This is a genomic window from Micromonospora sp. NPDC047670 (assembly GCF_043204915.1).
Lineage (GTDB): Bacteria > Actinomycetota > Actinomycetes > Mycobacteriales > Micromonosporaceae > Micromonospora.
Genome location: NZ_JBIDDA010000020.1, coordinates 1 through 105715 on the forward strand (window position 1 = coordinate 1; position 105715 = coordinate 105715).

104 protein-coding genes, 1 pseudogene and 1 riboswitch are annotated in these 105715 nt (G+C 74.4%); of the genes and pseudogenes, 69 read left to right on the top strand and 36 right to left on the bottom strand.

Going from position 1 to position 105715, the window contains the following annotated elements; genetic code table 11:
* Positions 1 to 987: 987 nt before the first annotated feature.
* Positions 988 to 2802 carry a beta-N-acetylhexosaminidase gene (locus ACGF7U_RS29265; RefSeq protein ID WP_393112142.1) on the bottom strand — a complete coding sequence of 605 codons (1815 nt, stop codon included), beginning with the start codon at positions 2800 to 2802 and terminating at the stop codon, positions 988 to 990.
* 316 nt (positions 2803 to 3118) lie between these two features.
* Here ACGF7U_RS29265 and ppdK point away from each other — a divergent pair, with 316 nt between their 5' ends.
* A complete protein-coding gene (gene ppdK / locus ACGF7U_RS29270; RefSeq protein ID WP_393112144.1) occupies positions 3119 to 5827 on the top strand; it encodes a pyruvate, phosphate dikinase in 2709 nt (902 codons plus the stop codon).
* A gap of 108 nt (positions 5828 to 5935) precedes the next feature.
* Here ppdK and ACGF7U_RS29275 read toward each other — a convergent pair whose 3' ends face one another.
* Positions 5936 to 6436 carry a roadblock/LC7 domain-containing protein gene (locus tag ACGF7U_RS29275; RefSeq protein ID WP_393112146.1) on the bottom strand — a complete coding sequence of 167 codons (501 nt, stop codon included), beginning with the start codon at positions 6434 to 6436 and terminating at the stop codon, positions 5936 to 5938.
* 179 nt (positions 6437 to 6615) lie between these two features.
* On the opposite strand from ACGF7U_RS29275, the gene ACGF7U_RS29280 reads away from it, so the two are divergent.
* The 4 genes from ACGF7U_RS29280 (at position 6616) to ACGF7U_RS29295 (ending at position 10841) form a co-directional block, all read left to right on the top strand.
* Complete coding sequence (locus ACGF7U_RS29280) at positions 6616 to 6969, top strand: VOC family protein (protein ID WP_393112148.1); 354 nt, start codon at positions 6616 to 6618, stop codon at positions 6967 to 6969.
* Positions 6959 to 8242: a deoxyguanosinetriphosphate triphosphohydrolase gene (locus tag ACGF7U_RS29285; RefSeq protein ID WP_393112150.1), complete on the top strand. Its 1284-nt coding sequence runs from the start codon at positions 6959 to 6961 to the stop codon at positions 8240 to 8242. Before ACGF7U_RS29280 ends, ACGF7U_RS29285 begins: the two co-directional genes overlap by 11 nt.
* A gap of 30 nt (positions 8243 to 8272) precedes the next feature.
* Complete coding sequence (locus ACGF7U_RS29290; protein ID WP_393112152.1) at positions 8273 to 9109, top strand: siderophore-interacting protein; 837 nt, start codon at positions 8273 to 8275, stop codon at positions 9107 to 9109.
* Positions 9110 to 9203: 94 nt separating this feature from the next.
* Positions 9204 to 10841: a BCCT family transporter gene (locus tag ACGF7U_RS29295; RefSeq protein ID WP_393112308.1), complete on the top strand. Its 1638-nt coding sequence runs from the start codon at positions 9204 to 9206 to the stop codon at positions 10839 to 10841.
* A 58-nt stretch (positions 10842 to 10899) separates the two neighbouring features.
* On the opposite strand, the gene ACGF7U_RS29300 is transcribed toward ACGF7U_RS29295, so the two are convergent.
* Complete coding sequence (locus ACGF7U_RS29300; protein WP_393112154.1) at positions 10900 to 11568, bottom strand: SDR family NAD(P)-dependent oxidoreductase; 669 nt, start codon at positions 11566 to 11568, stop codon at positions 10900 to 10902.
* Between the two features lie 91 nt (positions 11569 to 11659).
* On the opposite strand from ACGF7U_RS29300, the gene ACGF7U_RS29305 reads away from it, so the two are divergent.
* The 3 genes from ACGF7U_RS29305 (at position 11660) to ACGF7U_RS29315 (ending at position 14437) form a co-directional block, all read left to right on the top strand.
* Positions 11660 to 11878: a hypothetical protein gene (locus ACGF7U_RS29305; RefSeq protein WP_393112156.1), complete on the top strand. Its 219-nt coding sequence runs from the start codon at positions 11660 to 11662 to the stop codon at positions 11876 to 11878.
* 129 nt (positions 11879 to 12007) lie between these two features.
* Positions 12008 to 13900, top strand: a complete 1893-nt coding sequence (gene dnaG, locus ACGF7U_RS29310; RefSeq protein WP_393112158.1) for a DNA primase — start codon at positions 12008 to 12010, stop codon at positions 13898 to 13900.
* Entirely contained in the window at positions 13901 to 14437 is a 537-nt protein-coding gene (locus tag ACGF7U_RS29315; protein WP_393112160.1) for a hypothetical protein, read from the top strand.
* 10 nt (positions 14438 to 14447) lie between these two features.
* On the opposite strand, the gene ACGF7U_RS29320 is transcribed toward ACGF7U_RS29315, so the two are convergent.
* Genes ACGF7U_RS29320 through ACGF7U_RS29330 form a run of 3 tightly spaced genes read right to left on the bottom strand, consistent with a single transcriptional unit; the run spans position 14448 to position 18270 of the window.
* Positions 14448 to 15416, bottom strand: coding sequence for a TAXI family TRAP transporter solute-binding subunit (locus ACGF7U_RS29320; RefSeq protein ID WP_393112162.1), 969 nt, complete (start codon positions 15414 to 15416; stop codon positions 14448 to 14450).
* Positions 15413 to 15805 carry a roadblock/LC7 domain-containing protein gene (locus ACGF7U_RS29325; protein WP_393112164.1) on the bottom strand — a complete coding sequence of 131 codons (393 nt, stop codon included), beginning with the start codon at positions 15803 to 15805 and terminating at the stop codon, positions 15413 to 15415. The genes ACGF7U_RS29320 and ACGF7U_RS29325 overlap by 4 nt, the downstream gene beginning before the upstream one ends.
* The gene (locus ACGF7U_RS29330) at positions 15802 to 18270 is read right to left on the bottom strand and encodes a nitrate- and nitrite sensing domain-containing protein (RefSeq protein ID WP_393112166.1); all 2469 of its coding nucleotides are present in this window, start codon (positions 18268 to 18270) and stop codon (positions 15802 to 15804) included. Before ACGF7U_RS29330 ends, ACGF7U_RS29325 begins: the two co-directional genes overlap by 4 nt.
* Before the next feature lie 217 nt (positions 18271 to 18487).
* On the opposite strand from ACGF7U_RS29330, the gene ACGF7U_RS29335 reads away from it, so the two are divergent.
* The gene (locus ACGF7U_RS29335; RefSeq protein ID WP_393112168.1) at positions 18488 to 19186 is read left to right on the top strand and encodes a lysophospholipid acyltransferase family protein; all 699 of its coding nucleotides are present in this window, start codon (positions 18488 to 18490) and stop codon (positions 19184 to 19186) included.
* A 138-nt stretch (positions 19187 to 19324) separates the two neighbouring features.
* On the opposite strand, the gene ACGF7U_RS29340 is transcribed toward ACGF7U_RS29335, so the two are convergent.
* Positions 19325 to 20434: a hypothetical protein gene (locus ACGF7U_RS29340; RefSeq protein WP_393112310.1), complete on the bottom strand. Its 1110-nt coding sequence runs from the start codon at positions 20432 to 20434 to the stop codon at positions 19325 to 19327.
* 794 nt (positions 20435 to 21228) lie between these two features.
* Here ACGF7U_RS29340 and ACGF7U_RS29345 point away from each other — a divergent pair.
* The 8 genes from ACGF7U_RS29345 to ACGF7U_RS29380 all read left to right on the top strand — a co-directional run bounded on the left by ACGF7U_RS29345 (position 21229) and on the right by ACGF7U_RS29380 (position 30850).
* Positions 21229 to 23214 carry a TIGR03960 family B12-binding radical SAM protein gene (locus ACGF7U_RS29345; RefSeq protein WP_393112170.1) on the top strand — a complete coding sequence of 662 codons (1986 nt, stop codon included), beginning with the start codon at positions 21229 to 21231 and terminating at the stop codon, positions 23212 to 23214.
* Between the two features lie 183 nt (positions 23215 to 23397).
* Positions 23398 to 24117: a TIGR03936 family radical SAM-associated protein gene (locus tag ACGF7U_RS29350; protein ID WP_393112312.1), complete on the top strand. Its 720-nt coding sequence runs from the start codon at positions 23398 to 23400 to the stop codon at positions 24115 to 24117.
* 131 nt (positions 24118 to 24248) lie between these two features.
* Positions 24249 to 27416: an Rne/Rng family ribonuclease gene (locus tag ACGF7U_RS29355; protein ID WP_393112172.1), complete on the top strand. Its 3168-nt coding sequence runs from the start codon at positions 24249 to 24251 to the stop codon at positions 27414 to 27416.
* Between the two features lie 117 nt (positions 27417 to 27533).
* Positions 27534 to 28025: a hypothetical protein gene (locus ACGF7U_RS29360; RefSeq protein WP_393112174.1), complete on the top strand. Its 492-nt coding sequence runs from the start codon at positions 27534 to 27536 to the stop codon at positions 28023 to 28025.
* Between the two features lie 165 nt (positions 28026 to 28190).
* Complete coding sequence (gene rplU, locus ACGF7U_RS29365; protein WP_393112176.1) at positions 28191 to 28505, top strand: 50S ribosomal protein L21; 315 nt, start codon at positions 28191 to 28193, stop codon at positions 28503 to 28505.
* 11 nt (positions 28506 to 28516) lie between these two features.
* The gene (gene rpmA / locus ACGF7U_RS29370) at positions 28517 to 28771 is read left to right on the top strand and encodes a 50S ribosomal protein L27 (protein ID WP_088975624.1); all 255 of its coding nucleotides are present in this window, start codon (positions 28517 to 28519) and stop codon (positions 28769 to 28771) included.
* A 92-nt stretch (positions 28772 to 28863) separates the two neighbouring features.
* Positions 28864 to 30330: a GTPase ObgE gene (obgE, locus tag ACGF7U_RS29375; protein WP_393112178.1), complete on the top strand. Its 1467-nt coding sequence runs from the start codon at positions 28864 to 28866 to the stop codon at positions 30328 to 30330.
* Positions 30331 to 30400: 70 nt separating this feature from the next.
* Positions 30401 to 30850, top strand: coding sequence for a GNAT family N-acetyltransferase (locus ACGF7U_RS29380; protein ID WP_393112180.1), 450 nt, complete (start codon positions 30401 to 30403; stop codon positions 30848 to 30850).
* Between the two features lie 36 nt (positions 30851 to 30886).
* Here the strand turns inward: ACGF7U_RS29380 and ACGF7U_RS29385 are convergent, their stop codons facing one another.
* Positions 30887 to 31546 (bottom strand): DUF6766 family protein, encoded by a 660-nt coding sequence (locus tag ACGF7U_RS29385; RefSeq protein WP_393112182.1) that lies wholly within the window; start codon positions 31544 to 31546, stop codon positions 30887 to 30889.
* 120 nt (positions 31547 to 31666) lie between these two features.
* Entirely contained in the window at positions 31667 to 32146 is a 480-nt protein-coding gene (locus tag ACGF7U_RS29390) for a DUF4383 domain-containing protein (RefSeq protein ID WP_393112184.1), read from the bottom strand.
* A gap of 256 nt (positions 32147 to 32402) precedes the next feature.
* On the opposite strand from ACGF7U_RS29390, the gene ACGF7U_RS29395 reads away from it, so the two are divergent.
* Genes ACGF7U_RS29395 through ACGF7U_RS29405 form a run of 3 tightly spaced genes read left to right on the top strand, consistent with a single transcriptional unit; the run spans position 32403 to position 34346 of the window.
* A complete protein-coding gene (locus ACGF7U_RS29395) occupies positions 32403 to 33182 on the top strand; it encodes a hypothetical protein (RefSeq protein WP_393112186.1) in 780 nt (259 codons plus the stop codon).
* A gap of 31 nt (positions 33183 to 33213) precedes the next feature.
* The gene (locus tag ACGF7U_RS29400; protein ID WP_393112188.1) at positions 33214 to 33666 is read left to right on the top strand and encodes a phage holin family protein; all 453 of its coding nucleotides are present in this window, start codon (positions 33214 to 33216) and stop codon (positions 33664 to 33666) included.
* On the top strand, positions 33663 to 34346 hold the full coding sequence (locus ACGF7U_RS29405) for a DUF3618 domain-containing protein (protein WP_393112190.1): 684 nt from the start codon (positions 33663 to 33665) through the stop codon (positions 34344 to 34346). Before ACGF7U_RS29400 ends, ACGF7U_RS29405 begins: the two co-directional genes overlap by 4 nt.
* Positions 34347 to 34531: 185 nt before the next feature.
* Here ACGF7U_RS29405 and ACGF7U_RS29410 read toward each other — a convergent pair whose 3' ends face one another.
* Positions 34532 to 35653, bottom strand: coding sequence for a glycosyltransferase (locus tag ACGF7U_RS29410; RefSeq protein WP_393112192.1), 1122 nt, complete (start codon positions 35651 to 35653; stop codon positions 34532 to 34534).
* The gene (locus ACGF7U_RS29415) at positions 35650 to 36387 is read right to left on the bottom strand and encodes a class I SAM-dependent DNA methyltransferase (protein WP_393112194.1); all 738 of its coding nucleotides are present in this window, start codon (positions 36385 to 36387) and stop codon (positions 35650 to 35652) included. The genes ACGF7U_RS29410 and ACGF7U_RS29415 overlap by 4 nt, the downstream gene beginning before the upstream one ends.
* 146 nt (positions 36388 to 36533) lie before the next feature.
* On the opposite strand from ACGF7U_RS29415, the gene ACGF7U_RS29420 reads away from it, so the two are divergent.
* Complete coding sequence (locus ACGF7U_RS29420) at positions 36534 to 37169, top strand: cyclase (RefSeq protein ID WP_393112196.1); 636 nt, start codon at positions 36534 to 36536, stop codon at positions 37167 to 37169.
* Complete coding sequence (locus ACGF7U_RS29425) at positions 37166 to 38338, top strand: zinc-dependent alcohol dehydrogenase (protein ID WP_393112198.1); 1173 nt, start codon at positions 37166 to 37168, stop codon at positions 38336 to 38338. Before ACGF7U_RS29420 ends, ACGF7U_RS29425 begins: the two co-directional genes overlap by 4 nt.
* A 52-nt stretch (positions 38339 to 38390) precedes the next feature.
* Here the strand turns inward: ACGF7U_RS29425 and ACGF7U_RS29430 are convergent, their stop codons facing one another.
* The gene (locus ACGF7U_RS29430; RefSeq protein WP_393112200.1) at positions 38391 to 39638 is read right to left on the bottom strand and encodes a cytochrome P450; all 1248 of its coding nucleotides are present in this window, start codon (positions 39636 to 39638) and stop codon (positions 38391 to 38393) included.
* Between the two features lie 292 nt (positions 39639 to 39930).
* Between ACGF7U_RS29430 and ACGF7U_RS29435 the strand changes: the two genes are divergently transcribed.
* Positions 39931 to 40341 carry a hypothetical protein gene (locus ACGF7U_RS29435; protein ID WP_393112202.1) on the top strand — a complete coding sequence of 137 codons (411 nt, stop codon included), beginning with the start codon at positions 39931 to 39933 and terminating at the stop codon, positions 40339 to 40341.
* Between the two features lie 221 nt (positions 40342 to 40562).
* Here the strand turns inward: ACGF7U_RS29435 and ACGF7U_RS29440 are convergent, their stop codons facing one another.
* On the bottom strand, positions 40563 to 40781 hold the full coding sequence (locus tag ACGF7U_RS29440; protein WP_088992395.1) for a DUF397 domain-containing protein: 219 nt from the start codon (positions 40779 to 40781) through the stop codon (positions 40563 to 40565).
* Positions 40782 to 40850: 69 nt separating this feature from the next.
* On the opposite strand from ACGF7U_RS29440, the gene pepN reads away from it, so the two are divergent.
* The 9 genes from pepN to ACGF7U_RS29485 all read left to right on the top strand — a co-directional run bounded on the left by pepN (position 40851) and on the right by ACGF7U_RS29485 (position 51369).
* Complete coding sequence (gene pepN, locus ACGF7U_RS29445) at positions 40851 to 43367, top strand: aminopeptidase N (protein ID WP_393112204.1); 2517 nt, start codon at positions 40851 to 40853, stop codon at positions 43365 to 43367.
* 71 nt (positions 43368 to 43438) lie between these two features.
* Positions 43439 to 44035 (top strand): nicotinate-nucleotide adenylyltransferase, encoded by a 597-nt coding sequence (gene nadD / locus ACGF7U_RS29450; RefSeq protein WP_393112206.1) that lies wholly within the window; start codon positions 43439 to 43441, stop codon positions 44033 to 44035.
* A 110-nt stretch (positions 44036 to 44145) separates the two neighbouring features.
* Positions 44146 to 44556 carry a ribosome silencing factor gene (rsfS, locus tag ACGF7U_RS29455; protein WP_393112208.1) on the top strand — a complete coding sequence of 137 codons (411 nt, stop codon included), beginning with the start codon at positions 44146 to 44148 and terminating at the stop codon, positions 44554 to 44556.
* Positions 44553 to 45182, top strand: a complete 630-nt coding sequence (locus ACGF7U_RS29460) for a histidine phosphatase family protein (RefSeq protein WP_393112210.1) — start codon at positions 44553 to 44555, stop codon at positions 45180 to 45182. The genes rsfS and ACGF7U_RS29460 overlap by 4 nt, the downstream gene beginning before the upstream one ends.
* Positions 45183 to 45221: 39 nt before the next feature.
* Positions 45222 to 46079: a DegV family protein gene (locus ACGF7U_RS29465; RefSeq protein ID WP_393112212.1), complete on the top strand. Its 858-nt coding sequence runs from the start codon at positions 45222 to 45224 to the stop codon at positions 46077 to 46079.
* A 263-nt stretch (positions 46080 to 46342) separates the two neighbouring features.
* Positions 46343 to 47380: a helix-hairpin-helix domain-containing protein gene (locus ACGF7U_RS29470; protein WP_393112214.1), complete on the top strand. Its 1038-nt coding sequence runs from the start codon at positions 46343 to 46345 to the stop codon at positions 47378 to 47380.
* Positions 47381 to 47409: 29 nt separating this feature from the next.
* Positions 47410 to 49803, top strand: a complete 2394-nt coding sequence (locus tag ACGF7U_RS29475; protein ID WP_393112314.1) for a ComEC/Rec2 family competence protein — start codon at positions 47410 to 47412, stop codon at positions 49801 to 49803.
* Positions 49804 to 49927: 124 nt separating this feature from the next.
* Complete coding sequence (gene holA, locus ACGF7U_RS29480) at positions 49928 to 50908, top strand: DNA polymerase III subunit delta (protein WP_393112316.1); 981 nt, start codon at positions 49928 to 49930, stop codon at positions 50906 to 50908.
* Between the two features lie 26 nt (positions 50909 to 50934).
* On the top strand, positions 50935 to 51369 hold the full coding sequence (locus tag ACGF7U_RS29485; RefSeq protein ID WP_393112318.1) for a hypothetical protein: 435 nt from the start codon (positions 50935 to 50937) through the stop codon (positions 51367 to 51369).
* A 154-nt stretch (positions 51370 to 51523) separates the two neighbouring features.
* Here the strand turns inward: ACGF7U_RS29485 and rpsT are convergent, their stop codons facing one another.
* Together rpsT and ACGF7U_RS29495 are read right to left on the bottom strand one after the other, a co-directional pair.
* Complete coding sequence (rpsT, locus tag ACGF7U_RS29490; RefSeq protein WP_091104033.1) at positions 51524 to 51790, bottom strand: 30S ribosomal protein S20; 267 nt, start codon at positions 51788 to 51790, stop codon at positions 51524 to 51526.
* A gap of 217 nt (positions 51791 to 52007) precedes the next feature.
* A complete protein-coding gene (locus ACGF7U_RS29495; RefSeq protein WP_393112216.1) occupies positions 52008 to 52994 on the bottom strand; it encodes a phosphotransferase in 987 nt (328 codons plus the stop codon).
* A gap of 173 nt (positions 52995 to 53167) precedes the next feature.
* Between ACGF7U_RS29495 and ACGF7U_RS29500 the strand changes: the two genes are divergently transcribed.
* From ACGF7U_RS29500 to ACGF7U_RS29535, 8 genes are all read left to right on the top strand, one after another.
* On the top strand, positions 53168 to 53704 hold the full coding sequence (locus ACGF7U_RS29500; protein WP_393112218.1) for a DUF4240 domain-containing protein: 537 nt from the start codon (positions 53168 to 53170) through the stop codon (positions 53702 to 53704).
* A 228-nt stretch (positions 53705 to 53932) separates the two neighbouring features.
* Entirely contained in the window at positions 53933 to 55810 is a 1878-nt protein-coding gene (gene lepA / locus ACGF7U_RS29505; protein ID WP_393112220.1) for a translation elongation factor 4, read from the top strand.
* Positions 55811 to 56146: 336 nt separating this feature from the next.
* Complete coding sequence (locus tag ACGF7U_RS29510) at positions 56147 to 56434, top strand: GlsB/YeaQ/YmgE family stress response membrane protein (protein ID WP_393112222.1); 288 nt, start codon at positions 56147 to 56149, stop codon at positions 56432 to 56434.
* Between the two features lie 290 nt (positions 56435 to 56724).
* Positions 56725 to 57012: a GlsB/YeaQ/YmgE family stress response membrane protein gene (locus ACGF7U_RS29515; RefSeq protein WP_393112222.1), complete on the top strand. Its 288-nt coding sequence runs from the start codon at positions 56725 to 56727 to the stop codon at positions 57010 to 57012.
* Positions 57013 to 57226: 214 nt separating this feature from the next.
* A complete protein-coding gene (locus tag ACGF7U_RS29520) occupies positions 57227 to 58516 on the top strand; it encodes a sugar ABC transporter substrate-binding protein (RefSeq protein WP_393112224.1) in 1290 nt (429 codons plus the stop codon).
* A complete protein-coding gene (locus tag ACGF7U_RS29525; protein WP_393112226.1) occupies positions 58513 to 59499 on the top strand; it encodes a carbohydrate ABC transporter permease in 987 nt (328 codons plus the stop codon). Before ACGF7U_RS29520 ends, ACGF7U_RS29525 begins: the two co-directional genes overlap by 4 nt.
* A gap of 23 nt (positions 59500 to 59522) precedes the next feature.
* The gene (locus ACGF7U_RS29530; protein ID WP_393112320.1) at positions 59523 to 60353 is read left to right on the top strand and encodes a carbohydrate ABC transporter permease; all 831 of its coding nucleotides are present in this window, start codon (positions 59523 to 59525) and stop codon (positions 60351 to 60353) included.
* 101 nt (positions 60354 to 60454) lie between these two features.
* Positions 60455 to 61096: an MOSC domain-containing protein gene (locus ACGF7U_RS29535; RefSeq protein WP_393112227.1), complete on the top strand. Its 642-nt coding sequence runs from the start codon at positions 60455 to 60457 to the stop codon at positions 61094 to 61096.
* A 137-nt stretch (positions 61097 to 61233) separates the two neighbouring features.
* On the opposite strand, the gene ACGF7U_RS29540 is transcribed toward ACGF7U_RS29535, so the two are convergent.
* The 3 genes from ACGF7U_RS29540 to ACGF7U_RS29550 form a co-directional block, all read right to left on the bottom strand.
* Complete coding sequence (locus tag ACGF7U_RS29540) at positions 61234 to 62169, bottom strand: phytanoyl-CoA dioxygenase family protein (protein ID WP_393112229.1); 936 nt, start codon at positions 62167 to 62169, stop codon at positions 61234 to 61236.
* 187 nt (positions 62170 to 62356) lie between these two features.
* A complete protein-coding gene (locus tag ACGF7U_RS29545) occupies positions 62357 to 63217 on the bottom strand; it encodes a hypothetical protein (protein ID WP_393112231.1) in 861 nt (286 codons plus the stop codon).
* A gap of 211 nt (positions 63218 to 63428) precedes the next feature.
* Positions 63429 to 64241 carry an enoyl-CoA hydratase-related protein gene (locus tag ACGF7U_RS29550; RefSeq protein ID WP_393112233.1) on the bottom strand — a complete coding sequence of 271 codons (813 nt, stop codon included), beginning with the start codon at positions 64239 to 64241 and terminating at the stop codon, positions 63429 to 63431.
* A gap of 19 nt (positions 64242 to 64260) precedes the next feature.
* Between ACGF7U_RS29550 and hemW the strand changes: the two genes are divergently transcribed.
* Positions 64261 to 65484 (top strand): radical SAM family heme chaperone HemW, encoded by a 1224-nt coding sequence (hemW, locus tag ACGF7U_RS29555; RefSeq protein WP_393112235.1) that lies wholly within the window; start codon positions 64261 to 64263, stop codon positions 65482 to 65484.
* A gap of 60 nt (positions 65485 to 65544) precedes the next feature.
* Here hemW and ACGF7U_RS29560 read toward each other — a convergent pair whose 3' ends face one another.
* A complete protein-coding gene (locus ACGF7U_RS29560; RefSeq protein WP_393112237.1) occupies positions 65545 to 66225 on the bottom strand; it encodes a DUF4870 domain-containing protein in 681 nt (226 codons plus the stop codon).
* A 234-nt stretch (positions 66226 to 66459) separates the two neighbouring features.
* Between ACGF7U_RS29560 and hrcA the strand changes: the two genes are divergently transcribed.
* The 3 genes from hrcA (at position 66460) to ACGF7U_RS29575 (ending at position 69559) form a co-directional block, all read left to right on the top strand.
* Positions 66460 to 67482 (top strand): heat-inducible transcriptional repressor HrcA, encoded by a 1023-nt coding sequence (gene hrcA, locus ACGF7U_RS29565; protein ID WP_393112239.1) that lies wholly within the window; start codon positions 66460 to 66462, stop codon positions 67480 to 67482.
* Positions 67483 to 67555: 73 nt separating this feature from the next.
* Positions 67556 to 68701, top strand: coding sequence for a molecular chaperone DnaJ (gene dnaJ, locus ACGF7U_RS29570; protein WP_393112322.1), 1146 nt, complete (start codon positions 67556 to 67558; stop codon positions 68699 to 68701).
* 123 nt (positions 68702 to 68824) lie between these two features.
* Positions 68825 to 69559 carry a 16S rRNA (uracil(1498)-N(3))-methyltransferase gene (locus ACGF7U_RS29575; protein WP_393112241.1) on the top strand — a complete coding sequence of 245 codons (735 nt, stop codon included), beginning with the start codon at positions 68825 to 68827 and terminating at the stop codon, positions 69557 to 69559.
* A gap of 3 nt (positions 69560 to 69562) precedes the next feature.
* Here the strand turns inward: ACGF7U_RS29575 and ACGF7U_RS29580 are convergent, their stop codons facing one another.
* Complete coding sequence (locus tag ACGF7U_RS29580; RefSeq protein ID WP_393112243.1) at positions 69563 to 70324, bottom strand: SDR family NAD(P)-dependent oxidoreductase; 762 nt, start codon at positions 70322 to 70324, stop codon at positions 69563 to 69565.
* A 94-nt stretch (positions 70325 to 70418) separates the two neighbouring features.
* Between ACGF7U_RS29580 and ACGF7U_RS29585 the strand changes: the two genes are divergently transcribed.
* The 8 genes from ACGF7U_RS29585 to ACGF7U_RS29620 all read left to right on the top strand — a co-directional run bounded on the left by ACGF7U_RS29585 (position 70419) and on the right by ACGF7U_RS29620 (position 78034).
* Positions 70419 to 70778: a histidine triad nucleotide-binding protein gene (locus ACGF7U_RS29585; protein WP_393112245.1), complete on the top strand. Its 360-nt coding sequence runs from the start codon at positions 70419 to 70421 to the stop codon at positions 70776 to 70778.
* Positions 70775 to 72151 (top strand): serine hydrolase domain-containing protein, encoded by a 1377-nt coding sequence (locus ACGF7U_RS29590; RefSeq protein ID WP_393112247.1) that lies wholly within the window; start codon positions 70775 to 70777, stop codon positions 72149 to 72151. The genes ACGF7U_RS29585 and ACGF7U_RS29590 overlap by 4 nt, the downstream gene beginning before the upstream one ends.
* Positions 72152 to 72388: 237 nt before the next feature.
* A complete protein-coding gene (locus tag ACGF7U_RS29595; RefSeq protein WP_393112249.1) occupies positions 72389 to 73447 on the top strand; it encodes a PhoH family protein in 1059 nt (352 codons plus the stop codon).
* An 18-nt stretch (positions 73448 to 73465) separates the two neighbouring features.
* Complete coding sequence (ybeY, locus tag ACGF7U_RS29600; protein ID WP_393112251.1) at positions 73466 to 73939, top strand: rRNA maturation RNase YbeY; 474 nt, start codon at positions 73466 to 73468, stop codon at positions 73937 to 73939.
* Positions 73915 to 75327, top strand: coding sequence for a hemolysin family protein (locus tag ACGF7U_RS29605; RefSeq protein ID WP_393112324.1), 1413 nt, complete (start codon positions 73915 to 73917; stop codon positions 75325 to 75327). Before ybeY ends, ACGF7U_RS29605 begins: the two co-directional genes overlap by 25 nt.
* Positions 75320 to 75706 carry a cytidine deaminase gene (locus tag ACGF7U_RS29610; RefSeq protein WP_091104082.1) on the top strand — a complete coding sequence of 129 codons (387 nt, stop codon included), beginning with the start codon at positions 75320 to 75322 and terminating at the stop codon, positions 75704 to 75706. The genes ACGF7U_RS29605 and ACGF7U_RS29610 overlap by 8 nt, the downstream gene beginning before the upstream one ends.
* A 41-nt stretch (positions 75707 to 75747) precedes the next feature.
* Positions 75748 to 76644: a GTPase Era gene (gene era, locus ACGF7U_RS29615; protein ID WP_393112326.1), complete on the top strand. Its 897-nt coding sequence runs from the start codon at positions 75748 to 75750 to the stop codon at positions 76642 to 76644.
* 166 nt (positions 76645 to 76810) lie between these two features.
* Positions 76811 to 78034 (top strand): acyltransferase family protein, encoded by a 1224-nt coding sequence (locus ACGF7U_RS29620; protein WP_393112254.1) that lies wholly within the window; start codon positions 76811 to 76813, stop codon positions 78032 to 78034.
* Here ACGF7U_RS29620 and ACGF7U_RS29625 read toward each other — a convergent pair.
* Complete coding sequence (locus ACGF7U_RS29625; protein ID WP_393112256.1) at positions 78021 to 78851, bottom strand: DUF4097 domain-containing protein; 831 nt, start codon at positions 78849 to 78851, stop codon at positions 78021 to 78023. The two genes, ACGF7U_RS29620 and ACGF7U_RS29625, sit on opposite strands and share 14 nt — an antisense overlap.
* A gap of 100 nt (positions 78852 to 78951) precedes the next feature.
* Here ACGF7U_RS29625 and recO point away from each other — a divergent pair, with 100 nt between their 5' ends.
* The 5 genes from recO (at position 78952) to ACGF7U_RS29650 (ending at position 82092) form a co-directional block, all read left to right on the top strand.
* The gene (gene recO / locus ACGF7U_RS29630) at positions 78952 to 79794 is read left to right on the top strand and encodes a DNA repair protein RecO (RefSeq protein ID WP_393112258.1); all 843 of its coding nucleotides are present in this window, start codon (positions 78952 to 78954) and stop codon (positions 79792 to 79794) included.
* Positions 79795 to 79802: 8 nt separating this feature from the next.
* Positions 79803 to 80603 carry an isoprenyl transferase gene (locus ACGF7U_RS29635; protein ID WP_393112328.1) on the top strand — a complete coding sequence of 267 codons (801 nt, stop codon included), beginning with the start codon at positions 79803 to 79805 and terminating at the stop codon, positions 80601 to 80603.
* 64 nt (positions 80604 to 80667) lie between these two features.
* Positions 80668 to 80853 (top strand): hypothetical protein, encoded by a 186-nt coding sequence (locus ACGF7U_RS29640; RefSeq protein WP_393112260.1) that lies wholly within the window; start codon positions 80668 to 80670, stop codon positions 80851 to 80853.
* A gap of 259 nt (positions 80854 to 81112) precedes the next feature.
* Entirely contained in the window at positions 81113 to 81334 is a 222-nt protein-coding gene (locus ACGF7U_RS29645) for a thioredoxin reductase (RefSeq protein ID WP_393112262.1), read from the top strand.
* Entirely contained in the window at positions 81331 to 82092 is a 762-nt protein-coding gene (locus ACGF7U_RS29650; protein ID WP_393112264.1) for a pirin family protein, read from the top strand. Before ACGF7U_RS29645 ends, ACGF7U_RS29650 begins: the two co-directional genes overlap by 4 nt.
* A gap of 95 nt (positions 82093 to 82187) precedes the next feature.
* On the opposite strand, the gene gndA is transcribed toward ACGF7U_RS29650, so the two are convergent.
* Positions 82188 to 83630: an NADP-dependent phosphogluconate dehydrogenase gene (gene gndA / locus ACGF7U_RS29655; RefSeq protein WP_393112265.1), complete on the bottom strand. Its 1443-nt coding sequence runs from the start codon at positions 83628 to 83630 to the stop codon at positions 82188 to 82190.
* Positions 83631 to 84095: 465 nt separating this feature from the next.
* On the opposite strand from gndA, the gene ACGF7U_RS29660 reads away from it, so the two are divergent.
* On the top strand, positions 84096 to 84332 hold the full coding sequence (locus ACGF7U_RS29660; RefSeq protein ID WP_393112267.1) for a hypothetical protein: 237 nt from the start codon (positions 84096 to 84098) through the stop codon (positions 84330 to 84332).
* A 51-nt stretch (positions 84333 to 84383) separates the two neighbouring features.
* Here the strand turns inward: ACGF7U_RS29660 and ACGF7U_RS29665 are convergent, their stop codons facing one another.
* The 3 genes from ACGF7U_RS29665 to ACGF7U_RS29675 form a co-directional block, all read right to left on the bottom strand.
* Positions 84384 to 85184 (bottom strand): energy-coupling factor transporter transmembrane component T family protein, encoded by an 801-nt coding sequence (locus tag ACGF7U_RS29665; RefSeq protein ID WP_393112269.1) that lies wholly within the window; start codon positions 85182 to 85184, stop codon positions 84384 to 84386.
* 103 nt (positions 85185 to 85287) lie between these two features.
* The gene (locus tag ACGF7U_RS29670) at positions 85288 to 86703 is read right to left on the bottom strand and encodes an ABC transporter ATP-binding protein (protein WP_393112271.1); all 1416 of its coding nucleotides are present in this window, start codon (positions 86701 to 86703) and stop codon (positions 85288 to 85290) included.
* 117 nt (positions 86704 to 86820) lie between these two features.
* Entirely contained in the window at positions 86821 to 87411 is a 591-nt protein-coding gene (locus tag ACGF7U_RS29675; RefSeq protein WP_393112273.1) for an ECF transporter S component, read from the bottom strand.
* Positions 87412 to 87483: 72 nt separating this feature from the next.
* A riboswitch (TPP riboswitch) is annotated at positions 87484 to 87589 on the bottom strand.
* 145 nt (positions 87590 to 87734) lie between these two features.
* Here ACGF7U_RS29675 and ACGF7U_RS29680 point away from each other — a divergent pair.
* The 6 genes from ACGF7U_RS29680 to ACGF7U_RS29705 all read left to right on the top strand — a co-directional run bounded on the left by ACGF7U_RS29680 (position 87735) and on the right by ACGF7U_RS29705 (position 94054).
* Entirely contained in the window at positions 87735 to 88784 is a 1050-nt protein-coding gene (locus tag ACGF7U_RS29680; protein WP_393112275.1) for a permease, read from the top strand.
* Positions 88781 to 89527 carry a TIGR03943 family putative permease subunit gene (locus tag ACGF7U_RS29685; RefSeq protein WP_393112277.1) on the top strand — a complete coding sequence of 249 codons (747 nt, stop codon included), beginning with the start codon at positions 88781 to 88783 and terminating at the stop codon, positions 89525 to 89527. Before ACGF7U_RS29680 ends, ACGF7U_RS29685 begins: the two co-directional genes overlap by 4 nt.
* Positions 89528 to 89557: 30 nt before the next feature.
* Positions 89558 to 90388: an alpha/beta fold hydrolase gene (locus tag ACGF7U_RS29690; protein ID WP_393112279.1), complete on the top strand. Its 831-nt coding sequence runs from the start codon at positions 89558 to 89560 to the stop codon at positions 90386 to 90388.
* Between the two features lie 72 nt (positions 90389 to 90460).
* Positions 90461 to 91210 (top strand): sugar isomerase domain-containing protein, encoded by a 750-nt coding sequence (locus ACGF7U_RS29695; RefSeq protein ID WP_393112329.1) that lies wholly within the window; start codon positions 90461 to 90463, stop codon positions 91208 to 91210.
* 122 nt (positions 91211 to 91332) lie between these two features.
* Positions 91333 to 91836: a DUF6328 family protein gene (locus ACGF7U_RS29700; protein ID WP_393112281.1), complete on the top strand. Its 504-nt coding sequence runs from the start codon at positions 91333 to 91335 to the stop codon at positions 91834 to 91836.
* A 307-nt stretch (positions 91837 to 92143) separates the two neighbouring features.
* Positions 92144 to 94054, top strand: a complete 1911-nt coding sequence (locus ACGF7U_RS29705; protein ID WP_393112331.1) for an acyl-CoA dehydrogenase family protein — start codon at positions 92144 to 92146, stop codon at positions 94052 to 94054.
* A 92-nt stretch (positions 94055 to 94146) separates the two neighbouring features.
* Here the strand turns inward: ACGF7U_RS29705 and ACGF7U_RS29710 are convergent, their stop codons facing one another.
* The 4 genes from ACGF7U_RS29710 to ACGF7U_RS29725 form a co-directional block, all read right to left on the bottom strand.
* Entirely contained in the window at positions 94147 to 94314 is a 168-nt protein-coding gene (locus ACGF7U_RS29710; RefSeq protein ID WP_393112283.1) for a hypothetical protein, read from the bottom strand.
* 9 nt (positions 94315 to 94323) lie between these two features.
* A complete protein-coding gene (locus tag ACGF7U_RS29715; protein ID WP_393112285.1) occupies positions 94324 to 94929 on the bottom strand; it encodes a hypothetical protein in 606 nt (201 codons plus the stop codon).
* A gap of 80 nt (positions 94930 to 95009) precedes the next feature.
* Positions 95010 to 95960 (bottom strand): LLM class flavin-dependent oxidoreductase, encoded by a 951-nt coding sequence (locus ACGF7U_RS29720; RefSeq protein ID WP_393112287.1) that lies wholly within the window; start codon positions 95958 to 95960, stop codon positions 95010 to 95012.
* Between the two features lie 13 nt (positions 95961 to 95973).
* A complete protein-coding gene (locus ACGF7U_RS29725) occupies positions 95974 to 97065 on the bottom strand; it encodes an NAD(P)/FAD-dependent oxidoreductase (RefSeq protein WP_393112289.1) in 1092 nt (363 codons plus the stop codon).
* A 149-nt stretch (positions 97066 to 97214) separates the two neighbouring features.
* Here ACGF7U_RS29725 and ACGF7U_RS29730 point away from each other — a divergent pair, with 149 nt between their 5' ends.
* Positions 97215 to 98069 (top strand): helix-turn-helix domain-containing protein, encoded by an 855-nt coding sequence (locus ACGF7U_RS29730; protein WP_393112291.1) that lies wholly within the window; start codon positions 97215 to 97217, stop codon positions 98067 to 98069.
* 108 nt (positions 98070 to 98177) lie between these two features.
* On the opposite strand, the gene ACGF7U_RS29735 is transcribed toward ACGF7U_RS29730, so the two are convergent.
* From ACGF7U_RS29735 to ACGF7U_RS29760, 6 genes are read right to left on the bottom strand one after another with little or no spacing between them, the layout of a single operon-like run.
* A complete protein-coding gene (locus ACGF7U_RS29735; protein ID WP_393112293.1) occupies positions 98178 to 98570 on the bottom strand; it encodes a Fur family transcriptional regulator in 393 nt (130 codons plus the stop codon).
* Positions 98567 to 98866: a metalloregulator ArsR/SmtB family transcription factor gene (locus ACGF7U_RS29740; protein ID WP_088998913.1), complete on the bottom strand. Its 300-nt coding sequence runs from the start codon at positions 98864 to 98866 to the stop codon at positions 98567 to 98569. The genes ACGF7U_RS29735 and ACGF7U_RS29740 overlap by 4 nt, the downstream gene beginning before the upstream one ends.
* A gap of 43 nt (positions 98867 to 98909) precedes the next feature.
* The gene (locus ACGF7U_RS29745) at positions 98910 to 99776 is read right to left on the bottom strand and encodes a metal ABC transporter permease (protein WP_393112296.1); all 867 of its coding nucleotides are present in this window, start codon (positions 99774 to 99776) and stop codon (positions 98910 to 98912) included.
* Between the two features lies 1 nt (position 99777).
* On the bottom strand, positions 99778 to 100539 hold the full coding sequence (locus ACGF7U_RS29750) for a metal ABC transporter ATP-binding protein (protein WP_393112298.1): 762 nt from the start codon (positions 100537 to 100539) through the stop codon (positions 99778 to 99780).
* Entirely contained in the window at positions 100536 to 101498 is a 963-nt protein-coding gene (locus ACGF7U_RS29755) for a metal ABC transporter substrate-binding protein (RefSeq protein WP_393112300.1), read from the bottom strand. Before ACGF7U_RS29755 ends, ACGF7U_RS29750 begins: the two co-directional genes overlap by 4 nt.
* 54 nt (positions 101499 to 101552) lie before the next feature.
* Positions 101553 to 101810 carry a hypothetical protein gene (locus ACGF7U_RS29760; protein WP_393112302.1) on the bottom strand — a complete coding sequence of 86 codons (258 nt, stop codon included), beginning with the start codon at positions 101808 to 101810 and terminating at the stop codon, positions 101553 to 101555.
* Between the two features lie 27 nt (positions 101811 to 101837).
* On the opposite strand from ACGF7U_RS29760, the gene ACGF7U_RS29765 reads away from it, so the two are divergent.
* From ACGF7U_RS29765 to dusB, 4 genes are all read left to right on the top strand, one after another.
* The gene (locus tag ACGF7U_RS29765) at positions 101838 to 102179 is read left to right on the top strand and encodes an antibiotic biosynthesis monooxygenase (protein ID WP_350710738.1); all 342 of its coding nucleotides are present in this window, start codon (positions 101838 to 101840) and stop codon (positions 102177 to 102179) included.
* A gap of 126 nt (positions 102180 to 102305) precedes the next feature.
* Positions 102306 to 102779, top strand: coding sequence for a hypothetical protein (locus ACGF7U_RS29770; RefSeq protein WP_393112333.1), 474 nt, complete (start codon positions 102306 to 102308; stop codon positions 102777 to 102779).
* Between the two features lie 116 nt (positions 102780 to 102895).
* On the top strand, positions 102896 to 104275 hold the full coding sequence (locus tag ACGF7U_RS29775; protein ID WP_393112304.1) for a glycine--tRNA ligase: 1380 nt from the start codon (positions 102896 to 102898) through the stop codon (positions 104273 to 104275).
* Positions 104276 to 104338: 63 nt separating this feature from the next.
* Positions 104339 to 105511 (top strand): tRNA dihydrouridine synthase DusB, encoded by a 1173-nt coding sequence (dusB, locus tag ACGF7U_RS29780; protein WP_393112306.1) that lies wholly within the window; start codon positions 104339 to 104341, stop codon positions 105509 to 105511.
* 111 nt (positions 105512 to 105622) lie between these two features.
* Here the strand turns inward: dusB and ACGF7U_RS29785 are convergent.
* Positions 105623 to 105715, bottom strand: a pseudogene (locus ACGF7U_RS29785) (phytochelatin synthase); the annotation flags it as partial.

A 105715-nucleotide genomic window follows, 5' to 3' on the forward strand; every position in this document is an offset into this window, starting at 1 on the left:
CGTGGGCGGCGGTGACGGGGCCGGCGATGGCGCCGCCGGTGAAGGCGAGGCCGGCAGCGGTCAGGGCGGCGTTGCGGATCAGGTTGGTACGCATGTTGGGGTGCACCTTTCGTTCGGGGGTGCGCGGACACGTGCGGGGGAGCGACGTGCCGCGAAAGGGGAAGTCAGAACGGATCGCTCCGGCGGCGGGGCCTGCTCGGGCGTCCGGGGTGTCTCAACGACCCGACCCGGCCGCGCATTCCGCCAGCCGATCGGGCACCGCGGCGCGAGGGAGCGCCGTGGGTATGCCATGTTCAACGACCTGGGCCCGTCCACGATTCCGCCGGCCGGGTGGCGCCGACCACGGGACGCAACCGGACGTCAGGTGACACCCGGCGGTCAATCAGACACCGCGAACCCGACAAATGTGTCGAGCCGTGCGGGGTGGCGCCGTCGGAGCTTTGGGGCGAGCATGATGCGGCGAGCGCCCTGTCGAGCTGATGTCGTAAACGACTCACCAGCCCTGCCGGCGGGGGCCGGGCCCGCCGGCGCCTCCCGGGTCCGCCGCACCGGTCGGCCCGAGCGGCCCAGCGGCCGCCTCCTGGGTCCGCCGCACCGGTCGGCCCGAGCGGCCGGGGCGTCCGGTTCCGGCCGGTACGAGCGGACCGTCGGGCGGCCGGGGCGTCCGGTTCCGGCCGGTACGAGCGGACCGTCGGGCGGCCGGGGCGTCCGGTTCTGGTCGATACGAGTAGGCCGTCGGCGGCCGGGCGTCCGCTTCTTGGCCGGCACGAGCCGACCAGCGGCGCACCCGTGCGGCTGAGGGCTTCGCAAGGTCCGTGGCATGCCGCTCCGTCCCGCCTGCCGGGCCCCTCCCGCTGGCCGCGCTCGGTGGGCAGCGGGATGTCGCGGTGCAGGTGCGTGGCCTGGAGCCCGACTCGGGGCGGACGACGGGGCATCCCTGAATCGTTTACGACATCAGCCCGACAGGGCGCGACGAGGGTGCGGACGTCAGGCGGGCGGGGCGGGCGCGGAGGCCTCCTCGAAGCCGGGCTGGTGGGAGATCGCTGCGAGGACCGGTGGATCCGGCTGGGTGGGGATCGCGGCTGCCGGCGTGGCGGGAGCTGAGGGCTCCGTGGGGATCGCCGCCTCCGGGGTGGCGGAAGCCGGTGGCTCCGTGGGCCACGGGACCTCCGGCGAGCGGTGGAAGGCGATGCCGGCGGTGGCCCAGCGTGGGCCGTGCCCGGCCAGCCGGTCGCGGAACCCGGCCCAGTCGTGTGCCGTACGGGGCGACCAGCCCAGCTCGGCGATCGCGGACAGGCGGGGGAAGAGCATGAACTCGACCTCGGTCAGGGAGGTGACCGACTCGGTCCACAGCGGCGCCTCCACGCCGAGCACCGCGTCGGCCGGGACGTCGGCCACGTGGGTGGCGGGATCCCAGTCGTACGCCCGGCGGACGTCGATCAGGCCCGCCCAGTCGTGCCCGATGGGGGTGTCGGGGGTGTACTTCATGTCGAGGTAGGCGTGGTTGCCGGGGGAGAGGATCAGCCGCGCGCCCCGGCGGACGGCGTCCGCGGTGACCGGGTCCTCGCCCGTCGTCCCCCACCACTGGAGCACCCGCCCCTCGGCGTGCCCGGCGGGCGCGATCTGGTGCCAACCGACCACCGTCTTGCCGGTGCCGGCGACGATCCGCTGGGCGCGCTCGACGAAGGCGGCGTACGCGTCGGGGAGCACCTTGAACGCCTCGTCGCCCCCGATGTGCAGCCAGGGCCCGGGCGTGAGCGCGGCGATCTCGCCGAGCACGTCGGCGACGAACTCGTACGTCCGCTCGCTGGCCGGGTCGACGTAGCTGAAGCCGACCTCGGTGCCGGTGTACGGCCGCGGCGCGATGCGGTCCGGCGCGAGTTCCCCGTACGCGGTCAGCGCCGCGTGGGTGTGCCCCGGCAGGTCGATCTCCGGCACCACGGTGATGTGCCGCCGCGCCGCGTAGGCCACGATCCGCCGGTAGTCGTCGCGCGTGTAGTGCCCGCCGGGGCCGTCGCCCACCTCGCCCGCCCCGCCGACCGTGGCCAGCCGGGGCCAGGAATCGACCGCGATCCGCCAGCCCTGGTCGTCGGTGAGGTGCAGGTGCAGGTGGTTGAGCTTGTAGCGGGCCAGGTGGTCGATCACCCGCAGCACGTCGGGCACGCCGAAGAAGTGCCGGGCCACGTCGAGCATCGCCCCCCGGTAGGCGAACCGGGGGCGGTCGGTGATCGAGCCGCCGGGCAGCGCCCAGCGCTCGGCGACCGGCGACGGGCTCTCGATCGCCGCCGGCAGGAGCTGCCGCAGCGTCTGCACGCCGAAGAAGAGACCGGCGGGCGTGGCCGCCTGGATGCGCACCCCGTCGGGTGTCACGTCGAGCCGGTAGCCCTCCGCGCCGAGGTCGCCGGAGTCGACCAGCGCCAGCGCGATGCCGCCGGCGGGCTCGGGCCGGGTGGCGTCGGCGACCGGCAGCGGGTAGCCGGTGGCGGGCCGGAGCAGGGCGGCGAGCTGCTCGCCGACGGCTCGGACGGCGTCGCCGGCGCTCACCCGGATCACCGCCTCGGCGGTGAGGACGAAGTCGGCGGTCGGGTCCGGCGCGACCAGTTCCGGGGCGGGTACCACGTCGCCGAGCCGGATCGGGGCCGGCGGGGCGAGCAGGCTGTCGGCCGTCCGGGCCGCCGCGCGGGCCAGCTCGGCGGCGACGGGCGCGTGGACCGGCAGGTCGGCCTGCCCGGCCGCCCGGTCGTCCGGCCCGGTGGCGGACGGATCGAGGGGCTCCGGGACGGCGGTGGGAACGGTTGGCACGGCGACGACTCCGAGGGGGTGTATTTGCGGCTGTTATGGCAAAGGTGAGGTTCACCGAAACACGTGACGTCAAGAGTACGAGAGAGGGCCGGAATTGCGTGATCGTGCGCGTGGAAGCGTTCCCAACAACCGGTACGAACGCGGATAGTCGTGATAGCTGTGCCTATTGTCACCGAACGGTCCCAGGCCACGCGATGTTCGCTTAGCCTTCGCCCACCAGCCGGCACGGCATCGGGATTACCGGTGGTCCGTCCCGGGGTATGGGAGCAACTGAACCTTCGTTAAGTGTCGGAACGGCGCGCGTGGGAGGCTTCTGGTGGCAGCACAAGAGACGGTGGAACACAAGTACGTCTACGACTTCGCCGAGGGCAACAAGGACCTGAAGGACCTGCTCGGCGGCAAGGGGGCCAACCTGGCCGAGATGACCAACCTCGGCCTGCCGGTCCCCCCGGGCTTCACCATCACCACCGAGGCCTGCAAGGCGTACCTGGCCACCGGCGAGGAGCCCGACGGGCTCGCCGACCAGATCGCCGCCCACCTCGCCTCGCTCGAGCGGGCGATGGGCAGGCGCCTCGGCGACCCGCAGGACCCGCTGCTCGTCTCCGTCCGGTCCGGGGCCAAGTTCTCCATGCCCGGCATGATGGAGACCGTCCTCAACGTCGGCCTCAACGACCGCAGCGTGGTCGGCCTGAGCGCACAGGCGGGCGGCAACGACAGGTTCGCCTGGGACTCGTACCGCCGGCTGATCCAGATGTTCGGCAAGACCGTCTGCGAGGTGCCGGGCGAGGAGTTCGAGCACGCGCTCGACGAGGCCAAACGCGCCAAGGGCACCGCCAACGACCTCGACCTCGACGCGGACGACCTGCGCGGGCTGGTCGACTCGTACAAGAAGATCTTCCTCAAGCACACCGGCCGGGAGTTCCCGCAGGAGCCGCGGGAGCAGCTCGACCTGGCCATCCGCGCGGTCTTCGAGTCGTGGAACGCCGAGCGCGCGGTGCTCTACCGGCGCCAGGAGCGGATCCCGGCCGACCTCGGCACCGCGGTCAACGTGGTGTCGATGGTCTTCGGCAACCTGGGCCCGGACTCCGGCACCGGCGTCGCGTTCACCCGCGACCCCGCCAGCGGCGCGCAGGGCATCTACGGCGACTACCTGGCCAACGCCCAGGGCGAGGACGTCGTCGCCGGCATCCGCAACACCGTGCCGTTGCAGGAGTTGGAGCGGCTGGACAAGAAGTCGTACGACGAGCTGCTCACGTACATGGCCCGGCTGGAGGGCCACTACAAGGACCTCTGCGACATCGAGTTCACCATCGAGCGCGGCAAGCTCTGGATGCTCCAGACGCGGGTCGGCAAGCGCACCGCCGCGGCGGCGTTCGTCATCGCCGGCCAGCTCGTCGACGAGGGCCTGATCGACCTCGACGAGGCGCTGCACCGGGTCAACGGCGCGCAGCTCGCCCAGCTGATGTTCCCGCGCTTCCAGCTCGACCACGAGTTCCAGCCGGTCGCCAAGGGCATCGGCGCGTCCCCGGGCGCGGCGGTGGGCAGGGTGGTCTTCACCTCCGCCCGCGCGGTCGAGCTGGCCGCCGAGGGAGAGGACGTGATCCTGGTCCGCCGGGAGACCAACCCGGACGACCTGAACGGCATGATCGCCGCCAAGGGCATCCTCACCTCCCGCGGCGGCAAGACCAGCCACGCCGCCGTGGTGGCCCGGGGGATGGGCAAGACCTGCGTCTCCGGCGCGGACGAGCTGGACATCGACATCCCGCAGCGCAGGTTCACGGTCGCCGGGCAGACGGTCACCGAGGGCGACATCGTCAGCATCGACGGCACCACCGGCAAGGTCTACCTCGGCGAGGTGCCGGTCATGCCCTCCGAGATGGTGCAGTACTTCGAGGGCAGCCTCGACCCGGAGCACATCGACAACGCGCTGGTCCGGGCCGTACACCGGATCATGACGCACGCCGACGGCAAGCGGCGGCTGGCCGTGCGGACGAACGCCGACACCGGCGCGGACGCCGCCCGGGCCCGCCGCTTCGGCGCGGAGGGCATCGGGCTCTGCCGCACCGAGCACATGTTCCTCGGCGACCGGCGCGAGCTGGTCGAAAAGCTGATCCTGGCCCGCGACGACGCCGAGCGGCAGGCCGCGCTGGCCGCGCTGCTGCCGTTGCAGCGGGCCGACTTCATGGAGATCTTCCGGGAGATGGACGGGCTGCCGGTCACCGTCCGGCTGATCGACCCGCCGCTGCACGAGTTCCTGCCCCCGCTGGAGCAGCTCGCGGTCAACGTGGCGGTCGCGCAGGAGCGCGGCGAGGACGTGGCCCAGGAGGAGGCGCTGCTCGCCGCCGTCCGCCGGATGCACGAGCAGAACCCGATGCTGGGCCTGCGCGGCGTACGCCTCGGCCTGGTCATCCCCGGCCTGTTCGCGATGCAGGTCCGGGCGATCGTCGAAGCCGCGGTCGAGTGCGCCAGGGACGGCCTCACGCCGCGTCCGGAGATCATGGTGCCGCTGGTCGGGGCGGTGCAGGAGCTGGAGACGGTCCGCGCCGAGGCGGAGCGGATCATCGCCGAGGTGACCCGGGAGCAGCCGGTCGAGGTGCTGATCGGCACGATGATCGAGGTGCCCCGGGCGGCGCTGACCGCCGGCCAGATCGCCGAGGCGGCACAGTTCTTCTCCTTCGGCACCAACGACCTGACGCAGATGGGCTGGGGCTTCTCCCGCGACGACGTCGAGGGCGCGTTCTTCTGGCGCTACCTGGAGCTGGGCATCTTCGGCATCTCCCCGTTCGAGTCGATCGACCGGGACGGCGTGGGCCGGCTGGTCCGGATCGCCGCGGAGGAGGGCCGGGCGGCCCGGCCGGAGCTGAAGCTCGGCGTCTGCGGCGAGCACGGCGGCGACCCGGACTCGGTGCACTTCTTCCACGAGGTGGGCCTGGACTACGTGTCCTGCTCGCCCTTCCGGGTGCCCGTCGCCCGGCTGGAGGCCGGCCGCGCCGTGGTGGAGACGGACGGCTCCGACAGTCGCTGACGCAACGGAGGCTCGGCAGGGCGGCGGCGGACCCGGGGACCGGGTCCGCCGCCGCCGTCGTGCGACGACCCGTGCCGGCGCGACCGCGTCGTCTCCTGCCGGCGACGCTCAGAGCGGCGGGCGGCGCCAGGTGTGGTGGGTGGCGCGCCGGGGCAGGGCGCTTCCCGGCGGGCGGGCCGCGAGCGGGGCGTGCGACTCGGACGCCGGCGTCACCTCGACCGGCCGGCGGGTGTCCAGCACCGAGCCGGCGCGCCGGGCCACCGCCCGGGCGTCGGCGTGCAGCGCCTCCAGGTCGGCGGCGTCGTCGGCGACCAACGTCAGCAGGGCGTTGCGCCCGGCCGGATAGGTCACCACGGCCCCGGCCGTGGTGCGGAGCACCGACTCACGGAACTCACCGTGCCGCACGGTGTCGGCCACCCGGTGGCCGAGGCCGAAGCTCGCCGCCGCGAGCGCCGCCAGGTGGGTGGCGTCCGTCTCCGGCAGGTCGCTGGAGATCAGCAGGCCGTCGGTGCCGGCCAGCACCGTGCCCGCCACCTCGGGGCGGCGTCGGCGCAGCCCCCGCAACTCCGTTCCCATCATCGTGTCCGCGTCCACGGGTGTCTCTCCCACCGTCGAGCCCTCGGTATGGTCACGTTCCGCGCCGGGAACGCTACCGGCGGCCATGCCGGACCGCGATCCCGTAACCCTCGGCGATCGGCCGACAACTCTCGCCTGAACGGAGGTTGCGGGCCCGTCCGACGCGCGCCGGCGACGAGCCGTCCGGGCCACCCGGGCGTAACCTGATCGGCATGAGCAGCGCCTGGGAGAGCCTGACCGTCGACGCCCGGGACCCGGCCCGGCTCGCCCGCTGGTGGGCCGAGGCGCTCGGCTACCAGGTGGTCGCCGAGAAGCCGGACGAGGTGGAGATCCGCCGGTCCCCCGACCGGCTGCCCGGCATCGTCTTCGTGCCGGCGGCCGACGACAAGGAGACCAGGAACCGGCTGCACATCGACCTGCGCCCCGACGACCAGGAGGCCGAGGTCGAGCGGTTGGTCGACATGGGCGCCCGGCACGTCGACATCGGGCAGGGCGATGTCGGGTGGACCGTGCTCGCCGACCCGGAGGGCAACGAGTTCTGCGTGCTGCGGCAGCGTGGGAACTGAGCGTGCCGGGCCGGACGACCCGGACGCCGCCCGCCGGGTCGGCGAGCCGCCGAAGGACACCGGGTACGGGCGGTCGGCGTACGAGCGGGACCGGGCCCGGGTGCTGCACTCGGCGGCGTTCCGGCGGCTCGCCGCGAAGACCCAGGTACACACGGCCGGCACGGACGACTTCCTGCGGACCCGGCTGACCCACTCGCTGGAGGTCGCGCAGATCGCCCGGGAGATGGGCGCCCGGCTGGGCTGCGACCCGGACGTGGTGGACACCGCCGGGCTCGCCCACGACCTGGGGCACCCGCCGTTCGGGCACAACGGCGAGGACGCGCTGGACGAGCTGGCCGCCGGCTGCGGCGGCTTCGAGGGCAACGCCCAGACGCTGCGGGTGCTGACCCGGCTGGAGGCCAAGGTGATCGCCCCGGACGGCACGTCCGCCGGCCTCAACCTCACCCGCGCCTCGCTCGACGCGGTCGCGAAGTACCCGTGGCCGCGCCGCCCGGACCAGCGCAAGTTCGGGGTGTACGCCGACGACCTGCCGGTGTTCGCCTGGCTGCGCGCCGGCGGGCCGGGCGACGACCGGCGCTGCCTGGAGGCACAGGTGATGGACTGGGCCGACGACGTCGCGTACTCGGTGCACGACGTCGAGGACGGCATCCACGGCGGGTACGTCACGCTGCGCCCGCTGTTGGACGATCCCGACGAGCGGGGCGCGCTCTGCGCCGACGTCGCGGCCACCTATTCCGGCGAGTCCCCGGCCGACCTCGACGAGGTGCTGCGGGAACTGCTCGACGACCCGGAACTCGCCCCGCTGGCCGGCTACGACGGCAGCCACCGCGCGCAGGCCGCCCTGAAGGCGACCGCCAGCGTGCTGACCGGCCGGTTCGTCTCGACCGTGGTGGCGGCCACCCAGCAGCGGTACGGCCCCGGCCCGCACCGCCGGTACGCCGCCGACCTCGTGGTGCCGCGGCGGACCCGGGCGCGGTGCGCGCTGCTCAAGGGCATCGCGCTGCGGTACGTCATGCGCCGGCCCGGCGCGGAGGCCCGCTACCGACGGCAGCGGGAGGTGCTGGCCGACCTGGTGCACGCCCTGGCCGACCGGGCACCGGACGGGCTGGACCCGGTCTTCGCCCCGCTCTGGCGGGCCGCGCCGGACGACGCCGCCCGGCTCCGGGTCGTGATCGACCAGGTCGCGTCGCTGACCGACCCGGCGGCCGTGGCCTGGCACGAGCGGCTGGTGCGCCGGCCGCACCGGGCCGGCCCAGGGGGTGCGAATGGGTGACCCGAACAAACTTAGGTTAGCCTAACCAGCATGACGGAGCGCCCGAAGAAGGTCACGTCCGCCCGGGTACTGCGCACCGGGCGGCCCACCCCGCACCTGGTCCGGCTCGTGCTCGGCGGCGAGGAGCTGACCGGCCTGCCGGTGGGCGAGTTCACCGACCACTACATCAAGATCGTCTTTCCGGTGCCGGGCGTCGACTACCCGGACCCGATGGACCTCGCCGCGATCCGTCGTGACCTGCCCTGCGAGCAGTGGCCCCGGCTGCGGGCGTACACGGTGCGGGCCTGGAACCCGCTGGCCGGGGAGCTGACCGTCGACGTCGTGCACCACGGCGACGAGGGGCTCGCCGGGCCGTGGGCGGCCGCGCTGCGCCCCGGCGACCCCGTGCGCTTCGTCGGCCCGGGCGGCGCGTACGCCCCGAGCCCGGACGCCGACTGGCACCTGCTGGTCGGCGACGAGAGCGCCCTGCCGGCGATCGCCGCCGCCCTGGAGCGGCTGCCGGCCGGCGCCCCGGCCGTCGCGTTCGTCGAGGTCGCCGACCCGGCGGAGGAACAGCGGCTGGCCAGCCCGGGCGCGGTGCGCCTGACCTGGCTGCACCGGGGCGGCCGTCCGGTCGGGGAGGCCCTGGTCGCGGCGGTCCGCGACCTGGAGTTCCCGCCCGGCGACGTGCACGCCTTCGTGCACGGCGAGGCGACCTTCGTCAAGGAGCTGCGCCACCTGCTCCGCGTCGAGCGCGGGGTCCCCCGCGACCGGCTCTCCATCTCGGGTTACTGGCGCCGGGGCATGGACGACGAGGGCTGGCGCGCCACCAAGCCGGAGTGGAACCGCCAGGTCGAGGCCGAGGAGTCCGCCGCCGTCCCCGCCTGACCCGCACCCCGGCCCTCCCGGAGCCCGGGGCCGGCGTTCCCCGATAACCGCCGTGCGTCGCCCCCGTGCCCAGCAGGATGGGCGGGGGGTGAGCATGAGCGAGCGGGTACGCGGCCGGACGCCGGCCGTCGGCCGGGTCGACCGGGTGGTGCTGGCGCTCAGCGTCGGCGGCGTCCTGGCCGTGGTGGCGTGGGGCGTGCTGGCCCGGGGTTCCCTGGCCGGCTTCGGCGAGTCCGGCCTGGCCTGGGTGATCGACACCTTCGGGTGGTTCTTCGTCGTGGCCGCCGACGCCTTCCTGGTGCTCTCGGTGGTCATCGCCGCGACGAAGTTCGGCCGGATCCGGCTCGGCGCCGACGACGACGAACCGGAGTTCAGCACGCTGGCCTGGGTGTCGATGATGTTCAGCACCGGCATGGGGATCGGCCTGGTCTTCTACGCCGTCGCCGAGCCGGTCGAGCACTACGCCGCCCCGCCGCCGGCCACCGGCGTCGCGCCGAACACCGGGGCGGCCGCGTCGGCGGCGATGCAGTACACGCTCTTCCACTGGACGCTGCACCCGTGGGCGATCTACGCGGTGGTGGCGCTCGCGCTGGCGTACTCGACGTTCCGCAAGGGGCGGGAGAACCGGATCTCGGCGGCGTTCCAACCGCTGCTCGGCGCGCGGGTGGACGGCCCGGTCGGCCGGGCGATCGACCTGCTGGCCGTCTTCGCCACCGTCTTCGGCTCGGCCACCAGCCTCGGCCTCGGCGCCCTCCAGGTCGCCGCCGGGCTGGACCTGCTCACCCCCGTACCGGACACCGTCGCGGTCGAACTGGTGGTGATCGGCGCGCTCACCCTGGCCTTCGTCGTCTCCGCGTTCTCCGGCCTGCACCGGGGCATCAAGTGGCTCTCCACGACCAACGTGCTGCTCGCCGTCGCGCTGATGCTCTTCGTGTTCGTGGCCGGTCCGACGATCTACACGCTGGAGGTGCTGCCCGCGTCGGTCGGCGACTACCTGAGCAACCTGGTCACCATGTCCACCCGTACCGGCGCCTTCTCCGACCCGGACTGGCTGGGCTCCTGGACGATCTTCTACTGGGCGTGGTGGATCTCCTGGGCCCCGTTCGTCGGCATCTTCATCGCCCGCATCTCCCGGGGCCGCACGGTCCGGCAGTTCGTCGCCGGGGTGCTGCTGGTGCCCAGCGGGGCCAGCGTGGTCTGGTTCGCGGTGCTGGGCGGCAGCGCCCTGCGGGTGCAGGCCACCGGCGCCCGGGACCTGGTCGCCGACGTCGGCGCGGGCACCGAACGGGCGCTCTTCGGCCTGCTGGCGGCGCTGCCCCTGGCGGGCCTGACCACCCTGCTGGCGATGGTGCTGGTCGCGCTCTTCTTCGTCACCGGCGCCGACTCCGCCGCCCTGGTGCTCGGCTCGCTCACCTCCCGGGGGGCGCTGCGCCCGCACCGCGCGCTGGTGGTGGTCTGGGGGGTGCTGATCGGCGCGGTGGCCGCGGTGCTGCTGCTGGTCGGCGGGCTGGACGCGCTGCAACAGGCGACGATCCTGGTCGCCCTGCCGTTCGTGGTGGTCATGCTCGGCCTGGCCGTCGCCCTGGTCCGGGAGATGGCCCGGGACCCGGCGGTCAACCCGCCGCCCCGGGTGCGCCGCTCCGGTCTGGCGGCCGCGATCCGCGCCGCCCGGTCGTACGACGAGGAGGACCCGCCGGCGGTGCGGCGCTACCTGCGGCGCCGCCCCCGGTGACCCGCGCGCCGGAGACCGTCGCCGCGCACGTCGGCGTCGAGCACCCACCGCACCCGGCTCACCGGTCGGCGGTGGTCTCCCCGTCGTGCACGACCTCCCGCTCCCAACGCTGCCGGGGCTGGGTGTGCAGGCGCCAGTAGTGCTCCGCGATGTCGTCCGGGTCGAACGCCGTGTCCGGGGCGACGGCACCGTCGACGGTGACCGTGGCCACGTGGACCCCGGACGGTCCGTACTCCTGGTCGAGCAGCGCCACGAGCGTCCGCACGCCGGCCTTGCCGAGCGAGAGGGACACGTACTGCGGCTTCGGCTCGGGCATCCCGCCGGTGACGATGAACGAGCCGCCGCCGCGCCGGGCCATGCCGGGCAGGACGTGTGCGGCCGTGGTGAGCGCCCCCACCACGTTGACCGCCCAGGCGGCCTGGTGGGCGCTGACGGACAGCTCGCCGAGCGAGTCCGCCTGGATGATCGCGGCGTTGTACACCACGACGTCCGGCGGGCCCAGTTCGTCGGCCGCCGCGTCCAGAGCCGCCCGGAGCGCCGTCTCGTCCGCGCTGTCGGCGGTCAACGGCACGGCCCGTACGCCGAGCGCGGCGACGGCCTCGGCCGTGGCCCGCACCGTCGCCCCGTTCCGGGCGACGACCGCGACCGGTAGGCCCTCGCGGGCGAACCGCAGCGCGACCGCCCGTCCGATGCCCGGTCCCGCCCCGATGATCAATGCGCCTGACATCCTCTGCTCCTTCGTCCCGGCGGCCATCGACGGGAGGAAAGCTAAGCTTTCACATCGGTGTGAAGGTCAACGGGGGAATGGGGCAGCTCACATGCGGATCGGGGCGCCGACCCGCGACGAGGGTGGGCGCCCGACCCCGTCGGCGTGCCCGGGCATGGTCGAGCACCTGGAGCGGGAGCGGGCCCGCATCGCGGAGGCGATCGCCCGGCTCGGCACCGAGCGACAGGCGCTCGACACCCTGCTCGCCGCCATGCCGGGGCGGGGCGACCGGCGCGGGACCGCCGGCCGGGAGCAGCCGGCCGGGGCGTAGCTCCGGGAGCGGCGGCGGCCCGACCGGCCGGACGCGTCCGGTCCGCCGGGCCGTCAGGCGGCGTGGCCGCCGGATCCGGCGGAGCGCACGACCTCCCCCGGCGTCGCGCCGCGGGCCGGGCAGGGCAGGATGTACGACGAGGGGGTGGCGGACATGGCTGGGCGGATCCAGGACGAGGACATCGCGCTGGTCCGGGAGCGCACCTCGATCGCGGACGTCATCTCCGAGACGGTGACCCTCAAGTCGGCCGGCGGCGGCAACCTCAAGGGCCTGTGCCCGTTCCACGACGAGAAGAGCCCGTCGTTCAACGTCTCGCCCGCCCGCAACGTCTGGTACTGCTTCGGCTGCGGTGCCGGCGGCGACGCGATCAAGTTCCTGATGGACGCCGAGCACCTGAGCTTCGTCGAGTCGGTCGAGCGGCTCGCCGCCCGGGCCGGCATCCAGCTGCGCTACGTCGAGGGCGACTCCGCCGCGCCCCGGCCCCGCCCGCAGCAGGGGCAGCGGCAGCGCCTCGTCGCCGCGCACGCCGCCGCCGTCGACTTCTACCGCGCGCAGCTCACCACCGCCGGCGCGCGCCCGGCCCGGGAGTTCCTGGCCCGCCGCGGCTTCGACCGGGCCGCCGCCGAGCGCTACGGCTGCGGGTTCGCCCCGGACGCCTGGGACCTGCTCACCAAGCACCTGCGCCAGCAGGGCTTCACCCACGACGAGCTGGTCACCGCCGGGCTGTCCCGGCCGTCGCGCTCCGGCACGCTCATCGACCGGTTCCGCCGCCGGCTGATGTGGCCGATCCGCGACCTCACCGGCGACGTCATCGGCTTCGGCGCGCGGAAGCTCTTCGAGGACGACGACGGCCCGAAGTACCTCAACACCCCCGAGACGCCGATCTACAAGAAGTCGCACGTCCTCTACGGCATCGACCAGGCCAAGCGGGAGATCGCCAAGCAGGGCAAGGTGGTCGTGGTCGAGGGCTACACCGACGTGATGGCGTGCCACCTGGCCGGGGTGCCGACCGCCGTGGCGACCTGCGGCACCGCGTTCGGCGCCGACCACATCGGGGTGCTGCGCCGGCTGCTGCTCGACACCGACGCCGTGGCCGGCGAGATCATCTTCACCTTCGACGGCGACGCCGCCGGCCAGAAGGCCGCGCTGCGCGCCTTCGAGGACGACCAGCGCTTCGTCGGGCGCACCTTCATCGCGGTCAGCCCCGACAACATGGACCCGTGCGACCTGCGCCTGGCCAAGGGCGACATGGCGGTCCGCGACCTGGTCGCCCGCCGCGAGCCGCTGGTCGACTTCGCGCTGCGCCACGTCATCAACCGCTACGACCTCGACACCGTCGACGGCCGGGTGGAGGCGATGCGCCGGGCCGCGCCGCTGGTTGCCAAGATCAAGGACCGGGAGAAGCGCCCGGAGTACGTCCGCAAGCTCGCCGGCGACCTCGGCATGGAGATCGAGCCGGTGCAGCGGGCCGTGCTGGCCGCCGCCTCCGCCCCGACCGGCCGGGACGCCCCGCCGCCGTCCCGGCCCGCACCGGCCGAGCCGGTCGTCGACAACCCGCAGTCGATGGTCGAGCGGGAGGCGCTGAAGCTCGCCCTCCAGGAGCCGGTGCTGGCCGGGCCGATGTTCGACGCCGTCGAGGCGTCCGAGTACCGCCACCCCGTGCACGTGGCGGTGCGGGCGGCCGTCGCGGCGGTCGGCGGGGCCGCCACGGCGACCGGCGGCGCGGTCTGGATCGAGTCGGTCCGCGACGCCTGCGAGGACCTCGCCGCCCGGGCGCTCGTCGGCGAACTGGCCGTGGAGCCGTTGCGCATCGACGGCGAGCCCGACCCGCGCTACGTGTCGGTCACCATGGCCCGGTTGCAGTGGGGCTCGGTGACCGGCCGGATCAGGGACCTGAAGTCCCGGATCCAGCGGATCAACCCGGTCAACAACAAGGACGAGTACTTCGCCGCCTTCGGTGAGCTGCTCTCGCTGGAGCAGCACGCCCGGGCGTTGCGCGAGCAGGCCGCGGGAGGGCTGTAGATGGGACTGTTCCGCCGCAGGCCGAAGCTGCCGCCGGCCGACCGGCCGCCGCTGGCCCCCGACGAGCGGGTGCTCGCCTGGGCCGCGGCCGGCAACGGCGAGGGCGACGGCGTGGTGGTGGCCAGCAATCTCGGGCTCTGGCTGCCCGGCCGGGCGCACCGGCTGGGCTGGCACGACATCCTCAAAGCGGTGTGGTCCGGTCGGGAGCTCACCGTCACGCCGGCGGAGCGGGTCGCCGAGCGCGACGGCTACCTGGTGGTGGCGGACTGCCCGGCCGAGACCTACCTGCTGCTCGACCCGGGGGAGCTGCCGCACCAGGTCCGGGAGCGGGTCACCCGCTCGGTGGCGTACACGCGGCACCAGCCGGTGCCCGGCGGCGCGGGCCGGATCGCCGCCCGGCGGGTGCCCGGCGTGGACGGCCTGACCTGGACGGTGCGCCTCGATCCCGGCACCCCGGCGGACGACCCCGACATGCTCGCCGAGGTCGACCGCCTGGTCGCCGCCGCCCGCGCCGCCAACGCCCCGGCGGACGCCTGACCGGCGCCGCTCACCCGCTGCGGTAGAACCGGGCCGCGCCGGGGTGCAGCGGGATCGGGTCGGTGCCGGCGGCGCTCTGCCGGGTGAAGTTGCCGCCCTCCGGGTGCACGCTGACCAGGTCGGCCTGGTAGGTGAAGAGCAGCCGGGTCAGGTCGTACGCCAACTGGTCGGGCATGTCGGCCCCGACCAGGATCACGTTCGCCACCGTGACGGTCGGCGTGGTGCTCGTCGTGCCGTACGCCTCCCTCGGCAGCTCCGCGGTGGTGTAGACCGGCCCGTGCCGGGCGGCGAGCGGCTCGATCAGGTCGGCGATCGGCAGCAGCGCGAACCTTCCCGGGGCGCCGGAGAGCAGGTCGGCGATGCCCGGCGTGGGCAGGCCGCCGGCGAAGAACATCGCGTCGAGTGTGCCGGCCCGCATCCGCTTGACCGTCTCCGGCAGGGACAGCGTGGCCCGGCGGACGTCCCGGTCCGGGTCGAGGCCGGCCGCGGTCAGCAGGCGCCCGGCGAGGATGTCCGTGCCGGACTTCGGCGAGCCGGTGGAGACCCGCTTGCCGCGCAGCCCCGCCAGCGTGGTGATCCGCGCGTCGGCGCGGACGATCACGTGCGTGTAGTTGCTGTAGACCCGGGCCAGCGCCCGGACCGGCTGGGGCTGGCCGGCGAAGGCCCCGCGCCCCAGCACGGCGTCCGCGGCGGTGTCCGCGAGGCTGAACGCGATCTCCATGTCGCCGCTGGCCAGCCGGTTGATGTTCTCCACCGACGCCCCGGTCGGCTCGGCCCGGGCCTCGTAGCCGGGCAGGTGGCGGCTGATCACGTCCGCGTAGCCGCCGCCCAGCTGGTAGTAGACGCCGGTGGTGTTGCCGGTGGCGAGGAAGATCCGGCCGTCGTGCCAGGGCCGCGGACCGGCCTCGGCCGTACCGCAGCCGGTGGCGAGCAGGGCCACCAGCAGGGCGGCCAGCAGGCGTCGGGGCCGTCCGGTCACGCCCGGACCGCCGGTTCCAGCGCCTCCGCCACCCGCTGGACCAGCATGGCGGTCTCGTAGCCGATCTGGCCGAGGTCGCAGCCGGGCGCGGCCAGCACCCCGACGAGCGCGCGTTCGCCGACCGCCATCACCAGCATCACCCCGCCGTCCATGTCGACGATCTGCTGCCGTACCCGGCCGGCGGACATCAGCCGCGCGGCGCCGACGGTCAGGCTGGCCAGGCCGCTGATCACGGCGGCGAGCTGGTCCACCTGGTCGGGCGCGAGGTCGGGGGAGGCCGCCAGCCGGAGCCCGTCGCCGGACACGGCGAGGGCGTGCGACACGTCCGGCACCTGCTCGGCGAAGTTGGCCAGCAGCCAGTCGAGGCCGGTGCGCGCGGAAGGGGTCATGGGGTTCTCCTGGGGGGTGTCGTCTGCTGGGTACGTCGCGTCGCCGCGGCGACGCCCTGGGCGAGCGCGGACAGCCGGGACCGCACCAGCTCGGGGTCGAGCAGGTCGTCCTTCGGGCGCGGCGCGGGGGCGTCGTGCAGCGGGGCCGGGAGTTGGCCGCCCCGGGTGCGGCGCGGCAGCCCGGCCTCGGTGGTGGCGGCCGGCGCCGGACCCGGCGGGGGCGCCGCGGGCACGGAAACCGGCGCAGGTGGCGCGGGGGCGGCGAACGGCGGGGGTGGCGCGGGGGCGGCGAACGGCGGGGGTGGCGTGCGCGCGGGGTCGGCCGGCCGCCTCCCGAGCACCGGGAGCGCGACGGTCGGCGCGCGGTGGATGCTGGCCATGTCGGGCAGCGCCGCCGGGTCGGCCGACTCGGCCGGCCGGGCGCCGGCCAGCGCGGGCGGCGTCGCGGCCGGGGCGGACCGCGGCCGGAACCAGGGGGCTTCGGCGGCGGCGGGTGCCGGCGTGCCCCGGTCCGGGGAGGTACGCGGGGCGACGGCCTCGACCCGGGTCAGCGCCGACTCCGGGATGTCCACCTGGGCGACGGTGCCCGCGCCGGTGTTGCGCAGGTGCACCCGCACGCCGTGCCGGGCCGCCAGGTGGGCCACCACGTGCAGGCCCATGCTGCCGGCCGCCGCGCTGGAGAGCATCGCGGGCACGCGCAGCCGCTCGTTGATCGCGGCGAGCCGGCTGTCGCTGATGCCGATGCCCTGGTCGTGTACGCGCAGCGTGAGCCCGTCGACGGTACGCCGGCCGTCGACGTGCACCGGCGTGTCCGGCGGCGAGTAGACGGTGGCGTTCTCCAGCAGTTCGGCGAGCAGGTGGACCAGGTTGCCGACGGCGTCGCCGTGCACCGCGGCGGTGGGCACGTCGACCTCCACCCGGGGATACTCCTCGATCTCCGAGGCGGCCGCCCGGACCACGTCGGCGAGCAGGTGCGCGCCCTCGTGCGTGCGGCCGGGCTCGCCGCCGGCGAGGACCAGCAGGTTCTCCCCGTTGCGCCGCATGCGGGCGGCGAGATGGTCCAGCGCGAAGAGCCGGGCCAGGGCGTCCGGGTCGGTCTCCTCGCGTTCGAACTCGTCGAGCAGGCGCAGCTGCCGGGTGATCAGGGTGCGGATCCGCCGCGCCAGCGCCTCGACCATCCGGGTCACGTCCATCCGCAGCTCGGCCTGCTCGCCGGCCAGCCGCAGCGCGGCCCGGTTCACCGTGTCGAATGCCTGGGCGACCTGGGCCACCTCGTCCCGGCCCTGCCGGATGCCGGCGGTCAGCCGGGTGGCCGCGCCCTCGGTCTGCGTACCGTCGCCGGCGGCGATCGCGGTGATCCGCTCCGGCAGCTCGCGGTGTGCCATGGTCAGGGCCGCGACCCGCAGCCGGCGCAGCCGGCGGCTGGTGCGTACGGCGAGCAGCGTGGCGGCGGTCAGCGAGGCCAGCGCGACGGCCGTCGTCGCGCCGCCGGTGACCAGGGCCCGCCGTCGGGCGTCCCGGGCCAGGGCGGTGGCCCTGCGGTCGAGTTCCTCGGAGAGCTCGCGGCCGAGCAGGTTGTACCGGCGGATGGCCCCGCTCTGGGCCACGTACCAGGCGTCGCCGTCGGTCCTCAGCCCGCCCGGTTCCGTCTCCGCGTTGAGCGCGCTGTCGCGCATCCGCCGCGCCGCGGTGACGTCGGCGCCCGCCACCAGCCGGGTGTACGCCTCCGTCGACCTCCCGCCGGCGATCCGGGAGAACTCGGCCTGGCGCTGCTCCTGCGCGCCGCGCAGCTCACCGAGCCGGACCAGGTCCCCGTCGACCAGCGCGCCCCGCACGAAGACGGTGCGGAGCAGGTCGCGTTCCAGGGCGGCGAGGTGTTCCTGGGCGGCCACCGCCGCCACCTCCCGCGCCCCGTTGGCCAGGTCCCGGTCGCGGACCTGGGCCGGCAGCGCGTCGGCGACGGCGAGCAGCGACTCGACCAGGGCCAGGTAGGTGGGGTCGGCGGTGGTGGCGCCGAGCGCGGTCTGGCGGGCCGGGGCGAGCTGGCCGAGCTGCGCGTCGGCGCCGTCGAGCACCCGGCCGAGGTCGGGGGCGGCCCGGCGGGCGTCCCGGCTCGCGCTGCGGTAGCGCTCGACGGAGGTGTCGACCCGTCGACGCTGCGCGTCGACGAGGGGACGGCCCGTCGAGCCGCCCCGCTGGCGCAGCGCCGCCGTCTCACCGAGTTCCCGCTCCAGCTCGTGCACCAGGCGCACGGTCGCCGTCGCGGTGCCGGCCAGCACCCGGGCGCGGTCCGCGTCGGCGGAGGCGTCCAGCGCGGTCGCGGTCTGGGTGGCCCCCAGCACCACCAGACCGACCGTGGCCACCAGGATCGGCGCGAGCAGCTGGGTGCGTACCGACCAGAGCCGGTCGGCGCGGTCGGTGGATCGGTGGTGCCGGCGTACCTGGGCGGGGTCGGGGAGCGACACTCGGGCCTTCCGGGGGTGGGTCGGGAGTGGTGGGGGGGGGGGGGGGGGGGGGCCCCGCCCCCCCCCCCCCCCCCCCCCCCCCCCCCCCCCCACCGCCGGACCCGCCCGGCCCGACAGGCCAGTTCACCAGCCGGTCGGCCCGCCACCCGTGCGGCATCCCGTGGATCCGTCCGCTACCGTGACACCGCCCGCCCGCACACGATCCGCCGGAGGACCAGTGCCCCTGCTCTACACCATCGGCAAGCTCACCGTGGCGCCCGCGCTCCGGTTGGCCTTCCGTCCGACCGTGGAGGGGTTGGAGTACATCCCGGAGACCGGTGGCGCGATCTTCGCGGGCAACCACCTCTCCGTCGCCGACGAGCTGTTCCTCGGCACCGTCGTGCCCCGGCACCTGGCGTTCTGGGCGAAGTCGGAGTACTTCAAGGGCGCCGGCCCGAAGGGCGCCTTCTCCAGGTTCGTGCTCACCGGCCTGGGCGCCATCCCGGTGGAACGTGCCGGTGGTCGGGCGGCACTGTCCGCGTTCGACGCCGCCATCCCGGTGCTCAAGGCCGGTGACCTGGTCGCCGTCTATCCGGAGGGGACCCGGTCGCCGGACGGCCGGCTCTACCGGGGGCGCACCGGCGCGGCCCGGCTGGCGGTGGCGGCCGGCGTGCCGATCATCCCCGTCGGCATGCTCGGCACCGACAAGGCCCAGCCCATCGGGACCCGGGTGCCCCGCCCCGGCCGCGCCAAGATCACCGTACGGTTCGGCAAGCCGCTGGACTTCACCGGCCGGCCGGACGACCGCACCTCGCTGCGGGCGATGACCGACGAGATCATGGCCGAGATCCAGAAGCTGACCGGCCAGGAGTACGTCCCCCGCTACGCCCCGCCGCGCGCGCACCCGCCGGTCGCCGGCGAGCCCGGCGCCGTCTGAGCTGACCCCGGGGCGGCTCGCGCCGCTTCTCCCCGGTCGGTGTCCTCGTCCGCGTCGCCAGTCCGGCAGCGCGGGCCGGGGAGCCGACGCCGCGGCAGGCGCGGAACCCGTACGCCGGCCGCCGGGGAGGGCCCCGGCTCAGCCCTGCTCGGCGGTGACGATCTGCTCCCGCAGGGTGCCGAGCAGGGCGGCGCTGTCGTCGACCGAGAGCCGGGTGAAGACCGCGGTGGTGATGCTGCCGTGGTCGACGGAGGTGCAAACGACCACGTCGTCGCCGTCGGCGCGGCCCACCGCGCAGCGCTCGTGCCGGCCGCGTACGCCGGTGTCGACCACCCGCGCCTCGCCGAGGGAGTACTGCCCGGCCAGCCGGGTGATCTCGTCCTGCGCGTCCGACTCGGGGGTGAGGCGGAAACCGGTGCCGCCGAAGACGGTCACCCGCTTGCCCGCGGACGTGCTGTAGACGCCCGCGAACGTGTCCTCGGCCAGCCAGTGCGCCTTGCGTACCTCCGCCTCCAGGCGCTTGGCGGTCTCCTTGCTGTTGTTGTCGTCGCGCAGCCGCAGGTCCGCCACCTCCGCGGGGAGGGTGGCGCTGGCCGGGTACTGCGACGCCATCGGCACCCCGTAGTAGGCCGGGCAGCCGCAGCAGCAGGCCAGCGTGAGCAGCAGCACCCACGGCCAGCGGCGACGCTTGCGGACGGCGACCGGGACGTACCCCTTGGGTGCCTGGAAGCCGGGCGGCGGCGCAGCTGGCGGCGTCTTCGCCCGCCGCTGCCGTGGCGGCGTGGGCGGCGGAGGCGGGGGCGCCGCCGGCTGCACCGGGACGGCCGCCCGGGAGACCGGCGGCGGGGCGGGGTGCGCGACCGGCGGCGGCGAGACCGGGTAGGCGACCGGCGGCGCGTCGTGCCGCGGCGGAGCGTGCCGCGGCGGGGCCGGACGCGGCGCGGGCGGCGCGGGGGAGTGGACGGGCGGCGCGGGGTGCGGCCGGGCCGGCGGCGCGGCCGGATAGGGCAGCGTCGGCGGCAGCGGCGGCAGTTCGGCCGACGGCAGCTCCCACCCACCGGTGTCCGCGCCGGCCCACGGGTCCACCGGGGTGCGGTGCTCGGGCGGCTCCGCCGGGAGCGGCGGCACCGGCGTGGGCTCGGCCGACTCGCCCCAGGCGCGCTTGCGCGGCCGTGGCGGAGGAACCGGCGCGGAGCCGCTCCACCGGGGCGCGGGCGGCTCGGCCGGCCGCTCGTCGGCGGGGAACATCCGGGTGCCCCGCGGCCCGACCGCCGGTGACTCCGCCGCCGGTCCGTCGCCGGGGAGCACGCGCGTGCCCTGCGGCCCGACCGCCGGGAAATCTGTCGCACGCCCGTCGGCGGGCGCCGGAGGAGTGCCCCCCGGCCCGGCGGCAACGCTCCCCGGCCCGGTGCCGTCGGCGTCCTCCCCGCCCGGGCCGGCGTCCTCCCCGCCCGGGCCGGCGTCCTCCCCGCCCGGGCCGGTGGCCTCCTGTCCGGCCGCGCGGGCGGCGTCGTGCGGGCCGGCAGCGGCGCCCTGCGGGGCGGTGGCGCTCCCCGCAGCGGCGACCGCGTCGGGCGGAGCGGCGGAAGTCTCCCGCGTGGCGGCGGCGGTGGCGGCGTCCGGCGTGGCGGTGGCGTCGGCGTCGACGGCGCCCACCGCGCGGTCGGTCGCGCTCACGCCGGGATCGTCGGCGGGCAGCTCACGGGTGCCCTCCGGGCCCGTGCCGCCGGTGGGGCCGGGCGTTGCGGGGGAGGACGTGGGCTCCTCGGTGAGCGCCGGATCCCGGCCCTGGTCCGGGCCCGGGGTGCTCCCGTCGGCCGGCCGGTCCGGGCCCGGCTGCGGCTGCGGCATCGCGGCAATCTCCTCTCGCGCCGGTCCGAGGTTAGTACCGACGTGCCAGCGGGGCGATCCCGCCCACCGCCCGCCGCCGCCCCGAGGACGAGGGTCGGGCGGGCGTCGGGTCGGGGAGCGACGACGAGCGCCCGGGCGCCGCGGCGGCGTCCGCGCGGTCCCCGCCGACGGGGCGCGTACCCTTGGGCTTCATGAGCGTCCCGTCCACCACGCCGCGCCCCGTCGCGGCCAATTCCGTCTGGCCCCAGCTGGAGCCGCTGCTGCCCCAGGTGACCAAGCCCATCCAGTACGTCGGTGGCGAGCTGGGTGCGGTGGTCAAGGACTGGGACTCGGCGGCCGTGCGCTGGGCGCTGATGTATCCCGACGCCTACGAGGTCGGCCTGCCCAACCAGGGCGTGCAGATCCTCTACGAGGTGCTCAACGAGCTGCCCGACGTGCTCGCCGAGCGGACCTACGCGGTCTGGCCGGACCTGGAGAAGCTGATGCGCGCCCACGGCGTGCCGCAGTTCACGGTCGACGCGCACCGCTCGGTGCGCAGCTTCGACGTGTTCGGCGTCTCCTTCTCCACGGAGCTGGGCTACACCAACCTGCTCACCGCGATCGACCTGGCCGGCATCCCGCTGCTCGCCGCCGACCGCACCGACGCCGACCCGGTGATCGTGGCCGGTGGCCACGCGGCGTTCAACCCGGAGCCCATCGCCGACTTCGTCGACGCCGCCGTGCTCGGCGACGGCGAGGAGGCGGTCCTGGAGATCACCGCGATCGTCCGGGAGTGGAAGGCGGAGGGCTCCCCGGGCGGGCGCGACGAGCTGCTGCTGCGCCTGGCCCGCACCGAGAGCGTCTACGTGCCGCGCTTCTACGACGTGGACTACCTGCCCGACGGCCGGATCCAGCGGGTCGTGCCGAACCGGGCGGACGTGCCGTTCCGGGTGCACAAGCGCACGACCATGGACCTGGACGCCTGGCCGTACCCGAAGAAGCCCCTGGTCCCGCTCGCCGAGACGGTGCACGAGCGGTACGCGGTGGAGATCTTCCGGGGCTGCACCCGGGGTTGCCGCTTCTGCCAGGCGGGCATGATCACCCGGCCGGTCCGCGAGCGCTCCATCACCACGGTGGGGCAGATGGTGCAGCAGGGGCTGGAGTTCTCCGGCTTCCACGAGGTGGGCCTGCTGTCGCTGTCGTCGGCCGACCACTCCGAGATCGGCGACATGTGCTCGGGCCTCGCCCAGCAGTACGAGGGCACCAACGTGTCGCTGTCGCTGCCGTCGACCCGGGTCGACGCCTTCAACATCGACCTCGCCCAGGAGCTGTCCCGCAACGGGCGGCGCACCGGTCTGACCTTCGCCCCGGAGGGCGGGTCGGAGCGGATCCGCAAGGTCATCAACAAGATGGTGTCGAAGGAAGACCTGATCCGCACCGTCGTCACCGCGTACACCAACGGGTGGCGGCAGGTGAAGCTGTACTTCATGTGCGGCCTGCCCACCGAGACCGACGAGGACGTCCTCGAGATCGCGGACATGGCGCACGAGGTCATCAAGGCGGGGCGGGCGGCCACCGGCAGCAAGGACATCCGCTGCACGGTCTCCATCGGCGGGTTCGTGCCGAAGCCGCACACCCCGTTCCAGTGGGCGGCGATGGAGCGGCCGGAGGTCATCGACGGCCGGCTGAAGATGCTCAAGCAGGCGATTAACTCCGACCGTTCGCTCGGCCGGGCGATCGGCTTCCGCTACCACGACGGCGAGCCCTCCCTGATCGAGGGCCTGCTCAGCCGGGGCGACCGCCGCGTCGGCGCGGTGATCCGCAAGGTCTGGGAGAACGGCGGCCGGTTCGACGGGTGGAGCGAGCACTTCTCCTACCAGCGCTGGGTGGACGCGGCGGCCGAGGTGCTGCCCGCCTTCGGGGTCGACCTCGACTGGTACACCACCCGCGAGCGCGACGAGCTGGAGGTCCTGCCCTGGGACCACCTGGATTCGGGCCTGGACAAGGACTGGCTCTGGCAGGACTGGCAGGACTCGCTCTCCGAGTACGAGCAGGACGACTGCCGGTGGACCCCGTGCTTCGACTGCGGCGTCTGCCCGTCGATGGACACCGAGATCCAGATCGGCCCGACCGGGAAGAAGCTCCTCCCGCTCACCCCGATCAACGGCCTGAAGCTCCCCACCGGCGCCCAGCAGTAACCCGCCCCGGCCTGGCGGCCCACCCCGGGCCCACTCCGTTGATCATGAGGTTGTTGTCACCGCTGTCGCGGGTCGTCGACAATGACTTCATGATCAACGAGCACTGACCGAACGAGGAGCACGACGATCAGTAGGAAACCACAGCCAGAGGGCGGCCAGGCGCCGGTCGTCCAGCGCGTCCGGATCCGGTACGCCAAGCGCGGTCCGTTGCGCTTCACCTCGCACCGGGACTTCGCCCGGGCGTTCGAGCGGGCGCTGCGCCGGGCCGGCGTGCCGATCGCCTTCTCCCAGGGCTTCACCCCGCACCCCAAGATCTCGTACGCCAGCGCGGCACCCACCGGGGTGGCGAGCGAGGCGGAATATCTGGAGATCGGCCTCCGCGAGCCGGTCGACCCGCAGGAGCTGCGCGCCGCGCTGGACGCCGCGCTCTCGCCGGGGCTCGACGTTCTCGACGCCGTCGTGGCCGGCGGCGGGAGTCTTGCCGATCGGATCGAGGCCTCGCACTGGCGGATCGAGCTGCCCGAGGTCGACCCCGCCGTCCTGGAACGGGCGGTTTCCGCCTTCACCGCCGCGGACGAGGTGCTGGTCGAGCGGATGACCAAGCAGGGGCGGCGCACCTTCGACGCCCGCGCCGCAGTGCTCCGCATCGATGTCGTCGCGCCGACGGAGACGCCTTCCGGGGCCCCGGCCGTACCGTGTGCGATACTCGAACTGGTCGTGCGGCAGGTCACCCCCTCCGTGCGGCCCGATGACGTCCTTTCCGGCCTCCGCGTGGTGGCCGCCCTGGAGCCGCCGGTCTCCCCGAGGGTGATCCGGCTGGCACAGGGCACGCTGACCGCGCAGGGTGCGATCGCGGATCCGTTGGACGCGGACCGCGACGGGGCAACCATCGGTGAACGCTGACCGACGGTCGGCGTTCAGGCAGGCAGACTTCGGCGGTCGCGCACCCTGCGCGCCCGGCGGAAACACTTTTGCGGCGACCCTGCGTGGCAGCGCTCACCCGCGCCCGGGGCAGCCAGAACTGGAGAACGTCCATGCTCGAGAACGAGCCCGAGGGCGGCGAACGGACCGGTTCACAGCCGGCCGAACAGACCGCTGACAACAGCACCACCCGGAACACCACCGGCGCGGAGAGCGGCACCGGGGCGGAGACCTCCGCCGGCACGGCCGACGCCGGAGCGACCGAGGCGGGACAGGCCCCGGTCGCGCCCGCCCGGCGGCGGACCACCCGGCGGCGGACCGCGCCGCTGAACCAGCCGGAGCAGACCGAGGTGCCGGTCGAGGCGTCGACCGGGCCTGTGCCGGGCAGCGCCGAGGCACCCCAGGCCGAGGTCCTCGCCCCGGTCTCCGGCGACCTCGACGTCGCCCCGAAGGCGACGCGCCGCCGCCGCAAGGCCACCACCGCCAAGGCCGCCGAGGAACCCGCGGCGTCGGCCGCCGAGGAGCCCGCGGCACCGGCCGCCGGTGAGGCGTCGGTGCCGGCGGGGGAGGCCCCTGTCGAGGCCGCGCCGCCGGTCAAGGCGACCCGTACCCGCCGGAAGAAGGCCGCCCCCGCGGCGGCCGAGCCGGCCGCGCAGGCCCCGGCCGACGCCGCGGGCGCGCCCACCGAGCCGGCCGCCGGGGCCGACGGGACTCCCACCGCCACGACGCCGCAGCCCGCGACCGAGCCGCAGCCGACGCCCGCCGCGCCGGAGGCGGGCACCGGGTTCGGGGCCGCCGCCGGGCCCGTCGCGGTCAGCGGCGCGGAGGCCCGCTCGGGCGAGGTCCCGCCGGGCGTCGCGGTCACCCCGCCCGCCGAGGAGGAGCCGGTCGTCGAGGAGGAGCCGGTCGTCGAGCCGGAACCGGTCGTCGAGCCGGAACCGGTCGTCGAGCCGGAGCCGCGCACCCGCCGCCGGCGGGCCGCGCTCTCCGCGCCGACCGTGCTCTTCATGGCCCCGCAGCCGGAGGACATCCCGCTGGCCCGGGTCGCCACGCCCACGCCGGCCGTGGCGGAGCCCGCCGCCGAGGAGCCCGCCGCCGAGGAGCCGGCCGAGCCGGCGCGCCGGCGCCGGCGCGGCCGCCGCGACGTCGAGGTGACCGAGGCCGTCGAGGCCGAGGAGGAGCCGACCGAGGAGGCCGAGGAGGCCGCCGAGGAAGAGGAAGAGGACGAGGACGACAGCGCCGCCGCCCGCCGCCGGCGCCGCCGCGGCCGCCGGGGCCGAGGCCGGGGCAAGGGCGGTGCCGACGACGCCGAGGACGAGGAGTCCGAGGAGGCCGCGCAGGCCGAGGCGGAGGAGGCCGAAGGCGAGGAGGACGAGGAGGCCGAGGGCGGCGACGCGCTGACCCGCCGGCGCCGGCGGCGTCGTCGCCGGGGTGCCGGCGACGTCGAGGCCGGGGCCGACGACGGCGTGCCGACCGTCGTCAAGATCCGCGAGCCGCGCAAGACCGTCGACGAGGTGCAGGGCGTCTCCGGCTCGACCCGGCTGGAGGCTAAGCGCCAGCGCCGCCGCGACGGCCGCGAGCAGCGCCGGACCCGGCCGCCGATCCTCAGCGAGTCGGAGTTCCTGGCCCGCCGGGAGGCCGTCGACCGGGTGATGGCGGTGCGCCAGCGCGGCGACCGGACCCAGATCGCCGTCCTCGAGGACGGCGTGCTGGTCGAGCACTACGTCACCCGCAACTCCTCCGGCACGATGGCCGGCAACGTCTACCTGGGCAAGGTGCAGAACGTCCTGCCCAGCATGGAGGCGGCCTTCGTCGACATCGGGCGCGGCCGCAACGCCGTCCTGTACGCCGGCGAGGTCAACTGGGACATGACCGGCCTGGAGGGCCGGGCCCGCTCGATCGAGCAGGCGCTCAAGTCCGGCGACTCGGTGCTCGTGCAGGTCACCAAGGACCCGATCGGCCACAAGGGCGCCCGGCTGACCAGCCACATCGCGCTCTCGGGCCGGCACCTGGTGTATGTGCCCCACGGCAACGCCTCGGGCATCAGCCGCAAGCTGCCCGACACCGAGCGCAAGCGGCTGCGCGACGTGCTGAAGAAGCTGGTGCCGGACGGCGCGGGTGTGATCGTCCGGACCGCCGCCGAGGGCGCCAGCGAGGACGAGCTGGCCCGCGACGTCAAGCGGCTGCAGGCGCAGTGGGAGGACATCCAGGCCAAGGCGGCCGAGGGTGGCGCCCCGGTGCTGCTCTACGAGGAGCCGGACCTGGTCATCCGGGTCGTGCGGGACCTGTTCAACGAGGACTTCCGCGAGCTGGTGATCGAGGGCGACGAGTCGTACGGCATGGTCGAGTCGTACCTATCGCACGTCTCGCCGGACCTGGTCGCCCGCCTGCGCCGGCACGTCGGCACCACCGACGTCTTCGCCACGTACCGCATCGACGAGCAGATCCTCAAGGGCCTGGACCGGAAGGTCTTCCTCCCCTCCGGCGGCCACCTGGTGATCGACCGCACCGAGGCGATGACCGTGGTCGACGTCAACACCGGCAAGTACACCGGCGCGGGCGGCAACCTGGAGGAGACGGTCACCCGGAACAACCTGGAGGCCGCCGAGGAGATCGTCCGGCAGCTCCGGCTGCGCGACATCGGCGGCATCGTGGTGATCGACTTCATCGACATGGTGCTGGAGTCGAACCGTGAGCTGGTGCTGCGCCGGCTGACCGAGTGCCTGGGGCGCGACCGCACCAAGCACCAGGTCACCGAGATCACCTCGCTCGGCCTGGTGCAGATGACGCGCAAGCGGATCGGCGCGGGCCTGCTGGAGGCGTTCAGCGAGACCTGCGAGTGCTGCAAGGGCCGGGGCCTGATCATCCACACCGAGCCGGTGCCGGAGAAGCCGCGCGCCAGCGGCGGTGCGGCGGAGAAGGTCAAGGCGGTCGCCTCGGCCGTCGCCACCCCGGCGGCGGACCAGGGCGGCGGGTCGTCCCGACGGCGGGCCCGCAAGAGCGCGCCGGTCGAGCGGACGGTGGCCGAGGTCGCCGAGGTCGACACCGAGGCCACCCCGGACGCCGACTACCACGACACCATGGGCTACGACCTGTCCCGCTACGAGGCCGACACCGCCGCCGCGCCCGAGGTCGCCGACAGCCAGACGGGCGAGTCCGCCCGGCTGGCCGCCCCGGACGACCCGGACGCGCTGGCCGACACCGACGGCGACGAGCCGGACGGCGGCTCCGGCCGGCGCCGCTCGCGGCGCAGCGGCCCGCGGCGGCGCACCCGGCCGTGACCGGCTGACCAGCCCGGCGTTTGACAGGGCCCCTTTCCCGGCAATGTCCCGGGGAGGGGGCCCTGTCGTATGGTCGATCCCCGGCCACGATCGGCCACCCCGGTCAGGAGAGGAACGATGCGCCGTCTGCTCGCCGTCACCACGGTCACCGCTGTCCTGTTCACCGGCGCCGGGTGCGCGGCCGAGCGGCCGGCGCCGGCCGCCACGGGCACCGCGTCGAGCGGGCCCACCGGCGGGGCGGCGGGTGCCGGGCCGGGGGCCGGCAGCGGGGCGGCGGGCGGCAACGCCCCCGAGGTGTGTGCCGCAGCACAGGCGGCCGGGGACACCGCCGTTCGGACGTACGTCGAGGAGCTCGGCAGGATGGTCGCGGCGGTCGGGGCGAACGACGGCAGCGCCGCCGAGGCCGCCCGCAAGCGGATCCTGACGGCGTTGACCGACTGGCGGGCCGCGCTGCGCCGGGAGTCGTCCCGGGCCGGGGACGCCCAGCTCAAGACGCTCCTCGCGGACATGTCGGCCGAGGTCGGCGCGCTGGGTACCGACGTCGACGCGATCGACGAGACCGAGCTGGACCGGCTCCGGCAGCGCCTCGACCAGCTCTGCGCCCGCTGACCTGCGGGGCCGGTTTGGGTGTCGGGCCTCCCATGGCGTACGCTTGCCTGCGGCGCACTTTGGTGTGCCGAGTTCCCGCGTGCCCACGCCGCCGTGCCTCTGCTGCCCGGCGAGCCGCCGCGGGAACACCCGCCAGCAGCCTCAACGACAGGGAGTCCGCCTCCGATGTACGCGATCGTCAAGACCGGCGGCAAGCAGTACAAGGTCGCCGAGGGCGACGTGATCGAGGTCGAGAAGCTCGCCGGTGCCCCCGGCGACGCGGTGCAGCTCACCGCGGTGCTCCTCGTCGACGGTGACGACCTGGTGACCGACGCGGCGAAGCTTGCCACGGTCGCGGTGTCCGGCGAGATCGCCGCGCACACCAAGGGCCCGAAGATCCGGATCCACAAGTTCAAGAACAAGACCGGCTACCACAAGCGCCAGGGTCACCGCCAGCCGCTGACCCAGGTCAAGGTGACCGGCATCTCCAGCGGGAAGTAGGTCGTCCTCAGATGGCTCACAAAAAGGGTGCGTCCAGCTCGCGCAACGGTCGTGACTCCGCGGCCCAGCGGCTCGGCGTGAAGCGCTTCGGTGGTCAGGTCGTCAGCGCGGGTGAGATCCTCATCCGTCAGCGTGGCACCAAGTTCCACCCCGGTGACCTGGTCGGCCGCGGCGGAGACGACACGCTCTTCGCGCTGGCCGCCGGTGCGGTCCAGTTCGGCACCAAGCGCGGTCGCAAGACCGTCAGCATCGTGCCGCAGCAGTAGTTCCTCCGGCGCAGCGGGCCGCGGACCTCGTGTCCCGGCCCGCTTCGCTTTTCTCGTGCGGGGCGTCGACCTCGCTGGAAGGATTGACGCCCGTGGCGACGTTCGTTGACCGGGTCGTCCTGCACCTGCAGGCCGGCGATGGTGGGCACGGTTGTGTCTCGATCCACCGGGAGAAGTTCAAGCCGTTCGGCGGCCCCGACGGCGGCAACGGCGGGCACGGCGGCAGCGTGTCCCTGGAGGTCGACCCGCAGGTCACGACGCTGCTCGACTTCCACTTCCGCCCGCACGTCAAGGCCGAGAACGGCAAGGGCGGCGCCGGATCGAACCGGGACGGCGCGAACGGGCGCAACCTCGTGCTGAAGGTGCCGAACGGCACGGTCGTGCAGGCCCTCGACGGCACCGTGCTGGCCGACATGGTCGGCGCCGGCACGACCTTCGAGGTGGCCCGGGGCGGGCGCGGCGGCCGGGGCAACGCGTCGCTGGCCAACGCGCGGCGCAAGGCGCCCGGCTTCGCCGAGCTGGGCGAGCCCGGCGAGCAGCTCGACGTGGTGCTGGAGCTCAAGAGTGTCGCCGACGTCGGCCTGGTGGGCTTCCCGTCGGCCGGCAAGTCGTCGCTGATCTCGGTGATCTCCGCCGCCAAGCCGAAGATCGCGGACTACCCGTTCACCACCCTGGTGCCCAACCTGGGCGTGGTCCGGGTGGACAACCACACCTTCACGGTCGCCGACGTGCCGGGGCTGATCCCGGGGGCGGCCACCGGCAAGGGCCTCGGCCTGGAGTTCCTGCGGCACATCGAGCGCTGTTCGGTGCTGGTGCACGTCATCGACACCGCGACCCTGGAGCCCGGCCGGGACCCGGTCGCCGACATCGACACCATCGAGGCCGAGCTGACCGAGTACGGCGGCCTGGCCGACCGGCCCCGCCTGGTGGCGCTGAACAAGGTCGACGTGCCGGACGGGCGGGACCTGGCCGAGATCGTCCGCCCCGACCTGGAGGAGCGTGGCTTCCGGGTGTTCGAGGTCTCCGCGGCCACCAGGGAGGGGCTGAAGGAGCTGACGTACGCCATGGCCGAGCTGGTGGAGCAGGCGCGCAGCGCCGCGCCGCCGGCCGAGCCGACCCGGATCGTGATCCGGCCGACGGCGGTCGACGACGCCGGCTTCACGATCGAGGCCGCGCCGGACGGCGCCTGGGTCGTGCGGGGCGTCCGCCCCGAGCGGTGGGTGCGCCAGACGAACTTCGACAACGACGAGGCGGTGGGCTACCTGGCCGACCGGCTGGCCCGCCTGGGCGTCGAGGAGAAGCTCGGCAAGGCCGGCGCGGAGCCGGGCGACCTGGTCCGGATCGGCGACCGCGAGTTCGACTGGCAGCCGACCCTCTACGCCGGCGCCGACTTCGTCCCGGGCAACCGGGGCACCGACGTCCGGCTGGAGGAGAAGTCGACCCGCGCCTCGGCGGCGGAGCGGCTGGCGGCCCGCAAGGCCCGCCGGCGCCGGCCGGAGGACGAGATCGAGGGCACGGACGCCGACGTCTCGGACGACGTTCCCGACGACGCCGAATAGCTCGTTGCGCTCCGTGACCACGACGGGTTCCGGAAACCTTCGGGAAACGCGGCCGGCCTAACGTGGCGGGATGCTGATCGAGACGCGTCCCGCCACCGACCCCGAGATCGCCACCCTGGTGATCGCCCAGCAGCGCGAGCTGCGCGAGGCCGACGGGGGACTGGACGGTCAGGCGACGGTCACCCACGACGACATCCGCTACCTGGCGGTGGTGGTCGACGGCCGGGCGGTCGCCTGTGGCGGCCTGCAGGCCCTGGCCGACGGCAGCGGCGAGATCAAGCGGATGTACGTGCGACCGGCGTACCGGGGGCGGGGCATCGCCCGGCAACTGCTCACCGCCCTGGAGGAGCTGGCCTACCAGCACGGGCACCGCAGGGTCTGCCTGGAGACCGGCACGTACCTGCCGGCCGCGATCGGGCTCTACACCTCCTGCGGGTACGAGCCGATCCCGGTCTACGGCGAGTACGTCGACAACCCGTACAGCGTCTGCTTCGCCAAGCGGCTCTCCGTCCCGGCCTGATGGCGGCGGCACCCCGCGGCCGGCCGGGCCGTAGGGTCAGTCGCCGGTGTGGGCGTGCGCCACCGTGACCGGCTTCGACTCGGGCGAGGCGTGCTGGCGCAGGAAGATGCTCAGCACGATCAGCGTGCCGACGGCGAGGAACTCGCTCTGCCAGTTCTGCATGGACTGGAACCAGAACTCGCTGGTGCCGAGGAACTCCCAGACGCCGATCGGCGGCGCCCCGCTCTGCAGCGCCTGCTGCTCGTTGTACTCGGCGGTCCCGCCGAGCAGGTGACCGACGAACGAGCCGGCGAAGATCAGCAGCAGCGCGATGGAGAGGCTGTTCCGGTAGATGATCAGGGGCAGCCCGCCGACGCGCACCGGCCAGGGCGAGTCGGGGGTGGCCCGCCGCTCGTCGTCCTCGGGCCGGTCGGTCTGCTCCACCGGCTTCGACTCCGCCGACCCGCGCTGCACGAGGTACGCGGTGAGCAGCACGTAGCCGCCCATCTGGAGGAACTCCGACTCCCAGTTCTCGAAGACCGACTCGATGAAGTGACCGCTGCGCAGGTACGCCAGCCAACTCGTCGGCGCGGCCCCGAACTCGGTCAACTCCTCGTTGTGGGTGTGCCACCCGAAGACGCTCTGCAACACCAGGAAGACGAGGAAAGCGCCGAACATCGCGATGGTGAGCGCGTTGTCGCGCAGCCACTTCGGCATGCTGCCCCCTCCTCGTCGACGGCCCTTGATCCTCCGGTGCCCGGACGGTGGGCCGGGCAAACGCCGCAGCCGGTGGGCGGGGCGGGGTCGCAGCCGGGCGGCCCGCAGGCCGGCGAGGGGTCAGGGGCGGTCGAAGGGGTCGTCCAGCCGGGTGCCCGTGCCCACCCGGTTCGACAGCAGCAGCCCGAACGCGAGCATGCCGAAGCCGAGGAAGAGGTGCAGCCAGTTGTCGGCGTCGTTGACCGGGATGAAGTTCGCCCCGCTCTCCCGGTCGATCGCGAAGCCGTACAGCCACAGGCCGAGGTAGAGCGCGCCGCCGCCGGCGAGGAAGATCCGGGCCCCGGCGACGCTGCGGGCCAGCACCAGGCCGGCCAGCCCGAAGCCCAGGTGCAGCGCGTTGTGCAGGATCGACACCTGGAACAGGCCGAGCAGCCGCGCCTCGGAGTGGTGACCGGCGAACGTCATGTCGCCGTAGCCGGTGGTGACGCCGGGGACGAACCCGAGCACGCCGACCAGGGCGAAGACCCCGGCCGCGGCCACGGCGGCGAGCTGCACCCGCGGCTTCGGCCCCGCCCGGCCCCCGCGTGCGTTCCGTGCCATCGATGTCACCTCCGTGGACCCGCGGAACGCCCTGCCCGCGGCGCCGGCCGCGGGAGCGGCCGTCGCTGTCCGCGACGGCGTCGACACCCGGCCCGACGATCCTCCATTTTGTAGTGCTCCGGCCACGGGACGCAGGAGAAGTCACGAAGGAGGTATGGAAACGGCGACGGAGGGTAGGTCAAGTGAGGCGACGGCAGCAACGGCCGGCGCATCCCCCCAGCACAACCGCGACGACTTTCCGAGCGGAAGGGAAATCATGACTTACGATCTGTCACCCACGACTTCCACGTACGGGCAGGAGTCGACCAACGGCGGCGGCGTCCGCGACCAGGCCCGTCAGGTCGGCACCGAGGCCAAGCAGGCCGGCGGCGCCGTGGCCGAGACGGCCAAGCAGCAGGGCAGGGAGGTCGTCGGCGAGGCGAAGCTCCAGGCGCGCAACCTCTTCGGCGAGGCCCGGACCCAGGTCGCCAGCCAGGCAGGTGAGCAGCAGCGGCGCGCCGCCGGCGGGCTCCGCTCGCTGGCCGACGAGATGCGCTCGATGGCCGAGCAGGGCGGTCAGGCCGGCCCGGTGAGCGAGATCGCCCGCCAGGCCGCCGACCGGGTGCACGGCGTGGCCGGCTGGCTGGAGCAGCGGGAGCCCGGCGACCTCATCGCCGAGGTCCGCGACTACGCCCGCCGCAACCCCGGCACCTTCCTGGTCGGTGCCGCCGTGCTGGGCGTGCTCGCCGGCCGGCTGACCAAGAACATCTCCGCAGCCGGCGACGGCCAGGGCGGCAACGGCTACTCGGCGTACGGCTCGGGCGCGGGCTACGACCCGGACCGCACCGCGGTCCTCCCGACCACGCCGGCCCCGCGCGCGGTGCCGGACGCCGTGCCGCCGGGCGGCTACCTCGACCCGACGCCGGGCGCGTACGCCGACCCGCAGACCACCACCAGCTACGCCGACCCGGCCGGTGGCGTCGGTCAGCCGCTGCCGCCGGTGACCCAGACCGACCCGCTGCCGGGCGTGCCGTCGACCGGGACCACCCGTCCGTGAGCCCACGAGTCATCCGAAGGGAGGCGGCGGCATGAGCATGCCGACGCAGGGGTCGGGGCTGGACTCCGGTTACCACCCCCACGACGCGGACGAGGTCAGGAGCAGCTCGATCGGTGAGCTGATGCGTCAGGTCACCACCGACCTGTCCACCCTGATGCGGCAGGAGGTCGAGCTCGCCAAGGCCGAGATCCGCCAGGAGGGCAAGAAGGCGGGCAAGGCCGCCGGCTTCTTCGGCGGCGCGGGCTTCGGCGGCTACATGGTGGCCCTGTTCCTGTCGCTGGCCCTCTGGGCCGGGCTGTCCAACGTGATGGACGCCGGCTGGGCGGCCCTGATCGTGGCCGTCATCTGGGGCGCGATCGCCGCGGTCCTCTACTCCATGGCCAAGAAGAACGCCGAGCGGATTCGCGGCCTCAAGCAGACCAACGACAGCGTGCAGCGGATCCCCGACGCGCTCAAGCCCCACCCGCAGGAGGTCACCCGATGAGCACCGACCCGGACCAGATCCGCCGGGAGATCGAAGCCACCCGGAACAACCTGAGCTCCGACGTGGACGCGCTGGCGTACAAGGTCAGCCCCGCCCGCATCGTCGACGACCGCAAGCAGCGGGCCCGCAACGCACTGCAGAATGTGAGGGACAAGGTGATGGGAACCGCTTCCGACCTGGGTCACAGCACCAAGCACGGCGCCCACTCGGTGGGCGACCACGCCTCGTCGGCGGCGTCCGCCGTCAGCGACAAGGCGCACTCGGCCGCCTCGGCGGTCGGTGACAAGGCGCAGTCGGCCGCCTCGACGGTCAGCGACGCCGCGCACCGGGCCCCGCACGTGATCCGGCAGAAGTCCGAGGGCAACCCGCTGGCCGCCGGCCTGATCGCGTTCGGCGTCGGCTGGCTCGCCTCCTCGCTGATCCCGGCGACCCGCCGCGAGCAGCAGGTGGCGACGCAGGTCAAGGAGAAGGCCGGCGAGCACGCCGGGGTGGTGAAGGAGAAGCTGGGCGAGGTCGCCAGCGAGCTGAAGGAGGAACTGCGCGAGCCGGCGCAGCACGCCACCGAGTCGGTGAAGTCCACCGCGCAGGACGCCGTGCACGCCGTCAAGGACGACACCCGTTCCGCCGCCCAGGACGTGAAGGACCAGGCGCAGCAGTCGCGCGAACAGGTGCGGTACTGACCGGTCCGGTCACCGTACGCCGCAGCTCGCGGCCACTCCCGGAACCTCTCCGGGAAGGGCCGCGAGCTGTCGCGTGCGTCCCGGACGCTGTTCCGCCTCCCGCGGTCTCGCACTGTTGGCGCAGCCCTTCGCGGGCGGCTGCCCGTGGTGCCGGTGCGGAACGTGCAGGATCGCGGGCGGCTGCGTCAGCGGGGGTGGTGGCGCAGGGTGCGCTCGAAGTGGGCCGCGCGGCGGACCCGGCCGCCGGCGTAGCGGACCCCGCCGAAGAAAAGCCGCCGACCGACGGCGAGCCAGCTGCACACGCCGCGTTCCAGCACCCACAGCGGGGCGGCCAGGGAGGTGGCCGGCGGGAAGACCACGGTGCCGCCGGCCCGGCGCCGACCCGCCTCGGCCAGCGCCACGGTGGTCGCGGCCGCGCCGAGCAACAGCCCCGCTCGCCGGGCCGCGACCGTCGCGGCCAGCGCCGGCAGGACCGCGAGTGCGGCCACCAGGCGGGCCGGCTGGGCCAGGTCGTCGTACGCCTGGCGGACCCGCTGGCCCAGGAAGTGGCCGGTGTCGGGCGGCAGCCGGCGTACGTGCAGCCAGGCGGGCGCCGCCTCGGTGCCCCCGTACGCGCGCACGGTGCGGATCAGCTCCAGGTTCTCGAAGAGCACGTCCGGGTCGTAGCCGCCCATGGCGAGGAAGGTGCTCCGCCGCACCGCCAGGGTGCCGGGGTAGTCGGTGCCGAGCGCCCGGTTGAGCAGGGTCCGCCCGGTGTCCCACCACGCGTGCCAGGGCAGCGGGTCGAAGTAGTTCTGCGGCCGGACCAGGTCCACCCGGTCGAGCAGCCGGTGTACGGCGCGCAGCCCCGCCTCGTCGTACCGGACGTCGTCGTCGGCGATCACCACGTGTTCGTGCCGGGCCGCGCCGACGCCGGTGAGCACGCCGGTCACCTTCCCGTTGACGCCGCTCAGGGCGGGATCCGGCGGCAGGTGCCGGACCAGCCCGCGCCAGGCCGACCGGTGCCGGGCGAACAGCTCCGGCGGCGAGCCGTCCACCACGGTCACGTCGACCCGGGTGCTCAGCCAGCGCAGGTAGCCGGTCAGCTCGGGCAGCCCGGCGTCGTCGGCCCAGCGCAGCGGTAGGACGTACGCGACGGGCAGCCGGCGGTCGTCGGCGGTCGGGGCCGGGGTGGGGTGGTGGTCGCCGGCGGTGCGTGCCGGGGTGGGCCGGTGGTCGTCGGAGCCGACAGCGGTCGGTGCGGGGGTGGCGCGGTGGGGGCCGTCGGGGCCGGGAGCGCCGCCGGCCGGCCGGGTGGGGGCGCTCACGCCCGCTCCGGGCGGCGGTAGACCGACACATGGTCGCGGCTGCCGTCGGTGAACGGCCGCCCGGTCCAGTCCTCCCACCGGTGCTCGCGGCGCATCCCGGCCAGCTCGGCCATCAGGTCCAGCTCGGCCGGCCAGGCGTAGCGGTGGTTGGCCGGCAGCAACTGCACCCCGGCGTTGCTGAGCCGGACCTTCGTCGTGGTCATCCGCTGCTCGGCGGGGTGCAGCAGGGCCGCCTCCAGCAGCACGGCGTCCTCGGCCACCCGCACCGGGCGCAGCGCGCCGCCGGCGCGGAAGGCCCCGGGATCGGGCACCCAGGCCTCGACCACGAACCGGCCGCCGGGCCGCAGGTGGGCGGCGGCGTTGCGGAAGCAGGCCACCTGGGCGGCCTGGTCCGGCAGCGCGAAGATCGTGTTGAACGCGAGCACCACCAGCGCGAACTCGCCGGGCACGCGGGTCTCGGCGAAGTCGCCGACGGCCACCTCGACCGCGTCGCCGCCCGGCTTCGCGCGCAGCCCGGCGACCATCTCGGGGGAGCCCTCGATGCCGGCGACGGTCAGCCCCCGGGCGACCAGCGGCAGCGCGAGCCGGCCGGTGCCGATGCCGAACTCGCACACCGCCCCGCCGTCCGCCAGCGCGGCCAGCCGCTCGACGGCGGCGTCCGGCGTGAGGTGGGCGTACGCCTCGTCGTAGACCTCCGCGACGTGTCGGCCGTACTCGCTGGCGTCGAAGGACAACGGTGTCTCCCTGGTGACGGTGGTTGCCCGCAGCAGGTGCCCGGATATCGGACGGTCAAACCGGTTCGTCGTTTCGGCCCGGCGGCCCCGGGTAGCGCAACGGATGCGGGCTGTCCAGCTCCGGGCGCCCGGGTGGAGGAGACGTGATGACCAGCAACGGAACGAGGTGGGCGCTGCTCGGCGCCACCACAGTGACCGCGGTCGGCGTCGGCCGGGCGGTGGCCCGTCGGCGGCGCCGGCACCAGCCCGAGCGGCGCGACGGATGGTACGTGGTGCGGCGCGGGGTGACCGTCGACCGGCCGGTCGAGGCGGTGATCGGCTTCTGGACCGACCGGGAACGGATGGACCGGGCGCTGGCCGAGTGGGCGACCCTGGAGCAGCTCGACGACAACCGGTGGCGCTGCGTGGCGCGCGACCCGGACGGCGGCGACGCCGAGTGGCGCGCCGAGATCACCGTCGACGGCCCCGGCCGGCTGCGCTGGCGGGTGACCGACGGGCCGGAGCAGGAGGGCACCGTGGAGCTGACGCCCGCGCCCCGGGACCGGGGCACGGAGATCCGTGCCGAGCTGCGGTGGCGCTCCGGGCCGGTGCGCCGGGCGCTCGGTCTGGTCGGCGGCGACGAACCGGACCAGGCGCTGCGGGACGTGCTGCGCCGGGTGAAGTCGCTCGTCGAGTGCGGGCAGGTGATCGACACCCGGCGGGACCCGTCCGGGCGCGGCCCGGCTCAGGAGAAGGCGACCGACAAGGTCCGGGAGGGGCTGACGACGGGAGGACGGGCGTGAGGGCGCTCTGCTGGGAAGGCGTCGGCAAGCTGGCCGTACGCGACGTGCCCGAGCCGCGGATCCGGGCGGAGGGCGACATCATCGTCAAGGTCCGGGCCAGCAGCGTCTGCGGCTCCGACCTGCACCTGATCAACGGGTTCCTGCCGGCGATGCGGGAGGGCGACGTCCTCGGCCACGAGTTCATGGGCGAGGTGGTGGAGACCGGTCCCGGCGTACGGCGGCTGCGCGTCGGCGACCGCGTGGTGGTCGGCTCGGTGGTGGCGTGCGGGGGCTGCTGGTACTGCCGCACCGAGCAGTACTCGCTCTGCGACAACTCCAACCCCCAGCCGGTCTTCACGGAGAAGCTCTGGGGGCACTCGCCGGCCGGGATCCTCGGCTACTCGCACGCCGCCGGGGGCTACTCCGGCAGCCACGCGGAGTACGTCCGGGTGCCCTTCGGCGACATCGGCGCGTTCCCGGTCCCCGAGGGGGTGCCCGACGACTCGGTGGTGTTCGCCTCCGACGCGATGCCGACCGGCTGGATGGCCGCCGACTTCTGCGGGCTGACCGGCGGCGAGGTGGTCGCGGTCTGGGGCGCCGGCGGGGTCGGCCAGATGGCCGCCCGGGCCGCGCAGCTCCTCGGCGCCGGGCGGGTGATCGTCATCGACCGGCTGCCGGAGCGGCTCGCCACCGCCGCCGACCGGCTCGGCGTGGAGACGGTCAACTACGCGGACACCGACGTGCTGGAGGCGCTGCGCGAGATGACCGCCGGCCGGGGGCCGGACGCGTGCATCGAGGCGGTCGGCATGGAGTCCCACGACGTCGGCCCGGTGTACGCGTACGACAAGGCGAAGCAGACCGCCCGGTTGCAGACCGACCGGCCCACCTCCGTGCGGCAGGCGATCATGGCCTGCCGCAAGGGCGGCACGGTGAGCATCGTCGGCGTCTACGCGGGGCTGGTGGACAAGTTCCCGCTCGGCGCGGCGATGAACAAGGCGCTGGTGCTGCGGATGGGGCAGATGCACGCCCAGCGCTACATCCCGATGCTGTTGGACCGGCTCGCGGCCGGCGAGATCGACCCGGGCTACCTGGCCACCCATCCGATGTCGTTGGAGCAGGGCGCGCGCGGCTACGAGGTGTTCGAGAAGAAGCAGGACGGCTGCCTGCGTTCCGTCCTGCACCCGGCCTGACCCGCCCGCGCCGCGGGGGCCGGCCCGGCCCCCGCGGGCGGTGCGGCGTCGCTCAGGCGGTACGGCGGACGTTCGTGATCAGGAAGCCGCTCGGCGGCAGCGCCGGCATCCGGCTCAGGCTCAACGCCAGGTCCTGCGGGGGTACGTCGTAGCGCATGGCGGTGGTGAGGTTGGTCACCGCCCGCTTCATCAGCTCGATGGTGATCCACTCGCCCGCGCAGCGGTGGCCGGTCAGGTGCTGGCCGCCGCCCTGCGGGACGAGGCCGAACGGGTCGCCCCGCCAGCCGGTGAAGCGCTCCGGGCGGAACCGCTCCGGCTCCGGCCAGAGCTCCGGATGGTGGTCGGTGCCGTACAGGTCGAGCAGCACCCGCCGGCCGCGCGGGAAGTGGTAGCCCTGCCAGTCGAAGGAGCGGCGGACCCGGGCGGCGGCCACCGGGAAGAAGGGGTAGAAGCGGCGTACCTCCTGCACGAAGCTCTCGGCGGTCTCCTCGCTCTCGCGGACCCGCTGCCGCCACGACGGGTGGTCGTGCAGGGCGAGCGCGGCGAACACGACGAAGCGGTCGACGGCGACGGTGGGGCGCAGGATGTTGAGCAGTTCGACCGCCGCGATCCGGCGGGGGAGCAGCCGCCCTCGGGCGTCCCGGTGCTCGGCGATGACGCGCAGCGCGCTGCCCTCGGGCGCGGGGAGCGTGCCGACGCGCTCGCGGTCGATGACGCCGCCGATCCAGCGCTCGCCCCGGCGGCGGCCCAGCAGGCCACGCCAGTGCCGGGGGCCGAGCGCCGCCGGGCCCTCGATCATCGCGTGCAGGTCGGCGGTGCGCCGGTCGACCTCGGCCTCCCCCAGCGGCACGCCCGCCCAGGCGCAGACCGCGCGGGTCAGCATCCGGCCGACCTCGTCGTACAGCACCACCGGCCCGCCCGCCTCCCAGGCCGGGACGCGGGCCCGCCACTCGTCGTCGAAGAGGCGGCCGAGGTGACGGATCGCGTCCGGCGTCATGATCGACATGAACATGGCCTTGCGGCCGGCGTGGTCGGCGCCGTCCAGGCCCTGCACGCCGCCCTGCCCGGTGAGGGTGCGCTGCGCCCGCTTCGGCATGGCACCCGCGCGGACGAAGCGCTCGGGATCGTAGAAGAGCTCCGCCGCCGGCCGGCCGCGCAGGCAGATGGTGCGCTCCAGGAGCAGCCGGGCCTGGAAGATGTCGCTGCCGTGGCGGTCGCAGCGCCGGCCGACGAAGCGGTAGCCGTCGCGCAGGAACGCCAGCGAGCTGTCCGGGCTGCGCTCCGTCGGGATGGTCGCCATCGGGCCTCCTGACAGGGGTGGCGGCCGTCGTCGGCCGGCCGGTGCTTGTCGACGCCTCTGCGTCTACCCAGGTCGGCGCGACTGAATCCCGCCGCGGGTCGGCGTGCGCCGGGCGGGGAGGGGCCAGCCGGACGGCACGCCTGCTGGCCCCTCCCAGGGGCGCGGAAAGCTGGTTCGCTCGGGGGAGCGGTCCGATCGGGCGCCCACGGCGTGCCGGCGGGCGGCAGCCGGGCCGCGAACGGGCGCGTCAGGAGCAGGACGTGCCCACCCACCATCGCCACGGGGAGGACGCATGCGCGACAACAGGCCGCCGTACTGGCGGCAACGACGAGCGTTGGAGGGGCTCGGCGCGGGACCGGAGGTCGCCGGCGCGTCGTTGATCGCCCCGCCCCGCCGTCCGGCCCGGCCAGGCCGGTTTTTCACCGTGCACCTGGGCTTCAGCGCCCCCGACACGGAGTCGGCCCGGGAACTCGCCGTCGGGTACGCGGAGGCGTTGAGCCTGCTGCGACCCGAGCTGGCCCTGGCCGCGTCGGCGCTGTCACCGGCCGAGGCATGGCAGCGGGCCGAGCGGCTGTTCTGCGGCGCGGTCGGCCCGGACGGCGAGCGCTGCGTCGACGTGGCGGGCCATCCGGGCTTCCACCACGCCCCCGGCCCCGGCGGGCTGGGCTGGGGCGACGGCGACCAGCCCGAGGGCATCGACTGACAACTATCGCGCGACTCGTCCGAGCGTGAGTGCCCGGCGCCGCTGCCGAGCCGGCCCCGCACCCGTGCGTCGCACCCGTCGCGAGCGCGCCGCGCACCCACTGCACGCGACCTGACCGGTGGTGCGGGCCGGCCACGGTGGGCGCCCGGCCCGCACCATTGCCGCCACGCCAGGCCGGACCACCGCGCCGGAACTGGTCGCCCCCGTCCGACCGCTCGCCGTCAGTCCAGGTCGAACTCGCCGTCCTGGGCGCCGGCGACGAAGGCGTCCCACTCCGCCTGCGTGAAGACCAGCACCGGGCCGTCCGGCTCCGCCGAGTTGCGCATGCCGATCAGGTCGTCGACGAAGGCCACCTCGACGGCGCTCTCGGAGGTGTCGCCCTCGGCCCGCTGCCAGACCGCCCGAGAGAGGTCGAAGTCGCCCTTGGGGTGCGAAGCCATGGTTCAGTCCTCCAGTGCCACGGGGTCATGGGGAGACACGTGCCGATCCCCATCGGGCAGGATAAGCGGATGCCGAGCCTGACCCGTGTAGAGGCGACCGCGCGTGGCGCGGCGATCACCGTCGAGTCCTACCAGGTGGACCTCGACCTGACCGGCGGTGGCGAGCGGTTCCGCTCCCACGTCACGATCCGCTTCCGGGCCACCGCCGGCGCGGAGACCTTCGCCGAGGTCAAGCCGGCGAAACTGCTCGCGGTACGCCTCAACGACCGGGACATCGACCCCGCCACCCTGGCCGACAACCGCCTGCCGCTGACCGGGCTGGCCGAGGCCAACACGCTCACCGTCGCCGCCGAGATGGCGTACTCGAACACCGGCGAGGGGATGCACCGCTTCGTCGACCCCGCCGACGGCGAGACGTACCTCTACGCCATGGCCTTCCTGGACGACGTGCAGCGCATCTTCGCCGCGTTCGACCAGCCCGACCTGAAGGCCCCCGTCACCCTCTCGGTGACCGCACCGGAGCACTGGGTCGTCGCGGCCAACGGTCAGCTCGCCGACCACCCCCGGCCGGGGCGCTGGGAGTTCGCGCCGACGGCGCCGCTGGCGACGTACTTCGTCTCGCTGATCGCCGGGCCCTGGCACGTCCGGCGCGACGAGCACGACGGCATCCCGCTCGGCCTCTACTGCCGGCGCTCGCTCGCGTCCCACCTGGACGCCGACGCCGAGGAGATCTTCACCGTCACGAAGCAGTGCCTCGACCGGTTCCACCAGCTCTTCGCCGAGCGCTACCCCTTCGGCAAGTACGACCAGGCGTTCGTGCCGGAGTTCAACGCCGGCGCGATGGAGAATCCGGGCCTCGTCACCTTCCGCGACGACTTCGTCTTCCGTTCGGCGGTCACCGACACCCAGCGCGAGCTGCGGGCCACCACCATCGCCCACGAGATGGCGCACATGTGGTTCGGCGACCTGGTCACCATGCGCTGGTGGGACGACCTCTGGCTGAACGAGTCCTTCGCGGAGTACCTGGGCACCCGGGTGACCGCCGAGGCGACCCGCTTCGACCGGGCCTGGACGACCTTCGCCCTGCGGCGCAAGGCGTGGGGCTACGCCGCCGACCAGCGTCCCTCCACCCACCCGGTGGCGCCGGCGGAGGTGACCGACGCGGCCCAGGGGTTGCTCAACTTCGACGGCATCTCGTACGCCAAGGGGGCCAGCGTGCTGCGGCAGCTGGTCGCGTGGCTCGGTGACGACGCCTTCCTCGCCGGCCTCAACGCGCACTTCGCGAAGCACCGGTTCGGCAACGCCACCCTGGCCGACCTGCTCGGCAGCCTCGGCGCCGCCAGCGGGCGCGACCTGTCCGGCTGGGCCGAGCGCTGGCTGCGCGCGGCGCAGGTCAACACGCTGCGCGCCGAGGTCGCCGTCGACGCCGACGGTCGCTACACCGAGGTGGCGATCGTGCAGACCGCCCCGGCGACGCACCCGGTCTCGCGACCGCACCGGATCGGCGTCGGCCGGTACACCGCCGACGGCACGGTCACCCGCACGGAGGTCGACCTGGACCCGGACGCGGACGGCGGCCGGACCGTGCTCACCGAGCTGGCCGGGGAGCCGGCGGCCCGGCTGCTGCTGCCCAACGACGGCGACCTGACCTTCGCCAAGATCCGGCTCGATCCCGCGTCGGCGGAGGCCGTGCCCGCGGCGCTGCCCGGCCTGGCCGACCCCCTGGCCCGGGCGCTGCTCTGGGGCGAGGCGCTCGACGCCGCCACCGACGGGGAACGGCCGGTCGCCGGCCTGGTCGCCCTGATCGCCGCCGCGCTCCCCGTCGAGACCGAGGTGATCATCGCCGAGGACGTGCTCACGCTCAGCCGCTCGCTGGTCGACCGCTACCTCGACCCGGCCACCCGCGAGGTCGCCCTGGCCCAGGTCGCCGACGCGTGCCGGAGGCTGCTCGACGGGGCCCCGGCCGGGGAGTCCCTCCAGCTCGCCGCGGCCCGGGGCTGGATCGCCGCCACCACCGACGCCGACCTGCTGACCGGCTGGCTCGCCGGTCGGGACGTCCCGGCGGGGCTGGCGGTCGACGCCGAGCTGCGCTGGTCGGTGCTGCGCCGACTGGTGGTGCTCGGCGCGGCCGGCGCGGCGGAGATCGCCGCCGAGGCGGCGGCCGACCCCAGCGCCACCGGTGCCGAGCGGGCCGCCCGCTGCCGGGCGGCGCTGCCCGACCCGGCGGCCAAACAGGCCGCGTGGGAGATCGTCGTGTCGAACACCGAGCTGTCCAACCGGCTCGTCGAGGCGACCGCCGAGGGCTTCTGGCAGCCCGAGCAGGCCGAGCTGACGGCCGGCTACGTCGAGCGGTACTTCGCCGACATGCCCGCCGCCGCGCGGGCGCGTACGCCCTGGGTGGCGGACCGGGTCGCGAGCCTGGCCTTCCCCCGCTACGCCGTCGCCCAGCCCACCCGGGAGGCGGCCGCGGCGTTGCTGGCCCGCGACGACATCACGCCCGGCCTGCGCCGGGTGGTGACCGACGCCGACGACGACCTGCGTCGGGCGCTGGTCGCCCGGACGGCGGTCGCCGCCGCGGCGGCGTGACGGCGCCCGCTGGACGGGACGGACCGGCGGCCCCGGACGGCCGCCGGTTCCGTCCGGCCTAGGATCGCGGGGTGGAGGAAGACATCCGGCGGATCGGCATCATGGGCGGCACCTTCGATCCGATCCACCACGGGCACCTCGTCGCGGCCAGCGAGGTGGCGGACCGGTTCGGGCTGGACGAGGTGGTCTTCGTCCCCACCGGTCAGCCGTGGCAGAAGGCGGACGAGCCGGTCAGCCCGGCGGAGGACCGCTACCTGATGACGGTGATCGCCACGGCCTCCAACCCGCGCTTCCAGGTCAGTCGGGTCGACATCGACCGGGGTGGGCCCACCTACACGGTCGACACGCTGCGCGACCTGCACGCCGAGTACGGCCCGAAGGTGCAGCTCTTCTTCATCACCGGGGCCGACGCGCTGGAGCGGATCCTCTCCTGGAAGGACCTGGACGAGATCTTCGAGCTGGCCCACTTCATCGGGGTGACCCGGCCCGGCTTCGAGTTGACCGACGCGCACCTGCCCGCCGACACGGTGAGCCTGGTGCAGGTGCCGGCGATGGCCATCTCGTCCACGGACTGCCGGGCCCGGGTCGCCCGTGGGGAGCCGGTCTGGTATCTCGTGCCGGACGGTGTGGTGCAGTACATCGCCAAACGGCGCCTCTACCAGCAGTGATTTGCCCCCTTGTCGGACGGTTCGGGCGGGTAACGCGTCAGAACTGACGAGTCGGGATTCCGCCGTGTGTGAGACGCTTGGAGGATCGCACGGTTGATCGAAGGAGAACGGTGACAGTTTCCGAACGCGCTCACGAGCTGGCGATCGCCGCCGCCCAGGCCGCGGCCGACAAGAAGGCGCAGGACATCGTCATCATCGACGTGGGCGACCAGCTCGCCATCACCGACGCGTTCCTGCTCGCCGCGGCTCCCAACGAGCGGCAGGTGCTCGCCATCGTCGACGCCATCGAGGAGCGCCTGCTCCAGCTGCCCGAGAAGGCCAAGCCGGTCCGGCGCGAGGGCGAGCGGGGCGGCCGGTGGGTGCTGCTCGACTACGTCGACATCGTGGTGCACGTCCAGCACACCGAGGAGCGCGAGTTCTACGCCCTCGACCGGCTGTGGAAGGACTGCCCCACGATCCCGTTCGTCGACCGGGATCTCGTCGACGCCGAGCCCGGCTCCGGCTCCGCCGCCGCGGAATGACCCGCCTGATCATCTGGCGGCACGGCAACACCGACTGGAACGCCGCCGGCCGGGTGCAGGGGCAGACCGACGTGCCCCTGAACGACCTCGGCCGCGAGCAGGCCCGCGCCGCCGCGCCCCTGCTCGCCGCGCTGCGGCCGGACGCCATCGTCGCCAGCGACCTGAGCCGCGCCGCGGACACGGCCGCCGCGCTCGCCGCGCTGACCGGGCTGCCGGTGGGCACCGACCCGCGGCTGCGGGAGCGGCACTTCGGGCTCTGGCAGGGGCTGATCCTCGCCGAGGCCGCCGAGCGTCACCCCGCCGAGTACGCCCGCTGGCGCGCCGGTGACCCGGACCCGGGCGCCGGCATCGAGACCCTCGACGACCTCGGCAAGCGGGTCGGCGCGGCGTTCCAGGACGCCGCCGACCTCGCTCCCGGCGGCACCGTCGTGGTGACCACCCACGGCGGCGGCGCCCGCCAGGGCGTCGGCCAACTGCTCGGCTGGGAGCACGCGGTGCTGCGCACCGTGGGGTCGCTGTCCAACTGCCACTGGACCGAGCTGCGGCACGACGACGCCCGGGGTTGGCACCTGCGCGCCCACAATGTCGGGCTGATCACTGTGCCCGCGACCACCGAGGCCATCTGACCCCGGCGTTCCCCGCCGGGATCGGCTAGCGTGCCGGGCATGCCCGTCGCGGTCGTCACCGACTCCACCGCCTACCTCCCGCCCGAGCTGCTGCATGCCCACCGGCTGACAGTGGTGCCGCTGACCGTCGTGCTCAACGGCGCGGAAGGGCTGGAGGGGGTGGAGACCACCCCCGCCGAGGCCACCCGGGCGCTCGGCGGCCGGCGGGTCTCGGTGAGCACGTCCCGCCCCGCCCCGGAGCAGTTCGCGCAGACGTACCGGGACCTGTTCGACGCCGGCGCGGACGGCATCGTCTCGGTGCACCTGTCGGCCGAGCTCTCCGGCACGGTGGCGGCCGCCCGGCTGGCCGCCGCCGAGTTCGGGGGCCGGGTCGCGGTGGTCGACAGCCGCTCGACCGGCATGGGCCTGGGCTTCCCGGCCGTCGTCGCCGCCACGGCCGCCGCGGAGGGCGGGGACCTGCCGGGCGTACGCGACGCCACGCTGGACGCCATCGGCCGCACGAGCATCTGGTTCTACGTGGACACGCTGGAGTTCCTGCGCCGGGGCGGCCGGATCGGCGCGGCGGAGGCGCTGCTCGGCACCGCCCTCTCGGTCAAGCCGATCATGCACATGCCGGACGGCGCGATCGTCGTCAAAGACAAGGTGCGCACCGCCAGTCGGGGCGTCGCCCGCCTCGTCGACCTGGCCGTCGAGGCGGCCGGCGACAGCGACGTGGACCTGGCCGTGCACCACCTGGCCGCGCCTCAGCGGGCGGAGGCGCTGCTGACGACGCTGACCGCCCGGCTGGGCGGCCGCCTGCGCCACGCGTACGTCTCGGAGGCGGGCGCGGTGGTCGCCGCGCACGCCGGACCGGGCCTGGCCTGCGTGGTCGTGCACCGCCGCCCCACCGCCGACTGACGTCGGTCCCGCGACGCCCACGCCGGCGGCGGCCGTCGCGTACCTGCTGTCGCCGGTGGCAGGCTTCGTCAACGGGGTGATCCTGCTGGTCGATGGTGGACGGTCCGTCCTCGGTCCGGACCCGCAGCCTTGCTGAGCAGCGGATTTCCGGGGCCCTAGCACAGCTCGGGCATGATCAGGCGGTTGTCCACAGCGGGCTCCGCCGTCCACAGCCGGGCCGGTGCCCGCCCTCCGGACGGCCGCCACGGCCCTAGCCTCGCGTCGTGTCAGACGACGAGGAGAGGGTGGTCCGGGACCGACTGCGCCGGCTGGTGGCGGGCCTGCCGTCGGTCGGTCCGCCGGCGCGCGAGGTCCGCTTCCCCGACCACGCCGGGTGGCCCCCGCCGGCACCGGCCACGTCGGGCTCCGCGCCGGCCGGGGCCGACCCGGGGTCGCCGTCGTGGCCGGGACCGGGTCCCGGTGCCGCCCCGCCGGCAGCGCAGCCCGGGGCGGACCCGGAGCAGCCGGCGTGGCGGGGGCCCGATCCCGGTGCCGCCCCGACGTCCCGTTCGGCGCCGGCCCTCGCACCGGTGCCGACCGGGCGGGCGGCGCTGCCGGAACCCGGTGCGCCGCCGGAGGCCGCGGGGGCGTCGCCGGAGGCCGCGACGCGCTCCCGGCTGCCGGGGCCGGGGGCGTTCGACCCCGGGCGGCGGGGTGTGCGGGCGTTGGCCGTCGTCGCCGTGCTGGTGGTGCTCGGGGCCGCCCTCTGGGCCTGGCGGTCCCGGCCCCAGGCCGAGCCGGTCCCCCCGGTGGCCAGCGGCGGGCCGCCCGTGCTGTCGGAGAGCGGGCCGGTGGAACCGGGGGCGTCGCCGGCCGGCGAGCTGGTGGTGGCGGTCGCCGGCAAGGTGCGCCGTCCCGGGCTGGTCCGGGTGCCGGCCGGCGCGCGGGTCGCCGACGCCGTCGAGGCGGCCGGCGGGGCGCTGCCGGGGGTGGACGTGGCCCTGCTCAACCCGGCCCGCAGGGTCGCCGACGGGGAGCTGATCCTGGTCGGCGTCGCCGCACCGCCGGGCGCGGCACCACCGCCCGGGGCGGCGCCCGGCGGCGCCCCGGGCGCCGCCCCGGGACCGGGCGGTCGCCTCAACCTGAACACCGCGACGTTGGCGCAGCTCGACGCTCTGCCGGGGGTCGGCCCGGTGCTCGCCCAGCGCATCCTCGCCCACCGCGACCAGCACGGCGGTTTCCGTTCGGTCGGCGACCTGCGCCAGGTCGACGGCATCGGCGACGCCCGCTACGAGCAGCTCAAGGATCTGGTGACGGTGTGACGACGGGCGGCTGGCCCGGCGGGGTCGGGATGACCCGTGCCGCCGACGGCCCCGACGAGCGGGTCGCGGACGGGCCGGACCTGCGGCTGGCCGGTCTGGCCGTGGCGGCCTGGCTCGCCGCGCTGGCCGGGCTCCACCTAACCGCCGGCGCGACGCTGCTGCTGGCCGGGGTGGCCGCCGGGGTGGCCGGCGTCGCCGGGCTGCACCTGGCCGGCGTTCTCGGCCGGCCGTGCGCCCCGGTCCGGCGGTACGGCTGGATCGCCGTCGCGGTGCTGATCGGCGTGGTCTGCGGCGCGACGGCGACCGCCGCCCGGGTGTCCGTCCGCGACGCCGGGCCGGTGCGCGCCCTGGTGGAGCAGCGCGCCGTCGTCACCGCCGAGCTGGTCGTCCGCGACGATCCCCGTCCCGTACGCGGTGTCGCGGGGCGGCCGGCCACCCTGCTCGTGCCGACCGACCTGGCGGGGGTCACCGGCCCGGACGGCCGGCGGGTCGTCGCGCCGGTCCGCGTGCTGGTCCTCGCCAGCGACCCGGCCTGGAAAGGGCTGCTGCCCGGGCAACGGCTGACCGCCGAGGGGCGCCTGGCCGCCCCGCGCGGCGGGGACCTGACGGCCGCCGTGCTGAGCGCGGCGGGCCCGCCGGAGGCGCACGGCGCGGCGCCGACGTCGCAGCGGGCCGCCGGGGCGCTGCGCGCCGGCCTGCAACGTGCCTGCGCGCCGCTCCCCGACGAGCAGGGCGGTCTGCTGCCCGGCCTGGTGGTGGGCGACACGAGCCGGCTGCCGCCCACCGTGGAGGAGGACTTCCTGGCCACGGGAATGACGCACCTGAACGCCGTCTCCGGCTCCAACGTGGCCATCGTCGTCGGCGCCGTGCTGCTGCTGGCCCGCTGGGCCCGGGCCGGCCCCTGGCTGGCCGCCGCGCTCTGTGGGCTGGCCCTGGTCGGTTTCGTCGTCCTGGTCCGCCCCTCACCGAGCGTGGTGCGGGCCGCCACCATGGGCGCGATCGGGCTGGCCGCCCTGGCGGCCGGGCGTCCCCGGGCGGCCCTGCCCGCCCTGGCCGCCGGTGTGGCCGTGCTGGTGCTGCTCGACCCGGAGCTGGCCGGCGACCCCGGCTTCGCCCTCTCCGTGCTGGCCACCGGTGGTCTGCTGCTGCTCGCTCCGAGGTGGCGCGACGGGCTGCGCCGCCGCGGGGTGCCGGCCGGGCTCGCCGAGGCGCTGGCCGTGCCGGCCGCCGCGCAGCTCGCCTGCGCCCCGGTGGTGGCCGGCATCTCGGGCACGGTCAGCCTGGTCGCCGTGCCCGCGAACCTGCTCGCGGTGCCGGCGATCGCGCCCGCCACGGTGCTCGGCGTGCTGGCGGCGGCGGTGTCGCCTTTCTGGCCCGCCGGGGCGGAGTTCCTCGCGTGGCTGGCCAGTTGGCCGGCGTGGTGGCTGGTCACCGTGGCGCGGCACGGGGCGCGGCTGCCCGCCGGGACGCTGCCGTGGCCCGGCGGGGTGACCGGGGCCCTGCTGCTGGCCGGGCTGACCCTCGCGCTGCTGGTGGCGGCCCGGCGCCCGGTCGTCCGCCGGTTGGTCGCGGTGGTCGTCGTGGCGGTGGTGGCCGGCGCGCTGCCGGTGCGGCTGGCGGCCCCCGGCTGGCCCCCGGCGAACTGGGTGGTCGCCGCCTGCGCGGTCGGCCAGGGCGACACGGTGGTGCTGCCGGTGGCCCCGGGCCGGGCGGTGGTGGTCGACGCCGGGCCCGACCCGGCGGCGGCGGACGGCTGCCTGCGCCGGCTCGGCGTACGGGAGGTCGCGCTGCTGGTGTTCAGCCACTTCCACGCCGACCACACCGGCGGTGTGGCGGGAGTCTTCCGGGGACGCCCGGTGGATGCCGTGCTCGCGCCGCGCTGGCCGGAGCCGGCGGCGGGGCGGGACCTGGTCCGCACCGAGGCGACGGCGCACGCCACGGAGGTGGTGGCCGCCCCGGCCGGCTGGCGTTACCGGGAGGGCGCGGTCGACCTGGTCGTCGTCGGGCCGCCGTACCCGTTGCGGGGCACCCGGTCGGACCCGAACAACAACTCGCTGGTGCTGCTCGCCATGGTCGCCGGAGTGCGGATCCTGCTCGCCGGCGACGCCGAGACCGAGGAACAGCGGGCGCTGCTGGACGACACGGCGCCGGGCGGGCTGCGGGCCGACGTGTTGAAGGTGGCGCACCACGGCTCCGCCTACCAGGATCCGGCCTTCCTGGACGCGGTCCGCCCGGCGGTCGCCCTGGTGCCGGTCGGGGTCGGCAACACGTACGGGCACCCCAATCCGGCGGTGCTCGGACGGCTGGCCCGGGGCGGGGCGCGGGTACTGCGTACCGACACCGACGGGGACGTGGCGGCGGTGCTCGGCCGGTCGGGTCTCGCGGTCGTGACGCGGGGCACGCCACCCGGCCGACAGCCGTAGGAGATCGATGCCGATTCTCGGCTTTGGCGGTGGACTGAGATAAATGTCTGGATTTGCACTGAGTGCGGGCTCTGCCGTCACAGTGCGGATGAGCAGGCTGGATCCGGCCGCCGGCCGTGCGAATATGGGCGGCGTGACCGCCGCCAGCCTCGCTCCCATTCTGCTCGTCCTCGGTGACGAGGAGCTGCTCGCCACGCGCGCCGTCACCGAAGCCGTCGCCCGGGCCCGCAGTGTCGACCCCGACGTGGACGTCCGCGAGTACCAGGCCGGCTCCCTGGCCGTCGGCGAGATCGCCGAGATGCTCAGCCCCTCCCTCTTCGGCGGGCGGCGGGTGCTGGTGCTGCGCGCCGGCCAGGACGCCCGCAAGGACCTCGTGGCCGCCCTGCTGGCGTATGCGAAGAATCCCGACCCCGAGGTGCAGCTCGTCGTGCTGCACCTCGGCGGCGCCAAGGGCAAGGCGTTCGCCGACGGGCTGAAGGCGGCCGGTGCGACGGTCGTCCCGGCGGCCAAGCTCAAGGGGCACCGCGAGCGGGTGGCGTTCGTCCGCGACGAGATCCGCCGCGCCGGCGGGAAGTGCACCGACGACGCCGCCGAGGCGCTCATCGCGGCGGTCGGCAACGACCTGCGCGAGCTGGCCGCGGCCTGTTCCCAGCTGATGGCCGACACCGACGGTCGCATCGGCGCCGACACGGTCGCCCGCTACTACCGGGGTCGGGTCGAGGTGAGCGGCTTCACGGTCGCCGACGCCACCATGGTCGGCGACGTGCCGGCAGCCCTGGAGGCGCTCCGCTGGGCGCTGCACGTCGGGGTCGACCCGGTGCCGATCGCCGACGCGATCGCCGACGGCGTGCGCACCGTGGCCCGGGTCGCGTCCGCCGGGCGGGGCAGCCCCTACCAGCTCGCGAGCAGCCTGGGCATGCCGGCGTGGAAGATCGAGCGGGCGCAGCGTCAGGGTCGCGGATGGACACCCGAGGGCCTGGTCCACGCGATGCGGGCCGCCGCCGAGTGCAACGCGGCCGTCAAGGGCGGGGCGGACGACCGGGCGTACGCGCTGGAGCGGGCCGTCTTCTCGGTGGCGGCCGCCCGCCAGGGCGGCGCCCGGTGAGCGGAGCGCCCCGCGGCTCGTGGGCCATGGTCCCGGCCGACGAGGAGCGCTACCGGCCGCTCTACGCCCGGGTCCTCGGGCTGCGCGTGGTGAACCCGGGCGGGGTGCTCTGCTTCCTCTTCTTCGAGGGTGCCGTCGCGCTCGCCGCGCTGCTCGCCCTCGCCGAACTGGTCACCTGGTGGGCGGTGCTCGTCCTGCCCGCCACGGTGGCGGTGATGGTGAAGCTCAACGACATGGTGGCCGCCGTGGTGGTCCGCTCCGCGGCCCTCGTGCCCGAGCAGGAGCGGGACCGCTTCCGTCGGCAGATGGAACCGGTGGTCGGGCGGGCCAGGGTCGACTGGATCACGCACAGCGTGCCCGGCGTGGTCGTCACGGCCGAGCCGGTGCCGCGGGCCGCCCGTGCCGAGCCCGACCGGCCCGGCCAGCGCCACGGCCCCGGCGAGCAGCGGACCGGCGGCTGACGCGCCGGGACGCGCGCCGCGGCGACCTCGCCGCCCGCCGGCACGACGAATGCCCGGCCAGGTCATCCCGGCCGGGTGCGGAACGCAGAAAGCGCAGACAGGCGGAAGCCCCGGGGAGTGCCCGGGGCTTCCGGTCAGGTCTGAGGTCGCCGCGTCAGGCGGAGAGCGACACCACGCGCTTGGCAATCGCGGACTTGCGGTTCGCGGCCTGGTTCGAGTGGATCACGCCCTTGCTGACCGCCTTGTCCAGCTTGCGCGAGGCGTCGCGCATGAGGATGGTGGCCTTCTCGACGTCACCAGCCTCCGCAGCCTCGTGGAACTTCCGGACGGCGGTCTTCAGCGACGACTTGACCGACTTGTTACGCAGCCGGCGCTTCTCGTTCTGCCGGTTGCGCTTGATCTGGGACTTGATGTTCGCCACGCGACAGCCTCGTCTTGATAGCTCGGGTTGGTCAGCTTGTGCGCGCGACGAGCATGCGTCATCGCTGCGCGAATAGCCAGGTTACCAGGTCGCCCGGGACGAGCCAAAACGGCTCCGCCCCGCCCTGGTGGGGCGGAGGCGGCGGAGGGGTGCGGGCCGGCGCGGGAGAGTCGGGGTGCCGCCCGCACCCGGGGGAGCGCTGGCGCCGGTGCGGGGGTCAGGCCCAGCCCTGCCGGCGGGCGAGCCAGCGGAGGGACTGCTCGCCGCTCCACCGCTGGTGCGCCGGCAGGTGCGGCGATGCCGTCGGGGGCGCCGAGGCGGCCGTGGTGAGGAAATAGCCGGACAGCGCGGCCAGGGTGGCGTCCAACGCGTCCGGGGGCGCGCCGACCGCCGCCGGATGCCGGGCGAAGAGCGCGTCGGCGTCCAGGCCGCTGGCGTACGCGGTGAGGAGCAGGCCGGCCAGGTCGAACCAGGCGGGTCCGTGGCAGAGCCAGGTCCAGTCGCAGAGCCAGGCCCGGCCGGTGCCGTCGACGAGCACGTTGTCCAGCCGCAGGTCGCCGTGGATCAGGCCGCCCGCCCCGGCGGCGTACGCCGGGAGCCGGGACTCCAGCGCGACGAGGTCGGGCAGGCGGTCCCGGACCGGCGCGGGCAGCGGCGGCGACGGCTCCCGGCCGGCCGCCACCTCGCCCCACCAGAGGATGTCCTCGCGGGCCAGGTCGGCGAGGTGGGGCAGCCCGAGCCGGGCCAGCGCCGCCGGGGGCGCGGCCAGCGCGGCGGCGACCTCGGCGTACGCGGCGAGGGCGGCGGTCAGCTCGGCCGGGTCCCAGGGCAGCCGGGGCGTGTGGCCGTCGACGGCGTCCAGGCAGAGCGCGAACCAGCCGGCCTCGTCCAGCGTCCAGCGGGGGCGGGGGGCCGGCAGGCCGTCGGGGAGCCGGTCGAGGACGGCGGCCTCCCGGGCGTACCAGTCGACCAGACGCGGTTGTTCGGCGGTGGCCGCCGCCTTGACGAAGGCCCGGTCCCCGGCGGTGGTGGTGAGCACGGCGGCGAAGCCCCGGGTGAAGCCGGCGCCGGCGATCCGGGCGGCGACCACCGGGGCGCCCAGTCGGTCGCCGATCGCGGCGCGCAGCGTCGCCGGCAGCGTCTCCCACGCCGGCCGGCGGGCGGTCGCGTGGTACGGCACCGGGGGCGGGGACGCGGGGGACACGCCACCATGCTGCCGGCCCGCCGGTCGCCCCGCACCGGGACACCGCCGCGCGGGGCGACCGGGGCCGGCGACCCCGGTCGCCCCGGCGGGTCGCCCCCCGGCCCGGCCGGCGACCCGCCGGGGTGTTCCGCTGCGGGCGGGGCCGGCGGCGCGGTCTGCCAGACTGCCAGGCCATGAGGACCGACGACTTCTGGCAGTTGATCGACCGGGCCCGGGCCGGCGGCGGGGGAGAGCCGCACGCGGTCGCCGCGCGGGCCGTCGCCCTGCTCGCCGAGCGCGAGCCGGACGACATCGTCGGGTACGCCCGCCACCAGGCGCGGGTGCTGGCGGCCTCGCACAAGGCCGACCTGTGGGGTGCGGCCTACCTGATCAACGGCGGGGTGTCCGACGAGGGCTTCCACCACTTCCGGGGCTGGCTGATGACCCAGGGCCGCGAGGTCTTCGCCCGCGCCGTCGCCGACCCGGACTCGCTGGCCGCGTTGCCGCAGGTCCGGGCCGCGTCGCTGAGCGGCGAGGAGTTCTCGGCCGAGGAGATGCTGGCGGTGCCGTGGGACGCGTACCGCAGGGCCACCGCCGCCGACCTGCCGGCCGACCGGGAGCCGGCGCCCGTGCCGGACCTCAACGACTTCTGGGACTTCGACGACGAGGAGGAGGCGAGGCGGCGGCTGCCCAGGCTCGCCGCCCTCTTCGTCGAGCCACCCGCCGAGTGACCCGGCCGGGCGCGGCCCGGCGCCCGGGAGGGCCGGGGTGTCCCCGGTGCTCGCCGGCCACGCGTGGAGGGCGTGGCCGAGCGGCCGGTGGGTCCCTCGCCGGCCCGTCGCCGGGTGCGCTCCGGGCGGGGATCGCCCGCGCAGCGGGTGCGCGGCGGCGACGTGGGAGCATAGAGGGGGCCGGCGTCGCGCCGGCCTGCTCACGTCAGCCGACCAGAACGGACCGCTGTGCCACCGACGCTCGATTCCGGCGCGAACGCTCCTGGTGCCACCGACCCGGCGCGCATCCGGAACTTCTGCATCATCGCCCACATCGACCACGGGAAGTCGACCCTGGCCGACCGGATGTTGCAGCTCACCGGCGTGGTCGACCCCCGGCAGATGCGTGCGCAGTATCTCGACCGGATGGACATCGAGCGCGAGCGCGGCATCACGATCAAGAGTCAGGCCGTCCGGATGCCCTGGACCATCCGGGAGGGCGACCGGGCCGGCGAGACCGCCGTGCTCAACATGATCGACACCCCGGGCCACGTCGACTTCACCTACGAGGTGTCCCGGTCGCTGGCCGCCTGCGAGGGCGCGATCCTGCTGGTCGACGCCGCCCAGGGCATCGAGGCGCAGACCCTGGCGAACCTCTACCTGGCGCTCGAGAACGACCTGCACATCATCCCGGTGCTCAACAAGATCGACCTGCCGGCCGCCCAGCCCGAGAAGTACGCCGAGGAGCTGGCCCGGCTGATCGGCGGCGACCCGGCGGACTGCATCCGGGTCTCCGGCAAGACCGGCGAGGGCGTGCCGTACCTGCTCGACGAGATCGTCCGGCAGTTCAAGCCCCCGGTCGGCGACGCCGACGCACCCGCCCGCGCGATGATCTTCGACTCGGTCTACGACGTCTACCGGGGCGTGGTCACCTACGTCCGGGTGATCGACGGGCGGATCAGCGCCCGGGACCGGATCAAGATGATGTCCACCGCCGCGGTGCACGAGCTGCTGGAGATCGGCGTCATCTCGCCGGAGATGGTGAAGGCCGACGCGCTGGGCGTCGGCGAGGTGGGTTACCTGATCACCGGCGTGAAGGACGTCCGCCAGTCCCGGGTCGGTGACACGATCACCATCAACTCCCGGCCGGCGACGGAGGCCCTGGGCGGCTACAAGGACCCGAAGCCGATGGTCTACTCGGGGCTCTACCCGATCGACGGCTCGGACTACCCCAACCTGCGCGAGGCGCTGGACAAGCTGAAGCTCAACGACGCCGCGCTCGACTACGAGCCGGAGACGTCGGGGGCGCTCGGCTTCGGCTTCCGCTGCGGCTTCCTGGGCCTGCTGCACCTGGAGATCATCCGGGAGCGGCTGGAGCGCGAGTACAACCTCGATCTGATCTCCACCGCGCCGAACGTGGTCTACCGGGCCATCACGGAGGACGGCCAGGAGATCGTCGTGACGAACCCGAGCGAGTACCCCACGGGCAAGATCGCCGAGGTGTACGAGCCGGTCGTGCGCGCCACGGTGCTCACCCCGAACGACTACGTCGGCGCGGTGATGGAGCTCTGCCAGGGCCGCCGGGGCAGCCTGCTCGGCATGGACTACCTCTCCGCCGACCGGGTGGAGCTGCGCTACACGCTGCCCCTCGCGGAGATCATCTTCGACTTCTTCGACCAGTTGAAGAGCCGTACCAAGGGCTACGCCTCGCTGGACTACGAGCCCTCGGGCGAGCAGGCGTCCGACCTCGTGAAGGTCGACATCCTGCTGCACGGTGAGCCGGTGGACGCGTTCAGCGCGATCGTGCACAAGGACAAGGCGTACAACTACGGGGTCACCATCGCGGCGAAGCTGCGCAACCTGATCCCGCGCCAGCAGTTCGAGGTGCCGATCCAGGCCGCGATCGGCAGCCGGGTGATCGCCCGGGAGACCATCCGGGCGATCCGCAAGGACGTGCTCGCCAAGTGCTACGGCGGTGACATCAGCCGTAAGCGCAAGCTGCTGGAGAAGCAGAAGGAAGGCAAGAAGCGGATGAAGATGGTGGGCCGGGTGGAGGTCCCCCAGGAGGCCTTCATCGCCGCGCTCTCCTCCGACTCCGGGGACGGCAAGGCCCCCGGCAAGAAGTGACGCGCCGCCGGCCCGCCGGCGGATGACGACGTACGACGGCCGGCGCCCCGGCCGGGCCGTGGACCCCTCGGTGGTCCCGCCCGGCCGGGGGGTCGGCCGTTCGCGTCGGAGAATTTCCACGGCTTCCCGCCGGCCTGCCCGGCCCGCGGTCGCAAGGGGCGTCACCTGCGCCGACGGTCCCGCGGCGGTATTCGGCGCACGGTGCGCCATTGACGCCCGACGCCGTCTCGGCGAGTTCGAACCGGTTTGGTTTTTCGGCCGGTCGGGAACATTGCGGTCACGACAGGAACACCACAGACCGTGGAACTCAATTCTTTTCATCCGAAGGAGGGCGACGTGGAGCTCACCGTTTGGGGCATCGTCACTGCGCTCATCGTTGGTTTGATCGTCGGCGCTCTGGGTCGCCTGCTCGTGCCGGGCCGCCAGAACATGCCGATGTGGCTGCACATGCTGATCGGTGTCGGCGCCGCGCTGCTGGGCACCGTGCTGGCTCGGGCGATGGGTATCGCCACCGAGACCTCCGGCATCGACTGGGGCGAGCTGCTGGTCCAGGTCGTGCTGGCCGCCATCGCCGTGGCGCTGGTCGCCGGGGTGGGTCGTCGCCGCAGCGTCACCCACCGGTAACCCCCGCACCGCACTCGACGGGCGCCCGACCGACAGGTCGGGCGCCCGTCGCGCGCGGCGGGGGAGCGACCTGCGGGACGGACGTCCCCGGCGGGCCGTCCGTAATCCCCGAAGGGGATCGACGGGCGTCGGTCGGCGTGTGCGGCGGGAGGGGCGTCCGGTTCGGGGCGGGCGCGCATTCCGTGTGCCGGAAAGTCGGTTTGGGGCCGCGGCGGGTCGGGAACTTAGCGGTCACGACAGGAACACCACAGACCGTGGAACTCAATTCTTTTCATCCGAAGGAGGGCGACGTGGAGCTCACCGTTTGGGGCATCGTCACTGCGCTCATCGTTGGTTTGATCGTCGGCGCTCTGGGTCGCCTGCTCGTGCCGGGCCGCCAGAACATGCCGATGTGGCTGCACATGCTGATCGGTGTCGGCGCCGCGCTGCTGGGCACCGTGCTGGCTCGGGCGATGGGTATCGCCACCGAGACCTCCGGCATCGACTGGGGCGAGCTGCTGGTCCAGGTCGTGCTGGCCGCCATCGCCGTGGCGCTGGTCGCCGGGGTGGGTCGTCGCCGCAGCGTCACCCACCGGTAACCCCCGCACCGCACTCGACGGGCGCCCGACCGACAGGTCGGGCGCCCGTTCGTCTGGGTACGACCGGTTTCGCCCCGGTGCCGACCCCCGCCCGCTCCCGCTCCTGCGGTACCGTCGCCTCTCTTTCGCCGAACCGTCCACTGTCGTAAAGGAATTTTTCCTACTAAGGTGCGGCGGAGAAGGTTAGTGCCAAGCGGCGCGAGGGAGATGTGGCGTGAACAGGTGGAAGCGGCTGGCCCCGGTCACCGCCGTCGTGGCCTCGGCCGCGATGGTGCTGTCCGGTTGCGGTGGCTCGGATGACGAGAAGGCCGCGGACAACAGCAAGCTGACGGTCTGGATGATGGGCGAGGGAAGCGAGGCGCAGACCAAGTTCCTCGACGGCGTCGAGACCGAGTTCCGGCAGAAGCACCCGGACACCGACGTGGTGGTCCAGTACATCCCCTGGCTCGAGGCGCCGAAGAAGTTCCAGGCCGCCCTCGCCGGCGGTGAGGGGCCGGACATCACCGAGCTGGGCAACACCGAGACCCAGGGCTGGGCGGCGCAGGAGGCGCTGGCCGACCTCACGGGCAAGATGAACGGCTGGGCCGAGGGCAAGGACATCCTCCCCGACCTGGTGAAGAACGCCCAGCTCGACGGCAAGCAGTACGGCGTGCCGTGGTACGCCGGCGTCCGGGCGATGTACTACCGCACCGACTGGTTCGCCGAGGCGGGCGTGAAGCCGCCGACGAACTGGGAGGAACTGGTGGCCGCCGCCAAGGCCGTGCAGGCCAAGAAGCCGGGCACCTACGGCATCGCCCTGCCGGGCAACTCGGAGCTGCCCTTCTACTCGTTCCTCTGGGGCGCCGGCGCGGAGATCGCCACCCAGCAGGGCGACACCTGGAAGTCGGGCTACAACACGCCCGAGGCGCAGAAGGCCGTCAAGTTCTGGACCGACCTGGTGACCGTGCACAAGGTGGCCCCGCCGGCCGCCGCGGGCTGGAACGAGATCGACGCCCGGACCCAGTTCGCCACCGGCAAGGCAGCGATGGCCTTCGGCGGCAGCTGGCAGCAGGGCGCCATCAAGAAGGACAACCCCGACATCGAGAAGGTCTGGGGCACGTTCCCGATCCCCGGCCCGGACGGCAAGGCCGCGCCCGGCTTCGCCGGCGGCTCGGACATCGCCGTCTGGAAGGACAGCGAGCGGCAGGACCTCGCGTGGGACTACCTGACCGTGCTGCTGAGCAAGAAGAACGACCAGGCGTTCGCCGACAGCCTCGGCTTCTTCCCGGTCTACAAGGACCTGGTCAGCGGCGACAAGTACGCCAGCGACAAGATCATGGGGGCGTTCGCCACCACGATGCAGAACACCAAGCTCACGCCGCTCACCCCGAAGTGGGTGGAGGTCAGCCGCACCAAGACGGTGACCCAGGCGATGAACAGCTCGGTCATGAAGGGTCAGAAGACGGTCGAGAAGGCTACCGCCGACGCGGCCGCGGAGATGGAAAGCATCCTCAACGCCAAGTGACCACGCTGACCGAGGCGCCGGAGGCGGCCGCCGCGCGGGAGACCCCCGCGCGGCGGCGTCGCCGGGTGGACCGCCTGCCCTACCTGCTGCTCCTGCCCTGCCTGGTGATCATCGGCGTGCTGCTGCTCTGGCCGCTCGGCCAGGTGGTGGTGATGTCCTTCCACCAGCTCAACAACGTCCGTCAGCTGCGCGGCGACCGCGAGTGGCCGTGGGTGGGACTGGGCAACTACACCGAGATCCTCGGCGACCCGTTCTTCCTGACGGTGCTGCGCAACACCGTCCTCTTCGCCGCCGCCAACGTGGTGCTCACGATGATCCTGGGCACCCTGGTCGGTCTGCTGCTCAACCGGCTCGGCAAGCGGATGGCCGCCTTCGTGGCCAGTTGCGTCATGCTGGCCTGGGCCACCCCGGCGCTGACCGGCACGATCGTCTGGAAGTGGATCTTCGACGACACCAGCGGCCTGGTGACCTGGCTGTTCAACGCGCTGCCCGACGGGCTCTCGCAGAGCCTCTTCGGGCGCAGTGACTGGACCGGGTACGGCTGGTTCAACTCGCCCCTGTTGTTCTTCTCGATCCTGACCCTGGTGGTGGTCTGGCACTCGTTCCCGTTCATCGCGGTCAGCGTGCTGGCCGGCCTGAAGAGCGTGCCGAGCGAGCTGCACGAGGCGGCCCGGGTCGACGGGGCCGGGCCGTGGAAGGTGTTCTGGAAGATCACCTTCCCGCTGCTGCGGCCGGTCTTCGGGATCCTGATCGTGCTCTCCACCATCTGGGACTTCAAGGTCTTCACCCAGCAGTTCGTGCTGGCCGGCGGCACGCAGGACCGGCCGACGTTCATGCTCTCCATCTACTCGTACGCGGAGGCGTTCTCGCCCCCGCCCAAGTACGGCCTCGGCGCGGCGATCGCGGTGATCCTCACCCTGATCCTGCTGGTGGTGACCGGCCTCTACGTCCGCATGGTGCTCAAGCAGGAGGAGGACGCGTGACGCGACGCGCAGGCGGCGCAGGCGTGAAGCGGGTCGCCCTCAACGGCGCGGGACTGCTGGTCGCGCTCTTCGCCGCGTTCCCGGTCTACTGGATGATCGCCACCTCGCTGAAGCCGAGTTCGGAGATCTTCTCGACCACGCCCCGGCCGGTGCCGTCCGAGCCGACCCTGGAGCACTACCGCCAGATCCTCACCGGCAACCTGATCCCGGGCGTGACCTTCGCCGACTTCTTCCTCAACAGCGCGCTGGTCGCGGTCTGCACGGTGCTGCTCAGCGGACTGGTAGCGCTGCTCGCCGCCACCGCGGTGGCCCGGTTCCGGTTCAAGCTGCGGACCACCTTCCTGATCATGCTGCTGGTGGTGCAGATGATCCCGCTGGAGGCGCTGGTCATCCCCCTGTTCCTGATGATCCAGCGGCTCGGGCTCTACAACACCCTGCCCAGCCTGATCCTCACCTACCTCGGCTTCTCGCTGCCGTTCGCGGTCTGGATGCTGCGTGGCTTCGTCGCCGCGGTGCCGAAGGAGTTGGAGGAGGCCGCGGCCATCGACGGGGCCAGCCGGGCGCAGACCTTCCGGAAGGTCCTCTTCCCGCTGGTGGCCCCCGGCCTGGTGGCGACGAGCATCTTCTCGTTCATCACCGCCTGGAACGAACTGATCTTCGCGCTGACCTTCATCAACGACCAGGAGAGCTACACCCTCCCGGTCGCGATGACGTTCTTCTTCGGCCGCGACGACACCGCCTGGGGTCCGGTGATGGCCGCCTCCACCCTGTTCACCCTGCCCGTGATCATCTTCTTCCTGCTGGTGCAGCGGCGGATGGTCTCCGGCCTGGTGGCCGGAGCCGTCAAGGGCTGACGCCCACGAGGAACCGTGCGGGGCCCCCTGTCGACGCCAGGCGTGCACGAGGGCCCTCGCGTGGTTCGGAGCCGTCCGCAGGGCGGGCTAGGCTGACCGCCATGACGGGCAGGCTGGCATCGGTGAACCTCGGCATCGTGACCGAGGCGGAATGGGCGGGCGACGCGAGCGGGCGCAGCGGCATCGACAAGCGGCCGGTGCAGGGCCAGGTGCTGCTGCGCGCGGACGGGGTGGCCGGCGACTTCATCGGCGAGCGCGCCCAGCACGGCGGCCCGGACCAGGCGGTCTACGCGTACGCCGAGGAGGACGCCGGCTGGTGGGCGGCCGAGATCGGTCGCGCCATCCGCGCCGGCGGGTTCGGCGAGAACCTGACCACGTACGCGGTCGACGTGACCGGCGCGGTGATCGGCGAGCAGTGGGCGATCGGGTCGGCGCTGCTCCAGGTGACCAAGCCCCGCACGCCGTGCAGGACGTTCGCCGGCTTCTGGGGCGTGCCGGACCTGATCAAGCGGTTCACGGTGCGGGCGACGCCCGGCGCGTACCTGCGGGTGCTGCGCGAGGGGGAGGTCGGTGCGGGCGACCCGGTCGAGGTGGTGGACCGGCCCGCGCACGGGGTGACGATCGGCGAGGTGTTCCGGGCGTTGAACCTGGAGCCCGACCTGCTGCCCCGGCTGCTCGACGCGCCGGACCTGCCCGAGCCGATCCGGCTGAAGGCGCGCCGCCGGCTCGCCGGCCGGAGCTGAGGCCGGGCGGGAGCTGACGCCGGGCGGGAGCTGACGCCGGGCGGAAGCTGAGGCCGGGCGGGTGAACGGGAACGGGCCCCGTCCCGACAGGGAGGGGGCCCGTTCGACGTCGCGTCGGCGGGAGCCGGGTGACCGGCTCAGCGCAGCCAGGGGATGTTGCGGTCGAGCAGGCCGCGCTGCTTGAGCTCCTTGCGCAGCGGGATCTCGTCGTCGATGTAGCCGTCCCAGTTGATGCCCCAGTAGTTCGCGGTGTGCGTGCCCTCACCGCAGAGCTGGCGCTGCACCGGCGTGCGGTTGGCCCACCACTCGCCGTCCTTGTCGATGTGCAGCTCGTCGAGGGGGCGGATCCACCGGTAGGTGTAGCCGACGAAGAGCATCTTGCGGGTGATGTTCGACAGGTTCGTCGACCGGGAGTGCCACTGGCGGCGGTCGAAGATGAACGCGTCGCCCGGGTTGGCGGTGATCTCCACCGTGCCCTCCGGGTCCGGGTTGTGCACGGAGGTGTCCTCCGGGCGCGGCAGCGAGTTCCACAGGTGGCTGCCCGGGATCACCTTGGTGGCGCCCCGGCCCTTCTCCGACAGGTCGGAGAGGACGTAGGCCACCTTGAGGGAGAACATCGGCCGGGGCAGGTTCGGGTCCATCGTCTCCGGGTCGGAGTTCTGCCGGTACCCGTCCTGGTGCCAACCCCAGTACGGCTTCTCCGGCTCCGCCGCCGGCGGGGTGACGTCCAGGTGGTTGTGGTGGGTGTAGATGTTCCAGCCGGCCAGGCCCCACATGTACGGGAAGGCGATCGGGTGGGTCAGCAGGTCGCCGAAGAGCTCGTCCCGCTCCAGGAAGCCCAGCAGGTGCAGGGTGCCGTCCTTGGTGGTGTTGCCCTTGGCCTTCTCCTCGGCGTAGACGCGGTCGACCGCCGCCTCCAGCGCCGCCCGGTGGTCTTCCGTCAGGACGTTGCGCAGCAGGAGGAAGCCCTGCTCGTGGAACTCCTTGCGGTCGGTGTCACTGATCGGTTCGTAACCGGTCCGGTCGCCGTAGTCGAACACCTCGACGTACCCCTCCCCATGAGGCGAAACCATTGCTGGCACAGGCCGCCGATCGTAACCCGCTGATTCCGGCCTGGGGTACTGCCCCGCGTGATATGCGACCGTGTCCCGACCGTGGGCAGCGGGGCGACTACGATTCGTCGCGCGGGAGGGCGATGATGGGGCTTTCCGCCCGTAATGACGGATTGTGCGGTGACTGCCGGTAAGGAGATCGGGGCGGCTACGCCTCGCCGAAGACCTCGGCCACCACCCGGCCACCGGTGGTCGGCTCGCCGCTCACCCGGTCCCAGGTGCCGTCGCGGGCGGTCCACTCCAGGCCGCCGAAGCGGACCCGCTTCACCCCGTGGTCGTGCGCGTGGGAGACCAGCCAGTGCGCGTACCGCCAGCCGCGGCGCTCGTCGGCGGCGGGGATCGTGAGGCCGGTCAGGTCGGCCGCGCCGGCGGCGGCCAGGCCCCAGTCCAGCGACAGGCCGCGGGTCAGCGCGGTCGCCGCCGCCTCCCCGCGCATCGCCGGGTCGCGGCTCACCGTGCAGGCCACCGCGCCGGTGGCGTGCCCGAGCAGGGCCCGGCTCAGCACCTCGGACTCGTCCGCCCACTTCTGGTACGCCTCGGGGAAGGCGGACCGCTGCACCCTCTGCGCCGCGTCGGTGACGCGCATCCGCTCCCAGCCGCGCACCTTCTTGAGCGCGGCGTAGAACCGGTTCGCCGCGTACCGGGGGTCGCGGATCTCCTGCGAGGTGCCCCAGCCCTGGCTCGGGCGCTGCTGGAACAGCCCCACCGAGTCGCGGTCGCCCCCGGCGAGGTTGCGCAGGCCGGACTCCTGGTACGCGGTGGCCAGAGCCACCACCACGGCCCGCTCGGGCATCTTGCGCTGCACGCCGATCGCCGCGATCGTCGCCGCGTTGGCCATCTGGTCGGCGTCCAGGGCCACCCGGCCGTCCGCCTGCACCGTGCACGTCCGGCTGGACAGCGGCAGGCGCAACTGCCCGCCCACCTGCCGGACGACGATCCAGACTCCGACCACGGCGACGAGGACGAGGACGACGCCGCCCGCCACGACTGCCCGAGTTCGCACCCACACCCCCTGCTCGACAGTCCGACAAGCGTACGTCCCTGATGGGCCCTGCCGGGTCGTCCGACCGGTTCCCGCCGCTCCGCCCCGCGCGGCACCGGCCGCCGGACGGGCGGGGCGCCCGGGTCCGAAGGGCGGTCCCGGGTGAGCCGGCAGGTTCCCTTTTCCCGGGCGGCCCCACCTGTTCCCGCCCGGGCGTCGGCGACCTCGGCCCGCCCCGCTACCTGCCGGCGCCCGTCGTGGTCTCGCCGTCCGCGGCCGGCACCCAGCGTGCCGGCCGCTTCTCCCGGAACGCCAGCACGCCCTCGCGGCCCTCGTCCGAGAGGAAGTACCCGGTCGAGAGGGTGGACAGGCCGGCGATCTCCTCCCGCAGGTCGGCGGCGGGCGGCCGGCGCAGCAGCTGCTTCGCCCCGGCCAGCGCGCCCGGCGCGCCCCGGACCAGCGAGTCGCAGTACCCGGCGACGGCGGCGTCCAGCCCGTCGGCCGGCACCGCGGCGGTGACCAGCCCGATCTCCGCCGCCCGCCGGCCGTCGAAGGTGTCCCCGGTCAGGTAGAGCTCGGCCGCCGCGCGGGGGTGCAGCCGGGGCAGCACGGTCGCGGAGATCACCGCCGGGATCACCCCGATCCGCACCTCGGTGAAGGCGAACGTCGCGTCCTGCGCGCACACCGCCAGGTCGGCCGCCGCGATCAGGCCCAGCCCGCCGGCCCGGGCCGGGCCGGCCACCTTCGCCACCACCGGCTTCGGGCACTCCCAGACCGCCGCGAGCACGTCCCCGAGCATCCCGGCCGGCACCGACCCGCTGGCGTACGCGGCGGCCGTCTCCTTCAGGTCCGCCCCCGAGCAGAAGACCGGCCCGCTGTGGTCCAGCACGACCACGCGGACGGCGTCGTCGGCGACCGCCTCGGCGAGGCCGGCCAGCAGCTGGGTCATCAGCGGCGTGGAGAGCGCGTTGCGGTTGTGCGGGCTGTCCAGGGTGAGGGTGGTCACCCCGCGGGCCGTGGCGGCCCGCACGAGCACGTCGGGAGAGGTCATGCCGGGCACACTAGTGGCCATGCCCGGCGTCCTTCCAGAAGGCGAATCCGTCCCCGTCGACGGGTCGCTGCCCGCCGCCGCCACCCGCACGGTCGGCGCGCGGGGCTTCGGCGTGTACGTGCACGTCCCGTTCTGCGCCAGCCGCTGCGGCTACTGCGACTTCAACACCTACACCGCGGCCGAGCTGGGCGGCGGGGCGAGCCGGGAGGGGTACGCCGACACCGTGCTGGCCGAGCTGGCGCTCGCCGGCCGGGTGCTGGGCGACACCCCGCCGCCGCGGGTCGACACGGTCTTCGTCGGCGGCGGCACCCCCACGCTGCTCCCCGCCGACGACCTGGCCCGGATCCTCGACGGCATCGACCGCACCTGGGGGCTCGCGCCCGACGCCGAGGTGACCACCGAGGCCAACCCGGAGTCGGTCACCCCGCAGTCGCTGCGGGCGCTGCGGGCGGCCGGCTACACCCGGATCTCGCTGGGGATGCAGTCCGCCGCGGCGGGGGTGTTGGCGGTCCTCGACCGCACGCACAGCGCCGGCCGGGCCACCGCCGCCGCCCGGGAGGCCCGCGAGGCCGGGTTCGACCACGTCAACCTCGACCTCATCTACGGCACGCCGGGGGAGAGCGAGGCCGACTTCGCCGCGTCCCTCGACCAGGTCGTCGCCGCGGGCGTGGACCACGTCAGCGCGTACGCCCTGATCGTGGAGGACGGCACCCGGCTCGCCGCCCGGATGCGGCGCGGCGAGCTGCCGTACCCCTCCGACGACGTCGCCGCGGACCGCTACCTCGCGGCGGAGGCCGCCCTCGGCGCGGCCGGTTTCTCCTGGTACGAGGTGTCGAACTGGGCCCGTGGCGAGGCGGCCCGGTGCCGGCACAACCTGCTCTACTGGACCGGCGCCGACTGGTGGGGCCTCGGCCCGGGGGCGCACAGCCACGTCGGCGGCGTGCGCTGGTGGAACGTGAAGCACCCCACGACCTACGCGAGGCGGCTGACCGGCGGCGGGTCGCCCGGCCTGGCCCGGGAGGTGCTCACCGCCGACGAGGCGCACATGGAGGACGTCATGCTCCGGCTGCGGCTCGCCTCGGGGCTGCCGCTGGACGCGCTGGACGACGCAGGCCGGGCCGGCGCCCAGCGGGCGCTCGCCGGCGGCCTGCTGGCCGGCCCCGAGTACGCGGCGGGCCGCGCCGTGCTGACCCTGCGCGGACGGCTGCTCGCCGACGCGGTCGTCCGCGACCTGCTGCCCTGAGCCGGCAGCGGGCCCTCGGGGAGCGTGGCCGGAGCCGGCCGGTGGACCGGCCGGCCCGGCTCACCTGGTGAAGCTGTAGCTCATCGGGTAGCGGTAGAGCACGCCCTCGTTGGCCTTGATCCCGCCGATGATCCCGAAGATCAGCGGCACGAGCCAGATGAGCATCGGGACGAAGAACAGGATTCCGCAGGTGACCAGGGTGAGCACCCAGCTCAGCACGCCCACGATCGCCCAGGTGATCTGGAAGTTCAGCGCCGCCACTGCGTGCGCCCGGGCGGTCGGCGACTGCTGCCCCCGGGTCATCAGCGCGATGAGCGGCGCGACCCAGCCGAGCAGGCCGCCGCCGAAGACCACCCCGGCCGCCCCGCCGAAGTGGGCGATCAGGGCCCAGTTCTTGTCCTCGTTGTTGGCGTAGCCGCCGGTGGGCGCGCCGTAGGCCCCGCCGGTCGGATAGCCGACGCCCGGCTGGGCGTAGCCGCCGGGCGGCGGTTGGCCCCCGGGCGGCGGGTAGCCACCCGGCGGAGGGTAGCCACCGGGCGGCGGGTAGCCACCCGACGGCGGTTGGTCACCGGTGGGCGGGGGATAGCCGCCGGGCGGGGGATAGCCGCCCGGGCCCGGCGCCCCGGACAGTGGTGCGGTGGGGTCGTCGGCGCCGGGCGGGCCGGGAACCCCCGACGGAGCGGTCGGGTCCGGCCGGTCGCCGGGGTCCCCCGCTCCGGGAGGGCGAGGTGGTTCAGTCATGGACGTCACGGTAGGCGCCGCCGGCAAGGACGCACCAGGGCGACACCGGCCGGGTTGTCCGGATGATCGGCCCTGGCGGCGTCGCCACGGCGGCGCGGGTCGGACCGCCGGTCCAAGGTTGATCATCGCGTCGACGGGCACGCCGACGTAGACTGGCACTCGCTACGGACGAGTGCCAGCACCGCCCGGGCCCCTCGGGTGCCGGGCCCGACGCGCGACAGGGAGGTGGGGAGGATGGGTCTCGACGACCGCAAGCTCGCCGTGCTGCGCGCGATCGTCGAGGACTACGTCGCCACGCAGGAGCCCGTCGGCAGCAAGGCGCTGGTCGAGCGGCACCAGCTCGGGGTCTCACCGGCGACCGTCCGCAACGACATGGCCGTGTTGGAGGAGGAGGGCTACATCCGCCAGCCGCACACCAGCGCCGGCCGGGTGCCCACCGACCGCGGCTACCGGCTCTTCGTGGACCGGCTGTCCCGGGTCAAGCCGCTCAGCCCGGCCGAGCGCCGGGCGATCGAGCGCTTCCTGGTCGGCGCCGTCGACCTCGACGACGTGGTGCACCGCACCGTCCGGCTGCTGGCGCAGCTCACCCGGCAGGTCGCCGTCGTGCAGTACCCGTCGCTGGCCCGCTCCTCCGTCCGCCACCTGGAGCTGGTGCCGATCTCCACGACCCGGCTGATGCTGGTCATGATCGCCGACACCGGCCGGGTCGAGCAGCGGCTGGTCGAGCTGCCCGGGCCGATCCCCGCAGACGACGTCACGGACCTGCGCCGGCTGGTCAACGAGAAGCTGGTCGGCACCCGGCTGTCGGAGACCCCGCCGCTGGTGCAGGCGCTGGTCGACGAGTCGGTGCCGCACCTGCGGCCCGCCATGACCACCCTCTCCACGGTGCTGCTCGAGACGCTGATCGAGCGGCACGAGGAGCGGATCGCGCTGGCCGGCACCGCAAACCTCACCCGCGGCGGCCTGCTCGACTTCCAGGGCTCCCTGCGCCCCATCCTGGAGGCGCTGGAGGAGGAGGTCGTGATGCTCAAGCTGATCGGCGAGGCGGAGCCGAGCACGACCCGGGTGCTGATCGGCGACGAGAACGAGATCGACAACCTGCGTGCCGCCTCGGTGGTCAGCACCGGCTACGGCCCGGGCTCGACCAGCGTCGGCGGCCTCGGTGTGCTCGGGCCGACCCGGATGGACTACCCCGGCACCATCGCCACGGTGAGGGCCGTGGCACGCTACGTGGGCGAGCTGCTGGCCCAGAACTGACCAGTCAGGGCCGACGGCCGGCTCCGGCCGACGACCGGCGCAACGCGAGACGAACATGAGGACACGGAACGCAGTGGCCAGGGACTACTACGGCATTCTCGGGGTGAGCCGGGAAGCCTCCGACGACGAGATCAAGCGCGCCTACCGCAAGCTGGCGCGGCAGTTCCACCCGGACGTGAATCCGGATCCGGAGGCCCAGGAGAAGTTCAAGGACATCAACGCCGCGTACGAGGTCCTCTCGGACGACCGGAAACGGCAGATCGTCGACCTGGGTGGCGACCCGCTCGCCCCGGGCGGCGGCGGCGCGGGCGGCCCGGGCGGCCCCGGCGGCGCCGGCCCGTTCGTCGGCTTCCAGGACATCATGGACGCCTTCTTCGGCGGGGCGGCCGGTGGGTCGCGGGGCCCGCGGCCGCGGACCCGGCCGGGCGCCGACGCGATCCTGCGGCTGGAGCTGGACCTGCACGAGACCGCGTTCGGCGTCGAGGCGCCGATCACCGTCGACACCGCGGTGCTCTGCACCACCTGCTCCGGCGCCGGCACGGCGGCCGGCACCCACCTGGCCACCTGCGAGGCGTGTGGCGGCCGGGGCGAGGTGCAGTCTGTGCAGCGCACCTTCCTCGGCCAGGTGGTCTCCGCCCGGCCGTGCACGGTCTGCCAGGGCTACGGCACCACCATCCCGCACCCCTGCCCGACCTGCGCCGGCGACGGCCGGGTCCGCACCCGGCGCTCGCTGACCGTCAAGATCCCCGCCGGCGTCGAGGACGGCATGCGCATCCGGCTGGCCCAGCAGGGCGAGGTCGGCCCGGGCGGGGGCACCGCGGGCGACCTCTACGTGGAGATCCACGAGCGGCCGCACGACGTCTACTCCCGCAAGGGCGACGACCTGCACTGCCGGGTCACCGTGCCGATGACCGCGGCGGCGCTGGGCACGCGGCTGACCATCAAGACGCTGGACAGCGAGGAGACGGTCGACGTCAAGGCCGGCACCCAGCCGGGCAGCACGCTGCGGCTGCGCGCCCGGGGCGTGCCGCACCTGCGCGGCACGGGCCGGGGCGACCTCTACGTCCACCTCGACGTGCGCACCCCGACCAAGCTCGACGCCGACCAGGAGCGCATGCTGCGCGACTTCGCCAAGACCCGGGGCGAGGAGGTCGCCGAGCTGACCAAGCAGGGCGGTTTCTTCTCCCGGATGCGCGACGCCTTCAACGGACACGCCTGACGCTCCCGGCCCGGGTCGCCGCGCGCCGCGGCGACCCGGTCGGCCTCCGTGGCCGCGGCGAGCGGGTGGCCTCCGTGGCCCTCGCCGTCCCGGTGTCCGCCGCCGGCGACTAGCCTGGTCGTCGTGTCCGCGCCGCTGTTCCTGGTCGAGTCGCTGCCCACCGCCGACCGGCTGACCCTCGACGGTCCCGAGGGGCACCACGCCGCCACCGTGCAGCGCCTGCGCGTCGGCGAGGAGCTGCTGCTCGCCGACGGGCGCGGCGGCACGGCCGCCGCCGTGGTCACCGCCGTCGGCCGGGGCACGCTCGATGTGGAGATCACCTCCCGGGGGTACGCGGACGCGTCCGTCCCGCGTCTCGTGGTGGTGCAGGGCATCGCCAAGGGCGACCGGGGCGAGCTGGCCGTGCAGGCGATGACCGAGGTCGGGGTGGACGAGATCGTGCCCTGGGCCGCGGCCCGTTCGGTCACCCAGTGGCGGGGCGACCGGGGCGTACGGGCGCGGGAGAAGTGGGCGGCGACCGCCCGGGAGGCGGCCAAGCAGGCGCGCCGCGCCTGGCTGCCCGTGGTGGCGGGGGCGCCGGACGAGTCGACCGGCCGGGTCGCCCGCCGGATCGCCGGGGCCGCCGCGGCGTTCGTGCTGCACGAGGAGGCGCAGGAGCGGCTGACCACCGCCGAGCTGCCCGCCACGGGCGAGATCGTGCTGGTCGTCGGCCCCGAGGGCGGGATCGCCGACAGCGAGCTGGAAACCTTCCGGGCCGCCGGCGCCCGCGCCGTACGCCTGGGCCCCTCGGTGCTGCGCACCTCGACGGCCGGCGTGGCCGCCCTCTCGGTGCTCGCCACCCGCCTCGCGCGCTGGTGACGCTCAGCTGCGCAGGTAGGAGGCCCCGTTGAGGTCGACGATGGTGCCGGAGGCCCACTCCGCCTCGGGGCTGGCCAGCCAGTGCACGGCGGCGGCGATCTCCTCGGGGCGGGCCACCCGGTCGAAGGGGCTCTGGGCCCGGATCGCGGCGCCCCGCTCCCCGCGCAGGTGTTCGGTGGTCATGTCGGTCTCCACGAAGCCCGGGGCGACCGTGGCGACCGCGATGCCGTACGGGGCGAGGGCCACCGCCAGCGACTGCCCCAGCGCGTTCAGCCCCGCCTTGCTCGCCCCGTACGCCGGCTGGTCCGGCTCGCCCCGGAAGGCGCCCCGGGAGGAGACGTTGACGATCCGGCCGCCCCGCTCGCGCATGTGCTGGGCGGCGCACCAGATGACGTTGCCCGCGCCGGTCAGGTTGGTCTCCACCACCTGCCGCCACTGCCGCCGCCACTGCTCGTAGGAGGCGCCGAAGACCGGGTGCGGGCTGTCCCGTTCGCCGTACACGCCGGCGTTGTTGACCAGCACGTCCAGCCCGCCCAGCAGACCGGCCGCCTCGTCCACCATGGCCCGTACGGCGTCCGGGTCGGTCAGGTCCGCGCGGACCACCACGTGCCCCTCGCCGGGCAGCTCGGCGCGCAGCCGCTCGGCCGCCTCCGCCGAGTCGCGGTGGTGGATCGCCACCCGGTCGCCGCCGGCCGCGAACGCGGTCGCCACCGCCCGCCCGATGCCGCGCGAGGCCCCCGTCACCAGTACCGCCCGTGAAGTCACGCCGGCCATCATGCCCTGTCGGGCACGCCCGCCTTCGGCGAGGGACCCTCCCGCGCGTGGGCGTCGACGAGGCGCCCTTCCTTACACTGCCCCGATGGGAACCGACTGCCTGTTCTGCCGCATCGTCGCCGGGGAGATCCCGGCCACCGTCGTCCGGGAAACCGCCACCACGCTCGCCTTCCGCGACATCGGCCCGAAGGCGCCGGTGCACGTGCTGGTCATCCCGAAGGAGCACTACGCCGACGTGGCGACGCTCGCCCAGGGCGATCCGGGGCTGGCCGGCGAGGTGCTCGCCACGGCCGCCGCGGTGGCCGAGGACGAGGGGCTGCTCGGCGACGGCTTCCGGCTGATGTTCAACACCGGGGCGTACGGCGGCCAGGAGGTGTTCCACGTGCACGCGCACGTGCTCGGCGGTGCGCCGCTCGGCCCGATGCTGGCCCGGAACCTCGCGTGACGGCGGTCCAGGAGCGCCTGTCCCGGCTGGTGCGCACGGTCCAGGCGCAGGCCCGGGTGCCGGCGGTGTCGGCGGCCCTGCACCGGGCCGACCGGCCGCTGTGGACGTGCACGGTCGGCGGCACCGGCAACGACGCCGAGCTGGGGCCGGGCACCCGGTTCCGGATCGGCTCGGTCACCAAGACGTTCACCGCCGTGCTGACCCTGCAGTGCCGCGACGACGGCCTGCTCGACCTCGACGACCCGCTGGGCCGCCACCTGGACCTGCCGGCCCACGGCGAGCTGACCGTGCGTCGGCTGCTGTCGCACACCGCCGGCCTGCAGCGGGAGCCGTACGGCGACGTCTGGGACAGCCTGCGCGCGCCCGACGTCGACGAGCTGGTCGCCGACCTGGCCCGGGCCGAGCGGGTGCTGTCACCGGGCCGCCGTTACCACTACTCCAACCTGGGCATGGCGCTGCTCGGCCGGCTCGTCGGCCACCTGCGGGGCGGCACCTGGGCGGAGGTGCTCGCCGAGCGGGTGCTGACCCCGCTGGGGCTGGCCGACACCTCGGTGACGCCGGGGCCGCACGCCGCGACCGGCTTCCTCGTCGACGCGTACTCCGACGAGGCGCACCCCGAGCCGCCCACCGACTTCGGCGCGGTGGGCCCGGCGGCGCAGCTCTGGAGCACCGCCACCGACATGGCCCGCTGGGCGGCCTTCCTCGCCGACCCGACCGCGCTGGACCCGGCCGGCGCGGTGCTCGCCCCGGCCACCCTGGAGGAGATGCGCTGGCCGGCGACGGTGACCGACGAGACGCTCTGGGCCGGCGGATTCGGGCTGGGGCTGATCCTGGTGCCGCAGGGCAAGCGGATCATGCACGTCGGGCACGACGGGGCGATGCCCGGCTTCCTGGCCGGCGTCTACGGCCGGCGGGGCGTCGAGGGGACGCCCGGCGCGATGGGCGTCGCGGTGCTCGGCTCCTCCGGCACGGCCGCCGAGGTCCTCGACCTGCCGCACCGGCTGCTGGCCGCGGCCGTCGAGCACGACCCGGCCGACGTCGCGCCGTGGCGGCCGGGTCCGCCCGCGCCCGAGGGCGTACGCGGGCTGCTGGGCCGCTGGTGGGGCGAGGGCTTCGAGTACGTCTTCTCGTGGCACGACGGCGCGCTGCGGGCCCGGGGCGCGGACGACCCCGCGGGGAAGCCGCCGGCGGTGTTCGAGCCGCTGGCGGACCAGCCCGACGTCTACCGCACGGTCTCCGGCCGCGAGGTGGGCGAGCTGCTCCGGCTCACCCGGGACGAGCGCGGCGCGGTGGTCCGGATGCACTGGGCCACCTACCGGTTCACCCGCACCCAGGAGACCTTCGACCGGTACGACTTCCGCGCCGGCTCCTGACGGCCGGCGCGACGGGCGGGACGGAGCCGACGCGGCACGTCCCGCCTGTGCCGTCCCGCCCGCCGTGTCCGCTTCGCCGCCGCCCGGTCACGCCGGGTGCGGCGTCCCGCACGCGCGGAAATGGGCGCGGTGCCGCCGCTGTTGAACCGATACGATGGAGGCAACGTCAGCACGCCGTGCCAGCAGGCCCGGCGCCGAGATCGAGAGCAGGTGGCGCAGGGCCCCTCGGCCCGACCTATGACCGGCACCCCACCTCCCGGCCCGCCCCGGGTGCAGACCAGGATCACCGTTCCGGATCCCAAGATCATGGTCAACCTGCTCGGCGCGGGTGACGAGATCCTGCGACTGGTCGAGCGCTCGGTCGACAGCGACGTGCACGTCCGGGGCAACGAGATCACCATCACCGGCGCCCCCGCGGACAACGCCCTCGCCGAGCGGATCTTCAGCGAGCTGCTCGAGCTCATCGAGAAAGGCGAGACCCTGACCACTGACGCCGTCCGGCGTACCGTCGGCATGCTCGAGCAGGGCGGCGCCGAGCGGCCCGCCGAGGTCCTGACGCTCAACATCCTCTCCCGGCGCGGCCGCACCATCCGCCCCAAGACGCTGGGCCAGAAGCGCTACGTCGACGCGATCGACGCGCACACCATCGTCTTCGGCATCGGCCCCGCCGGCACCGGCAAGACCTACCTGGCCATGGCCAAGGCCGTCCAGGCGTTGCAGGCCAAGCAGGTCAACCGGATCATCCTCACCCGGCCGGCGGTCGAGGCGGGGGAGCGGCTCGGCTTCCTGCCCGGCACGCTCAACGAGAAGATCGACCCCTATCTGCGCCCGCTCTACGACGCGCTGCACGACATGCTCGACCCGGACTCCATTCCCAAGCTGATGGCGGCCGGCACGATCGAGGTGGCGCCGCTGGCGTACATGCGGGGGCGTACCCTCAACGACGCGTTCATCATCCTCGACGAGGCACAGAACACCACGCCCGAGCAGATGAAGATGTTCCTCACCCGGCTCGGCTTCAACTCCAAGATCGTCGTCACCGGTGACGTCACCCAGGTGGACCTTCCCGGCGGGACGACCAGCGGCCTGCGGGTGGTCCGGGAGATCCTGGAGAACGTCGAGGACGTTCACTTCGCCCAGCTCTCCAGCTCCGACGTGGTGCGGCACCGACTGGTCGGGGAGATCGTCGACGCGTACGCCCGCTGGGACGCCGAGCGGGAGAACCAGCAGGCGCAGAGCGTGCACGCCGTGCCCGGGCGGTCCGCCCAGGGCGGCCGGGCCGGCCGGCGCCGCTAGACCACCGAGGGAAGACTGTTGTCCATCGAGATCGCCAACGAGTCCGGCGTCGCCGTCGACACCGACGCCGTGCTCGCCGTCGCCCGGCACGCCCTCGACGAGATGGGGGTCAACCCCCTCGCCGAGCTGTCCGTGCTGCTGGTCGACATCGACTACATGACCGAGCTCAACCACCGGTGGATGGGCGGCGACGGCCCGACCGACGTGCTCGCCTTCCCCATGGACGAGGGCAGCGTCGACCACGGGCCGGGCGAGAGCACCGCCGCCGGCGGCGAGCCGGCGCTGCTCGGCGACATCGTGCTCTGCCCCGAGGTGGCGGCCAAGCAGGCGGCGACCGCCGGTCACGCCGCCGCCGACGAGCTGCACCTGCTCACCGTGCACGGCGTGTTGCACCTGCTCGGCTACGACCACGCCGAGCCGGAGGAGGAGCGGGAGATGTTCGCGCTCCAGGCCCGACTGCTGGCGAGCTGGCGGTCGACCCGGTCCCGGTGATGGTCACCCCGACACTGGCGGCCGGCGCCACCGGCCTGCCCGACCTGCAACTGCTGGTCTCCGCGGCCGGCCTGGTGGTGCTGGCCGGCCTGATCGCGATGACCGAGGCGGCCCTCGCCGCGGTCTCGCCCGCCCGCGCCGCCGAGCTGGCCCGCGACGGCGTGCGGGGCGCCCGGACGCTCCAGGCCGTCGCCGGGGACGTGGTCCGCCACCTCAACCTGTTGCTGCTGCTGCGGCTGCTCGCCGAGCTGACCGCCACCACCCTGGTCGCGCTCGTCGCGGTGGACACCTTCGGCGCGGGCTGGCGGGCGGCGCTGGTCACCGCCGGCGCGATGACCGTGATCAGCTTCGTGGTGGTCGGGGTCGGGCCGCGCACCATCGGCCGGCAGCACGCGTACGTGGTCGGGCGGTCCGTCGCGCCGCTCGTGCGCTGGCTGGGCCGGGCGCTCAACCCCCTCGCCTCGCTGCTGATCCTGATCGGCAACGCGGTCACCCCGGGCCGTGGCTTCCGGGAGGGGCCGTTCGCCACCCAGGTGGAGCTGCGCGAGCTGGTCGACCTGGCCGAGCAGCGCGGCGTCGTGGAGCACGGCGAACGCCAGATGATCCACTCGGTCTTCGCGCTCGGCGACACGATCGCCCGCGAGGTGATGGTGCCGCGCACCGAGATGGTGTGGATAGAGGAGCGCAAGACCCTCTCCCAGGCGCTGGCGCTGTTCCTGCGTTCCGGGTTCTCCCGGATCCCGGTGATCGGCGAGAGCGTCGACGACGTGCTCGGCGTCCTCTACCTCAAGGACCTGATCCGGCGCACCCAGGGCGGCGCGCCGGAGGACGGCCGGCTCCCCGTCGCCGAGCTGATGCGCCCGGCCACCTTCGTGCCGGAGTCGAAGCCGGTCGACGACCTGCTCTCGGAGATGCAGGCCGCCCGCAACCACCTGGTCATCGTCGTCGACGAGTACGGCGGCACCGGCGGGCTGGTCACCATCGAGGACATCCTGGAGGAGATCGTCGGCGAGATCACCGACGAGTACGATGTCGAGCGGCCGCCGGTCGAGCACCTCGACGACGGGGCGGTGCGGGTCACCGCACGGCTCCCGGTGGAGGATCTGGGCGAGCTGTTCGACACCGAGCTGCCCACCGACGAGGTGGAGACCGTCGGCGGCCTGCTCGCCCAGTCCCTGGGCCGCGTCCCGATCCCCGGGGCGCAGGTCGAGGTCGCCGGGCTCCGGCTGATCGCCGAGGGCACCACCGGCCGACGCAACCGGATCGACACCGTGCTGGTGAGCCGGGTGGAGTCGACCGACACGCAGGACGGCCCGGGCCGCGGCGAACACGCCGAGCCCCGGGGCGACACGAACCGATCCGAGGAGAGGCAACCCGCCGATGCCTGAGTCACCCGCCGTGCCGGCCGCCCGGCCCACCCCGTCCGAACCGGTCGAACTGAGCGCCGAGGACGGCAAGCTGGTCGTCCTGGCCCGGGGCGCCCGGGGCCGGGTGGGCGCCGTGGAGGGCGCGGCGGTGCGCGACCAGGACGGGCGGACGTACGCCGCGGCCAGCGTCTCCCTGCCCTCGCTGACGATCACCGCGCTCCAGCTCGCGGTGGCGTCGGCGGCGGCGGCCGGCGCGAGCCGGCTGGAGGCCGCCGTGGTGGTGACCGAGGCGTCGACGCTGGACGGCGCCGGGCACGCGGCGGTGCGGGACCTCGCCGCCGACGCGCCGATCCACGTGGCCGCGCCGGACGGCACCGTCCTCGGCACGGTGGTCGAGTGACCGGCCGGCCGGAGGCGCGTTCCGGCGAGCGGGGCGGCGGCGTGGGCGCCCCGCAGCAGCGCCCGTACCGGGCGGGTTTCGCCTGTTTCGTCGGACGTCCGAACGCCGGGAAGTCGACGCTGACGAACGCGATCGTCGGGCAGAAGATCGCCATCACCTCGAACAAGCCGCAGACCACCCGGCACATCATCCGGGCCGTCCTGCACCGCCCGGACTCCCAGCTCGTGCTGGTCGACACCCCGGGCCTGCACCGCCCCCGCACGCTGCTCGGCGAGCGCCTCAACGACCTGGTCCGGCAGACCTGGAGCGAGGTCGACGTGATCGGCCTGTGCGTCCCGGCGGACGAGCCGATCGGGCGCGGCGACCGGTTCATCACCGGCGAGCTGGCCGAACTGAAGGCCACCGTGCTGGCGGTGGTCACCAAGACCGACCTGGTGGACCGCAAGCGGCTGGCCGAGCAGTTGCTCGCGGTCAGCGAGATGGGCGAGTTCGCCGAGGTGGTGCCGGTCAGCGCGGTCTCCGGGCACCAGGTCGACACGCTGGTCGAGGTGATGACCCGCTACCTGCCCGAGTCGCCGCAGCTCTACCCGGACGACATGCTCACCGACGACCCGGAGCAGGTGCTGGTCGCCGAGCTGATCCGCGAGGCCGCCCTGGAGGGCGTCCGCGACGAGTTGCCGCACTCCATCGCGGTGGTCGTCGAGGAGATGATCCCCGAGGGCAAGCTCATGAAGATCTACGCCGACGTGTACGTCGAGCGGCCCAGCCAGAAGGCCATCGTCATCGGCCACCGGGCCAGCCGGCTCAAGGAGGTCGGCACGACCGCGCGGCGGCAGATCGAGGAGCTGCTCGGCACCCGGGTCTACCTGGACCTGCACGTGCGGGTGGCGAAGGACTGGCAGCGGGACCCGAAGCAGCTGCGCAAGCTGGGCTTCTGACCGGCGCCGGGCCGGGGTGCGCCCCCGGCCCGGTGGCCGGGCGTGATCGGTGTCGGTCGGCCGGGTGGAGGATCTCACGTTTCCGTGGGGTGCCGGCCGTTTGCCGGGGTCGCTCCGGAGGGTAGGGGAGGACCAGCCCCGTGCCCCCGGACATAGATGCAGGCTGATGCGAAACCGATACCTTGACCTGCTCCGTTTTCTGGCCATCGTTCGAGTCGTCGTCTACCACGTCACCGGATGGGCCACCCTGACCCTCGTCTTCCCGGCCATGTCGGTGATGTTCGCGCTGGCCGGCTCGCTGATGGCCGCCTCGCTGCACCGCTGGGGACCGGGCGCGGTCGTACGCCGGCTGCGGCGCCTGCTGCCGTCGCTCTGGGTGGTCGCCGTGGTCTTCGTACCCGCCATGCTGCTCACCGGGCTGCCGCTGAGCCCGAAGGTGCTGCTCTGGCTCTTCCCCGTCGCCGACCCGCCGGCCAACGGGTGGGGCGCGATCGCGCTCAGCGTGATCTGGTACCTGCGCGACTACCTCTGGTTCGTGCTGGCCTCCCCGGCCGCCCTCTGGCTGTTCCGGCGCGCCCCGGTGCCCACCCTGGTCGCCCCGTACGCCCTGCTCGCCGCGGCCGAGCTGGGCCTGCTGCCGGCGCTGCCGGTGGCGCTGCACCACTTCGGGCTCTACTTCGGCGCGTGGCTGCTCGGCTTCGCCCACCAGGCCGGCATGCTGCGCCGGCTGGCCACCCGGGTGCTGGTGCCGGTCGCGCTCGCCCTCGCCGCCGCCGGGGGCGCCTGGATCGTCACCCACCCCGGCCCCCGCGGGTACGACCTGAACGACAACCCCCTGGGCAACGCCCTCTGGTCGGCGGCCTTCGTCCTCGTCCTGCTCGGCCGGGCCCCGGCGGGCGCGTCCTGGGTGGACCGCAACGCCTTGTGCGGCCGGGTGGTGACCGTGTTCAACCGGCGGGCGCTCACGGTCTACCTGTGGCACATGCCGTTCGTGGTGGCGCTCACCCCGCTGGTGGACGTGGTGGGCTGGTCCCACCAGGACCCGGTCGGCCTGGCGGTCCGGGTGGCCCTGGTCTTCGCGCTGGTCGCGGCGGTGACCGCCCTGGTCGGCTGGGTGGAGGACGTGGCGGCCCGCCGGCGGCCTGAGCTGGTTCCCGGCGGCTCCCGCCCCGCCCTCACCGGCGGTCGCCCGCCGGCCCGCCCCGCTCCGTCGGACCATGCCCCCACCGCCGCGTCCCGCGCCGGCCGGGGCGCGGGTGGCACGGTGGCCGCCCGCCGGACCGGGGGCGGCTCCGTCATCGCCCCCGGCGGCCCGGCCACGGGGCGGGCCAGCGTGCCGTCGCCGCGCGCGGCCCGCGAGCTGGAGACCGTCGAGATCAGCGCTGGGTGATCGTCTGGTCGCCGCCGTCGGTGGAGATGTCGAGCACCAGCGGAGCGGTCGGATCGTGGCTCACACCCAGCGAGGTCTCGCCGCCACCGGCCTGGGAACGGACCTGGTACCGGCCCGCGGGCACGACGAGCGAGACGTCCCCGCTGGAGGTGTGCGTACGCGCCGAGGCGGGCTTGGCCAGGTCGACCGTGATGTTCCCGGAGCCCGCCTCGGCGTCCACGCCGGCGCCCAGCCGCCGCCCGGTGATGTCGCCGGAGCCGGCCTGCAGGGTGACGGCGGCCGGGGCGTCGTCCACCTCGATGTTGCCGGAGCCGGTCTTGATGGTGACGGGCCCGTTGGCGCCGGCCACCGTGACGTCGCCCGAGCCGGTCTCGGCCTGGACCGGGCCGTCGGCGCCGCTCACCCGGATGTTGCCCGAGCCGAGCTTCATCTCCACCGCACCGACCTTGCTCAGGTCGACGTCGCCGGAGCCGGTCTCGCCCTTCACGCTCACCCCCTCCGGGGCGGTGACGTCGTAGGAGACGCTGCAGTCGTTGCCGCAGTCGGTGTCCAGCACCAGCTCGGCGCCCTTGATCTCGTACGTCGCCTCGCGCTGGCCGCCGTGGTAGCGCACCACCCGCTTGATCCGCACCTCGCCCGGCGCACCGATGGCGCGGACGGTGATGTCGCCGGCCCCCGGGAGCACGCGGACGGTGCTGATCCGGGCCGCCTCGGTGTTGTCGTAGTCCAGCCGGCGCGAGGCCAGGTTGTCGCACCCGGCGGAGACGATCAGGGTGGCGGCCACGGCGAGCGTGGCGACGGTGCGGTGCAGAGGCATGCGAGCACGCTACGAGGCAGGGCGAGCGCCGCGCATCGGGGTTGTTCGCGCGTCCACCCCGAGCCGACCCTGATTTCGCACCCCGAGGGAGAATGGTCCGATGCCCGGGTACCGCCGACAGCTCTACCGCGACGACGCGGTGGTCCTGCGCGTGCAGAAGCTCGGCGAGTCCGACCGGATCATCACCCTGCTCACCCGCCGGCACGGCCGGCTGCGGGCGGTGGCCCGAGGGATCCGCCGCACGACCAGCAAGTTCGGCGCCCGGCTGGAGCCGTTCGGGCACGTCGACGTCCAGCTCGCCGGCGACCCGAAGGGCAACCAGGGCAGCTCCCTGCACACCGTCAGTCAGGTCGAGGGCATCGGCCTCTACGGCAAGCGGTTCCTCGGCGACTACCCCCGCTACACCGCCGCCAGCGCGATCGCCGAGACCGCCGAACGGCTCACCCCCGTCGAGCGGGAGCCGTCGCTGCGGCTGTTCCAGCTCACCCTGGGCGCGCTGCGGGCGCTCGCCGAGGGCAGCCACGACACCACGCTGGTGCTCGACGCGTACCTGCTGCGCGGGATGGCCCTCGCGGGCTGGGCGCCGGCGCTGACCGCCTGCGCCGTCTGCGGGACGCCCGGGCGGCACCGGGCGTTCTCCGTGCCGGCCGGGGGTGCGGTCTGCCCGGACTGCCGGCCGCCCGGCGCGGCCCGCCCCGCCCCGGCCACCATCGACCTGATGTCCGCGTTGACCACCGGCGACTGGCGGATCGCCGACGCCACCGAGACCGGCGTACGCCGGGAGTGCAGCGGCCTCGTCGCGGCGCACCTGCAATGGCACCTGGAACGCGCGCTACGCTCGCTGCCGCTGGTCGACCGGGGTGCCCCGACGGCCGGCCCGGTCCCGCCGCCGCGTGGCGTCGGGTCGGGAGCGGATGGCGTGAGCAGGGAGAGAACCGAGTGATCCGATCGATGAGGGCCGGCCGGCGCGAGCCGGTGCCGCCGACGCCGCACCCGTCGGGCGCCCGGCCGCCGGCGCTGCCCGCCGAGGCGCTGCCGCGGCACGTCGCCGTGGTGATGGACGGCAACGGCCGGTGGGCCAAGGAGCGCGGGCTGCCCCGCACCAAGGGCCACGAGGCGGGGGAGTTCTCCCTGTTCGACACCATCGAGGGCGCCATCGAGCTGGGCATCCCCTACCTGTCGGCGTACGCCTTCTCCACGGAGAACTGGCGGCGCTCGCCGGAGGAGGTCCGGTTCCTGATGGGCTTCAACCGGGACGTCATCCGCCGCCGCCGCGACCAGCTGGTCGACCTGGGGGTGCGGGTGGTCTGGTCCGGCCGGGCCGGCCGGCTCTGGAAGAGCGTCATCTCCGAGCTGCAGACGGCGGAGGAGATGTCCCGGGGCAACTCGACGCTGACCCTGCAGTTCTGCGTCAACTATGGCGGGCAGGCCGAGATCGCCGACGCCGCCGCCGCGATCGCCCGGGACGCGGCCGCGGGCCGGCTCGACCCGGCCAAGGTGACCGAGAAGACGGTGGCGAAGTACCTCTACCACCCCGAGGTCCCCGAGGTGGACCTGTTCCTGCGCCCATCGGGGGAGCAGCGGATCTCCAACTACCTGCTCTGGCAGACCGCGTACGCCGAGCTGGTGTTCCTCGACACGCTGTGGCCCGACTTCGACCGTCGGCACCTCTGGTACGCCTGCGAGCTGTACGCCCAGCGGGACCGCCGCTTCGGCGGGGCGCTGCCCAACCCGGTCGCGCCGCCCGCCTGAGGCTTACCGCCCCTTCGCGCGGGGTACCACCTCGGTCAGCAGCCACTGACGGAGGTGAACCCGCATGATCCAGAAGCGTATTGCGCAGTGGGCGATGATGGCGGTCGCGGTGCCGCTGGCGGCGGCCGGCGCGCGTAAGCTCAGCCACACGCTGGAGGCCCGCCGCGGTCCGTCCGGGGTGAGTCGCCTGCTCACCAAGGGTGCCGACATGCTCCGCCCGCAGAAGGCGAAGCGCCGCCGCTTCTTCTGACCTCGCCGGTCAGCGTCGCCCCGCGCGGCGCTGACCGCCCACCCCACCACCCGACCCGCTCCGGGCGCCCCGACCGTCTGGCGACCACGCCGCCGTGCCGCCCCGCGACCGCGCCCCGCACCGGGGCGATCCGCCCACCAGCGGCGCGTGGTCGACCGCTGGGCCGGGTTCGAGGTTTCGGGGTGGGTACGGGAGCGGGGTGCCTAGGATCGGGGAGTGGGGCGGGTGCCCCGGGCCGCGTCGAGCCTCGGGGGTGGGGATGCGGGAACTCCGGTACAAGATGATCATGGCGCTGAACGCCGCCGACCTCGGTGATCCGATCTGCGAACAGGCGGCCGAGATCTGCGCCGAGATCGCCGAGCAGCACTGCCACGAGCTCGGCCACGCGCCGCGGCTGCGCTCCGGCGAGATCGGTGAGCTGGCCACGGGCGAGCCGGCCCTCACCTGGGCGCCCACCGACACCGGGCAGCGTGCCTGGTGACGGCCCCCGCGCCGGCCGTCGACGTCCGGCGGGCCGACGACCGCTTCGCCACCCGGATCTCCTGGCTGGACTCGAAGCACTCGTTCTCGTTCTCCCGGCACTACGACCCGGCGAACACCCACCACGGTCTGCTGCTGGTCAACAACGACGACGTGGTCCGGCCGGGCGCCGGCTTCGAGACCCACCCGCACCAGGACATGGAGATCGTCACCTGGGTCCTGCGGGGATCGCTGGTGCACCAGGACTCCACCGGCCACTCGGGCGTGATCTATCCGGGGCTGGCGCAGCGGATGAGTGCCGGCACCGGCATCCTGCACTCCGAGAAGAACGACTCCTGGCGGCTCGACGGCCGCGACCCGCACACCGACCCGGTGCACTTCGTGCAGATGTGGGTGCTGCCGGACGAGCAGGGCGTCGATCCCGGCTACGAGCAGCTCGAGATCGACGACCGGTTCCTGCGCGGCGACCTGGTGCCCGTGGCCTCCGGGATGGACCGCTACGACGGCGCCTCGGCGATCCGGATCCGCAACCGCCTCGCCGCCCTGCACGCCGCCCGGCTCGATCCCGGTGACACGGTGGACCTGCCGGACGCGCCCTTCGTCCACCTGTACGTGCCGACCGGTGCGGTCACCCTGGAGGGCAGCGGCCTGCTCGGCACCGGCGACGCCGCCCGGCTCACCATGACGGGCGGGCGACGCGTCACGGCCACCGAGCCGGCCGAGATCCTGGTCTGGGAGATGCACGCGACCCTCGCCTGAGCCTCCCCGCGGTCGCCGGCTCCCCGTGGTCTTGCGGTTCGGCCCGCGTCATGCGGCTCGCGTGCCGCATGATCCGGACCGCGGCCGGGTGCGGGTCAGGCTTCGGTCTCGGAGCGGTCGGCGGCCCAGCGGGTGTGGAAGGTGCCGTCGCGGTCGACGCGGTGGTAGGTGTGCGCGCCGAAGTTGTCCCGCAGCCCCTGGACCAGCGCCGCCGGGAGCCGCTCCGCGCGCAGCGCGTCGAAGTACGCCAGCGACGAGGCGAACGCGGGCGCCGGCACCCCGGCCCCGGCCGCGTCGGCGACGACCCGCCGCCAGCTCGGCACGCCGTCGTTGACCGTGTCCGCGAACCACGGCGCGACCAGCAGCGTCGGCAGCTCGGGCTGCTCGTCGTACGCCTGCCGGATGCGGTCCAGGAAGCGGGCCCGGATGATGCAGCCGCCCCGCCAGATCGTCGCGGTGCCGCCCAGGTCGATGCCCCAGTCGTACTCCCGGGAGCCGGCCCGGATGTGGTCGAAGCCCTGCGCGTACGCGACGATCTTGGAGGCGAGCAACGCGCGGCGGACGTCCTCGACGAACGTCTCCCGATCGCCGACCTGCCACTTCCCGCCCGCGTCCGGGAACGCCCGGCGCGCCGCCGCGCGCTGGTCGGCGTGCCCGGACAGCGACCGGGCGAAGGTCGCCTCGGCGATGCCCGTGATGGGGATGCCCAGGTCGAGGGCGCTCTGCACCGTCCAGCGGCCCGTGCCCTTCTGCTCGGCGCGGTCCAGCACGACGTCCACGAACGCCCGGCCGGTGGCCGCGTCGGTGTGCGCCAGCACGTCCGCGGTGATCTCGATGAGGAAGGACTCCAACTCGCCGGAGTTCCAGTCGCGGAAGATCTCCGCGATCTGCGCCGGCTCCGCCGACAGCCCGGCCCGCAGCAGGTCGTACGCCTCGGCGATGAGCTGCATGTCGGCGTACTCGATGCCGTTGTGCACCATCTTGACGAAGTGCCCGGCCCCGTCGGGCCCGATGTGCCGACAGCACGGCACCCCGTCCACCTGGGCGGCGATCCTCTCGAAGATCGGGCCGAGCTTGCGGTAGGACTCCGCGGACCCGCCGGGCATGATGCTCGGGCCGCGCAGCGCACCCTCCTCGCCGCCGGAGACGCCGGTGCCGACGAAGTGCAGCCCGTGGCCCCGCAGCGCCTCCTCCCGTCGGCGGGTGTCGGCGAAGTGCGCGTTGCCGCAGTCGACGACGATGTCGCCGGGGTCGAGCAGTGGAACCAGTTCGTCGATCACGGCGTCGGTCGGCCCGCCCGCCTTGACCATCACGATCACCGCCCGGGGCCGCTCCAGCGAGGCGACGAAGTCGGCCATCGACTCGGCCGGCAGGAACCGCCCCTCGTCGCCGTGCTCGGCGACCAGGCCGCGGGTGCGCTCCGGCGAGCGGTTGTGCACCGCCACGGTGAAGCCGTTGCGGGCCAGGTTGCGGGCCAGGTTCCGGCCCATCACCGCCAGCCCGGTCACGCCGATCTGCGCCGTCGCCCGCTCGGCCATCCGTCCGCCGCCCTCCTGCCGCCCGACACCTGCCGCTGCGACCGTATCGCGGCGTGCGGCGGACGCGAGGTCGTGTCGGGCAGCCCGCCGTCGCCGCGTTCCATCCGGACCAGGCCGCTTACGGATTCAGCGCCGCCGGGCGGGTGACGGGGAACACGATCAGCGGGCCGCCGGTCGTGCCGGTAATTCGCGTGCGCCCGACAGGGCCGGGGGGATAGCGTGTGGGCATGCGTAACTGACGCCTCACCTCCGAGCCGGCCCGCCGCCTGACGGCCGCGGTCCGCGTGCTCCCGGGCGTCCGCATTCCCACCTGCCGCCGAGGCGGCGGTGTCCTTCGAGGTCGCATCCGGGGAGCAGTCCCTGTCCCGCCCGACCGTCGCAGCCCGACGGTCGCCCACGACGTGGGCCCCGGCACCGGACGCAGCGCCGGAGCCGACACGGCCCGCAGACTCAAGGAGGCACCGGATGCCCGCCAGGCGCAACCCGAAGAAGTCCCGCACCACCCTGTCCACGCCGCCCGCCGCCGACCTGACGCCGGCCAACCTCGACGAGGTCGCGGTCGCGCCGGTCGTGCCGGTGCTCCCGCTCGACCGGCCGGCGGCGCCGAAGGCCGGTCCGCCGGTCTCCGGCGCCGTCCGCGCCGGCGGTTCGCGCGGCCAGCGGGCCGGCCAGACCCGGCGGTACGCCTTCCGGCGCAGCTGACGGGGCCCGCCGGGTGGGGTCGTCGCGACGGCCCCACCCGGCCCGTACGCCTCAGCCGACCAACGGGCGGAAGGTGCCGAGCAGCACGCTGACCGTCAGCGCCGCCCCGGCGAGCGCCCCGGCCCCGGCGATCAGCAGCCAGTCGGCGGCGACGAAGCGCTGCCGCCGGGCGACCGTACGCGGTGTGCCGGCGTCGAAGCCCCGGGCATCCATCGCCACGGCCAGCCGGGTGCCCCGCCGGATCGCGCCGACCAGCAGCGCGAAGGCCGTGGAGGCGAACAGCCGCAGCTTCGCCAGTGGGTCGCGGCCCGCCTCCACCCCCCGGGCCCGGCGGGCCATGGAAATCATCTGCCACTCCTGCCCGAGCAGCGGCACCAGCCGGAACGCCGCCAGCGCCCCGACGGCGAACCGGGCCGGCGCCCTCGCGTTCTGGATCAGGGCGTCCGCCAGGTCGGTGGGGTCGGTGGTGGCGAACACGATCACGCCGGGCAGCGCCACGGCGAACATGCGCAGCACCAGGCCGAGCGCGGTGAGCAGCACCCCGGAGGTGACCACCGCCGGACCGGCCTCGACCAGCACCCGGCCGGAGCGCTCGGCCGCGAAGAGCACCAGCGTCACCACGACGCCCACCGCGCCGACGAGCAGCGGCCAGGCCCGCCGGGCCAGCACCCGGTAGCGGACCCCGAACAGCGGCAGCACGGCCAGCTCGACGGCGATGGCGATCGCCGGGGCCACCGGGTCCAGGGTGGCGATCAGGACGAACGAGAACACCAGCGCCGCGGCGAGCTTCGCCACCGGGTTGCGCCGGGCCAGCGGCGCGTCCGGCGTGGCGACGGGCTCCAGACTGATCACGGCCGCTCCCGGCGGATGGGACCGCGGAGGCGTCGGGTCGGCTTCGGGCCCTCCGTGGCCGTCCCCGGGTGACGGCCGGGTCGCGGGGTCGTCCTCCGGCCGGTCACGGGCGGTCCAGGGTGAGGCGTCGGTCCGCCAGGGCGGCCACGAACTCCGGGTCGTGGGTGACGGCGACCAGGCCGTGCCCGGCGTCGCGCAGCTCGGCGAAGAGGTCCACCAGCTCCAGCCAGGTCCGTCGGTCCTGGCCGAAGGTCGGTTCGTCGCAGACGAGCAGGCGTGGCGCGGTGGCCAGGGCCGTCGCCACGCTCAGCCGCCGCGCCTCGCCGCCGGAGAGGGTGTACGGGTTGGCCGCGGCGAGCTTCGTCAGCCGCAGCCGCGACAGCAGGTCGTCCACGGCGGAGCGGACCGCCGCCTCGGGCTGGCCGGTGCGGCGCGGGCCGAGCGCCAGCTCGTCGAAGACGGTGTTGGTGACGAACTGGTGCTCCGGGTCCTGGAAGACCGAGCCGATGCGGCGGGCCAGCGCCGGGGCGCGCCAGCGGTGCGGGGGAGTGCGGGCGTCGGCGCCGGCCAGTGCCGCCGTCGCCGCGACCCGGCCTGCGCCCGGCTTGAGCAGCCCGCCGAGCAGCAGCGCGAGGGTGGACTTCCCGGCCCCGTTCGGGCCGAGCACGGCGAGCGTCTCGCCGGCGCGTACCGCCAGGTCGACGGCGGCCAGCCGGGGCGGCAGGCCGAGCCGGTCGGCGGTGAGCAGCACGTCGCCGGCCGGCGCGGCGGCGTGGCGGGGCGGCACGGTGCGGCCGGGCACCCAGACGCCCTCGGCGGCGAGCGCGTCGCCGTGCGTGCCGAAGACGGCCTCGGGTGTGCCGTCCGCGCGGACGCCGCCCGACGGTTCGAGCACGACCACCCGGTCGACCAGGGGCAGCGCCTCGGCGACCCGGTGCTCGACCAGGATCAGCGTGGTGTCGGCGTCCAGCGCGCCGGCCACCGCCGCCCGGATCAGCGCGGCGCCGGCCGGGTCCAGGTTGGCGGTCGGCTCGTCGAGCAGCAGTAGCCCGGGACGCAGGGCCAGCACCCCGGCCAGGGCGAGGCGTTGCTGCTCGCCGCCGGAGAGGGCGGCGGTGGGCCGGTCCCGCGGGTACGGGAAGCCGACCCGGGCCAGCGCCTCGTCGACGCGGGGCCAGATCTCGTCGGCGGGAACCCCGCGGTTCTCCAATCCGAACGCCACGTCGTCGCCGCTGCGGGCCATCACGAGCTGGGTCTCCGGGTCCTGGAAGACGATGCCGACCCGCTCCCGGCCCTTGCGGGGGTCGAGCCCGTCGATCTCGACGGTGCCCTCCTGCTCGCCCGAGTCCTCCGGCAGCAATCCGGCCAGCGCGGCGAGCAGGGTGCTCTTGCCGGCCCCCGACGGCCCCAGCAGCAGCACCCGCTCACCGGCCTCGACGCGCAGGTCCACCCCGCGCACCGCCCATGCCCGACGACCGGCGTGCCGCCACCCGAACCCCCGCAGCGTCACCGCTCCCATGTTCGGCACACCCTCTCCCGCCCGCCGACGGCGGGGTTGTCGCCGTTCGACGCGGCGGGTGCGGGCGACAACCTCATGGTCAACGCGGTTCCGTCGGGTCGGTTCGGTGGGCGCGGGTCAGATGGCGGCGCGTTCGCGGCCGGCGGGGAAACGGTCCAGGGCGCCCGTGCCGGCCAGGGCGCGGGTGAGCGCCCACCCGCCGGCGCCGGCGACGACCGTGGCGCTGACGACGGTGAGCAGGGCGTACGGGATCCGGTAGCTGCCGAGCGCGTAGTCGACGTTCCAGACGAAGAAGTCGAACAGCGCCGCGCCCAGGCCGGTCAGCGCGCCGGCGAGCAGCGCGGTGGGCAGCCGGAACGAGCGGTACCGGAACGCGGCGAACGCCACCTCGGCGCCGAGCCCCTGGATCAGGCCCTGGACGATGGTGATGCCGCCCCACTCGGAGCCGAGCAGCGCGGAGACCGTCGCGGCCACCGCCTCACAGAAGAGCGCCGCGCCGGGCTTGCGGACCACCAGGCCGCCGAGCACGGCCGGGACCAGCCACACGCCGTACATGATCGCCTGGCCGGCCGGGAAGAACGCGAACGCCGGGTCGACGGCCCGCCACAGCAGCCCCCAGGCCCAGAAGATGACGCCGAACGCCACCGCGATCACCGCGGCGACGACGACGTCGAGTGTGCGCCACCGGGTGGTCGTGTTGTCTCGCATGATGTGCTCCCAGTCCTGAACGCGAACCAGGAGAAGACGCACGCCGCGCCCGGTGTGCCGGACGTCGACGCGGCTGGAGGTCGACCGAACTCCCTGCGCTGGCATTACCCAGATCAGGTTCGAGGGTCTGCGGGCGGTGCCCGCACTCTCAGCGCTGTGCGCTCCCCTGTCGGATGTGAAGTTGTCGCGCCGACGCTAACACCTTTGAAGATCATCGAGCAAAGTGATCTTTTCGCAGGTCACCCGCGCGTTCGATCGACCCCGTCGATTCCGGCCGGTAGTCTCCGGGCGGCCACCGGCACAAGCGGCAGAGGGGCACGTACGTGACATCCGAGGTTGACCGCGGGGCGCCCGAAGGCGGGCGGGGGGCGGTCGGCGCGGCCGCGCCGGACGTACCGCCGACGGAGCCGGCGGGCGGCGGAGCCTGGCGGCCCGGGTCCGTCGAGGTGCTCGCGGGCCTGCTGGTCCTGCTGGTCGTCTTCCGGGAACCGATCGCCCGCGCACTGTCCGCGCCCCGGCTGCAGACCTGGACCACCGTCTTCGTCTCGGTCATGGTGCAGGCGGTGCCGTTCCTGGTCTTCGGCGTGGTCCTCTCCGCGGTGATCGCGGTCTTCGTGCCCCGGTCGTTCTGGGCCCGGGCGCTGCCGCGACACCCCGCGCTCGCGGTGCCGGTGGCGAGCGCGGCGGGCGTGGTGCTCCCCGGCTGCGAGTGCGGTTCGGTGCCGATCGCCGGGTCGCTGATCCGGCGCGGGGTCACCCCGGCCGCCGCGCTGGCCTTCCTGCTCGCCGCCCCGGCGATCAACCCGATCGTGCTCACCGCCACCGCGGTGGCGTTCCCCGACGACCCGGAGATGGTTCTCGGCCGCGGCGTGGCGAGCCTCGTCGTCGCGATGGTCATGGGCTGGCTGTGGCTGCGCCTCGGCCGGGCCGACTGGATCCGGCTGCCCCGCCGGCCCGAGCTGGACGACGGCTCGCGCGGGCGGGCGTTCTGGGCGGCGGTCCGGCACGACGTCACGCACGCCGGCGGGTTCCTGGTGATAGGCGCGGCGGCCGCCGCCACGATCAACGTCGTCGTGCCCGAGCGCTGGTTGCAGACCCTCGCCGACGAGCCGGTGCTCTCGGTGCTCGCGCTGGCCGTGCTCGCGGTGCTGCTCTCCCTCTGCTCCGAGGCCGACGCCTTCGTCGCCGCCTCGCTGTCGCAGTTCTCGCTGACCTCCCGACTTGTCTTCCTGGTGGTGGGGCCGATGGTCGACCTCAAGCTCATCGCGATGCAGGCCGGCGTCTTCGGCCGGCGGTTCGCGCTGCGGTTCGCCCCCGCCACCCTCGCGGTGGCCGTGGCGGTCGCCGCCGCGACCGGGGCGGTGCTGCTGTGAACCGGCAGGCGCAGGCCGTCGTCCTGCTGCTGCTCGGGGGCGCGGTGGTCCGGGCCAGCCTCACCGACCTGCACCTGCGCTACGTCAAGGAGGGGCTGCGTCCCTTCCTCGTCGCCGCGGGCCTGCTGCTGGTGGTCGCCGCGGTCATGACCCTCTGGTACGAGCTGCGCCCGCTCCTGCGGCGCACCGGCGCGCCCCCGTCGGCCGACGGGCACGACGCCGACCACGACGGGCACGGCCACCACGAGCCGCGGGTGGGCTGGCTGCTGATCCTGCCGGTGCTGGGCCTGCTCCTGGTCGCCCCGCCCGCCCTCGGCTCGTACGCGGCGGGGCAGGCCGGCACCGCGCTCTCCGCCCGGCAGCAACCCTCCGACTACCCGCCCCTGCCCGCCGGCGACCCGGCGCAGGTCACCGTGCTCGACTACGCCTCCCGGGCGCTGTTCGACCGGGGCGCCTCCATCGGGCAACGCCGGGTCCGGCTGACCGGCTTCGTCACCACTGGCCCCGACGGCCGGCCGCTGCTGGCCCGCATCGTGCTCTCCTGCTGCGCCGCCGACGGGCGGCCGGTCAAGCTGGGCCTGACCGGCGCCGTGCCCGAGGGGCTCGCCGACGACACCTGGATCGAGGTGACCGGCCGCTACAGCGACCGGATCGCCCGGGACCCGGTCAACGACGCCGAGATCCCGTACCTGGACGTGGAGTCCTGGCGGCAGGTGCCCGTGCCCCGACGTCAGTACGAGTGACCCGCGCCCGCCCTGGGTAGGCTGGCGATCATGCGGATCGACGCCCGGGGCCTCACGTTCGACGTACGCGTCGGCGGTCCGGAGGGCGGCGCGCCCGTCCTGCTGCTGCACGGCTTCCCGCAGCACAGCGGGGAGTGGGACGACGTGGTCCCGGCCCTGCACGCCGCCGGCCTGCGCACGTACGCGCTCGACCAGCGCGGCTACTCGCCCGGCGCGCGGCCCGAGGCGGTCGAGGCGTACCGGATGCCGGAGCTGGCGGCCGACGCGATGGCCGTGCTGGACGCGCTGGGCGTCGACGCGGCGCACCTGGTGGGGCACGACTGGGGCGCGATGGTGGCCTGGGACCTGGCGGCCCGTCACCCGCAGCGGGTCCGCACGCTGACCGCGGTTTCCGTGCCGCACCCCGCCGCGATGGCGCACGCGCTGGCCGAGGATCCGGGGCAGAAGGCCCGCTCGGCGTACATCGCGCTGTTCCGCAAGCCGGGCACGGCGGAGAAGGCGCTGCTGGCGCTGGGCGCGACGGGGCTGCGCCGGATGCTGCACGGCGTCGGCGGCGACGGGCGGGTGGCCGCGTACGCCGACCCGATGCGCGAGCCCGGCGCGCTGACGGCCGCCCTGAACTGGTACCGGGCGATGTCCCGCCGGGACATGGCGGCCACCGGGCCCGTGCCGGTGCCGACCACCTTCGTGTGGAGCGACCGCGACATCGCGATCGGCCGGAGCGCCGCCGAGGCGTGCGCCGCGCACGTGGGCGCCGACTACCGTTTCGTCGAGCTGTCCGGGGTGAGCCACTGGATCCCCGACGAGGCGCCCGCGAAGCTGGCCGAGGCGATCCTGGCCCGGGTGCGGCCCCCGGCCTGACCGGCGGGGCGCCGCCCGGCGCCGCAGGCGGCCGGGCGTCCTGGAGGGACGGACGACATGGACGGAGGAGACATGACGGTGAGCGCCGAGGACTACCTGGCCGTGGTGACCGACACGATGCGCCGGGTGGCCACGAGCCAACGGGAGGCGGTGGGGCGGGCCGCCGACCTGATCGCCGACGCGGTGCGTGCCGACGGGGTGGTCCACGCCTTCGGCACCGGCCACTCCGAGGCGCTGGCGATGGAGATCGCCGGCCGGGCCGGCGGGCTGGTGCCGACCAACCGGATCGCCCTGCGGGACCTGGTGCTGGTCGGCGGCGCGCCGGCCGACGTGCTCGGGCCGCTGCTGGAGCGCGATCCGTCGGTGGCGCACCGCCTCTACGAGCTGGCCCCGGTCGGCCCCCGGGACGTCTTCGTGCTGGCCTCCAACTCCGGCGTCAACGGCGCGATGGTGGAGTTCGCGTCCCTGGTGAAGGCGAAGGGGCACGGGCTGGTCGCGATCACGTCGGCGCAGCACTCCGGGCAGATGACCTCGCGCCACCCGTCGGGCCGCAAGCTCGCCGACTTCGCCGACGTGGTGCTCGACAACGGCGCCCCGTACGGCGACGCGACGCTGCCGCTGCCCGGGGGCGGGGCGGTCGGCGCGGTCTCCTCCATTACGGCGGCGCTGCTGGCGCAGCAGATCACGGTCGAGGTGGTGGCGCGGCTGCTGGCCGCGGGGGAGCGGCCCCCGGTCTACCTGTCGGCCAACATCGCTGGCGGCGACGAGCACAACAACGCCCTGGAGGCCCGGTACGCCGGCCGCATCCGCCGCGGCTCCTGACGGCGCCGCCGGGGCGCCGCCACCGCAGACGCGAGCCGGTTTCGTGGCTCCGTCGGTGGGGCATCAGCGTTGCTGCCGACGGGCCCACCCCGTCGGCAGTACCGTCTGACCGGAGGTAGCCCGTGTCCAAGGAAACCGAGCGGCAACGCTGGCAGCGCAACTTCGCGGACCTGTTGCAGGAGTTGCGGGTCGCCCAGACGGGTGTGCAGATCCTCTTCGCCTTCCTGCTCACCCTGCCGTTCAGCAACGGTTTCACGCGCACGAGCGGCTTCCAGAAGGACGTCTACATCGTCGCGCTGCTGTCGGCGGCCGCCGCGACCGCGATGATCATTTCCCCGGTGGCGTTCCACCGGGCGCTGTTCCGCCAGGGCCGCAAGCCGGAGCTGGTCCGTTTCGCCCACCGGATGGCCAGCGGCGGCCTGGCCTTCATGCTGATCTCGATGGTCAGCGCGGTGCTGCTGATCACCGACTTCGTGCTGGACCGAAGCGTCGCCCTGGTGCTCAGCGGCATCACCGGGCTCTGGTTCCTCACCTTCTGGGTGTTCCTGCCGTTCGCGCGGCGCAACTGGGGCGAGGACGACGTCGACGACGAGGACGACGACCGGGCGAGCCTTCCCGGCGACTGACGCGCGTCGGCGGAACTCGATATCCACCGAACGCTACCCCTGGGTAACACCCGGGGGTAGCGTGCTGTTTGTCGAGCACGTCGACGCAGCCGGACCGAGGTTCGAGGGGGCAGCCGTGACCACGACGCACAACAGTCGACCCACGCCGGACGGCGCCGACCAGCCCGCACCGACCACCACGGGGGGCGCGTCGGCCGGCGGGAACCAGCCCGCACCGACCACCACCGGGAGCACGTCGACGGCCGGCACCGACCAGCCCGCACCGGCCGCGACGGGAGGCACCTCGACGCCGGGCACCGCCGGGCCGCTGCCGAAGGAGGCGGGGCAGGTCTCCGAGAAGGAGGCGCGCCAGGTCGCCGAGGCGGCCCGCGAGTCCTCGTGGGACCGGCCCAGCTTCGGCAAGGAGCTCTTCCTCGGCCGCTTCCGGCTCGACCTCATCCACCCCTGGCCGCGGTCCGACGCGGCGGACGTCGCCCGGGCCGACGAGTTCCTCGGCCGGTTCCGCGAGTTCCTCACCTCCGAGGTGGACGGCGCGGCGATCGAGCGGGACGCGTCCATCCCGGACGAGGTGTTCCACGGCCTCGCCCGGCTCGGCGCGTTCGGCATGAAGATCGACCGGTCGTACGGCGGGCTCGGGCTGAGCAACCTGCACTACTGCCGGGCGCTCATGCTGGCCGGCTCGGTCAGCCCGGCGATCGGCGCGCTGCTGTCGGCGCACCAGTCCATCGGCGTGCCGCAGCCGCTGAAGATGTTTGGCACCACCGAGCAGAAGCAGCGCTTCCTGCCCCGGCTCGCCGCCGGCGAGGTGTCCGCGTTCCTGCTCACCGAGCCGGACGTCGGCTCCGACCCGGCCCGCCTGGCCACCACCGCCGAACCGACGCCCGACGGCACCGGCTACCGGCTCAACGGGGTGAAGCTCTGGGCCACCAACGGCACGGTCGCCACCCTGCTGGTGGTGATGGCCCGGGTCCCCGGCGGCGAGGGACGGCGCGGCGGCATCACCGCCTTCGTCGTCGAGGGCGACAGCGAGGGCATCACGGTCGAACGGCGCAACGCCTTCGTCGGCCTGCGCGGCCTGGAGAACAGCCTCACCCGCTTCCACGACGTCTTCGTGCCGAAGGAGAACGTCATCGGCGGCGAGGGCAAGGGCCTGAAGATCGCGCTGACCACCCTCAACACGGGGCGGCTGTCGCTGCCGGCCATGTGCGTGGGCGCCGGCAAGTGGGCGTTGCACGTGGCCCGGGAGTGGTCCGCCGACCGGGTGCAGTGGGGCCGGCCCGTGGGCGAGCACGAGGCGGTGGCCCAGAAGCTCTCCTTCATCGCCGCGACGACGTACGGCATGGAGACCATGCTCGACCTCTGCTGCCTGCTGGCCGACGACGACCGCAACGACATCCGGATCGAGGCGGCGCTGGTCAAGCTCTACGCCAGCGAGATGGCCTGGAAGATCGCCGACGAGCTGATCCAGATCCGGGGCGGCCGCGGCTACGAGACGGCCGACTCGCTGGCGGCGCGGGGCGAGCGCCCGGCCGCCGTCGAGCAGATGCTGCGCGACCTGCGCATCAACCGCATCTTCGAGGGCTCGACCGAGATCATGCACCTGCTGATCGCCCGCGAGGCCGTCGACGCGCACCTGTCGGTCGCCGGCGACATCATCGACCCGGAGGCCGGGCTCGGCCGCAAGGCGCGCGCCGGCGCGCGGGCCGGCGCGTTCTACGCGAAGTGGCTGCCCACCCTGGCCGTCGGCAAGGGCCAGCGCCCGTCGGCGTACGCCGAGTTCGGCCCGCTCGCCGGCCACCTGCGGCAGGTGGAGCGCGCCTCGCGCAAGCTGGCCCGGTCGACGTTCTACGCGATGTCCCGGTGGCAGGGGAAGATGGAGCGCAAGCAGGCGTTCCTCGGCCGGGTGGTGGACATCGGCGCGGAGCTGTTCGCGATGTCGGCGGTCTGCGTGCGCGCCTACGCCGAACGGGACACCCGGCCGGAGAACGTCGAGCTGGCCGACCTGTTCTGCCGGCAGGCCCGGGTGCGGGTCGACGCGCTCTTCACCGCCCTGTGGGACAACACCGACTCGGTCGACGTGGCCGCCGCGAGGCGGATCCTCGACGGGCGCTACGCGGGCCTGGAGGACGGCGTCATCACCCCGGCCGACGACCTGCCGTGGGTGGCGCGCTGGTCGCCCGGCCCGTCCACCACCGCCGACGTCCGCCGCCGCGTGTAGGGAGAAGGCGTCCTCCGCACCGGACGGGGCCCGTACCGGGCCGATGCCGCACGGGGCCGGGCCGGCTCGCACCGGCCCGGCACCCCGGCGGGTCAGTGGGCGATCGCCCAGGCCAGGATCGCCGCGAGGAGCAACCCGTTGAGCACGGCCAGCCCCAGGTAGGCCGCCGGGGGAATCTTGCGGCCCTTGCGGACGAAGTTGACCAGGACGGCGGCGTAGCCGAGCAGCAGCACGGCGATGACGACCAGGAAGTAGAACACCCGACGACCTTAGCGGCCGCCCCGCAGGCCGAGTTGGCGCAGCTCCAGCGCGGCGAGCGCGTCGACGGTGTCGTCGTCGCCGCGCCGCCACGCCTCCGCCACGTCGGGCGCGATCCGGGTCAGCCGACCCAGCGGCTGGGTGGCCAGCGCCCGCAGGGCCAGCAGGTCCCGGCCGGCGGGCGCGGCGGCCAGCTTCGCGGCCGAGGAGGCGCGACGCACCCAGCGCACCCGCAGCGGCAGCCAGCCGAAGAGCACCAGGCCGAGCGGGAAGACCAGCACGGCGACGGCCAGCGCGAGAGCGAGCTGGTCGACCAGCTCCTGCTGGTCCCGCCCGGCCTCGGCCAGCGATCGGGCGGCGCCGGCCGCCCGCTCGAACGGTGCGGTCAGCTCGTCGCCGACGAGCGGCACCCGGCCGACCTTGCCGCCCGCCTCGGCCAGGTTGTCGGCGAGGCCGCCGCCGGCCCCCTCCAGCTTCTGTCCGGGTACGGCGAGCTTCTGGACGAGGTCGTGCAGCCACAGCGCGCCGCGGACCGCGCCGTACACCCAGACGACGACGAGCAGGTCGGTGATCAGCTGTCGGACGACGGTAGGGAAGCGATCAGCGTAGATCTTCACGCCGGACAGCGTGCCACGTGCGGCCGCCCCCGGCACGCGGCGCGTACGGCCGCACCGCCCTGCCTGTCCGGCACGCCCGGCTACGACGTCCCGTTCTCCTTGGCGATCGCCTCGCGTACGGTCGGGACGATCTCCCGGGCCCAGCGGCCGAGGGAGACGGCATCCTGCGTTCCGCCGTCGGGTGCGAAGAGCACGAAGCCCGACGCGCCGTGCGCCAGCACGGCGCCGGTCAGCTCCTCGACCCACTGGTCGACCGAACCGCCGACCCATCGGCCGGCGCGGTCGCGTGGGGCGGCCAACGGCCGGTCGGTGATGCGCCCGGGGAGGTTGAAGACCGTGCGGATCTCGCGCGGGTCGCGGCCCACGGCCGCCGCCGCCTCGTCGATGATCGGCCGCGACGTCCGGTAGCGCTCGCTGAGCCAGTCCGCCGCGTGGCCGGGGATCCAGCCGTCGGCCACCCGGCCGGTGGCGGCCAGGGATTTCGGGCCGACCGATCCGGTCCACACCGGAGCCGCGGGCACCGGAGCCGGTTCGATCCGGTCCACCTGGTAGTGGCGGCCCCGGTAGGTGACCGGGGGGCCGCCGCCCGAGAGCTTCTTGACCAGGACGATCGCCTCCTCGAAGGCGTCCACCGCGGCGCCCGGTGAGAGCCGCGGCACGCCCATGTCGGCGATGCGGTCCCACAGCCCGCCCGCGCCCATGCCGAGCACGACGCGGCCGCCGGAGAGCGCCGACAGCGACGTCACCGTCCGCGCCAGCATGGGAGCGGGCCGGGTGGGCAGGTTGGTGACGTTGGCGAAGCCCGAGAGGCGCCGCGTACGCCCGAGGACGAATCCGAGGGTGGCGTACGCGTCCAGGCGCGCCCCGAGGTAGGGATGGTCCGACAGCGAGAAGATGTCGAGCCCGTCCCGGTCGGCCTGCTGGGCCGCGCGCAGCAACTCCGGTCCGTCGTCGATGTCGCTGTGCGCGCCGAAGCCGAAGACGACCTGCGGTGCGGATGGGCCGTTGTGGCCGGGGCCGGTGTGCTCCATGTGTGCCAACCCTTCAGGCGGTGCGGAACTGCTCGGCGAAGCGACCGGTGAACAGGTCGACGCCCTTGTACTCGGAGACGGTCTCGGCCGGGACCGGGACCGGGCCGTCGGGGGTGGGCAGCTGGCCGACACCGCCGCGCGGTCCGAGCGGGAGCAGGATCATGGGGTCGGGCTGGGGCCGGTAGGTGGCCGACGGCTCCTCGCCGCGCAGTTGGGCGACGATGTTCCGCGCCACGACCTCGGCGTGCTGCATCGCGTACCCGGCCATCTTCGCCTCGGCGACATCGGTGATGTCGCCGACCGCGTAGACGTGGTCGTACCCGCGGACGTTGAGGGTCTCGGTGACGGGCACCTGTCCCTGCGGCGTGCGGGTCGTGAGCCGGCCGTCGGCGAGGTAGTCGCTGTTGACCTGCACGCCGTGGGCGCGGAACCAGATGTCGGCGGTGATCTCGTCACCGTCGGTGGTGGTGACGGTGAAGGTTTCGGCCTGCCCGGGCTCCGTCGTCGGCGGCACCGTCAGGCCGGTGCCCAGCCGCACCCGGATCTCCAGTTCGTCGAGCTGGCGGTGCAGGTCCTGGCGCACCTCCGGAAGGAAGCCGGGCAGCAGCTGCTCGGACGGGTCGACGACGGTCACGTGCTTGTGCGGCCAGACCTCCTTGATCTCGCCGGCCAGTTCCAGACCGACCGGCCCGGCGCCGAGGATCAGCACCCGGTCGGCGTTCGTCAGTTCCTTGTTGGTCCGGCGGAGGTCGTCCAACGCCTCGTTGGTGGCGTCGGCGTCGGGCTTGGCCGGGTAGGCGTAGCGGGAGCCCGAGGCCAGGACCAGGTAGTCCGCCTCGACCCGCCGACCCGAGGCCAGGGTGACGCCCCCGGGGTCCACCGAGACCGCGCGGTCGCGGATCACCGTGCCGCGCCCGAGCAGGGTCTCGAAGGAGAAGAACATGTTGGGCGCCCAGTCCGGCCGGGTCACCGCCCGCAGCGACGCCGCCGAGTTGACGAACGCGTCCCGGGGGTCGACGAGGACGACGTCGGCCTCGGAGTCCAGCTCCTTGGCGACCGCCGACCCCCCGTACCCTCCGCCGATGACCACGACGGTACGACTCATGATCCACACCTCTTCGAAGTCGGTTCCCAGGTGACCGTGCCGGTCACGTCACCGACTCTCGCCGTCGTCGCGGCGACCAGGAAGGCCGGGCCGAGGCTGGTAGTGGCGGGGACATGATCCCGATCGCGGCGACTGTTACGTTCGAAGCCGTGAGTGACAACGAGCTGGGTCTGTTCCTGCGTACGCGGCGTGCGACGGTCACGCCCGCCGAGGTGGGGCTGCCCACCGGGCCGCGCCGGCGCACCTCGGGCCTGCGCCGGTCCGAGGTCGCGGCGCTCGCCGGGGTCAGCGTGGAGTACGTGACCCGGCTGGAGCAGGGCCGCGACCGCCGGCCGTCCCCGCAGGTGCTGTCCGCGCTGGCCGACGCGCTGCGGCTCACCCCGACGGAGCGTGTGCACCTGTACCGCCTCACCAAGGCGACCGACCCCGGCTTCGCCTGCCGGGGCCACGTCGGGCCGGGCCGTCTCGTCCGCCCGGCCGTCCAGGCGCTGCTCGACCGTCTGGAGCCCACCCCGGCGCTGCTGCTCAACCAGCTCACCGACGTCCTGGCCTGGACGTCCGGCTACGAGCGGCTGGTCGAGCCCGTGGGCCTGCTCGAGGGCGCACCGCCGAACCTGGCCCGGTTCGTCTTCACCGACAGCCGGGCGCGTGCCGCCTACCCCGACTGGGACCACGTCGCGGACGAGCAGGTAGCCGCGCTCAAGCACGGGCCGTTCCGGGCGGATCCGCACATCGCGGCCCTGGCCGACGAGCTGACCCTGGCGGCGGGGGAGGCGTTCACGCGGCGCGTCGACACCGTTCCCGGGCTGCCGAAGTCCAACGGCGTCATGCGCCTGGCCCACCCCACGGCGGGCGGGCTGCGCCTCGCCTACGAGACGCTCGAACTGCCCGCCGACGACGACCAGTCCCTGGTCGTCCACCTGCCGGCCGACGCGGCCACCGCCGCCGCCCTCGACCGCCTCACCAGCCCGCAGCCGGCCGGGCTGCGCCTCGTCTCCGGCTGACCGACGGGGCGAGCGCCAGGATGATCCGCCGTGTCGAGCGCCGGGACGGTCCGCGGGGCCGACCCGCCCGCCGCGAGCGCCCCGGAGGGGCCGTGCCGGGGAAACGCGTCAGCCGGCGCAGGCCGGGCAGGTGCCGAAGATCTCCAGAGTGTGGCTGACGTCGGCGTAGCCGTGCTGCGCCGCCACCCGCTCCGCCCAGTTCTCCACCGCCGGCCCGGCGACCTCGACCGTGCGGCCGCAGCCGCGGCAGACCAGGTGGTGGTGGTGTCCCTCGCTGCAGCGGCGGTAGAGGTGCTCGCCGCCCGGCGGTCGCATCACGTCGATCTCGCCCGCGTCGGCCAGCCCCTGGAGGGTGCGGTAGACGGTGGTCAGGCCGACCCGCTCGCCGCGCTCGCGCAGCATCGCGTGCAGCTCCTGCGCGCTGTGGAAGCCCTCCATCTCGGCGAGCAGCGCGCTGACCGCCGAGCGCTGCCGGGTGTTGCGGACCGCGGAACTCGTCATGACCCCTCCCCGGCGTGGCTGACCGCGTCGGCCACGATGTGCGCGACGTGCTCGTCGACCAGGGCGTACGCGATCTCGCGCCCCCGCCGCGAGCCGCGCACCACGCCGGCGCCCCGCAGCACCCGCAGGTGCTGGGAGACCAGCGGCTGCGCGGCCCCGAGCTTGTCCACCAGCTCGTGCACGCAGCGTTCGCCCTCGGCGAGCTCGCTGACGATGGCCAGCCGGATCGGCGCCGACAGGGCACGCAGCAGTTCGCTCGCACCCTCGAAGGCGTCGTAGCCTGATCCGTCGGTCACCCTGTAACGGTAACCAATCCCATCGGCACGCCGCTGAGCAGGATCAGTGGAGCACCACCTCGTGCGGCTCGGGCGCGGGGGCGGCGGCCGGGGTGCGCCGCCGGCGCAGCACCCGCCAGGCGGCCCCGAGGAGCGCGACCACCCCGAACGAGGCGATCGCCATCAGCACCACCGATGCGCCGGGGGCGGTGTCGGCGTTTGCGGCCGCCCAGACCCCGGAGCCGGCGGCGAAGAGGCCGAGCGCCATCGCCGCCGCCATCGTGCTGCGGAACCCGCGGGTCACCTGCTGCGCCGTGGCCACCGGCACCACCATCAGCGCGCTGATCAGCAGCACGCCGACCGCCCGCATGGCGATCGTCACGGTGACCGCGGTCGCCACCGCGAGCAGCAGGTTGAGCGTGCGCACCGGCAGCCCGGACACCCGGGCGTACTCCTCGTCGTGGCAGACCGCGAACAGGGCCGGGCGCAGCGCCAGCATGATCACCCCGATCGCCGCCCCGAGCACGGCGATGGTGGTCAGGTCCTGCGGCGAGATGGTGGTCAGCGACCCGAAGAGGTAGGCGTTGAGGTTGGCGCTGGTGCTGTCCGAGAGCCCCACCAGCATCACGCCGCCGGCGATGCCGCCGTAGAAGAGCAGGGCCAGGGCCAGGTCGCCGGAGGTGCGGCCGCGGGCGCGGACCAGCTCGATCGTGATCGCGCCCACGGTCGCCACGACCACCGCGACCAGCACCGGGGACCGGTTGAGCAGCAGGCCCGCGCCGACGCCGGTGAGCGCCACGTGCCCCACCCCGTCGCCGATCAGCGCGAGCCGCCGCTGCACCAGGTAGATGCCGAGCGCCGGAGCCGCCAGGCCGATGACCAGCGCGCCGATGAGGGCGCGCTGCATGTAGGGGTACTGGAAGAGTTCCATCTCAGTTGCTCCACAGCCCGGCGGGCTCGTCGGGACCGTGCGGGTGCACGTGGTCGTGGTCGGGCTCCGCGTGGTGGCCGGCGGGCTCCGGCACTCCGCCGTCGTGGCAGATCCCACCCTGGTGTACGACGACCGCCCGGCTGATCAGCGGCCGCAGCGGCCCGAGCTCGTGGGCGACCAGCAGCACCGTGCCGCCACCGCCGACGAAGTCGTGCAGCGCCCCGGCGAACGCCTCCTGGCTGGCCGCGTCGACCCCGGCGGTCGGCTCGTCCAGGACGAGCAGCTCCGGCTGGCCGGCCAGCGCCCGGGCGATCAGGGTTCGCTGCTGCTGCCCGCCGGAGAGGGTGGCGACCGGATCACGGGCGCGGTCGGCGAGCCCGACGGACGCCAGGGCCGCGTCGACGGCGGCCCGGTCGGCGCGCCCGGCCGGGCGCAGGACGCCCCGGCGGGCCAACCGGCCGGAGGCCACCACCTCGCGGACGGTGGCCGGTACGCCGCTGCCGGCGCCGAGGCGCTGCGGGACGTACCCGATCCGGTGCCACTGCCGGAAGCGGCGCAACGGACGGTCGAAGAGGGTGACCGACCCGGAGCTGAGCGGCACCAGGCCGAGCACGGCGCGGATCAGGGTGGACTTGCCGGAGCCGTTGGCGCCGAGCACGGCGACCACCTCGCCGGCGGTCACGGTCAGGGAGACGTCACGCAGCACGGGGCGGCCGTCGTAGCCGACCACCCCGTGCGTGACGGTGATGACTGGGGATGTCACGAGCAGCTCAACGCCGTCCTCAGGGTCTGCAGGTTGGTACGCATCACCGAAAGGTAGTCGCCTCCGTCGGTCGACAGCCCTTCGAGCGGGTCCAACACCGCGGTCTTCGCGCCGACCTGGTCGGCGATGGTCTGGGCCACCTTCGGGCTCACCAGCGTTTCGAAGAAGATCGTGGTGGCCTTGTGCTCCCGGGCCTCCTCGATCACCTCGGCCAGGCGCTGCGGGGACGGCTCGTTCTCGGGGCTCAGCCCGGTGATGCCGATCTGCTCCAGCTGGTAACGCTCGGTCAGGTAGCCGAAGGCGGTGTGGCTGACCACGATCTCCCGCCGCTGGCACGTCTTGAGCCCGGTCGTGAACTCGGCGTCCAGCTTCTCCAGTTCGGTGCGCAGCACCGCGGCCCGGGCGGTGTAGTCGGCCGCCCGCTCCGGGTCGGCCCGGCCGAGCCGCTCGGCGAGCTTGTCGCCGACCGTGGCCAGGCGGGTCGGGTCGAGCCAGAGGTGCGGGTCCTTGCCGCCGCCCTCCTCCTCGGCGTGGGGCTCCCCGGTCGCGCCGGCTTCGCCCTCGTGCTCGTGTCCGCCGGCCGCGGCGTCGCGTAGCGGCTGCACGGTGGCCACGTCGAACGCGCGGTCCCCGGCGTTCTGCTCCACGGCCTCGTCCACGTTCGGCTGGAAGCCCTTCAGGTAGACGACCAGCTCCGCCTCGCTGACCTGGCCCACCTGCCCGGGGTTGAGCTCCAGGTCGTGCGGCTCCGCCCCGGGCTTGGCCAGGTTGGTGACCTTCACCGCGTCGCCGCCGATCCGCTCGGCGACGAACTGCAGCGGGTAGAAGGCGGCCACCACGTCGACCCGCTGCGGGTCGGCGCCGGCCGCGCCGTCGTCGGAACAGGCCGCCACGCCGCCGAGGGCGAGCAGGGCGGTGGTGGCGGCGGCCAGGGCGCGGGGGGCGGAGCGGATGTTCATGACATGAACCTTCCGCGACAACGACAATGATTGTCAAAAACGCATGCTTGCATGTCAGAGCAGCTTCACCAGGCCCGCGGTGACCAGCAGGGTGAGCGCCACCAGCCGGATCACCCGGGTCGGCGCGGTCTGCACCGACCAGGTGGTGACCAGCAGCGCGGCGACGGCCGCGGCGAGCAGCAGGGTGAGCAGCCCGCCGGCCACGCCGGGGGTGAAGAACGCGGCCAGCACCAGCACCAGGGTGACCAGGAACACGGTCGTCGGGTTCGCCCGGGCCAACCGGGCCGGCATCCGGCTCTGCGTACGCTGCATCCCACAGACTCTACGAGGAGGAACCCGGTGCTGGTGACGAACCGGTTCGTGGTGGACGTCGATGTCGCCGACGACTTCACCGAGCGGGCGCACGCCGCCCTCGCCGCGCTCGCGGCCCGCCCCGGTTACCTGCGCGGGCAGCTGGTCCGGGCGTTGGACGACCCGCGGCACTGGTGCCTGGTCACCGAGTGGGAGTCGGTCGGCACCTACCGGCGCGCCCTCGGCGGCTTCGACGTCAAGGTCACGGCGGTGCCGCTGCTCGCCGAGTCGGTCGACGAGCCGTCCGCGTACGAGGCGCTCGCCACCGCCGCGCCGGGCGGGGACGTGGTCGTGGCGGCCAGCGATCGGGCCGCTGGTCCGTACCGCTGAGCGCGGGGGCACTAGATTGCTTGCATGACCGCTCCCGGACCGGCGGCACCGCCGCCGTTTTCTTCGCTGCCCGGCCAGGAGGGGGCGCAGCCGCCCGTCGTGCCCGGCCCGCCGGCGGATCCGGGCGTGCCCGCCCCGCCGGCCGGTCCCGGGGTGGCCCCGCCGTTCGCGGCGCCGCCCACCGAGGGGCGCAACACCCGGCTCTGGCTCGGGCTGGGCGCCGGGGCGCTCGCCGTGCTGCTCTGCTGCGGCGGCGGCGGCGCGGCCGTGGTGGGTCTGGCGGTGACCGGGGTGCAGGCCGTCCGGGAGCAGGGGCGCACCGTCTCCACCGACTACTACCAGGCGCTGGTCGAACGGAAGTACGGCGCCGCGTACGACCAGCTCTGCGACGACGCGCAGCGGCGCGAGTCGCGCCGGGAGTTCGAGCGCCGGGTCTCCACCGAGCCGCAGATTTCGGCGTTCCGGGTCGGCGAGGTGGACGCCACGACCCTGACCGTTCCCGTGGACGTGACCTACACCGGCGGCCGGCAGGACCGACAGGAGGTCGTCCTCGGGCAGGACCGGCAGACCGGCGGCATGGAGGTGTGCGGGGTCAACTGACCCGCCCCCGGTATTCTGCTGGGCTCGGGGTGGTGCTGGTCGTACCGTTGTCCCGAACTGCTCGTTCCGTCCCTTTATCGCGTCCCCGCCGACCGCCAGTCGGCGTAGGAGGAAACATGCCAGCCGACCGTATCGACGCCGTCGTCAGCCTCGCCAAGCGCCGAGGCTTCGTCTTCCCCTCCAGCGAGATCTACGGAGGCACCCGGTCGGCGTGGGACTACGGTCCGCTCGGCGTGGAGCTGAAGGAGAACGTCCGCCGGCAGTGGTGGAAGACCATGGTCCAGCAGCGCGACGACGTGGTCGGCCTCGACTCCGCCGTGATCCTGGCCCGCGACGTCTGGGCCGCCTCCGGCCACCTCGACGCCTTCGTCGACCCGCTGACCGAGTGCCAGTCCTGCCACAAGCGGTTCCGGGCCGACCACCTGGAGGAGGCGTACGAGGCCAAGCACGGCAACCCGCCGGCCTCGCTGAGCGAGCTGAACTGCCCGAACTGCGGCAACAAGGGCACCTTCACCGAGCCGAAGATGTTCAACGGCCTGATGAAGACCTTCCTCGGCCCGGTGGAGAGCGAGGAGGGCATGCACTACCTGCGTCCCGAGACCGCCCAGGGCATCTTCGTCAACTACAAGAACGTCGAGACCGTCGCCCGCAAGAAGCCGCCGTTCGGCATCGCGCAGACCGGCAAGTCGTTCCGCAACGAGATCACCCCCGGCAACTTCATCTTCCGCACCCGCGAGTTCGAGCAGATGGAGATGGAGTTCTTCGTCGAGCCGGGCACCGACGAGCAGTGGCACGAGTACTGGCTCCAGGAGCGCTGGAACTGGTATCTCGACCTGGGCCTGTCGGAGGGCAACCTGCGCTTCTACGAGCACCCCAGGGAGAAGCTCTCCCACTACTCGAAGCGCACGGTGGACATCGAGTACCGCTTCCAGTTCGGCGGCACCGAGTTCGCCGAGCTGGAGGGCATCGCCAACCGCACCGACTTCGACCTCAGCACCCACAGCAAGCACTCCGGCGTCGACCTGTCCTACTTCGACCAGACGAAGCAGGAGCGGTGGGTGCCGTACGTGATCGAGCCGGCCGCCGGCCTCACCCGGGCGGTGCTCGCCTTCCTGCTGGAGGCGTACGACGAGGACGAGGCGCCGAACACCAAGGGCGGCGTGGACAAGCGCACGGTGATGCGGTTCGACCCACGGCTGGCCCCGGTCAAGGTGGCGGTGCTGCCGCTGTCGCGCAACGAGGCGCTCTCGCCGAAGGCGAAGGGCCTCGCCGCCGACCTGCGCAAGCGTTGGGTGGTGGAGTTCGACGACTCGCAGGCGATCGGCCGCCGCTACCGCCGGCAGGACGAGATCGGCACCCCGTTCTGCGTGACGGTCGACTTCGACACCCTGGACGACAACGCGGTGACCGTGCGAAACCGGGACACCATGGCTCAGGAGCGCATCTCCCTGGACCAGGTCGAGCGCTACCTCATCGAGCGCCTCCCCGGCTGCTGAGCTGCTGAACGGGGCCTCGGTCGGCGCGGGAACGTGCCGGCCGGGGCCCCGTACACTTGTCCGGTGACCGCGCCGACCGTTCCCGCACTGCGCCCGCTGACCCTCGGGCGGCACCAGGTGTGGCCGCCGGTGGTGCTCGCGCCGATGGCGGGCATCACCAACGTCGGCTTCCGGCAGCTCTGTCGGGAGCAGGGCGGCGGCATCTACGTCTGCGAGATGATCACCACCGTCGCACTGGTGGAGCGGAACCCGAAGACGCTGCGCATGATCGCGTTCGGCGGGGACGAGCGGCCGCGCAGCCTCCAGCTCTACGGCACCGACCCCGACATCACCGCCGCCGCCGTGCGGATCGTGGTCGAGAAGGACCTCGCCGACCACATCGACCTCAACTTCGGCTGCCCGGTGCCGAAGGTCACCCGCAAGGGTGGCGGTTCGGCGCTGCCGTGGCGACGCCGGCTCTTCGCCCGCCTGGTGAAGGCCGCGGTGGACGCCGCGTCGCCCGCCGGCGTGCCGGTCACGGTCAAGATGCGCAAGGGCATCGACGACGACCACCTGACGTACGTCGAGGCGGGGCTCGCCGCGCAGGACGCCGGGGTGGCGGCGGTCGCCCTGCACGGGCGTACGGCGGCGCAGCGCTACTCGGGCACCGCCGACTGGGACGCCATCGCCACGCTCAAGCAGGCGCTCGACGTGCCGGTGCTCGGCAACGGCGACATCTGGGAGGCCGACGACGCGCTGCGGATGGTGGCGCACACCGGCGTCGACGGGGTGGTGATCGGCCGGGGCTGCCTGGGCCGGCCGTGGCTCTTCGCCGACCTGGAGGCCGCGTTCAACGGCCGCCCGGAGCGCCGCCTGCCCACCCTCGGCGAGGTCGCGCGGACCATGCGCCGTCACGCGGAGCTGCTGGTCGACCAGTTCACCGCCGGCTCCCGCACCCCGGCCCGGGGCGAGCGGGACGGTTGCACCGACTTCCGCAAGCACGTCGCCTGGTACCTCAAGGGCTTCCCGGTCGGCAGCGAACTGCGGCGCGAGCTGGCGATGATCGACAGCCTCACCCAGCTCGACGACCTGCTCGGCAAGCTCGACCCGACCGAGCCGTTCCCGGTCGCCACGCTGGGCCAGCCGCGCGGTCGCACCAACTCGCCCGGCAAGGTCTTCCTGCCGGACGGCTGGCTGGCCAGCCGGGACGACGACACCGTGCCCGAGGGTGCGGAGCTGGCCGATTCGGGCGGCTGAGCCGGCGCCGCCCGCCGATGGCAGCCCGCTACGCGGCCTGGCCGACGCGCACGACAAGGGCCGGCCCCCGGGTGGGGGTCGGCCCTTGTCGTGGGTTGTGACGGGTGTAGGTCAGGCGGTGTAGCCGCGGGTGGCGATCCAGTCGGCGAGGTTGTCGATGCTCATCCGGTAGGAGGCCTGGGCGGGGTCGGCGGAGTCGGCGAT

Bases quoted from the DNA above. Each gene is read 5' to 3' on its own strand.
- ACGF7U_RS29280 (WP_393112148.1), top strand. From the start codon at position 6,616: ATGAGCAGCGCCTGGGAGAGCCTGACCGTCGACGCCCGGGACCCGGCC.
- ACGF7U_RS29290 (WP_393112152.1), top strand. From the start codon at position 8,273: ATGACGGAGCGCCCGAAGAAGGTCACGTCCGCCCGGGTACTGCGCACC.
- ACGF7U_RS29295 (WP_393112308.1), top strand. From the start codon at position 9,204: ATGAGCGAGCGGGTACGCGGCCGGACGCCGGCCGTCGGCCGGGTCGAC.
- ACGF7U_RS29300 (WP_393112154.1), bottom strand. From the start codon at position 11,568: ATGTCAGGCGCATTGATCATCGGGGCGGGACCGGGCATCGGACGGGCG.
- ACGF7U_RS29305 (WP_393112156.1), top strand. From the start codon at position 11,660: ATGCGGATCGGGGCGCCGACCCGCGACGAGGGTGGGCGCCCGACCCCG.
- dnaG (WP_393112158.1), top strand. From the start codon at position 12,008: ATGTACGACGAGGGGGTGGCGGACATGGCTGGGCGGATCCAGGACGAG.
- ACGF7U_RS29315 (WP_393112160.1), top strand. From the start codon at position 13,901: ATGGGACTGTTCCGCCGCAGGCCGAAGCTGCCGCCGGCCGACCGGCCG.
- ACGF7U_RS29325 (WP_393112164.1), bottom strand. From the start codon at position 15,805: ATGACCCCTTCCGCGCGCACCGGCCTCGACTGGCTGCTGGCCAACTTC.
- ACGF7U_RS29340 (WP_393112310.1), bottom strand. From the start codon at position 20,434: ATGTTCCCCGCCGACGAGCGGCCGGCCGAGCCGCCCGCGCCCCGGTGG.
- ACGF7U_RS29345 (WP_393112170.1), top strand. From the start codon at position 21,229: ATGAGCGTCCCGTCCACCACGCCGCGCCCCGTCGCGGCCAATTCCGTC.
- ACGF7U_RS29355 (WP_393112172.1), top strand. From the start codon at position 24,249: ATGCTCGAGAACGAGCCCGAGGGCGGCGAACGGACCGGTTCACAGCCG.
- ACGF7U_RS29360 (WP_393112174.1), top strand. From the start codon at position 27,534: ATGCGCCGTCTGCTCGCCGTCACCACGGTCACCGCTGTCCTGTTCACC.
- rplU (WP_393112176.1), top strand. From the start codon at position 28,191: ATGTACGCGATCGTCAAGACCGGCGGCAAGCAGTACAAGGTCGCCGAG.
- rpmA (WP_088975624.1), top strand. From the start codon at position 28,517: ATGGCTCACAAAAAGGGTGCGTCCAGCTCGCGCAACGGTCGTGACTCC.
- ACGF7U_RS29380 (WP_393112180.1), top strand. From the start codon at position 30,401: ATGCTGATCGAGACGCGTCCCGCCACCGACCCCGAGATCGCCACCCTG.
- ACGF7U_RS29385 (WP_393112182.1), bottom strand. From the start codon at position 31,546: ATGCCGAAGTGGCTGCGCGACAACGCGCTCACCATCGCGATGTTCGGC.
- ACGF7U_RS29390 (WP_393112184.1), bottom strand. From the start codon at position 32,146: ATGGCACGGAACGCACGCGGGGGCCGGGCGGGGCCGAAGCCGCGGGTG.
- ACGF7U_RS29395 (WP_393112186.1), top strand. From the start codon at position 32,403: ATGACTTACGATCTGTCACCCACGACTTCCACGTACGGGCAGGAGTCG.
- ACGF7U_RS29400 (WP_393112188.1), top strand. From the start codon at position 33,214: ATGAGCATGCCGACGCAGGGGTCGGGGCTGGACTCCGGTTACCACCCC.
- ACGF7U_RS29405 (WP_393112190.1), top strand. From the start codon at position 33,663: ATGAGCACCGACCCGGACCAGATCCGCCGGGAGATCGAAGCCACCCGG.
- ACGF7U_RS29420 (WP_393112196.1), top strand. From the start codon at position 36,534: ATGACCAGCAACGGAACGAGGTGGGCGCTGCTCGGCGCCACCACAGTG.
- ACGF7U_RS29430 (WP_393112200.1), bottom strand. From the start codon at position 39,638: ATGGCGACCATCCCGACGGAGCGCAGCCCGGACAGCTCGCTGGCGTTC.
- ACGF7U_RS29435 (WP_393112202.1), top strand. From the start codon at position 39,931: ATGCGCGACAACAGGCCGCCGTACTGGCGGCAACGACGAGCGTTGGAG.
- ACGF7U_RS29440 (WP_088992395.1), bottom strand. From the start codon at position 40,781: ATGGCTTCGCACCCCAAGGGCGACTTCGACCTCTCTCGGGCGGTCTGG.
- pepN (WP_393112204.1), top strand. From the start codon at position 40,851: ATGCCGAGCCTGACCCGTGTAGAGGCGACCGCGCGTGGCGCGGCGATC.
- ACGF7U_RS29460 (WP_393112210.1), top strand. From the start codon at position 44,553: ATGACCCGCCTGATCATCTGGCGGCACGGCAACACCGACTGGAACGCC.
- ACGF7U_RS29465 (WP_393112212.1), top strand. From the start codon at position 45,222: ATGCCCGTCGCGGTCGTCACCGACTCCACCGCCTACCTCCCGCCCGAG.
- ACGF7U_RS29475 (WP_393112314.1), top strand. From the start codon at position 47,410: ATGACCCGTGCCGCCGACGGCCCCGACGAGCGGGTCGCGGACGGGCCG.
- holA (WP_393112316.1), top strand. From the start codon at position 49,928: ATGGGCGGCGTGACCGCCGCCAGCCTCGCTCCCATTCTGCTCGTCCTC.
- ACGF7U_RS29485 (WP_393112318.1), top strand. From the start codon at position 50,935: ATGGTCCCGGCCGACGAGGAGCGCTACCGGCCGCTCTACGCCCGGGTC.
- ACGF7U_RS29500 (WP_393112218.1), top strand. From the start codon at position 53,168: ATGAGGACCGACGACTTCTGGCAGTTGATCGACCGGGCCCGGGCCGGC.
- ACGF7U_RS29535 (WP_393112227.1), top strand. From the start codon at position 60,455: ATGACGGGCAGGCTGGCATCGGTGAACCTCGGCATCGTGACCGAGGCG.
- ACGF7U_RS29540 (WP_393112229.1), bottom strand. From the start codon at position 62,169: ATGGTTTCGCCTCATGGGGAGGGGTACGTCGAGGTGTTCGACTACGGC.
- ACGF7U_RS29550 (WP_393112233.1), bottom strand. From the start codon at position 64,241: ATGACCTCTCCCGACGTGCTCGTGCGGGCCGCCACGGCCCGCGGGGTG.
- hemW (WP_393112235.1), top strand. From the start codon at position 64,261: ATGCCCGGCGTCCTTCCAGAAGGCGAATCCGTCCCCGTCGACGGGTCG.
- ACGF7U_RS29560 (WP_393112237.1), bottom strand. From the start codon at position 66,225: ATGACTGAACCACCTCGCCCTCCCGGAGCGGGGGACCCCGGCGACCGG.
- hrcA (WP_393112239.1), top strand. From the start codon at position 66,460: ATGGGTCTCGACGACCGCAAGCTCGCCGTGCTGCGCGCGATCGTCGAG.
- ACGF7U_RS29585 (WP_393112245.1), top strand. From the start codon at position 70,419: ATGGGAACCGACTGCCTGTTCTGCCGCATCGTCGCCGGGGAGATCCCG.
- ACGF7U_RS29595 (WP_393112249.1), top strand. From the start codon at position 72,389: ATGACCGGCACCCCACCTCCCGGCCCGCCCCGGGTGCAGACCAGGATC.
- ACGF7U_RS29610 (WP_091104082.1), top strand. From the start codon at position 75,320: ATGCCTGAGTCACCCGCCGTGCCGGCCGCCCGGCCCACCCCGTCCGAA.
- ACGF7U_RS29620 (WP_393112254.1), top strand. From the start codon at position 76,811: ATGCGAAACCGATACCTTGACCTGCTCCGTTTTCTGGCCATCGTTCGA.
- ACGF7U_RS29625 (WP_393112256.1), bottom strand. From the start codon at position 78,851: ATGCCTCTGCACCGCACCGTCGCCACGCTCGCCGTGGCCGCCACCCTG.
- recO (WP_393112258.1), top strand. From the start codon at position 78,952: ATGCCCGGGTACCGCCGACAGCTCTACCGCGACGACGCGGTGGTCCTG.
- ACGF7U_RS29635 (WP_393112328.1), top strand. From the start codon at position 79,803: ATGAGGGCCGGCCGGCGCGAGCCGGTGCCGCCGACGCCGCACCCGTCG.
- ACGF7U_RS29640 (WP_393112260.1), top strand. From the start codon at position 80,668: ATGATCCAGAAGCGTATTGCGCAGTGGGCGATGATGGCGGTCGCGGTG.
- ACGF7U_RS29645 (WP_393112262.1), top strand. From the start codon at position 81,113: ATGCGGGAACTCCGGTACAAGATGATCATGGCGCTGAACGCCGCCGAC.
- gndA (WP_393112265.1), bottom strand. From the start codon at position 83,630: ATGGCCGAGCGGGCGACGGCGCAGATCGGCGTGACCGGGCTGGCGGTG.
- ACGF7U_RS29660 (WP_393112267.1), top strand. From the start codon at position 84,096: ATGCCCGCCAGGCGCAACCCGAAGAAGTCCCGCACCACCCTGTCCACG.
- ACGF7U_RS29670 (WP_393112271.1), bottom strand. From the start codon at position 86,703: ATGGGAGCGGTGACGCTGCGGGGGTTCGGGTGGCGGCACGCCGGTCGT.
- ACGF7U_RS29675 (WP_393112273.1), bottom strand. From the start codon at position 87,411: ATGCGAGACAACACGACCACCCGGTGGCGCACACTCGACGTCGTCGTC.
- ACGF7U_RS29690 (WP_393112279.1), top strand. From the start codon at position 89,558: ATGCGGATCGACGCCCGGGGCCTCACGTTCGACGTACGCGTCGGCGGT.
- ACGF7U_RS29695 (WP_393112329.1), top strand. From the start codon at position 90,461: ATGACGGTGAGCGCCGAGGACTACCTGGCCGTGGTGACCGACACGATG.
- ACGF7U_RS29720 (WP_393112287.1), bottom strand. From the start codon at position 95,960: ATGGAGCACACCGGCCCCGGCCACAACGGCCCATCCGCACCGCAGGTC.
- ACGF7U_RS29725 (WP_393112289.1), bottom strand. From the start codon at position 97,065: ATGAGTCGTACCGTCGTGGTCATCGGCGGAGGGTACGGGGGGTCGGCG.
- ACGF7U_RS29735 (WP_393112293.1), bottom strand. From the start codon at position 98,570: ATGACGAGTTCCGCGGTCCGCAACACCCGGCAGCGCTCGGCGGTCAGC.
- ACGF7U_RS29745 (WP_393112296.1), bottom strand. From the start codon at position 99,776: ATGGAACTCTTCCAGTACCCCTACATGCAGCGCGCCCTCATCGGCGCG.
- ACGF7U_RS29755 (WP_393112300.1), bottom strand. From the start codon at position 101,498: ATGAACATCCGCTCCGCCCCCCGCGCCCTGGCCGCCGCCACCACCGCC.
- ACGF7U_RS29760 (WP_393112302.1), bottom strand. From the start codon at position 101,810: ATGCAGCGTACGCAGAGCCGGATGCCGGCCCGGTTGGCCCGGGCGAAC.
- ACGF7U_RS29775 (WP_393112304.1), top strand. From the start codon at position 102,896: ATGCCAGCCGACCGTATCGACGCCGTCGTCAGCCTCGCCAAGCGCCGA.